This window comes from Leeuwenhoekiella aestuarii, from assembly GCF_004104055.1.
In the GTDB taxonomy this organism is placed as follows: Bacteria; Bacteroidota; Bacteroidia; order Flavobacteriales; family Flavobacteriaceae; genus Leeuwenhoekiella; species Leeuwenhoekiella aestuarii.
On the sequence record NZ_QOVJ01000001.1, the window covers coordinates 346,029 to 461,371 of the forward strand.

At 37.9% G+C, this 115,343-nt stretch carries 123 protein-coding genes and 1 tRNA gene (1 of these 124 only partly in view); 54 read left to right on the forward strand and 70 right to left on the reverse strand.

What is annotated here, in order from left to right; genetic code table 11:
* The first annotated feature begins 242 nt into the window (after positions 1 to 242).
* Entirely contained in the window at positions 243 to 1,406 is a 1,164-nt protein-coding gene (locus DSM03_RS01500) for a serine hydrolase domain-containing protein (RefSeq protein WP_128761606.1), read from the forward strand.
* Between the two features lie 128 nt (positions 1,407 to 1,534).
* Here DSM03_RS01500 and DSM03_RS01505 read toward each other — a convergent pair whose 3' ends face one another.
* The 15 genes from DSM03_RS01505 to DSM03_RS01575 all read right to left on the reverse strand — a co-directional run bounded on the left by DSM03_RS01505 (position 1,535) and on the right by DSM03_RS01575 (position 11,807).
* Positions 1,535 to 1,936: a Dabb family protein gene (locus tag DSM03_RS01505; RefSeq protein WP_128761607.1), complete on the reverse strand. Its 402-nt coding sequence runs from the start codon at positions 1,934 to 1,936 to the stop codon at positions 1,535 to 1,537.
* A gap of 20 nt (positions 1,937 to 1,956) precedes the next feature.
* Positions 1,957 to 2,184, reverse strand: coding sequence for a putative signal transducing protein (locus DSM03_RS01510; RefSeq protein ID WP_128761608.1), 228 nt, complete (start codon positions 2,182 to 2,184; stop codon positions 1,957 to 1,959).
* 153 nt (positions 2,185 to 2,337) lie between these two features.
* Positions 2,338 to 2,841 carry a MepB family protein gene (locus tag DSM03_RS01515; protein WP_128761609.1) on the reverse strand — a complete coding sequence of 168 codons (504 nt, stop codon included), beginning with the start codon at positions 2,839 to 2,841 and terminating at the stop codon, positions 2,338 to 2,340.
* Positions 2,842 to 4,346: 1,505 nt separating this feature from the next.
* Positions 4,347 to 4,763 (reverse strand): hypothetical protein, encoded by a 417-nt coding sequence (locus DSM03_RS01520; protein ID WP_128761610.1) that lies wholly within the window; start codon positions 4,761 to 4,763, stop codon positions 4,347 to 4,349.
* Positions 4,764 to 4,823: 60 nt separating this feature from the next.
* Entirely contained in the window at positions 4,824 to 5,111 is a 288-nt protein-coding gene (locus DSM03_RS01525; protein ID WP_128761611.1) for a hypothetical protein, read from the reverse strand.
* Between the two features lie 129 nt (positions 5,112 to 5,240).
* A complete protein-coding gene (locus DSM03_RS01530; protein ID WP_128761612.1) occupies positions 5,241 to 5,723 on the reverse strand; it encodes an energy transducer TonB in 483 nt (160 codons plus the stop codon).
* Positions 5,724 to 5,857: 134 nt separating this feature from the next.
* Entirely contained in the window at positions 5,858 to 6,472 is a 615-nt protein-coding gene (locus DSM03_RS01535) for a tetratricopeptide repeat protein (RefSeq protein ID WP_236638853.1), read from the reverse strand.
* A gap of 39 nt (positions 6,473 to 6,511) precedes the next feature.
* A complete protein-coding gene (locus DSM03_RS01540) occupies positions 6,512 to 7,033 on the reverse strand; it encodes a hypothetical protein (RefSeq protein ID WP_128761613.1) in 522 nt (173 codons plus the stop codon).
* Between the two features lie 105 nt (positions 7,034 to 7,138).
* Entirely contained in the window at positions 7,139 to 7,318 is a 180-nt protein-coding gene (locus DSM03_RS01545) for a hypothetical protein (RefSeq protein ID WP_128761614.1), read from the reverse strand.
* A complete protein-coding gene (locus DSM03_RS19080; RefSeq protein ID WP_236638854.1) occupies positions 7,296 to 7,508 on the reverse strand; it encodes a hypothetical protein in 213 nt (70 codons plus the stop codon). Before DSM03_RS19080 ends, DSM03_RS01545 begins: the two co-directional genes overlap by 23 nt.
* A gap of 357 nt (positions 7,509 to 7,865) precedes the next feature.
* Positions 7,866 to 8,501 carry a hypothetical protein gene (locus tag DSM03_RS01555; RefSeq protein WP_128761615.1) on the reverse strand — a complete coding sequence of 212 codons (636 nt, stop codon included), beginning with the start codon at positions 8,499 to 8,501 and terminating at the stop codon, positions 7,866 to 7,868.
* Positions 8,498 to 9,127 (reverse strand): 7-cyano-7-deazaguanine synthase, encoded by a 630-nt coding sequence (locus DSM03_RS01560; protein WP_128761616.1) that lies wholly within the window; start codon positions 9,125 to 9,127, stop codon positions 8,498 to 8,500. The genes DSM03_RS01555 and DSM03_RS01560 overlap by 4 nt, the downstream gene beginning before the upstream one ends.
* Complete coding sequence (locus tag DSM03_RS01565; RefSeq protein WP_161567085.1) at positions 9,103 to 10,422, reverse strand: nucleoside 2-deoxyribosyltransferase; 1,320 nt, start codon at positions 10,420 to 10,422, stop codon at positions 9,103 to 9,105. The genes DSM03_RS01560 and DSM03_RS01565 overlap by 25 nt, the downstream gene beginning before the upstream one ends.
* Complete coding sequence (locus DSM03_RS01570) at positions 10,415 to 10,831, reverse strand: hypothetical protein (protein WP_128761618.1); 417 nt, start codon at positions 10,829 to 10,831, stop codon at positions 10,415 to 10,417. The genes DSM03_RS01565 and DSM03_RS01570 overlap by 8 nt, the downstream gene beginning before the upstream one ends.
* A gap of 40 nt (positions 10,832 to 10,871) precedes the next feature.
* Positions 10,872 to 11,807 (reverse strand): 5'-nucleotidase, encoded by a 936-nt coding sequence (locus tag DSM03_RS01575; RefSeq protein ID WP_128761619.1) that lies wholly within the window; start codon positions 11,805 to 11,807, stop codon positions 10,872 to 10,874.
* Between the two features lie 412 nt (positions 11,808 to 12,219).
* Here DSM03_RS01575 and DSM03_RS01580 point away from each other — a divergent pair, with 412 nt between their 5' ends.
* A complete protein-coding gene (locus tag DSM03_RS01580; protein WP_128761620.1) occupies positions 12,220 to 12,729 on the forward strand; it encodes a DUF1440 domain-containing protein in 510 nt (169 codons plus the stop codon).
* Positions 12,730 to 12,919: 190 nt separating this feature from the next.
* Complete coding sequence (locus DSM03_RS01585; protein ID WP_128761621.1) at positions 12,920 to 15,091, forward strand: FUSC family protein; 2,172 nt, start codon at positions 12,920 to 12,922, stop codon at positions 15,089 to 15,091.
* 3 nt (positions 15,092 to 15,094) lie between these two features.
* Here the strand turns inward: DSM03_RS01585 and DSM03_RS01590 are convergent, their stop codons facing one another.
* Together DSM03_RS01590 and DSM03_RS01595 are read right to left on the reverse strand one after the other, a co-directional pair.
* The gene (locus tag DSM03_RS01590; RefSeq protein ID WP_128761622.1) at positions 15,095 to 16,231 is read right to left on the reverse strand and encodes a methionine aminotransferase; all 1,137 of its coding nucleotides are present in this window, start codon (positions 16,229 to 16,231) and stop codon (positions 15,095 to 15,097) included.
* Complete coding sequence (locus tag DSM03_RS01595) at positions 16,231 to 16,803, reverse strand: DUF3109 family protein (RefSeq protein WP_128761623.1); 573 nt, start codon at positions 16,801 to 16,803, stop codon at positions 16,231 to 16,233. Before DSM03_RS01595 ends, DSM03_RS01590 begins: the two co-directional genes overlap by 1 nt.
* Before the next feature lie 206 nt (positions 16,804 to 17,009).
* Between DSM03_RS01595 and DSM03_RS01600 the strand changes: the two genes are divergently transcribed.
* On the forward strand, positions 17,010 to 17,582 hold the full coding sequence (locus DSM03_RS01600; RefSeq protein WP_128761624.1) for a MarC family protein: 573 nt from the start codon (positions 17,010 to 17,012) through the stop codon (positions 17,580 to 17,582).
* Positions 17,583 to 17,591: 9 nt separating this feature from the next.
* Positions 17,592 to 17,813 carry a hypothetical protein gene (locus DSM03_RS01605; protein ID WP_128761625.1) on the forward strand — a complete coding sequence of 74 codons (222 nt, stop codon included), beginning with the start codon at positions 17,592 to 17,594 and terminating at the stop codon, positions 17,811 to 17,813.
* 17 nt (positions 17,814 to 17,830) lie between these two features.
* Here DSM03_RS01605 and DSM03_RS01610 read toward each other — a convergent pair whose 3' ends face one another.
* From DSM03_RS01610 to DSM03_RS01625, 4 genes are all read right to left on the reverse strand, one after another.
* Positions 17,831 to 18,124: a hypothetical protein gene (locus tag DSM03_RS01610; protein WP_128761626.1), complete on the reverse strand. Its 294-nt coding sequence runs from the start codon at positions 18,122 to 18,124 to the stop codon at positions 17,831 to 17,833.
* Entirely contained in the window at positions 18,124 to 19,713 is a 1,590-nt protein-coding gene (locus DSM03_RS01615; protein ID WP_128761627.1) for a S41 family peptidase, read from the reverse strand. Before DSM03_RS01615 ends, DSM03_RS01610 begins: the two co-directional genes overlap by 1 nt.
* Positions 19,713 to 20,153, reverse strand: coding sequence for a deoxycytidylate deaminase (locus tag DSM03_RS01620; protein WP_128761628.1), 441 nt, complete (start codon positions 20,151 to 20,153; stop codon positions 19,713 to 19,715). The genes DSM03_RS01615 and DSM03_RS01620 overlap by 1 nt, the downstream gene beginning before the upstream one ends.
* Before the next feature lie 87 nt (positions 20,154 to 20,240).
* On the reverse strand, positions 20,241 to 20,825 hold the full coding sequence (locus DSM03_RS01625; RefSeq protein ID WP_128761629.1) for a HupE/UreJ family protein: 585 nt from the start codon (positions 20,823 to 20,825) through the stop codon (positions 20,241 to 20,243).
* A 129-nt stretch (positions 20,826 to 20,954) separates the two neighbouring features.
* On the opposite strand from DSM03_RS01625, the gene DSM03_RS01630 reads away from it, so the two are divergent.
* Positions 20,955 to 21,404, forward strand: coding sequence for a hypothetical protein (locus tag DSM03_RS01630; RefSeq protein ID WP_128761630.1), 450 nt, complete (start codon positions 20,955 to 20,957; stop codon positions 21,402 to 21,404).
* Entirely contained in the window at positions 21,397 to 22,407 is a 1,011-nt protein-coding gene (locus tag DSM03_RS01635; protein ID WP_128761631.1) for a YihY/virulence factor BrkB family protein, read from the forward strand. Before DSM03_RS01630 ends, DSM03_RS01635 begins: the two co-directional genes overlap by 8 nt.
* Here the strand turns inward: DSM03_RS01635 and DSM03_RS01640 are convergent.
* Entirely contained in the window at positions 22,397 to 23,458 is a 1,062-nt protein-coding gene (locus DSM03_RS01640; RefSeq protein WP_201740393.1) for an endonuclease/exonuclease/phosphatase family protein, read from the reverse strand. The two genes, DSM03_RS01635 and DSM03_RS01640, sit on opposite strands and share 11 nt — an antisense overlap.
* A 90-nt stretch (positions 23,459 to 23,548) precedes the next feature.
* Here DSM03_RS01640 and DSM03_RS01645 point away from each other — a divergent pair, with 90 nt between their 5' ends.
* The 8 genes from DSM03_RS01645 to DSM03_RS01680 all read left to right on the forward strand — a co-directional run bounded on the left by DSM03_RS01645 (position 23,549) and on the right by DSM03_RS01680 (position 33,484).
* Positions 23,549 to 26,389 carry a carboxypeptidase-like regulatory domain-containing protein gene (locus DSM03_RS01645; protein WP_128761632.1) on the forward strand — a complete coding sequence of 947 codons (2,841 nt, stop codon included), beginning with the start codon at positions 23,549 to 23,551 and terminating at the stop codon, positions 26,387 to 26,389.
* Positions 26,390 to 26,424: 35 nt separating this feature from the next.
* Complete coding sequence (locus tag DSM03_RS01650; RefSeq protein ID WP_128761633.1) at positions 26,425 to 27,831, forward strand: DUF5689 domain-containing protein; 1,407 nt, start codon at positions 26,425 to 26,427, stop codon at positions 27,829 to 27,831.
* A gap of 42 nt (positions 27,832 to 27,873) precedes the next feature.
* Positions 27,874 to 28,533 carry a peptide deformylase gene (locus DSM03_RS01655; RefSeq protein WP_128761634.1) on the forward strand — a complete coding sequence of 220 codons (660 nt, stop codon included), beginning with the start codon at positions 27,874 to 27,876 and terminating at the stop codon, positions 28,531 to 28,533.
* An 82-nt stretch (positions 28,534 to 28,615) separates the two neighbouring features.
* Entirely contained in the window at positions 28,616 to 29,137 is a 522-nt protein-coding gene (locus DSM03_RS01660; RefSeq protein WP_128761635.1) for a hypothetical protein, read from the forward strand.
* Positions 29,137 to 30,999 carry a sensor histidine kinase gene (locus DSM03_RS01665; RefSeq protein ID WP_128761636.1) on the forward strand — a complete coding sequence of 621 codons (1,863 nt, stop codon included), beginning with the start codon at positions 29,137 to 29,139 and terminating at the stop codon, positions 30,997 to 30,999. Before DSM03_RS01660 ends, DSM03_RS01665 begins: the two co-directional genes overlap by 1 nt.
* Positions 30,996 to 31,622, forward strand: coding sequence for a response regulator (locus tag DSM03_RS01670; protein ID WP_128761637.1), 627 nt, complete (start codon positions 30,996 to 30,998; stop codon positions 31,620 to 31,622). The genes DSM03_RS01665 and DSM03_RS01670 overlap by 4 nt, the downstream gene beginning before the upstream one ends.
* A 129-nt stretch (positions 31,623 to 31,751) precedes the next feature.
* Positions 31,752 to 33,074 carry a DUF5723 family protein gene (locus tag DSM03_RS01675; RefSeq protein ID WP_236638857.1) on the forward strand — a complete coding sequence of 441 codons (1,323 nt, stop codon included), beginning with the start codon at positions 31,752 to 31,754 and terminating at the stop codon, positions 33,072 to 33,074.
* Positions 33,075 to 33,169: 95 nt separating this feature from the next.
* Complete coding sequence (locus DSM03_RS01680; protein ID WP_128761638.1) at positions 33,170 to 33,484, forward strand: DUF1456 family protein; 315 nt, start codon at positions 33,170 to 33,172, stop codon at positions 33,482 to 33,484.
* On the opposite strand, the gene DSM03_RS01685 is transcribed toward DSM03_RS01680, so the two are convergent.
* The 13 genes from DSM03_RS01685 to DSM03_RS01735 form a co-directional block, all read right to left on the reverse strand.
* Positions 33,481 to 34,428 carry an endonuclease/exonuclease/phosphatase family protein gene (locus tag DSM03_RS01685; RefSeq protein WP_128761639.1) on the reverse strand — a complete coding sequence of 316 codons (948 nt, stop codon included), beginning with the start codon at positions 34,426 to 34,428 and terminating at the stop codon, positions 33,481 to 33,483. The genes DSM03_RS01680 and DSM03_RS01685 overlap by 4 nt on opposite strands.
* Positions 34,429 to 34,451: 23 nt before the next feature.
* The gene (locus DSM03_RS01690) at positions 34,452 to 37,151 is read right to left on the reverse strand and encodes a TonB-dependent receptor (RefSeq protein WP_236638858.1); all 2,700 of its coding nucleotides are present in this window, start codon (positions 37,149 to 37,151) and stop codon (positions 34,452 to 34,454) included.
* Positions 37,152 to 37,189: 38 nt separating this feature from the next.
* Positions 37,190 to 37,918 (reverse strand): GLPGLI family protein, encoded by a 729-nt coding sequence (locus DSM03_RS01695; RefSeq protein WP_128761640.1) that lies wholly within the window; start codon positions 37,916 to 37,918, stop codon positions 37,190 to 37,192.
* A gap of 77 nt (positions 37,919 to 37,995) precedes the next feature.
* On the reverse strand, positions 37,996 to 38,157 hold the full coding sequence (locus DSM03_RS18935; protein WP_161567086.1) for a hypothetical protein: 162 nt from the start codon (positions 38,155 to 38,157) through the stop codon (positions 37,996 to 37,998).
* 281 nt (positions 38,158 to 38,438) lie between these two features.
* Positions 38,439 to 39,188: a GLPGLI family protein gene (locus tag DSM03_RS01700; RefSeq protein ID WP_128761641.1), complete on the reverse strand. Its 750-nt coding sequence runs from the start codon at positions 39,186 to 39,188 to the stop codon at positions 38,439 to 38,441.
* Between the two features lie 19 nt (positions 39,189 to 39,207).
* Positions 39,208 to 39,924 carry a GLPGLI family protein gene (locus DSM03_RS01705; protein ID WP_128761642.1) on the reverse strand — a complete coding sequence of 239 codons (717 nt, stop codon included), beginning with the start codon at positions 39,922 to 39,924 and terminating at the stop codon, positions 39,208 to 39,210.
* A gap of 77 nt (positions 39,925 to 40,001) precedes the next feature.
* Positions 40,002 to 40,721, reverse strand: a complete 720-nt coding sequence (locus DSM03_RS01710) for a GLPGLI family protein (protein WP_128761643.1) — start codon at positions 40,719 to 40,721, stop codon at positions 40,002 to 40,004.
* A gap of 450 nt (positions 40,722 to 41,171) precedes the next feature.
* The gene (locus tag DSM03_RS01715) at positions 41,172 to 41,888 is read right to left on the reverse strand and encodes a GLPGLI family protein (RefSeq protein ID WP_128761644.1); all 717 of its coding nucleotides are present in this window, start codon (positions 41,886 to 41,888) and stop codon (positions 41,172 to 41,174) included.
* Between the two features lie 5 nt (positions 41,889 to 41,893).
* A complete protein-coding gene (locus DSM03_RS01720; RefSeq protein ID WP_128761645.1) occupies positions 41,894 to 42,136 on the reverse strand; it encodes a hypothetical protein in 243 nt (80 codons plus the stop codon).
* A 112-nt stretch (positions 42,137 to 42,248) separates the two neighbouring features.
* Complete coding sequence (locus tag DSM03_RS01725; protein ID WP_128761646.1) at positions 42,249 to 42,920, reverse strand: response regulator; 672 nt, start codon at positions 42,918 to 42,920, stop codon at positions 42,249 to 42,251.
* Positions 42,917 to 44,878: a tetratricopeptide repeat-containing sensor histidine kinase gene (locus DSM03_RS01730; protein WP_128761647.1), complete on the reverse strand. Its 1,962-nt coding sequence runs from the start codon at positions 44,876 to 44,878 to the stop codon at positions 42,917 to 42,919. Before DSM03_RS01730 ends, DSM03_RS01725 begins: the two co-directional genes overlap by 4 nt.
* A 123-nt stretch (positions 44,879 to 45,001) precedes the next feature.
* Entirely contained in the window at positions 45,002 to 45,157 is a 156-nt protein-coding gene (locus DSM03_RS18940; protein WP_161567088.1) for a hypothetical protein, read from the reverse strand.
* 178 nt (positions 45,158 to 45,335) lie between these two features.
* Positions 45,336 to 46,037: a LytR/AlgR family response regulator transcription factor gene (locus DSM03_RS01735; protein WP_161567089.1), complete on the reverse strand. Its 702-nt coding sequence runs from the start codon at positions 46,035 to 46,037 to the stop codon at positions 45,336 to 45,338.
* A 246-nt stretch (positions 46,038 to 46,283) separates the two neighbouring features.
* On the opposite strand from DSM03_RS01735, the gene hflX reads away from it, so the two are divergent.
* Positions 46,284 to 47,507, forward strand: a complete 1,224-nt coding sequence (hflX, locus tag DSM03_RS01740; protein ID WP_128761649.1) for a GTPase HflX — start codon at positions 46,284 to 46,286, stop codon at positions 47,505 to 47,507.
* Between the two features lie 77 nt (positions 47,508 to 47,584).
* Here hflX and DSM03_RS01745 read toward each other — a convergent pair whose 3' ends face one another.
* The 11 genes from DSM03_RS01745 to DSM03_RS01795 all read right to left on the reverse strand — a co-directional run bounded on the left by DSM03_RS01745 (position 47,585) and on the right by DSM03_RS01795 (position 56,421).
* The gene (locus tag DSM03_RS01745) at positions 47,585 to 48,532 is read right to left on the reverse strand and encodes a DUF3078 domain-containing protein (protein ID WP_128761650.1); all 948 of its coding nucleotides are present in this window, start codon (positions 48,530 to 48,532) and stop codon (positions 47,585 to 47,587) included.
* A gap of 88 nt (positions 48,533 to 48,620) precedes the next feature.
* Positions 48,621 to 49,124: a DUF2480 family protein gene (locus DSM03_RS01750; RefSeq protein ID WP_128761651.1), complete on the reverse strand. Its 504-nt coding sequence runs from the start codon at positions 49,122 to 49,124 to the stop codon at positions 48,621 to 48,623.
* Between the two features lie 17 nt (positions 49,125 to 49,141).
* Positions 49,142 to 49,471 (reverse strand): DUF59 domain-containing protein, encoded by a 330-nt coding sequence (locus DSM03_RS01755; RefSeq protein ID WP_073099325.1) that lies wholly within the window; start codon positions 49,469 to 49,471, stop codon positions 49,142 to 49,144.
* Between the two features lie 364 nt (positions 49,472 to 49,835).
* Complete coding sequence (locus tag DSM03_RS01760) at positions 49,836 to 50,264, reverse strand: SufE family protein (RefSeq protein ID WP_128761652.1); 429 nt, start codon at positions 50,262 to 50,264, stop codon at positions 49,836 to 49,838.
* 5 nt (positions 50,265 to 50,269) lie between these two features.
* Positions 50,270 to 50,671, reverse strand: coding sequence for an META domain-containing protein (locus tag DSM03_RS01765; RefSeq protein WP_128761653.1), 402 nt, complete (start codon positions 50,669 to 50,671; stop codon positions 50,270 to 50,272).
* A 67-nt stretch (positions 50,672 to 50,738) separates the two neighbouring features.
* The gene (locus DSM03_RS01770) at positions 50,739 to 51,977 is read right to left on the reverse strand and encodes an aminotransferase class V-fold PLP-dependent enzyme (RefSeq protein ID WP_128761654.1); all 1,239 of its coding nucleotides are present in this window, start codon (positions 51,975 to 51,977) and stop codon (positions 50,739 to 50,741) included.
* 40 nt (positions 51,978 to 52,017) lie between these two features.
* Positions 52,018 to 53,331 carry a Fe-S cluster assembly protein SufD gene (sufD, locus tag DSM03_RS01775; protein ID WP_128761655.1) on the reverse strand — a complete coding sequence of 438 codons (1,314 nt, stop codon included), beginning with the start codon at positions 53,329 to 53,331 and terminating at the stop codon, positions 52,018 to 52,020.
* Between the two features lie 30 nt (positions 53,332 to 53,361).
* Positions 53,362 to 53,760 (reverse strand): four helix bundle protein, encoded by a 399-nt coding sequence (locus tag DSM03_RS01780; RefSeq protein WP_128761656.1) that lies wholly within the window; start codon positions 53,758 to 53,760, stop codon positions 53,362 to 53,364.
* Positions 53,761 to 53,795: 35 nt separating this feature from the next.
* Positions 53,796 to 54,548: a Fe-S cluster assembly ATPase SufC gene (sufC, locus tag DSM03_RS01785; RefSeq protein WP_128761657.1), complete on the reverse strand. Its 753-nt coding sequence runs from the start codon at positions 54,546 to 54,548 to the stop codon at positions 53,796 to 53,798.
* A gap of 54 nt (positions 54,549 to 54,602) precedes the next feature.
* Positions 54,603 to 56,048, reverse strand: a complete 1,446-nt coding sequence (gene sufB / locus DSM03_RS01790; protein ID WP_128761658.1) for a Fe-S cluster assembly protein SufB — start codon at positions 56,046 to 56,048, stop codon at positions 54,603 to 54,605.
* A gap of 43 nt (positions 56,049 to 56,091) precedes the next feature.
* Positions 56,092 to 56,421 carry a HesB/IscA family protein gene (locus tag DSM03_RS01795; protein ID WP_128761811.1) on the reverse strand — a complete coding sequence of 110 codons (330 nt, stop codon included), beginning with the start codon at positions 56,419 to 56,421 and terminating at the stop codon, positions 56,092 to 56,094.
* A gap of 266 nt (positions 56,422 to 56,687) precedes the next feature.
* Here DSM03_RS01795 and thiL point away from each other — a divergent pair, with 266 nt between their 5' ends.
* On the forward strand, positions 56,688 to 57,740 hold the full coding sequence (gene thiL / locus DSM03_RS01800; RefSeq protein ID WP_128761659.1) for a thiamine-phosphate kinase: 1,053 nt from the start codon (positions 56,688 to 56,690) through the stop codon (positions 57,738 to 57,740).
* A gap of 9 nt (positions 57,741 to 57,749) precedes the next feature.
* Here thiL and DSM03_RS01805 read toward each other — a convergent pair whose 3' ends face one another.
* Together DSM03_RS01805 and DSM03_RS01810 are read right to left on the reverse strand one after the other, a co-directional pair.
* Positions 57,750 to 57,995: a DUF1660 family phage protein gene (locus tag DSM03_RS01805; RefSeq protein WP_128761660.1), complete on the reverse strand. Its 246-nt coding sequence runs from the start codon at positions 57,993 to 57,995 to the stop codon at positions 57,750 to 57,752.
* Between the two features lie 209 nt (positions 57,996 to 58,204).
* Entirely contained in the window at positions 58,205 to 58,972 is a 768-nt protein-coding gene (locus DSM03_RS01810) for an alpha/beta fold hydrolase (RefSeq protein ID WP_128761661.1), read from the reverse strand.
* A gap of 36 nt (positions 58,973 to 59,008) precedes the next feature.
* On the opposite strand from DSM03_RS01810, the gene brnQ reads away from it, so the two are divergent.
* Genes brnQ through DSM03_RS01820 form a run of 3 tightly spaced genes read left to right on the forward strand, consistent with a single transcriptional unit; the run spans position 59,009 to position 61,100 of the window.
* Positions 59,009 to 60,301 (forward strand): branched-chain amino acid transport system II carrier protein, encoded by a 1,293-nt coding sequence (gene brnQ, locus DSM03_RS01815; RefSeq protein WP_128761662.1) that lies wholly within the window; start codon positions 59,009 to 59,011, stop codon positions 60,299 to 60,301.
* Positions 60,301 to 60,453 carry a hypothetical protein gene (locus tag DSM03_RS19020; protein ID WP_201740394.1) on the forward strand — a complete coding sequence of 51 codons (153 nt, stop codon included), beginning with the start codon at positions 60,301 to 60,303 and terminating at the stop codon, positions 60,451 to 60,453. Before brnQ ends, DSM03_RS19020 begins: the two co-directional genes overlap by 1 nt.
* Before the next feature lie 38 nt (positions 60,454 to 60,491).
* Positions 60,492 to 61,100 (forward strand): DUF2652 domain-containing protein, encoded by a 609-nt coding sequence (locus tag DSM03_RS01820; protein WP_128761663.1) that lies wholly within the window; start codon positions 60,492 to 60,494, stop codon positions 61,098 to 61,100.
* Here the strand turns inward: DSM03_RS01820 and DSM03_RS01825 are convergent.
* Positions 61,093 to 61,593: a GreA/GreB family elongation factor gene (locus DSM03_RS01825; protein WP_128761664.1), complete on the reverse strand. Its 501-nt coding sequence runs from the start codon at positions 61,591 to 61,593 to the stop codon at positions 61,093 to 61,095. The genes DSM03_RS01820 and DSM03_RS01825 overlap by 8 nt on opposite strands.
* A gap of 249 nt (positions 61,594 to 61,842) precedes the next feature.
* Between DSM03_RS01825 and DSM03_RS01830 the strand changes: the two genes are divergently transcribed.
* The 8 genes from DSM03_RS01830 (at position 61,843) to DSM03_RS01865 (ending at position 67,967) form a co-directional block, all read left to right on the forward strand.
* A complete protein-coding gene (locus DSM03_RS01830) occupies positions 61,843 to 62,208 on the forward strand; it encodes a hypothetical protein (protein ID WP_128761665.1) in 366 nt (121 codons plus the stop codon).
* A 37-nt stretch (positions 62,209 to 62,245) separates the two neighbouring features.
* The gene (locus tag DSM03_RS01835) at positions 62,246 to 62,680 is read left to right on the forward strand and encodes a hypothetical protein (RefSeq protein ID WP_128761666.1); all 435 of its coding nucleotides are present in this window, start codon (positions 62,246 to 62,248) and stop codon (positions 62,678 to 62,680) included.
* 9 nt (positions 62,681 to 62,689) lie between these two features.
* Positions 62,690 to 63,064, forward strand: coding sequence for a hypothetical protein (locus DSM03_RS01840; RefSeq protein ID WP_128761667.1), 375 nt, complete (start codon positions 62,690 to 62,692; stop codon positions 63,062 to 63,064).
* Positions 63,065 to 63,188: 124 nt separating this feature from the next.
* On the forward strand, positions 63,189 to 63,995 hold the full coding sequence (locus tag DSM03_RS01845; protein ID WP_128761668.1) for an MbnP family protein: 807 nt from the start codon (positions 63,189 to 63,191) through the stop codon (positions 63,993 to 63,995).
* 48 nt (positions 63,996 to 64,043) lie between these two features.
* Positions 64,044 to 65,099, forward strand: a complete 1,056-nt coding sequence (locus DSM03_RS01850) for a cytochrome-c peroxidase (RefSeq protein WP_128761669.1) — start codon at positions 64,044 to 64,046, stop codon at positions 65,097 to 65,099.
* A gap of 18 nt (positions 65,100 to 65,117) precedes the next feature.
* Entirely contained in the window at positions 65,118 to 65,921 is an 804-nt protein-coding gene (locus tag DSM03_RS01855) for an MbnP family protein (protein ID WP_128761670.1), read from the forward strand.
* Positions 65,908 to 66,939, forward strand: a complete 1,032-nt coding sequence (locus DSM03_RS01860) for a cytochrome-c peroxidase (RefSeq protein WP_128761671.1) — start codon at positions 65,908 to 65,910, stop codon at positions 66,937 to 66,939. Before DSM03_RS01855 ends, DSM03_RS01860 begins: the two co-directional genes overlap by 14 nt.
* Before the next feature lie 35 nt (positions 66,940 to 66,974).
* On the forward strand, positions 66,975 to 67,967 hold the full coding sequence (locus DSM03_RS01865; protein ID WP_128761672.1) for a transporter family protein: 993 nt from the start codon (positions 66,975 to 66,977) through the stop codon (positions 67,965 to 67,967).
* 47 nt (positions 67,968 to 68,014) lie between these two features.
* On the opposite strand, the gene DSM03_RS01870 is transcribed toward DSM03_RS01865, so the two are convergent.
* The 11 genes from DSM03_RS01870 to DSM03_RS01920 form a co-directional block, all read right to left on the reverse strand.
* Positions 68,015 to 68,620 carry an HPP family protein gene (locus DSM03_RS01870; protein ID WP_128761673.1) on the reverse strand — a complete coding sequence of 202 codons (606 nt, stop codon included), beginning with the start codon at positions 68,618 to 68,620 and terminating at the stop codon, positions 68,015 to 68,017.
* Between the two features lie 60 nt (positions 68,621 to 68,680).
* Positions 68,681 to 69,058, reverse strand: a complete 378-nt coding sequence (locus tag DSM03_RS01875) for a hypothetical protein (RefSeq protein ID WP_128761674.1) — start codon at positions 69,056 to 69,058, stop codon at positions 68,681 to 68,683.
* A gap of 331 nt (positions 69,059 to 69,389) precedes the next feature.
* Entirely contained in the window at positions 69,390 to 69,752 is a 363-nt protein-coding gene (locus tag DSM03_RS01880; protein WP_128761675.1) for a hypothetical protein, read from the reverse strand.
* 457 nt (positions 69,753 to 70,209) lie between these two features.
* Positions 70,210 to 70,590, reverse strand: a complete 381-nt coding sequence (locus tag DSM03_RS01885; protein ID WP_073099345.1) for a hypothetical protein — start codon at positions 70,588 to 70,590, stop codon at positions 70,210 to 70,212.
* Positions 70,591 to 70,639: 49 nt separating this feature from the next.
* Complete coding sequence (locus tag DSM03_RS01890) at positions 70,640 to 71,020, reverse strand: hypothetical protein (RefSeq protein WP_128761676.1); 381 nt, start codon at positions 71,018 to 71,020, stop codon at positions 70,640 to 70,642.
* A gap of 74 nt (positions 71,021 to 71,094) precedes the next feature.
* Complete coding sequence (locus DSM03_RS01895; protein ID WP_128761677.1) at positions 71,095 to 71,508, reverse strand: GreA/GreB family elongation factor; 414 nt, start codon at positions 71,506 to 71,508, stop codon at positions 71,095 to 71,097.
* Positions 71,509 to 71,522: 14 nt separating this feature from the next.
* The gene (locus tag DSM03_RS01900; RefSeq protein WP_128761678.1) at positions 71,523 to 72,830 is read right to left on the reverse strand and encodes a Glu/Leu/Phe/Val family dehydrogenase; all 1,308 of its coding nucleotides are present in this window, start codon (positions 72,828 to 72,830) and stop codon (positions 71,523 to 71,525) included.
* Between the two features lie 457 nt (positions 72,831 to 73,287).
* Positions 73,288 to 74,616 (reverse strand): sigma-54-dependent transcriptional regulator, encoded by a 1,329-nt coding sequence (locus DSM03_RS01905; RefSeq protein ID WP_128761679.1) that lies wholly within the window; start codon positions 74,614 to 74,616, stop codon positions 73,288 to 73,290.
* A 6-nt stretch (positions 74,617 to 74,622) separates the two neighbouring features.
* Complete coding sequence (locus DSM03_RS01910; protein ID WP_128761680.1) at positions 74,623 to 75,699, reverse strand: sensor histidine kinase; 1,077 nt, start codon at positions 75,697 to 75,699, stop codon at positions 74,623 to 74,625.
* A gap of 29 nt (positions 75,700 to 75,728) precedes the next feature.
* Positions 75,729 to 77,033 carry a Na+/H+ antiporter NhaA gene (nhaA, locus tag DSM03_RS01915; RefSeq protein ID WP_128761681.1) on the reverse strand — a complete coding sequence of 435 codons (1,305 nt, stop codon included), beginning with the start codon at positions 77,031 to 77,033 and terminating at the stop codon, positions 75,729 to 75,731.
* A 68-nt stretch (positions 77,034 to 77,101) separates the two neighbouring features.
* Entirely contained in the window at positions 77,102 to 77,713 is a 612-nt protein-coding gene (locus tag DSM03_RS01920; protein ID WP_128761682.1) for an MCP four helix bundle domain-containing protein, read from the reverse strand.
* A 397-nt stretch (positions 77,714 to 78,110) separates the two neighbouring features.
* Here DSM03_RS01920 and DSM03_RS01925 point away from each other — a divergent pair, with 397 nt between their 5' ends.
* From DSM03_RS01925 to DSM03_RS01965, 9 genes are all read left to right on the forward strand, one after another.
* Positions 78,111 to 79,175 (forward strand): site-specific integrase, encoded by a 1,065-nt coding sequence (locus DSM03_RS01925; protein WP_128761683.1) that lies wholly within the window; start codon positions 78,111 to 78,113, stop codon positions 79,173 to 79,175.
* 726 nt (positions 79,176 to 79,901) lie between these two features.
* On the forward strand, positions 79,902 to 82,406 hold the full coding sequence (nirB, locus tag DSM03_RS01930) for a nitrite reductase large subunit NirB (protein ID WP_128761684.1): 2,505 nt from the start codon (positions 79,902 to 79,904) through the stop codon (positions 82,404 to 82,406).
* Positions 82,407 to 82,464: 58 nt separating this feature from the next.
* The gene (nirD, locus tag DSM03_RS01935; RefSeq protein ID WP_128761685.1) at positions 82,465 to 82,842 is read left to right on the forward strand and encodes a nitrite reductase small subunit NirD; all 378 of its coding nucleotides are present in this window, start codon (positions 82,465 to 82,467) and stop codon (positions 82,840 to 82,842) included.
* Between the two features lie 70 nt (positions 82,843 to 82,912).
* A complete protein-coding gene (locus tag DSM03_RS01940) occupies positions 82,913 to 83,488 on the forward strand; it encodes a DUF4202 domain-containing protein (protein ID WP_128761686.1) in 576 nt (191 codons plus the stop codon).
* Positions 83,489 to 83,495: 7 nt separating this feature from the next.
* On the forward strand, positions 83,496 to 85,298 hold the full coding sequence (locus tag DSM03_RS01945) for a sensor histidine kinase (RefSeq protein WP_128761687.1): 1,803 nt from the start codon (positions 83,496 to 83,498) through the stop codon (positions 85,296 to 85,298).
* 19 nt (positions 85,299 to 85,317) lie between these two features.
* Positions 85,318 to 85,989, forward strand: a complete 672-nt coding sequence (locus tag DSM03_RS01950) for a response regulator transcription factor (protein ID WP_128761688.1) — start codon at positions 85,318 to 85,320, stop codon at positions 85,987 to 85,989.
* Between the two features lie 134 nt (positions 85,990 to 86,123).
* Positions 86,124 to 87,551 (forward strand): MFS transporter, encoded by a 1,428-nt coding sequence (locus tag DSM03_RS01955; RefSeq protein WP_128761689.1) that lies wholly within the window; start codon positions 86,124 to 86,126, stop codon positions 87,549 to 87,551.
* A gap of 124 nt (positions 87,552 to 87,675) precedes the next feature.
* Positions 87,676 to 91,197, forward strand: a complete 3,522-nt coding sequence (locus DSM03_RS01960) for a nitrate reductase (protein ID WP_128761690.1) — start codon at positions 87,676 to 87,678, stop codon at positions 91,195 to 91,197.
* A complete protein-coding gene (locus DSM03_RS01965; protein WP_128761691.1) occupies positions 91,194 to 92,630 on the forward strand; it encodes a rubredoxin in 1,437 nt (478 codons plus the stop codon). Before DSM03_RS01960 ends, DSM03_RS01965 begins: the two co-directional genes overlap by 4 nt.
* Here the strand turns inward: DSM03_RS01965 and cobA are convergent.
* Complete coding sequence (gene cobA / locus DSM03_RS01970; protein WP_128761692.1) at positions 92,627 to 93,427, reverse strand: uroporphyrinogen-III C-methyltransferase; 801 nt, start codon at positions 93,425 to 93,427, stop codon at positions 92,627 to 92,629. The genes DSM03_RS01965 and cobA overlap by 4 nt on opposite strands.
* Before the next feature lie 189 nt (positions 93,428 to 93,616).
* Here cobA and DSM03_RS01975 point away from each other — a divergent pair, with 189 nt between their 5' ends.
* Positions 93,617 to 94,894, forward strand: coding sequence for an alginate export family protein (locus DSM03_RS01975; RefSeq protein WP_128761693.1), 1,278 nt, complete (start codon positions 93,617 to 93,619; stop codon positions 94,892 to 94,894).
* Positions 94,895 to 95,037: 143 nt separating this feature from the next.
* Here DSM03_RS01975 and DSM03_RS01980 read toward each other — a convergent pair whose 3' ends face one another.
* The 8 genes from DSM03_RS01980 to DSM03_RS02015 form a co-directional block, all read right to left on the reverse strand.
* Complete coding sequence (locus DSM03_RS01980) at positions 95,038 to 95,352, reverse strand: DUF6730 family protein (protein ID WP_128761694.1); 315 nt, start codon at positions 95,350 to 95,352, stop codon at positions 95,038 to 95,040.
* Complete coding sequence (locus DSM03_RS01985; RefSeq protein WP_128761695.1) at positions 95,349 to 96,176, reverse strand: relaxase/mobilization nuclease domain-containing protein; 828 nt, start codon at positions 96,174 to 96,176, stop codon at positions 95,349 to 95,351. Before DSM03_RS01985 ends, DSM03_RS01980 begins: the two co-directional genes overlap by 4 nt.
* On the reverse strand, positions 96,173 to 96,469 hold the full coding sequence (gene mbpA, locus DSM03_RS01990; protein WP_128761696.1) for a mobilization protein MbpA: 297 nt from the start codon (positions 96,467 to 96,469) through the stop codon (positions 96,173 to 96,175). Before mbpA ends, DSM03_RS01985 begins: the two co-directional genes overlap by 4 nt.
* Before the next feature lie 88 nt (positions 96,470 to 96,557).
* A complete protein-coding gene (locus tag DSM03_RS01995; RefSeq protein ID WP_128761697.1) occupies positions 96,558 to 97,412 on the reverse strand; it encodes a toprim domain-containing protein in 855 nt (284 codons plus the stop codon).
* 241 nt (positions 97,413 to 97,653) lie between these two features.
* Entirely contained in the window at positions 97,654 to 98,832 is a 1,179-nt protein-coding gene (locus DSM03_RS02000) for a virulence-associated E family protein (protein ID WP_128761698.1), read from the reverse strand.
* 18 nt (positions 98,833 to 98,850) lie between these two features.
* Positions 98,851 to 99,141 carry a helix-turn-helix domain-containing protein gene (locus DSM03_RS02005; RefSeq protein WP_128761699.1) on the reverse strand — a complete coding sequence of 97 codons (291 nt, stop codon included), beginning with the start codon at positions 99,139 to 99,141 and terminating at the stop codon, positions 98,851 to 98,853.
* Between the two features lie 119 nt (positions 99,142 to 99,260).
* Entirely contained in the window at positions 99,261 to 99,743 is a 483-nt protein-coding gene (locus tag DSM03_RS02010) for a hypothetical protein (protein ID WP_128761700.1), read from the reverse strand.
* A gap of 400 nt (positions 99,744 to 100,143) precedes the next feature.
* Positions 100,144 to 100,223, reverse strand: a tRNA-Leu gene (locus DSM03_RS02015).
* A 134-nt stretch (positions 100,224 to 100,357) separates the two neighbouring features.
* Here DSM03_RS02015 and DSM03_RS02020 point away from each other — a divergent pair.
* The 16 genes from DSM03_RS02020 (at position 100,358) to DSM03_RS02095 (ending at position 114,791) form a co-directional block, all read left to right on the forward strand.
* On the forward strand, positions 100,358 to 101,299 hold the full coding sequence (locus DSM03_RS02020) for a ribose-phosphate pyrophosphokinase (protein WP_128761701.1): 942 nt from the start codon (positions 100,358 to 100,360) through the stop codon (positions 101,297 to 101,299).
* 26 nt (positions 101,300 to 101,325) lie between these two features.
* On the forward strand, positions 101,326 to 101,955 hold the full coding sequence (locus DSM03_RS02025) for a 50S ribosomal protein L25/general stress protein Ctc (RefSeq protein WP_128761702.1): 630 nt from the start codon (positions 101,326 to 101,328) through the stop codon (positions 101,953 to 101,955).
* Between the two features lie 205 nt (positions 101,956 to 102,160).
* A complete protein-coding gene (gene pth / locus DSM03_RS02030; protein ID WP_128761703.1) occupies positions 102,161 to 102,781 on the forward strand; it encodes an aminoacyl-tRNA hydrolase in 621 nt (206 codons plus the stop codon).
* Position 102,782: 1 nt separating this feature from the next.
* The gene (locus DSM03_RS02035; RefSeq protein ID WP_128761704.1) at positions 102,783 to 103,718 is read left to right on the forward strand and encodes a bifunctional riboflavin kinase/FAD synthetase; all 936 of its coding nucleotides are present in this window, start codon (positions 102,783 to 102,785) and stop codon (positions 103,716 to 103,718) included.
* Positions 103,711 to 105,069 carry an HTTM domain-containing protein gene (locus tag DSM03_RS02040; RefSeq protein ID WP_128761705.1) on the forward strand — a complete coding sequence of 453 codons (1,359 nt, stop codon included), beginning with the start codon at positions 103,711 to 103,713 and terminating at the stop codon, positions 105,067 to 105,069. The genes DSM03_RS02035 and DSM03_RS02040 overlap by 8 nt, the downstream gene beginning before the upstream one ends.
* Before the next feature lie 92 nt (positions 105,070 to 105,161).
* Positions 105,162 to 106,430 carry a serine--tRNA ligase gene (gene serS / locus DSM03_RS02045; RefSeq protein ID WP_128761706.1) on the forward strand — a complete coding sequence of 423 codons (1,269 nt, stop codon included), beginning with the start codon at positions 105,162 to 105,164 and terminating at the stop codon, positions 106,428 to 106,430.
* A 121-nt stretch (positions 106,431 to 106,551) separates the two neighbouring features.
* Complete coding sequence (locus DSM03_RS02050; RefSeq protein ID WP_236638860.1) at positions 106,552 to 108,336, forward strand: tetratricopeptide repeat protein; 1,785 nt, start codon at positions 106,552 to 106,554, stop codon at positions 108,334 to 108,336.
* A 134-nt stretch (positions 108,337 to 108,470) separates the two neighbouring features.
* A complete protein-coding gene (locus DSM03_RS02055) occupies positions 108,471 to 108,797 on the forward strand; it encodes a DUF4286 family protein (RefSeq protein ID WP_128761707.1) in 327 nt (108 codons plus the stop codon).
* A gap of 35 nt (positions 108,798 to 108,832) precedes the next feature.
* Positions 108,833 to 109,690 carry a 16S rRNA (adenine(1518)-N(6)/adenine(1519)-N(6))-dimethyltransferase RsmA gene (gene rsmA, locus DSM03_RS02060; RefSeq protein WP_128761708.1) on the forward strand — a complete coding sequence of 286 codons (858 nt, stop codon included), beginning with the start codon at positions 108,833 to 108,835 and terminating at the stop codon, positions 109,688 to 109,690.
* 186 nt (positions 109,691 to 109,876) lie between these two features.
* Complete coding sequence (mgtE, locus tag DSM03_RS02065) at positions 109,877 to 111,229, forward strand: magnesium transporter (protein WP_128761709.1); 1,353 nt, start codon at positions 109,877 to 109,879, stop codon at positions 111,227 to 111,229.
* A gap of 170 nt (positions 111,230 to 111,399) precedes the next feature.
* Positions 111,400 to 111,807, forward strand: coding sequence for an acyl-CoA thioesterase (locus tag DSM03_RS02070; RefSeq protein WP_128761710.1), 408 nt, complete (start codon positions 111,400 to 111,402; stop codon positions 111,805 to 111,807).
* A 21-nt stretch (positions 111,808 to 111,828) separates the two neighbouring features.
* Positions 111,829 to 112,764 (forward strand): 2-hydroxyacid dehydrogenase, encoded by a 936-nt coding sequence (locus DSM03_RS02075; protein ID WP_128761711.1) that lies wholly within the window; start codon positions 111,829 to 111,831, stop codon positions 112,762 to 112,764.
* Positions 112,765 to 112,850: 86 nt separating this feature from the next.
* Entirely contained in the window at positions 112,851 to 113,453 is a 603-nt protein-coding gene (locus DSM03_RS02080; protein ID WP_128761712.1) for a MarR family winged helix-turn-helix transcriptional regulator, read from the forward strand.
* Between the two features lie 6 nt (positions 113,454 to 113,459).
* The gene (locus DSM03_RS02085; protein ID WP_128761713.1) at positions 113,460 to 113,861 is read left to right on the forward strand and encodes a VOC family protein; all 402 of its coding nucleotides are present in this window, start codon (positions 113,460 to 113,462) and stop codon (positions 113,859 to 113,861) included.
* 1 nt (position 113,862) lies between these two features.
* Positions 113,863 to 114,354: a GNAT family N-acetyltransferase gene (locus DSM03_RS02090; protein WP_128761714.1), complete on the forward strand. Its 492-nt coding sequence runs from the start codon at positions 113,863 to 113,865 to the stop codon at positions 114,352 to 114,354.
* Between the two features lie 155 nt (positions 114,355 to 114,509).
* Positions 114,510 to 114,791: a TM2 domain-containing protein gene (locus DSM03_RS02095; protein ID WP_128761715.1), complete on the forward strand. Its 282-nt coding sequence runs from the start codon at positions 114,510 to 114,512 to the stop codon at positions 114,789 to 114,791.
* 23 nt (positions 114,792 to 114,814) lie between these two features.
* On the opposite strand, the gene DSM03_RS02100 is transcribed toward DSM03_RS02095, so the two are convergent.
* Positions 114,815 to 115,343, reverse strand: partial view of a GNAT family N-acyltransferase gene (locus DSM03_RS02100; RefSeq protein WP_128761716.1) — the end only. Its footprint extends 1,298 nt past the window's final position; only the last 529 of its 1,827 coding nucleotides appear in the window; the start codon falls outside the window, past its right edge; its stop codon occupies positions 114,815 to 114,817.

The following is a 115,343-nucleotide window of genomic DNA, read 5'->3' on the forward strand; positions in this document are numbered from 1 at the left end:
ACTTTTTCTTCCGGAAGCTTATCCGATTATTTTACCTAAATACTAATAGTTCAACGAGTTCTTTAAGCTCTTTGAGAAAATCACCAACTGCTAATTTAGTATCGATTACTAGGATGATTGCTTCACTAAATATCAAAGTTAGCTATAGATTCTTCTGATTTTGTTAGAGAATGATTAAAAGATTAGATTTATACATCAACAGAAACTATTTAGCTTTTTATTTTTACTACTAATCCTATACTATGAAGTATTTCCGGTTACTGCTTCTTTCTGCTATTTCTTGTTGCAACTGTCTTTCTTTTGAAGTTGCTGCTCAGGAAGTTTATTTTCCTTCCTTTGGAGCCCGGTGGGAAACTTATACGAACACTGACAAGGTTTTTTCTGAAGAATCTTTGCAGGAAGCTGTTGCTTTTGCATTAGCACATGAATATTCAGGATCCCGTGATTTGAGACAGGCTATTCTAAAAGGCTTTGAACGCGAACCTTATCACGAAATTCTGGGACCTACAAAAAAGCGCGGTGGTCCCGCAGGAATGATTCTTAAAAACGGCTATCTCGTAACCAGCTGGGGAGATACCCAACGGGTAGATATGACCTTTAGCGTTACCAAAAGCTTCCTTTCTACAACTGCCGGACTTGCAATAGATGCCGGTATCATCGCTGATGTGAAGGATCCTGTTAGTCATACGATCTGGGACGGGACTTTTGAAGGGGACCACAACAGCAAAATAACCTGGAAACACTTACTGGAACAGAATTCTGACTGGAGTGGTCAACTCTGGGGCGGTAAGGACTGGGCAGATCGCCCGCCACGAGAAGGTAATATTGATGCCTGGAAAAACCGCGAACTGCAAGAGCCTGGCACTTTCTTTGAATACAACGATGTGCGGGTCAACGTTCTTGCCTATGCTCTTACACAAACCTGGCGCAAACCGCTTCCTCAGGTTTTAAAAGAACAGATTATGGATCCCATAGGCGCTTCTACCACATGGCGTTGGTTTGGCTATGACCAAGCATGGACGACCATAGACGGTCTACACATGCAGTCCGTAACAGGTGGTGGTCACTCCGGTGGTGGAATGTTTATCAGTGCAGAAGACATGGCGCGTTTTGGATTGCTGTTTCTCAATAACGGTATTTGGAACGGCAAACGCTTGCTATCCGAAAATTGGGTCAACGCGGTGCAACAACCGTCTGCACCAAATCCCAATTACGGATATATGTGGTGGCTGAATCAACCCGGACCCCGACATTGGAAGAACCTACCGGAGCACTTGTATTATGCTGCAGGTTTTGGCGGTAATTTTATTGTTATTGATCAAGAGAACGACTTAGTGATTGTTTTACGCTGGTTAGAGCCTGGTCAAATTGAGGCGTTTTTAGAGTTGGTTTATGGGGTGAAGTGATCTAAAGACTTGAGATTTTAGAATTAAGACAAAAGATAATAGAAGAAAGAGAAAGTACCTCATCCCACAAGACTAAATCTGGAATTGAAGACCAGCTTTAGAAAATTTAATCTCGATTATCGAATAAATTATTCCTTCCAATAATCCACGACCAGAACATCTTCTAAAACCGGACCTAACATCGCACCAAATTCTTGATGCTTGGGATGCACTAAATAACTATCCCGATCTTGCTCACTCGTAAAGGTAACAAAAAAGCAATGCGTAAAGCCTTTATTTAAATTTTCCGGACTGTTGTTGAGACCCCACTCGAAAGCTTTGATTTCATCGATTTCAACAGCCAGATTGGCAAAGGCGGCTTCTACTTTTTCAACTTCAGCGGGTTTCGCGGTTTCTTTAAAACTGAATAAAACAACATGGCGCAACTGCTCTTCGGTTTGCTTTGTAACTGCTTCTTTAGCTTCTGAATTCATGTCTTTACAGCTGGTAAAAATGAGTAAACCTATTAAAAGGTAACATGTGTTTTTCATGATTTAACTTTAATTCTTTCTTACTGGTCTACGGCTATATCCGTTTTATCAATGATCTCCTGAGCTCTTTCAAAGTCAGCTTTATAAACATATAACTCTATATCATTCTGCGGAATTCCAAAACCTCCCAATCTAGCTGATTCAACGTGATCCTTTATACGTGTTGAAATGTTTTCTTGATCCAATAGGAACGCAATTCGATTAATTATAATCGAAGTATTGGTCATTATTTTTAAGTAATCTTCCATATTCTAAAGCTTAAATTTTAAAAAACCTATGCGGGTCTCCCCCTATTCTGAATATAGAAATTTAGGACTTTCTACGCGTATAATTCAGCTTAACGATTAATTTAATCGTACTAAACACTATGTTTTAACTCCTCAACACTACCCATATATGCTTTAAGACAAGGGGCACCCGTTGTACAAGGCTACCACTTTTTTGAAATCGATCGAAGTGTTCAGTTCGTAGAAATACTTCAACTGCCATTTTTGAGTGCGTACCGCTTGTTTACTTTGCGCGGTGTCCCAGCTGGGGTATACTCTAAATGCGCGTTTACCTGCTTGCGTTGCTGATGAGATGATCCCTTTTTCAAGCAGTACTTCTTTTGGAAATACAAATTGACCCCAAGCCTCTGCTGTGTTTACATTGACCACATACAAATCAACAGGATCCTTTGCATCAAACGGCTCAATGGGTCCGTTACCAGTACGTTTCCAGAACGTCACAAATTGGCCAACTTTCTTAGGCGTAACTTTTGAGCTTCTGCTTACGATCCGTGTTCCGTTCAATTTATAACGGCACGCATCATATTCCTTACTTTCAGGCTCCATAAAAAATTCTGAAATCTCCAGCGAACATTTATCATAAACTTCCGTTTTTAGGGTATTCAGATTGTTATCCATGCAATTATGATTCCTTTTTATAAAGCGCTTTTCAGTGACCTAAACTTCTTTTTCTAGTAAACCCTTTAGAGTGCTAATCTATACGTTAATAAATAACAATCTATCGCATTCTTAGGTTTAAAGATAGCCTTTGCTACCCTATTTTTTAAGAATATCAACAACTCAAACTCGTGCTTTTTTTTATAACTATCCTGTCAAATCTGATTTCTCTGTGGGTGCGCGATTCCAATCGCGTATTCTTAGAAGAGTTTTTAATACCCAAAGGTTCTACGAAATCAAAACACCCTCGGTTATAGGAATAGCTGCAGGAAGTTCCGAAGGACAGGAGCGATAGCAACGTTGAACTGAAAAGATCATAATTAATAAGCTTTCTTTTTTGCATCGCCCAAAAAAGAAACCGACTTTAGGAGGTTCACGAACACCATAACCAACTAAGCGAGTGAGCTAAACAAAAAAGTCTAGGCTTATTTTTAGATCCTTGAAAACTACGCAAACGCCTTTGCCTGCGGATAGCAAACCGCTGCGCTAAGCTATCCTCCGCTGCCCACCGCTGCGGCGCCCGCTTGTTTTACTACAGATCTAAAAAGTAGGCCGCTGTACTATGTTATTAAAAATTACCCATACCCGAAGGGTTACAAGAATCTAATCTTCCCTCGGTTCAGAATAGCTGCGAGGGCAGAGCGTTAAAAAAAGGTCTCGTAGACCTTTTTAGCGAATGAGCCAGGTGGCGCGTGGGCTTTGGAAGGGAATACTTTACTTTAATTAAAATTCACTCTTAGAAAAATTGGAGTAAAGACGCGGAGCTGACAAAGCGGTTTTTGCCTGATAAGGCAAAAAATTCCTAAGCGAGGGGGTCTTTTCTTTTGTTACTTTTCTTTGGACAAGCAAAGAAAAGTAAGAAACACGAATTGAAAATATAAACTTTTATTCAAACTCCTGTTCATTTTTTCCATCGATGAAAAAACGAACCAAAAAAATCTAGGCTTATTTTTAGATCCTTGAAAACTACGCAAACCCCTTTGCCTGCGGATAGCAAACCGCTGCGCTAAGCTATCCTCCGCTGCCCACCGCTGCGGTGCCCGCTTGTTTTACTACAAATCTAAAAAGTAGGCCGTTACTGGCAATCGATTAAACATTAGATTTTAGAAGTGAAATAAGAGATAATAGAAGAAAGAGAAATCACCCATACCCTAAGGGGGTTAAAGAAATCACAATTCCCTCGGTTCAGAATAGCTGTAGGAAGTTCCAAAGGACAGGAGCGGTAGCGACGCGGAACTGACAAAGCAGTTTTCGCGGTAGCGAAAAATTCCTAAGCGAGAGGCTCTTTTCTTTTGTTGAGCCTGCCCTGAGCGATAGCCGAAGGGTTTCTTTGGAGAAGCAAAGAAAATGAACAAACATGAATAGAAGTTAGAATTACTCAATTCAACATTAGAAAATTAACGCAAACCCTTAATCTAAACGCTCTACGCGATTGATGATAATGGCACTGCTAGAGAGTAAGTTTTTTATATGTTACTCAAATAACTTTTAGCATCTCGCAAATTAAGTTCAGTCTCATCTGCTGCGCGACTCCTTCGTGTTTTAGGAAATACCGGTTCATCCAATTGGTCAAGAGCTACCAAAAGTTGAAAAAGTGTAGTTTCATTATTATTCGCTGCTACTTCGATACCTAACCAATCTCTAAAAAGCGGAAGGAGCGCTCTATTATTACTTTTTGATAATGCCCAATACACCCCAACACGTTCCTCATCATTTCTATACAAGCCAGAATCTACGCCCTTGATCATTAGTTGTTCCAATTCGGCAGGCTGGTAGTGCTTTAGTTCAGATGCTGCAATGGTATCGTTCTCAAAATCACCATGCACAACACCATTAACCCTTTCAAAGATAAAGGCAGCTTCTAAAACTTGATCCCTGTTCAAATATATGTCCTATCTTCTTATAGCTATGGTTGATATCTTGTGTTGTACATACACTTAAATTTACAATATCCCAATATTAATCAAGCCTCCCAGGAGAATTAAACAAAGCATAAGTGCATAACTTCTCGCTACAGCCAGATTTCCCCTTAATACTCGAAATCCCAAAAACCCATTAAGCAGGCTGAGTAATACATTTACAAAAATGACCCAGTCGGGATACCTAAAAGCAAAAAGGACATCGGTATAGTGATACCTGTAATACAGCCTGCTCATTTCAAAAATCCAATACATTGAAATCAGCATTTGAATCAAACCCAAAACTATGGGAACGTTCTTTTTGAGCAACATAGGGTACTATAGGTTTTAATTTTTTATTTAATCTAACCCGTATCTTTTAAAAGCGCCTCCGTGCGATTGATGATAAGGATACTGCTGGTGAGTATTTTTTATAGTTGCTCATTTGATTGTATTTTCCTTTTACAAGCTAATAACTCCGTTTTCTATAGTGAAGCGATACAGAACCGAAGAATCTACCGGAGTACCTTTGTAAGTCCCGGGTTTCCAGTCTTTCATTTTAGAAAATACCGCTACAATTTGCTGATCGAGTTCAGGGCTTTGGGTTTTGTTATCGATCTGGCAACGCACCATCGTTCCCTCACAGTTTACGATTAGATTCACCATACCGGTATCGCTATAGTTGGGCTTATCTTTTATAAAGGTTACTTCAGCATTTAGCGCTTCCGAGAGTTGCTTTTTGGTTAGTGGCGGTTGCGCTTTAACCTGTCCGTTACCTTCAAAAGGCAGCAACGCCAGTATTTTGGAGTTGTCACACACCCCGGGTATGGGTTCGTCTACCTGCATCGTTGCCATAAAATTGCCCAGACCAGAAGTACGTGGCTTTGAGGATGCGCATGCTAGTAGCAACGGTAATACAAGTGCCGAAATAAACATTTTTTTCATAGGCTATCGCGTTTTGAGTGTGGGATAATTTTAAACATCGGTTCAATCAACACAGTGTTAATGCTAGGCTCCCGTTATACAACGGGACAAGCTGTACCGGCCGCAGGAACGCTAGTTATTGGCAGTAGTATTTTTTATTCCGTTGTCCATTTATCTCTTCTTTTCTCTTGGTCATTTTGTGAGAGATAATGAATAGCAATCAACAACTGAATATTGGGATTGTTCAAATCAAAGTCGTTTGGGTTTTTGTAAATCCGTTGTTGAAGTAAACCCATTGATTCAAAATCGCCCGCAGCAATAAGACTTTCAGCGTATTCTTTTATTTCCGCATTATCTTTTCCGAGTTCAGTCAAATATTTTTGATATTTTCCATTGTATTTTAAACCTATACTTTTTAATTCTAATCCAGTTTTTGGGTAAGTCGCTTTTCCAAATTCCCATATTTCATTAAATGTAGATTTGGAAATCGAATTATAAAGTTTCTTTTGTTTTTCAAAATCTATTTTTTTTGAAATCGGTTGCCAACCATATTCTAATAATTCAGGTAATATTTTAGAAAAGCAACTTTTAAAGTCTGAGTTTTTATTATCACAGATTTGATTTTTAAAAAAGTTAGTTATTTCATTTAGGTCATAGATTTGTTCGGTAGAAAAATTGTCTTTTAATTCAGTCGCAGCATATTGAGCTTTACAAGAAAAACTCATTTGTAAAATTGTACATCCAATTATCAATATTATCGCTTTTTTCATATTATGCACAACGTGTTTGCTATGGTTTCGTTTTTTTATTTATCGTAATCCTTTTGTTTTTAAATCAGCATAAACTTCTTGAGTTCCATGAATTTCTTTTCCGAACATAATGTTTATATCGTATTCAATTCTGTATTCGTTCAACACTTGGTCAATTCTATCTTTTTTGTATTTTGCAGCTCCAATATCCTGTCGGTGTTTGTTTAAAGTTCCAAAAGCCATTCCAAGTGGTGCAAGGCCAACTCCCATAACTATTATAGGTACTGTTGAAATAACTCCGCTATCCAAAGCATATTTGCCTAACAAATATCCGCCCATAATTACTGCAATTCCAATTATAAGGAAAACAGCAAAATATATGTAAGTCAAAGTTTTTTTTCGTTTAAAGTTTTCGTATTCAATGTTTACTGATTTGAGTTTGTTTTCAAACTTGTCAGTCAGTTTAATTGTTGCACAAGTTTTATTAAATTGAGGCTTCCGGTCAGTTAATCCACAAGTTGTGCCTATTTTCAAATCAGTTTTCTGATTATCGCACAATTCACAATGCCTGGTTAAATCCATCTAATTTTAAGGTCAGTTTAGTTCGATTTTCAATTTAATGTGTTTCGGTCAAAATGCACCACAACTCGTTTTATCCACATTAAATATAGCCATATCCCTCAAAATTTACGAGATAGCATCACTTTTTGACGGTGCTATCCGTTGAGATCTGATAAGATTTTGTAAGATACGGTACACTAAAAACTGACTCATCTCGCTGAGTACTGGTCCCCAGGCTGCCGCCAGTCTGTGGCGGGTGGTTAGCAATACGCGTATTGATCTATTAACCCATAAATCCCATGGCATCTGTTTTGATAACCGTAGGATCATCCTGAAAATTTCTGGCACTGGAGTACTTCCAAGCTATAGGATTGGTAACAAAACCAGATTTCACCAGATTGTTATGAATATATTCCAGTTTTTGTTTGATGACTTTACTCCTCCAAAGTTCAATGCGTTTATTGTGATGCTGCCAAAATGGATGTTTGAGTAACATTACCTTTATTTCCGGCAGCCCTTTCAAACATCCAAAGAAGCCATTCTTTGCTACGTTCCTGTGACTTTTCTAAAATAGCCTCAATCACTGCTTTTGATGTAAATTTTTTAAAATCTCTTATCAAACCTGAAGGATCATCATGTGCAGACAGAAGTTAACTACCTCAGGGCAAGCCTGTCTGTCCGACTAAGGCATCAATCCAATGGACGGTAGCCAAGGAAACGCAATAGGGCGCTGTAGGGTTGTGAACTTTATAAGTGCTACGCATCCTATTAAGATCAGGTTTTAGTGGCTCTGTTAACGCGCTTTATAAGCGCCACCAGTCACAGACTGGCGGTAGCGGGGGTCTACTTAATTTTAAAATTCCAATACATTTTGAAATGAGTTACCTGACATATAGTTCCAGATACTATAATCTATATCTCTTCTAGAAACATTTAGCATATCCGCTGTAAATTCTACTATTCGTTTAGCGCTTTGGTAACTATTGTAATCAATTTCAGCTTTATTCAAAAAATTAATGATATGTCTATCAACCGCAATTGTTTCAACATGCATAAGCTTAAAGAAGTAATCAATTGTTTTGTCACCAATTCCCGGTATAGATTTAAAATATTTTAAATTTGAACTATCATTTAAATAATCTAGTAATTCACTGGTAGTTTGTATAGAGCTTTCATCTAGAAAATTAATGACTGATTGAAATCTTTTTAATTTTATATGATTCTTCCAATTCAAAAAACTTTCTAAACCAACACTATTGATTGTAAAAATTAAATTTTCAAGGTTATCAGCTTCTTCAAAATTGTTGTACACTCTTAAAACTCTGGGCAAAACCACTGTTTTATAATTCAAACCGGCTTGTAAAATAATATCCGTCAAGACAGCTCCTAGATGGTTATTATAGAAACAAATATTGCTTCTAATTAAACTAAAGTCATGTTTACCCTCTATAAATTGAATTAATTTATTTATTTCAATATTTTGACTCATTCACTTAGTCTTTTCAAAGCTTCTAATCTATCAACGCAATTTGGACAAGCACCACAAGGTACATCCGGAGATGCCTGACAAGAAAAGGTTTTGCCTATTGGGGCTCCTAATTCAATTCCTAATTTCGCGACTTCAAATTTAGAATAATCTCTGAAGGGCATCTCGATTTTAACAGAGCCATAGTCTTTAAGAAGACTTTCCAAATTATTAAAAAAATCGTTTGAACAATCAATTTCTTTTGCGTGATTGCTGTTGATAAATGCAGAATATACGTTGTTCAAGCCTAATGTTCTAGCAAATGAGGCTGCAACGGTCAATATTAAAACATTCCGATATGGTATATATAAATCATCAGCAGTTATACTTTCTTCCCAAAGATTAGAAGCCTTTATGAATTTAGAATTTGAATATTTATAAATATCTGAAATATCTAATATTTCAATTTTACTTACGTATTGCTCAGGAAGTACTTTATTCAACCGATCTAATTCAGTCTTAAAACAATGCTGACCATAATTAATTATCAATGGAACAAATTCAACACATTTTTTCATAAATAAGTAACATAGAGTAGTCGAGTCTAAACCTCCAGAAACTAAAATCACTCCCTTTTTAAAGTCTTGCATATTTTAGAACTTTTAATAAATGTTTCACAAATTATTTCATCCATATTGTTTGTTACGAGGCTGCAAGAGTGTGTTAACATACAATTTTGAGCTAAGTTAAATGGATCGTAGAGCAAAACTGGTATTTGTTTTTCAGATGCAATTCCAATTTCAACTAGGGTTCCAGGGTCATTATATAACAATACACAAATGACAATTTTACATTTATTCAAAAGTCTAATATCTTCGTTGTAATACTGTTGCTTCTGTTGTGAAGAATCACTTTCTTTCATTTGACCATTTACTTTTATTGGTCTTATTGGTGAAAAATTATGATATAGTAAACTTTTTTCTAAGGTATCGATCAAACTAGTATCAACAAAGTCAAAATCAGGAGCCGCAATATAAATATTAATATCTTTTCTATTTTCCCAATTCAATATAGTGCCTTGTAGACCTACTAAATCATTAGTAGGTATTTTTAAAATTTTTTCAACTGAATTTTTAAAATTCATTGGGAATGTTGTGCTTGCATATTCCGCAGCAACAAAAGAAGCTAAGGCTAGATTCTCATCAACCTTACTATAAATAGCAGATTCAAAAATTGCATTAAAAACATCACCTACTCCTACCGAATGTTGAATGGGCATGGTTTGAGAAGAAACTTGATGGACTTTATCTTCAATAAAATCATAAAGCCTTGTTCCGCCTCTATTTTCTTTTAAAACTAGTTTTTCGCATAGTCTTTCAAATAGTGAAGCAAAAGTTTTAAAATCAAAATTATTGGTCTCTATATATTTTAAAAAAATCTTACTTGATGTTGATATAAATATATTTTTGAATTTAAAATTGAGAGCACATAAATCTTCTAGACTTAAATTTGCTACTTCAAGACTAATTGGATATACTCCCAGTTTTCCTAGAATTCTTGAAATATCATATTCCCCTGAAGTAATTAGAAAACTGTCGCATTTTGGCGACTCGAAATCCAAGTAATTATATCTGTTATTTTCTCTTAAGATTAAATCATATCCTTGATCACCAATTTCTCGAGCTTCCTCAATTAAAATTAAATTAGGAGCATTTAATGTGTCTGCAACTTTAAATAGTTTTGGGCTATCGTAATGATCAAAATAATTATGTATACGTTCATCAAGATATTTGGGAGAAATATATCCAAGACTGTAATTTGCCGAGATTGCCCATAGACCTCTTGCAGAATGTGATACTCCTCCGAGTCTCATCTTCAAATTTTCGTCTTTATTTTTTAGAGTCACATCAACTAAAATATCTCCTATTAGGCAAATATTATGCATTTGGCGAAACATTTATGATAATTGAATTAATTGGTGTTGTTGATGTGTTTGAGACTAATCCAGAATAGGTATTTTCTGTCAAACATTGACGTAAATAATTATACTTGGTTGGTAGATTTCCAATTTCCTCATTATCTATTAAGGCAACTATTCTGTGCCCATTGAACTCTATAATTGCTTCCGTATTAACGTTAGGTAGATGCTGTTTTGAACTAAAATATTGAGATGAATCAACATCTTCTAACTCCGTCCTAAATGCTCTATTGCATTTGTTTTCTAACGATTCTCCACCTTGCTTAGAATCACCCCCTGAAAATCCCTGATAATCAGTAAAATTACCTGACCCTGTACTGCCCATTGATTTAGTTTTTAAATTATTAATTATTTTTTGGTTAGATGTTTGTGACATTTATTTGAGAAAAGAAAATCCTTTCTACAGTAGAGTTTTATTAATTATCCCTTTGGTCGTAAATTTTTAGTGGTGAATCTGTCTTATAAAGTACTTTACCAGAAGGAACTACTTTACTAGAACCATTTAAATGCGTTTCTTGGTCATCAAAAAATATATGAGCCCCAAAAGCTTCCAATACTTTATCTTTTGATAACCCTCCCATAAAATATGCTTCATCTACATATACGCCCCAATGTCTTAAAGTTTTTACTACTCTCATATGACTTGGAGCATTTCTCGCAGTTACAATAGCTATTCTGAGAGGGGTAAGCTCTATTGTTGTCGGTAAAAATTCTTGAATTTTTGACAATTTTCTCAATAACTCTGCAAAAGGGCCATCATTTAAGGGAACGTCCTCATTTTTTGATTCATGCTCATGAAATGCATCAATACCTTTCTCTTTATAAATTTGCTCTGATTCTTCTGAAAAAACGACTGCATCTGCATCAAAAGCAAATTTAACTCTATCAACCTCTGGCATATAGTTTTTAGGAGGATCATAAATTAAAGCCGTAGCGCAATTAGATGTATCGCTCAATTTCTGAACATCCTTCTCATCTTTTGAAAGAAATAAATCAACATCAAATGCATCTATAAAAGGAGATAGAGGTTCACCTCCTGAAAATGCACATCTAGTAATTGAAAGATTAAAATGTTTAATTGACTTTAAAACTCTCACCCCCGTTTCAGGACTATTTCTTGACATCACTACCACCTCTACAATTTGCTTAGATGCAATATCATTTAACTTAAGTAGACTTTTAATCAATGGAAATGCCGTGCCCTCACTAAGTAATTCATCCTCATGCTCAAGCTGATATTTTCTAAAGGCAGCTATATTTTCATTTTTAAATATTTCATTTTCCTTTTCCAAATTAAATAAAGCTCTTGATGATACACCAACCACTAGTATTTGAGAAAAATCTAAAGGCATATAATTAAATTTTATTGTTAAATAGAGAGCGAATTCTAAATAATCACACGAATAATATTCGTTATAAAAATTTAAATCAAATACTCCCCCTAAATCTACCCCAAAATCCCCAAACCCCTTTACACAATTCTGTAATTAGCAATCCATAAGCCGCTAAACCCTACAATTTGGGGGTATTTCCCCTCGGGTTTGCTTCGCCCTTTATCCATTGATCACCCATAGTTTCTCCATTGTTTTACCATTAAAGCCCAGTGTTTATGGGTTATTAATGGAGGATCAATGGACAATCTATGCGTAAACCCCTAACAATACCCCTAAAAAAGCCGCAGCGGTGCAGGTGTCAAAAACGTGTTAAACCCCAACGGCTTGTTGCGCAACCTTCATAACTTTATACTTTAATACACTAAGATTTATGAGCAACGCACTGGAAGCCTGGTTAGAAAAAGATACGTTTACTTCTAATGTAAGCCGCGGGTTGATTTCCGGGGTTTTGGGAGGTATTGCCGGAACCGTGGTAAAATCTGCTATTGAAAAAGTACTGCCGGTACGCAAACCCAATACGCGTTCTGCTCAGGTTAAAATGGTAGATGATCTCTCGATGCAATTAACGGGAGAACGCATCAGCGAAAGCAATCACGAACTCGCAGAGCAATTGGTGAATATTCCGTTTGGGGCCAGTCTGGGTGCTACTTATGGTTATGCGAAACGCGATAAGCTCGATACCAATATTCTAGACGGTTTGGCCTATGGCGCAACCACCTGGGTAGGTACGCACGAGACTTCGTTACCCCTATTGGGTCTTAAAGACAATCCTACGGAAATTCCGGTAAGAATACAGATCAACGAGTTGATCGCCCATGCAGCCTTTGGGATCACGACCGAAATCGTACGGGGTATTATTGCAAAAAAACTCAGGGAGTAGCATAATGTCCTAACTTGCATACCTAAAGAACCGCCTCAAAATAAGGCTGTAAAGCGTATATAAAACTACCAAACAGAGTTTGCTGAAGCTTTAGGCTTCTACCCGCTTTGACGGATCAGGAAGTTGAATACCGCTTAAAACAGGTTTACCCGATCATCGGGAAGGCGTACACTCCAGAAGCACGGGACTAGTGAATTTAAAAGAGTATAGCGCAAAGATTCTCCGTTTTATCAACAGCACCGATTTCACTAAAGCGCTGTTGATAACCGCTGGTTTAGTGATTCCTATTTTAACGGGCTATCTTTTAGACGCACTCAGCGTGGGACTCGCCATAGGTACCGGGGTCATGTTTAGTTCGCCAAGTACCGTAACCGGAAGTCTGAAAAACAAACGCATCGGTATTGTAATTTCGGCTGTGCTGGGCGCACTCATCAGCCTTATAGGCAGTTATATTCCTCAAGTATACTGGGTACAATTACCCTATCTGGGGATCAGTATGTTTGCCCTTTCGCTGCTTTCGGTTTACGGGTTTCGAGCATCGCTCATCGGTTTTGCCGGACTCTTTGCTGTGGTCTTGAGCTTTGCGAATTTATCAGCCTCCGGTTTAAGTCCGGTAGAACGTTCTGTGTTCATTTTAATAGGGGGAATCTGGTATTTGATACTCACCCTTATCCATGACTTCATCGCCCCTAAAAAACAAATAGAAGAGCTTTTAGAAACAGCAGTAGCCTTGTGCGCCGGTTATATTGAAGCACGCGGCGAATTCTTAAAGCAAGCTACCGATCGGGACACCGGACTCAATCGCTTATTTACCATTCAAAGCGAGTTTAATGAGCATCTGGAAAAATTAAGGGAGATCTTACTCATCAACCGACATGCTTCCGGAACCTCCAGCTATTACCGAAAGCGCTTTCTCATCTTAGGCGAACTCGTAGATCTATCGGAGCTCTCGCTTACCAGTCCCATTCCGCCGCGCAAAATGCATGACGTTTTAAAAAATTATCCCGAACAACTGGAAGCCTTTATTCAGCTGAATAAAGCGCAAAGCGAAAGTTTAAAACGCATCGCCCATACCAATCTTAAAAAACACGATGTTAATTTAAGTCCGCTGGACACTGCCTTAAAAAACACGGCGCAAGCTCTGGAGCGCTACCTGGAAAACAACGCGTGGGACAGCAACTACCTGGTGATTAAGAACCTGTATGAATTACAGGAAAAACAAGCACAGCGCATTCTGAGCATTGCAGACCTTCTGGACCGCAACAAGAGCGTCAAAAGCATCAATTCTGATGCTTCTAAAGAGGCTGAACATTATATAACCAGGCAAGATTACAGCTTTCAATTGATCCTGCAGAACCTCAACCGGGACTCCCCCATCTTCCGGCACGCCTTGCGCATAGCCGTCACTGCAATACTGGGTTTTGGGTTAGGCAGCTTTTTTGACGTTCAAAACCCGTATTGGATTTTACTCACCATTGTGGTGATTATGCGCCCCGGTTATGGCCTCACCAAACAACGTTCTAAACACCGTATCATCGGCACGCTCCTTGGCGCCGCGGTAGCTACGGGGATTGTTTATGTTTTTCAGGATGATAAAATGCTCTTTAGAATTCTGGCTATTTTAAGCTTTATTTTGGCTCAGGCCTCTTTGCAAAAAAACTACCGTACGGCTGCACTTTTTATCACCTTGAGTATCATTTTTGCTTATGCCCTTTTAAAGCCCGATGTGCTTTTGGTAATTCAATACCGAGTGATCGACACCGCTCTGGGCGTAGTTCTTGCTGCACTGGCCAATGCTTTTTTATGGCCAACGAAAGAAGCCAAAACCCTTAAACAAAACCTTGCAGAAAGCCTGACAGCCAATCGCGATTACTTAAAAGCGATAGAAGTGCATTACGAGACTAAAGAAGCGATTGCGCTACACTATAAAATGGCTCGTAAAAAAGCATTTTTAGCAACTGCTGCTTTAAATGCGGGCGTACAACGCTTATTACAAGAGCCTAAAAGAACAGAAAAACTCACCGGGCAACTTTATGAACTGGCCGTACTCAATCACGCTTTTATAGGTGGATTAGCCTCGATAGGTACCTATCTTCGGGGGCACAATGTAACCCGTATGGATGATGCTTTTCACAACTATACCGCACCTATTTATCAGAATATGGATACGGCCATACACCTGCTGGAGCACAATACCAGCAATGCTGAAATGGTCACCGATACCGAAGCGTATTTTGGAAACTTATCATTTAAAGAAAAGAACGAGCAACTTTTTGAAACCCATATTCTCAGCGAACAATTAGAATCGCTTAAAAAACTGAGCGAGCAGTTTAACAAACACTTGAAAAATTTAAAAGGCTAGTTTTTAGATCGAATTGAGAATCGCAGCGGCTTTAAGCAGGGTTTTTTCTTCCTTAGCAAAGCAAAAACGCAGCAATTGATCGTCTTTCCCATCCACGTTAAATACTGAAACCGGAATACTTGCGAGTCCGTTTTCTTTAGTCAGGCGTTCTGCAAATTCGGGTGCAGGTTCTTCTGTAATTGCACTGTAATCCAACACTTGAAAATAAGTTCCCGCTGAAGGGGTAAATTGAAATCGCGAGTCTGCAATCGCCTCGATAAATACATCCCGCTTTCGTTGGTAAAACGCGGCCAGATCCAAATAATGCCGGGATTCTTCTAAATAGGTTGCCAAAGCGACCTGCGTAGGATGATGCACACAAAACACGGTGTTCTGATGTACGTTCCTGAATTCGTGCATCAATGCTTTAGGTGCCAGGCAATAACCGATTTTCCAACCGGTGGTGTGAAAGGTTTTGCCAAAGGAAGCGGTGATCAGGGAACGCTCTGCCAATCCCGGAACGCTTACGACGCTTTGATGCTGCTGGTTATCAAAAACAATATGTTCGTACACCTCATCACTCAAGATCAGGATATCTGTACCCCGCACTAATGCTTCCAGACGTTCTAAGTCGGCTTTCTGAAAGATCATCCCACTGGGATTGTGCGGATTGTTGATGATCAACATTCGGGTTTTTGGGGTAATAGCCGCTGCTACCGCATCCCAATTGATCGTAGTATACGGCGCTTCTAACTGCACCGGAACCGGAACACCCCCCTGTACTAAAATCGTAGGTTCGTACGTATCATAAGCCGGTTTCAATACAATTACCTCATCATCACGATGCACAAATGCGGTAATAGCCACATACAAGGCTTCAGAAGCACCCACGGTCAGGGTGATTTCAGATTCCGGATCGTAATACTTACCCCTTAGTTCCTGAACCAATGCTGCAATCTTTTCGCGTAGGCGTAAATTACCCGCTAACGGGGCATACTGATTGTGACCCGCTTGCATCGCTTCGGTTACCAGTTGGATCAAAGCCGGATCGGTATCAAAATCAGGAAATCCCTGAGAGAGGTTGAGCGCACCGTACTCGGCTGCCAGTTTACTCATCACTGCAAAGATAGAAAGCTTGCTATCGGGTAGTTTACTACGCATTAGTCTTTTCTAAAGTGGTCTGCTACCGCTTCCAACTCTTCATACCATTGCTCACCAAATTTACGGATCAATGCATCTTTAGTAAACTTATAAACCGGTACTTGCAGTTCTTTACCCAGGCTGCAGGCATCATCACAAATAGGCCATTTGTGGTAATTTACTGCCGTAAACTTTGAATACTCCTGCAAACGCACAGGATACAAATGACACGAAATAGGCTTTCTAAAGTCAACTTCACCGGCATTAAACGCATCTTCAATACCGCAAGATGCAACCCCTTCCTTGGTAAAGGTTACGTATGCACACTCAGCCCCGTTAACTAAAGGAGTTTCCAACTCCTCTAAATCGGTTTCAATATGCGTGCCTTGTGCCTCGATAGCCGCAATGCCTTCTTCCCGTAAAAAGGGTTTGACTTTAGGATAAATAGCTTTAAGAATAGCTACTTCGTTAGGTTCTAAAGGAGCCCCCGCCTCACCGGCAACACAACACTCCCCTTTACACGCGGAAAGATTACACACAAAATCCTTTTGAATGACCTCTTCTGAAACTATGGTTTGATCTATTTGAAACATAGCGCAAAGATACATTTTCTACAGAAGTGCGTCTGCGCATGAGCGCTTAAGATACTGCCCGATTTTAAATCATATAACAATCGCATTTTAAGGGGGTTTTAAGCGAAAAACCTTCAGGTTATCTCTATGTTAAATCTAGCCGTTAAACTTATTATATATCAAATAAATAGATGTAATTTTGCGCCCTCTTTAAAAAAAGGAACGATATGGCATTTGATATTAAAGAAATCGTAACGGCAACGATGATCTTGTTTGCAATTATTGATATCATCGGTAGCATCCCCATCATCATTGGTTTACGTGAAAAAGTAGGACACATTCAGAGTGAGAAGGCTTCTATTGTAGCTGCCGTTCTTATGGTATTGTTTTTATTTGTGGGTAAAGAGATCCTTACTTTAATAGGTATTGACGTAAACTCGTTTGCAGTAGCAGGTTCGTTTATTATTTTCTTCATTGCTTTAGAGATGATCTTGGGTATTTCACTTTATAAAGACGATGCTCCGGAGACTGCCAGTGTGGTCCCCCTTGCCTTCCCACTCGTAGCCGGTGCCGGCACCATGACCTCCTTACTTTCGATGCGTGCAGAGTATGCCGTAGAAAACATCATTGTGGCGATCATCATCAACATTCTTTTTGTGTATGCCGTCTTGAAAGCATCGGGAAGAATCGGAAAAATCCTAGGAAAACAGGGAATTAATATCATACGCAAAATCTTTGGTGTAATTTTGCTGGCGATGGCTGTAAAGCTGTTTACAACAAATATTCAAGGACTTTTTTAAATACACCCCATGAAAATCGCACTTTATATCATACTTGGCCTGGCAAGCGCATTGCTTATTTTTAATCTTACTAAAATTGATTATAGTGCTCCGTTTGAAGGAAATAGTATGGTAGGCGTTATTTCAGTTATCGCGTGTCTGTGTGCTATTTTGCTGGTTGTAATCCTGATGATCTCCAGAAAGATTGCTGTTAAAAACAAAGAATTAAAAAGAAAGCCCAAGAACCAATAAACGCAGGGTTGTTCTCTTTAAAGTAGCGTGACCAAAGTAGGATTTATAAACTCATATACGATACCGGCTAAAAAAGTAAATATCGCCAATACCAAAAAGATCTTGTGTAGTTTTTGAAAAACCAAAGTCCGCTTGAGCTTTTTGCGCATCTTCCGGTTTTCTATCTTAAGCATCTGCTCTTTGATCTCTTCTTCGGAAAGATAAAATGGACTCACAGAAATACCACTGGAAATCAATATGTTTGCACTGTTATCTAGCAATCTAAAAATCGCTGCAATGCAAAAGACAAATATGGAAGCTATGATAACCATTACTCGTTTCTACTTAAGGCTATTATTTTCTGAATAGCTGCATCTTCTTCATTAATAAGTTTTTCAAAAACCGTATTACCAAAAAGTTGCTGCGCCATTACGGCCTTAAGATACCGCTTTAAATCATTTTTGTAATCTTTTACCCGAATTTTAAGATTTCTACGGTTCATATACGTTACAAAATCCTGAATACTGGCATCAGATATAGTAACCTCCTCATTAAAAGCCTCTAACGACAGACTGTTGTAATACGGGCGGCGCTTTTCAATCAATTCAAAAATAAAGCGCGACATATATCCCGCGCGCAACGCATAGGTAATCGCTTCTTTCTCATAATTAGTATCCTTCGGGATAAACACATCCGGGATGATACCGCCACCTCCGTAAACCACTTTTCCTCCCGGAGTTACATACCGCAGACTGTCTGCTACGGTGATGCTGTCTACACTTTGCATCTCCCCGTTTTTATAGCGCGATAAGTAATCTTCATAGTAGGCTTTATTACCATCTGCATACGGGCGTTGAATGCTTCTGCCTGTAGGGGTATAGTACCGTGCAATAGTCAGGCGCACAGCACTACCATCACCCAACTCCATCTCGCGTTGCACCAGTCCTTTACCAAACGAGCGTCTTCCTACAATGACACCCCTGTCGTTATCTTGCAAGGCACCTGCAACAATCTCACTGGCCGAAGCAGAGTTCTCATTGATCAGGACATATACCTTACCTTGCTCAAACTCCCCTGCATCAGTAGCATACGCATTTTCTATTTTTCCCGTTTTGTTTTTAGTAAACAGAATGAGTTTATCTTCCTTTAAAAACTGATCGGCTATTTGTTCTGCCGCCGAAATATACCCTCCCGGATTACCGCGCAAATCTAAGATCAACTCTTTAGCTCCTTTCCGCTTCAGCGAAAGAATGGCTTTTTCAAACTCCTGAGGTGTACTTTCGGCAAATCGATTGATTTTGATATAGCCCAGCGTGTCGGTTGCCATATACGAAGCATCAACGCTTTTTAAAGGCACAACGGCACGGGTCACCGTAAAATCTAATAAACCCTTAACTCCGGGGCGCTTTACTTTAAGAGCCACCTTAGTGTTCGCCTTGCCTTTTAACTGGTTGGTAATCGAATCATCAGCAACAATAGCACCCGTTAAGGGTTGTCCATCTGCCGCTACAATACGATCGCCACCTCGAATACCTACTTTTTCACTAGGCCCGCCGGGAATGGCTTGTATGACAGCTATACTGTCTTTAAAATTGTAAAAGCTGATCCCGATGCCTACGAAGTCTCCTTTCATACTCTCGTTCACCTGCTGCAATTCGCTCGGGGGAATATACACGGAATGCGGATCGAGATTCTCCAGAATTCCATTTACAGTAACTTCAACAATAGAATCGGTATTTATAGGATCTACATACTCATAGTCGATGTAATCAATGAGCCGGTTGAGTTTTTCTTTCTTGGAGTTCCCCCCTAGAATGTTGGTGGGATTGTTGCTGTAATTAAACTGACTGCCAATGTAGATGCCCAAAGCGACAGCGACGCAGAAGAATATGGGTAGGTATTTTTTTTGGTAACCTGCCATTATTCGTCAATATTTTCAATACAAGCTACCTGTACTCCCGCGCGTTTTAAGAAATCAATTCCGCTGGGATCTTTATAGGCTTTATTAAAAACCACCCGTTTGATACCCGCCTGGTGCACCAGTTTACTGCATTCGGTGCAAGGAGACAAGGTAATGTAAAGGGTAGCCCCCACACAAGCCTGTGTAGAAGAAGCTACTTTGAGTATTGCATTGGCTTCCGCATGAAGCACATACCACTTGGTATAGCCCTCTTCATCTTCACATACATTTTCAAAACCCGTAGGGGTACCGTTATAGCCGTCAGAGATGATCATCTTATCCTTAACGATAAGCGCGCCCACTTGTTTTCTTTTACAGTAAGAAAGTTTTGCCCATTCGCGTGCCATACGTAAATAAGCGATATCGTACGTGCGTTGTTTATCTGAAGTAATTAAAGACATATATTTATAAAACCGTACTTGAAGTACAAGCTGTTAAGCTTGCGAAGATAAAAAACTTAAGGTGCATAACATCCTCTAAAAAATGCTTTACCACGGATAATTAGCCATTAACATTGGGATTACCATACCGATGACCACTGCCGAAATAAACAAACACCAGTCTCTCCTTGAAAATCTAAAGATCGTCTGACAGATAAAACCTAAGATCAAAACAACCAATACAATGATGATCTGAGCAGCTTCGATACCCAATCCGAATTCTAACAGCGGTAAGATTTTACTTGATAAATGCGCGGTCAACGATTTAAAAAAGGACGAGAAGCCTAACCCATGTATGAGCCCAAAGAAAAGTGCTGTAATAAACAATACGCCCAGTTTATCTTTATGAGCTCCTCTGCCGGCGGTAAATACATTGTATAACGCCGAGACAAAAATGGTAACCGGGATCAAAAACTCTATAATCCCCCGATCTACACTAACAACGCCATAAACAGCCAGAATCATTGCGGTCATATGACCTACTGTAAACAACGTAACCATTAAGAGCACACGCCTCCAATCTTTAAAGACATAAGGCACCGTCAATACAATTAGAAATAAAACATGGTCGTACGCCTTGTAGTCTAAAACATGCTCTAGACCTATTTTAAAATAAAACCAAAAATCTGACATAAATAAAACTTGCAATTTCACCAAAACTACAATTATTTCCCAAAGTTGCTGTGTTAAACGTTAAACTATGTCTAAACAGAAATCTAAAAAATTAAGGCTTTCGTAATTTCATTTTTTAAAACCAAACCTATGCATCGCTTCTCCAAACTTATAGCGCCCGTATTTCTCACACTCCTACTCGTAAGTTGCGGTGCAACACCCGGGTTTACCTCCAGTCAGGATACCACATTACCCAATGCACCAGACTATACGTATATAGATACGAAAGGCAATGTGTATTCCATCAGTACCAAAAAGCTCATTTACGATCCGGTTTCTGAAGACAATACGATAGACGGTTTGGATGATGAAGGCAGGCATCTGGAGTTGAATATAGCGCTTAATGATTATGCAAAAATGGCTGCCGCTTGTGAACAACAGTTAACCACTCCTCAGAAAGAACTTCCTGCGAATTATACCGGTTATGTGATTCCCACATTAACCCGAAAAACCGCTGAAGAAACGGAGCAAATCGACCTCAGCATCAAAGCGGTAGACGAACTGGATTATATCATAAAACCCTTTTTAAAAGATGAATAAACCCAAAAACCCCATACTCAAAAAAGGGTTTGAGTTTTTCATCTTTATGAAAAATACCTATCTGGCCTGGGATCGTAACGATCCCTTTGCCAAGAGTGCCATCATTGCCTATTACACCTTGTTCTCGCTACCTTCACTCCTCATGATTGTCACCTCAATCGCAAGCGCGTTTGTAGGTACAAAAGCGGTACAGGGGCGTATTCACGATGAAATCGCCCGTTTTATCAGTCCGCAAGTAGCCGTTTCTATTGAAGAAATGATAGGCAATGTCACCTTACAAGATGATAACTGGATCACGCTGATCATCAGTATAGCTGCATTGATTTATGGTGCAACCGGAGTCTTTTTTCAGATGAAGAAGACGATGAATACCATCTGGAATGTCACTGAAAAAAACCAAAATTTCAAACGCATGCTCATCAACCGGGCTATTGCTTTTGGGATGGTTTTGGTTTTAGGTTTTATGCTTTTGGTAGCCTTTGTAGTAACCATATTACTCAACTTACTCACCGATTATCTGGCGCAGTTCGCCCCCGTAATTACAGTCATTTTTGCCGATGCACTACGCTTTTTGATTTCGTTTATATTCATCGCATCACTTTTTGCAGCAATCTTTAAGATTTTGCCTGATGTCAAAATGGGTTACAAGACCACCGTTTTAGGAGCAAGTATTACGGCGATTCTTTTTCTAATAGGAGAAAGCCTGTTGGGCTATTATTTTTCCAGTAGTAATCCTGCTTCGGTATATGGTGGCGCGGCGTCTATTGTACTTATGCTGCTCTGGGTAAACTACACCTGCCTGATCTTGTTTTTTGGGGCTGAAATCACCGTACAATATGCATTGGTTAAAAAGCATAAGATCGTACCGAGTAAGCACGCAGAATTTGCGCATACTGAAGAAACCAAAGCCCTGCGCGAGAAACAAAAACAGCTTGATGCCGATAAAAAAAAAGCGATCGAATTAGCAACCAATCCTGAAGAACCTAAGGATCCTAATTCTTAACCTTGCGAATCAAACACACATAAACCGGAAAGTGGTCGCTGTAGCCACCAGTGTACATTCCGTTTGCAAAACTTCTAAACGGATAATCTTTATAGGCGCCACCTGGGGTCTGTAAAAACTGCTTGTTAAAAATACCCGCTTTATAATATTGAAAGCTGTCGTAGTCTTTTTTCAGCCAGGCCGAAGACAGTAAGATCTGATCAAAAAGATTCCAGCTGTCCCGATACGCAAGCGTGCCCAAACCCTGCTTTGCTAAAGCTTCCATCGGATTATAAACATCTTTAAGTCCCACGTGTTTCCGCTTTGCTTTTGCTTTTAAACCCTTCTTTACACTTTTATCTTTAGGATCATCATTAAGATCCCCCATGGTTATGATTTTAGCATAGGGTTCCTGACTCAAGATCGAATCAATGATCTTTCGGTTTAAAACAGCCGCTGCAACACGTCTGGCCTGGGTACGGGCTTCTCCTCCGCTTCGGGAAGGCCAGTGATTTACAATAATATGTACCCGCTCTCCGACGAGATTACCACTCACCAGTAATTGATCTCGGGTATAAATGCGTTTGTTTTCTCGTTCTGGATCCACGAGTTTTAGCTCATAAGCTTTACTGATAATAGGCTGAAAAACAGTTTTATCATACAAGAAACCCACATCTATACCCCGTCGATCGGGAGAATCGTAGTGTACGATTCCGTAGTCTGTTTTTTGCAATACCGGTTGACTGACCAGATCTTCAAGAACCTTACGGTTTTCAATCTCTGCAACCCCCAGAACCGCTGGTCCGTTTTCAGCTTCGGGAGGTCCTATTTGTGCAATCACCTCAGCCATTTTTGAAAGTTTATCTTCATAAATAGCTTCCGTCCACCGGTCTTTGCCTTCGGGAGTACGATCGTCATCAAAGGTTATGGGATCATTTTCGGCATCAAAAAGGTTTTCCAAATTGTAAAATCCCACCGTAACCAGCTGATAATCTTCAGGCTCCTGACTAAAAACCCACAGATTTGGGTTAAGAATGAACACAATAAGAACACTTAATCGATTTTTTAACATAACACACCTAAAATCAAACTGTTAAGTTAAACTAATTTTTAATTTAGATGTGTACGCCCCCGCTGAAAAACTGATTAATTCTTTTTCATTGTGTACAAAATACTATTTTTTATAACGCTAGTACTCAGCATAAAAACGGGTCTATCGCAAGAGATTCGCATCAGCGGAAACCTTAAAGACGCGACAACTGCTGCAGCTATTCCAGACGTCGTGGTCCGTATTCTAAAAACGGACATACAAACGTTAACCACCCCAGACGGAAGCTTTGAATTGAAAGGCAAACTCCCCGATGGAAATCAAACCTTGGTGTTTTCAAAGCAAGGCTATCTCGGGCTTCGGTTACCCGTAAGCCTTCATGAAAATCAGAAGTTGTATTTAGAGTATATCCCTTTAGAGGTAGATCTTGCTGAGGCGAATCAAAGCCTAACCTTAATCAGTCTTTCTGATATGCAGCTCAACGAAGATGAAGCTGCGCGTGATAATGTGGTTTCCGGACTTTTAGGTGCTACGAATGACGTATTTAGCAATGCGGCAGCTTTTGACTTTAGCGCTACCTTTTTTCGGCCCCGTGGTTTAGACAGCAAGTACAGCAGGGTGCTCATCAATGGTGTTGAACTCAACAAATTCAATACCGGGAGACCGCAATGGAGCAATTGGGGTGGACTCAATGATGTCATGCGCAATCGGGAGTTCAGTCCGGGAATTACTGCTAACGATTATACGTTTGGCGCAGCGGCAGGAACACTTCATTTTAATATGCAAGCTTCATCCTATCGCCGTGGCGGGCGAATCTCCTATGCTTATGCCAATCGTACCTATACCGGCAGAGCGATGGCGAGTTATACTAGTGGAGTTACTCAATCAAATTGGGCCTATTCCGTTTTGGCATCCAGTAGATTTGGGAAACAAGGTTATGTTGATGGGACGCTTTACGACGCCAACGCTTTGTTTATAGGGATCGAAAAAATACTTACTGAGCAACACAGCATCAACCTGTCCTTGTTGTATACACCCAATCGTCGCGGAAGAAGTACTGCATTAACTCAGGAAGTAATTGATCTGAAAGGAAATAAATACAACCCCAACTGGGGTTTTCAAAAGGGTGCACTGCGCAATGCCAGACTCAGAGAGATTCAAGAACCTCTTGCTATTTTGACGCACAACTGGAAGCTTCATACGAAAAACACCTTAACAACCAGTGTGGCGTATCAATGGGGGAAAACCAAAAACTCACGCATCGATTACACCGGAAGCACGCTTGTGATCAATACGAATGGTCAGGAAAGCTTTTTAGGAGGTGCTCGCAATCCCGCACCCAATTACTATCAAAATTTACCCAGTTATTTTCTCCGGTTTGATAATCCTACAGCCGCACAATACCAACAAGCGTATTTAGCTCAGGAAGAATTTACTACAGATGGCCAGTTGGATTGGGAAGCTTTATATAAAGCCAATCAAACTGCAGCAACAACCGGACTCAACACCATTTACGCCCTACAAAACGATGTAAATAGTGATCACTTAATTCAAGCCTCAAGTATATTAAACAGTAGGTTTTCTGAACATCTTGATCTGGATGCCCGCCTTTCAATTGCTCAGTTGAATAGTGCGAATTATGCAGAAATCGATGATCTTTTAGGGGGAAGTGTCTGGCTTGATATAGACAGTTTTGCCGAGGATGATAATACTACCGGTGGAGATCTTGCTCAAAGCGACCTCCAGCATCGCAACAGACTGGTTACCGAAGGAGATCGCTACAAATACAATTATTCGATTCTTGCTTTTAAAGCTTCAGCATTTACACAACTTCAAGGTAGTTACAACCACTTTGACTTTTATACGGGTTTGCAACTTACACAAACCAACTATCAGCGAGAAGGTTTGTATGAAAACGGATATTATCCCGGCACACAATCTTTAGGCAAAAGTGAAGCAGTCCATTTTACGACTCTCGATGCCAAAGGTGGGTTTACGTATAAATTCAACGGGAAACATTTTGCACAATTCAATGCCGGGGTGCTGGCTCAACCCCCTACTACAAACACCGTATTTACCAATGCCCGGCAAAACAACGCTGTTATCGAAAACCCTTTAGCAGAAAACATTTTGAATATGGATGCCAGTTACATCTATCGAAGTGCATTGTTTAAAGCACGATTAACAGGCTACTATCTCGATTTTACGAATGGAAGCGAAGTCTCGTATTTCTACACGCAGTCTTTGCAAAACCCCGTGATTGAAAACGGCAATGCCCTGGTACAAGAAATCACGACCGATATCTCTCGTCAAAACCTAGGGATAGAATTGGGTGCCGAATTCAAAGTATTGCCCACCCTTTCATTTAAAGTCGCAGCTGCCCTAAGTCAACATACGTACACGGGTAATCCCAAGGTTTATTACACCACTACTTTAGTTAATGACCCCCTTGTTTTTGGAGACGGCCGGGTAAAGCTTAAAAATTACCACGTTTCCGGGGGACCCGAGCAAGCACTGCAGCTAGGTTTTGATTATCGGGACCCGGATTTCTGGTGGTTGGGTGGCAGTTTAAACCGGTTTGCGAATGCGTATGTAGACGTGAGTTATTTGCGCCGGTCTGCTGCATTTAGCTCAGACTATGACGGACTCCCTGTTAACGACTACAATCCTGAAATTGCTGCAGGATTCCTGCAGCAAGAACAACTCGACTCGTATTATTTGATCAATCTCGTGGGAGGAAAATCATGGCGCATCAAAGACTATACCCTTGGCTTTTTTGCTTTGGTCAATAATCTGTTGAATACCCGATATAAAACCGGTGGTTTTGAAGATTCTCGCATTGGTGATTATCGAAGTCTTCAGGAAGAACAAAACAGGCAAACACCCTTGTTTGGCAACCGCTACTTTTTAGGCTATGGAACAACCGTATACGCCAATTTTTACATTCGGTTTTAATGATCGCTTTCGCGGAAGCATAAAATAACAGTATTATGAAAGCTCTTACTTATTTAAATATTCTACTCGTTTTAAGCACACTAAGCTGCGTCACCAATGAATTTGAAGTTCCAGATACTTCACTACCAGAGGTGGTACCGGAAGGTACCGAGGTACCTATTACTTCTGTAATTAACAATCTTACCCAAAGCACAGAACCCATTATCGAATATGAAGACTCAGACACCTACCTTACCGGTTATGTAATCAGCAGTGATGTGGCGGGTAATTTTTATCACGAACTGGTCATACAAGATGCTCCTGAGAATCCACAGGGGGGAATCACCATTCAGCTGAATCAAAACGCCATCTATACCCTTTTTGAACCCGGTCGTAAAGTCTATGTTTATCTTGACGGACTCGCAGTCACAACTGAAAATGGCATTGTACAGCTGGGCATACGAGACGGTAATGGGATCACTGATATTCCGAATTCCTTAATCGCTAAACATATTTTAAGAACCACCGAGGTTGCAACGCTAGTACCACTACCCCTTTCCATCGCCGACTTTTCTGAAGGCTATGAGAATTTATTCATCAGTCTTGAACATGCCCAATTTAATCGGGATGAAGTCTTGAGGGAGTCTATAAAAACCTTCGCCGGGGAGGTGACCGATGAATTTGATGGTATTAGGCTTTTAGAGACCTGCGATGCACGAGGCAGAACCCTGGTTAGCACCAGTACGTTTGCCAAGTTTAAATCTGTTGCACTCCCCACAGGAAGCGGAACCATTCAAGGAGTATTGAGTCGGGATTTTTACGATGACTTTTACATCATTCGCATCAACACCACAGCAGCTATTGATTTTACCAATGCTGAGCGGTGTGATCCTGTCGAACTCAAATGTGGTCTTGCAGAAGTTTTAGGAACAGCACTTCTTTTTGAAGATGACTTTAGCGAACAAACCCGTAATAATCCCATAGAAGGCAACGGCTGGACCAATTTTATAGAGTATGGGATTCAAGCCTGGGAAGCGTATACCGCAACCGGTAATAATGCTTCACAGGGAGTTTCTGCACGTATTGATTCGTATCAATCTGGTGATGCTCTGAGTGTTTGTTGGTTGGTCACACCGGCAATTGATTTAGCTTCTAACACCCATGTGAGAATCAGGTTTGAAACCAGTAGTAGTTTTGCAGACGGTAGTGATCTTGAAGTGTTGTTCAGTTCAGATTGGGATGGCGATGCAGCAACAATCACTCAGGCCAACTGGTCTATTCTGGGTGACGCATTTGTAATTCGTGATCAGGATTTCTTTGGAGATTGGTACAGTTCTGGCATCGTGAATTTATCTTGTGCTACCGGTGAAACCGGTTATGTAGCTTTTAAATATACCGGCAGTACACATGATGACTTTGATGGAACCTATCAGCTTGATAACATAAGTATTACGGCAGACTAAGCAATAAAAATGCTATTTTTAGAAAACTAAAACCTGCATATTTTGATTAAAACTACCCTACTCAGTTTACTTCTTAGTTGTTGTATTGCCTGTAATTCTAAACAAGATACAACTCAAAAAACTCCTCGGTTTACAGCAGAACAAGCGCAGCTCATTATGGCTGCAGACTCGGTCACTCCCATGCGTGTCTTTAAAATCACTAAAAAAAGTGATTCGCTGTTGCTGCGTACTCCCAGCGAAAAAGTGATCGTAGATCCTAACGACACCATTCTTAAAACCCTCATTGCACGAATGTATGCTACAGTACGCGACAGCCTTTCTTTGGGTGCGGGCATTGCTGCTCCACAAGTAGGGGTCTTAAAAAACATCGCCTGGGTACAGCGTTTTGACAAAGAAGGTTTTCCTTTTGAAGTCATCATCAATCCTGTGATCAAGCAGTATTCTAAAAAGAAACAAGACTGCCCGGAGGGCTGCCTGTCTATTCCCGGGAGGCGAGATACCTTATCCTCAAGAGCTTATGCCATTATGGTAGCATATGACAAGCCCGATGCTACTCATGAAATCGAAATGGTTGAAGATTTTACAGCTGTGGTGTTTCAGCATGAAATCGATCATTTAAACGGTATTCTATACCTCGACCATTTAAAACAGGAGGTTAAACACGCAGAAGGCTTGATGACTTTAGACAGTCTTTCGAATTAAAAATACCGGTTAACGGGTATTTTAAGGTGATAAATAAAACCTTAATATCACTAGCAACTAATCCAAAAGAAAATAACTAATTATGGAGAACAAAAACTTTACAATTACACCAACAGGTTTACTTTACATTGGTGAAGATTCTGCAAATTTTAATCAGTTAATATATGCTTCTCAATTGTATGGGACCTTTTTTGCTGTATATGCTAAAATTTCTAGCTCTAGAACAGAAAGCGATAAAACTGGTCGGCAGATTGATGAGATTACATTTAGAGTCGTAAACTATAAAGGTATTATTGATATAGGTCTTGAAAAAGCCGAGTATAATATTTCTACAAAAGAAATTGATCTATTTGTAAAAGCTTTAGGTAATACTTCTAAAGAAATAAAATGTAAGAATCTTAATAAACTTAGAAAAGAAAAAGAGGATATATTAGTATTTAGAAGACAGATAGAATACCTCCCTAATAGAAACAACAGTGGCGTTTTTGAGATTGAAAAATATTATCGCGATGGGACATTTACTCAAGAACGCCCTGATTATGAAAGCCATCCTATTGCTCCCGGCGCACGCTGTATGCTCTCAGAACTTAAAGTTTTGATTTAATGATTCGTTTGCTGTCTAAACTTTTTTTCTTTTTAGTTTTCAGTCTATCTTTTGGGCAGCAAACAGACTTTTCAAAATTTGACACCTATTTTCAGTTTTTAAAAGAACTCGAAAATCAGCAAGCAGTTGAGCAATTACAAACCATTGAAGACACTACTTATGCCATACCGCTTAAGACTTTTGCAAACCTTACCTACCAAGGTTTTATAGGTAAGGCGTCAACCTATACAGCTCTTTGTCAAGAGCGTGAAAGCAAAAATGCTTTTTTAAATACCGTATACCTGCTCAATACGGGCTATTATGCATTTTACTTTTCGCAAGACCGCACAGCAGCCTACCCCTATTTTTATGCTGCTTTAAAAAGTGCGAATCGCACCAAATATAAACCGCTTCAAAGGCGTTCACTGCGTGCTATTTTACAGTATTTTCATCATGAAATTGCCAGAAATAACAACAATTTTCAGGTTTTTTTAGATCACTATAAAAGTCTTATTAGTGATATTCACGATCAGGTTTACGTTCAGGTTTATGAAGTTATTTTTGATTCTTCTGTTTTGCACGTGCAATCGGCCTATCACAAAAAAGCTGCGCAACTAGAACTTTTAATTCCGCAACTAAAGCCTAATTGTAAGCTCTTGCCTAAGCTTTACTTAGAAATTGCGTTGTTTTATGAATTAACCGAAAACCTCAACAAATCTGCAGTTTATTACCAAAAGGTTTTTGATGAGGGAAAAGACATTCCGTATTACAACGACAACCGGTTTTCAGCAATAACAAAACTGGCGTATCTGGAGCATTTACAAGGAAGGTCTGAATCTGCACTAGAAAAACTAAAAGAAGTCTCATGTTGCTACAACCCGCAAGATTCCTTAAAAAATACCTTTTTTGTAGAATATTATCTCTCCAAATTTCACGAGGGTTTGAGCAATGATTCTTTAGCATTAGCGCATTATAAGTCGCACGTTGAAGCAGGTCACCAAATCAACTTTAGAGACAATTCTTTAGAAATATCAAGACTTCAGGTTGAATTAGAAACCGAAAAAAAAGCCAACGATTTATTGCTTGAAAGACAAGCCAAAAAGCGCTTTCTCCTAATTACTTTAGGGCTTTTGGCGCTGCTTGTTATCTTAATTCTTATTGGCTATCTCGTATTAACAAATAGCAAAAAACGTCGCAAACTGGCAGAGCAACAAAATGAATTGGAGAAAGAACGCGTAAAGAATCTTTTAAAAGAACAAGAGCTTACGAGTATTGATGCGATGATTGCCGGCCAGGAAAAAGAGCGCACCCGTATTGCCGGCGAATTACACGATGACCTTGGGGCTTTAATGACCAATTTGCGTTTGCATTTTGAATCCTTAAAGTCTTCGAGAGCTCCGCAGCTTTTTGACAAGACCGATGAACTCCTGAACGAAGCCTACCAAAAAGTACGAAGCATTGCTCACGCTAAAAATTCTGGGGTTATCGCCAATCAAGGTTTACTTAGAGCTGTAAAAGAACTGGCTCAAAAAGTCTCCCAACTAAACGGTCTGGAGATCGAAGTGGTACACCATGAGATGACCAACAGATTGGAGAACAGCCTCGAACTTAGCATTTTTAGAATCATACAAGAATTGATTACAAATATCATCAAGCACGCTCAGGCGACCAGCGCAACAATTCATCTTATCAATCACGGTGATAGCTTAAATATAATGATTGAAGATAATGGTGTTGGCTTTGAAACCCGGCACGTGCTTACACGCTCTTCGGGTATGGGAATAAGCAATATAGACCGCCGCGTAGAGCATTTAAATGGAAGCTTAACCCTAGAATCTGAACCCGGAAAAGGAACCACAGTTATAATAGATATACCGTTATGATACGATTAGGAATAGGTGAAGATCATCAGTCATTAATAGATGGTATTCAATTACTCATACAGGAAGAATCGCATATAGAATTGGTTTGCACGGCTATTGATGGTGAAGAACTGGTTGAAACCGTACGCAAAAAACAGCCCGATGTGATCATCACAGACATACGCATGCCTAAAATGGATGGCATACAGGCAACGAAAATTATCAAAAGTGAATTTCCTGATATAGCGGTTATAGCCTTTACCATGTTTGACCAGAATGACGCTGTGCAACAAATGCTTGATGCCGGTGCATCTGGATATATTTTGAAGAATTCAAGTTTACAAACGCTTAAAAAAGCGATAGAAACAGTTGCTGCAGGAGAACGCTTTTTTGATTCGCAGATAGATCTCAATTTTATGAATACAGCCAACAGCAGCACTTCAAAAAGTGGTTTACTTACTAAACGTCAACTCGAGATCTTGAATCTGATTGCTCAGGGCAAAACCTCTCGGGAAATCGCAGACGCTCTTTTTATAGGGGTTCATACGGTAGATACACATCGCAAAAACATGATGCGAATTCTAGAATTAAAAGGGAAAGGAGAATTGCTAAGGTATGCACTCGATAAAAAATATGATTTTTAAAAATCCAGATTCTTCGTATTAATAACAGTATAATAATCCTTTGAATTTCAATAAATACCAGATATCAGGTATTTTTAATAGACCTCTATTCAACTAGTTTTGAATGCGTTAAACATTAAAACTAGTCTCTTGAAAAACAAACTACGCTTTACATTAGGTATTATCAGTCTCACTCTGGCAACAGTACAAGGTCAGAATTATATAGGGCACCGCATTGATAACTACTCGGGAATTCACGGTGTTATGTACAACCCAGCTTCAGTATTTGACTCGAGAATGCGAACAGATGTCAACCTCATTTCGTTTGGGATTTCGGCGGGAAACGATTATGCCGGTCTCAATCTTACCGAACTAGGTTCTGGCGAAGAAGGTTTTGACTTTGAAAGTCAGGCTGAGCAAAGCCCCTCAGAAGCTAATAACTTTTATATCAATACAGATGTGATGGGACCTTCGTTTATGTTCAATTTAAATGCTAAAAGCAGCATCGGTTTAATCACCCGTGTACGAGGTCTTTTTAACATCAATAACATTAATGGTGAGTTGTATCAGAATATTACTAATGACTTTGATACCGATGAAAATTTTGATTTCAATATTGAAAACCTAAGTGGGACCGCACATGTTTTCGCAGAAATAGGAGTCGCTTACGGAAGACAACTCCTCTATAAAGATCAGCATTTTTTAAAAGCCGGGGTTACGCTAAAATACCTCAATGGAGCTGGTAGCCTTTTTGTACACAGCCCCAATCTTAACGGAAGCTACAATGCGACTCAGGAAACTCTTACCGCTACAGGAACTTTTAATTATGGAACAACAGTAGATTTTGATAATGAAGCTATCAGTTTTGAGAGCATGGCCTCTGGTTTTGGGGCCGACCTGGGTTTTATCTATGAATTTAGACCAGACACTACAGGAATAGCTTTACGGAGCAAAAACAAGTACAAACTTAAGCTGGGTGCTTCTCTCACAGATCTAGGGTCTTTAAGTTATGACAACAGCACAATTAACACATATAATGTAACCGGCACAGTAGATGCTCAAGACTTTGAAGATGAAGATGTAGAAACGGTATTAGACGAAAATTACCCAAGCGTTGAGACCTTAGAAACTGTAAAACTCAACCTTCCTACTGCTTTACATCTAATGGCAGATTATCATTTAAAAAACAAATTTTATATCAATTTACAGAGTTCGCTATCTCTGGTTTCAAAAGATAAAGAACGTGCAAACCGCATCACAAATACGCTTACACTAGCTCCACGATTAGAAACCAAGTGGTTTAGTGTCTATAGTCCCATAAGTGTACAACAATATGATGGTTTTGCCTGGGGTTTTGGTCTTAGAGCAGGCCCGCTGACTGTAGGTTCAGCTTCAGCAATTACCAATTTGATATCCTCAAACTCTAAAGCTGCAGACGTCTATTTTGGCTTAAAAATCCCTATTTATCAATAAGATCCTATTTATTTGAATTAGCCATTCATTTAGAAAACGCTTCAGATATACTGGAGCGTTTTTTATTTCTACCTTTACCGTCTAATCTTTTGTATATGGCTTTATCTAACAACGACATCTTTAAAAAATTGCGTGTAGCACTTAAACTGCGGGATGACGATATCGTAAAAATTTGTGCTTTAGTAGATTTTGCAGTGACTAAAAGTGAACTGGGTGCCATATTCAGAAAAGAAGACCACCCAAAATATGTAGAATGCGGCGATCAATTTCTTCGGAATTTTCTTAACGGACTCGTCATTCATATGCGCGGTCCTATGCCTGAAAAAAAAGCCGGTAAACCGGCCCTTAAAAAAGACGGGGATAAAAAGAAAAATAGTAAGAAGAAAGACTCTTCTAATAAAGCAGATTAATCCTCCACTTTAAAAATCGTATATACCGGAAAGTGATCACTCAAACCGCCCAGATACTTATCTCCGGCGTATGTACGTAGCGGATTTCCTCGATATCTACCTTCCTGCTCCTTTAAATAATCCGGATTGTAAATCGCTGATTTCTCATATTCAATGGGATTGTCATAAGCCTTCATCCAGTTGGGCGAAAGAATGATCTGATCAAACAAATACCAATCACCTCGATGGATTAACGACCCTGCATAACGCGTTAATAAAAATACCATAGGATTGTAAAAATCAATAGAAACCAAATGATCCCGCACGGAAATACTCTGCGGATCATCATTAAAATCACCCATAATGATGATTTTAGCTTCCGGCTCTTTAGCCTGAATTTCTGTAATAATTTCCCGGTTGCGTTTTGCTGCGGTAATTCGCTTAGGCTCTGAAATGGCAACTCCTTCTCCACGAGAGGGCCAGTGATTTACTAAAACATAAATCTGCTCCCCTTTAAGCAATCCGGATACATACAAAATATCTCGGGTATAATCGCGCACGCCCTGAGCCGTATTGATGTGTAACGAGTAGCTTCGGGTTTCTAAAACTTCAAAAAGCTGCGTGTCATAGAGCAAAGCAGTATCTATACCGCGTTCATCAGGAGAATTGTGGTGCACAAAATCATAATTTAAATCTTGTAAAGCTTCGGTTTGTAGCAGCTCATTAAGTACTTTTTTGTTCTCTACTTCAGCAACCCCTACAAGTACGGGACATTTACCCGTCTCGTCTTTTCCAATTTCAGCAATAACGCCTCCAAGCCCTTTTAATTTTTCCGCGTAGCGTAAAGCATCCCAGTTAAGAGCTCCTTGTGGTGTAAAATCGTGATCCAGAATATTAGGATCATTAATGGTATCAAAGAGATTTTCGAGATTGTAAAAGGCGATGCTGAGTTTGTTTTGAGGCATTATTCAGGTTTAAAAACTCAATTCTAGAGCTTGTAAGAAACCTTAAAAATAAGGGTTCTGGGCTGAATAAACGTACGCTGATCTGTAATTAGAAACTGACTGAAGGAATTGCTCGCACGAAAATGAATGTCAAAAATATTCTGTGCCTCGATCTCAAAGCCCCAGGCGCTTCCCTCCTTTTGGTAAAACAAACTCGCTCCCGCTTCCTGAAAGCGATTGATCTGACTTTGAGTTTGATTCTCGTAATATGTAAACTCATAACTCGCTTTTAAAATAAAGTCTTCCAGAAAGTCATAATCGAGGTAGGCAAAAGGTGTTATCCGCTGAAAATTGCTATCAAAAGTATCTGAACTGAAATCACTAAAACTATGTCGCAATCCGGCTTCTAAGTTAGGCCACTTATCAAAAGAAGTTTCAGTTTTAAAATTGTAACTATAATTCAACGAATTATAAGCAAGTGTCTCATTATTCACGATTCTTGAGTAATCTGAAAGGTTTAAGTTTCCGCCTATTGTAAACCGGTAGTCACTAATTTTTTTTGAAAATGTAGCATTGGCACTGTAGCTATTTTCAGGTAGCTCCGTATAGATCAAGGTGCTGATCTGGTCTATTCCTTCAATTTGGGTGGTGTTGCGTATCGCGTTTTCTGTATGCCGATAACTCAATCCTGCATTCATAAAAATTCCGCGATAGAGACTGAACTTCGAGTAAAATAAAGATGCACTATGAGACAGTTGATTTTCGAGGTTTTCATTACCACTAAACAAACCATTGAAACTGCTCAAACGCAAGCGATTTGCCAATTGCGAAGCATTACCAAACTGGGAAAGTCTGTTGTATTTCAATCTTAATTTCTCTCCGCTATTCATTTCCCACTCTACCAGTAATTCTGGTAGTAAAACTGCTTTGCCTTCTCCTATTTGACGATTCTCAAATTGGTCTACCGACCACGAATAATAATGATAAAATAAGCCCGGTTTGAAGATAACATCTTCCGCTTTGGCCTTATACTGAAACCCAAAATAGCTATCGCTCAGTTTAAAAGACAAATCATTATTAAAGCCGCTACTCGTAAAATCTACACGACTCCCGTCATTCAGTTGTTGGGTGTCTAATGTAGTATATTTTTGATGCGTCACATTGATCCCGACTTCGGGATAAATATGATGAAAGCGGTGCAGAACCCAGTAATGCTTAGCATTGATATTAAAGTCATAATTTCTGGAACGGGTGGTCTGCACCAAATTAAAGGTGTCATCTTCCCCATTAAAGGGGATGACTCCTGAAAACACAGGACGGTTAAAAAGCCAGTCACGATCATTATTATTTTGACTATACTGCACTGCTGCTTCAACCGTACTGGTGTGTTTGTACGAGAATTGGCGATTAAAACTCAACTCTGTTTTAAAGTCTAAAGACTGTGGCCGCGTCTGGGTATCTACAAAAGTATTTTGATCGGGCGTTTGAGACAGCACGCGGTTCAGTCCGTCGCCTTTACTAGTTTTCAAGTAGCTTGCTGCATAAAGATCGGTACCACTATCTGGGATATAGCGCAAACGCAGCTTATTAAGCGTAAACAACAGGTTGTTATTGGTTGTAGTCGTTCGATTTTCTTCCTGAAGATCTCCGGTTAAGTAGGTGAAATCACTCTCGTTCTGGGCTTCTAGTTTTCCGTTAGAGACAATAGAATAGGCGTCAATGTCTGTAGCCTTACTGAGTTCTTGCGAAATGCTAAAAGCTCCAAATTCATTTTTATTGTAGACAAAATCATCGTTGTTTAGAAACTGTGCAAAATCATCATTGCGCAAGTTGAAATAAGCAGAAGGATCTTTACTTAACAAACTAAAACCGCCTTCAAAATTGATGTAATCACTCAAGGTAAATGACTTTTGGCCAATGTTGTTAAAATCACCAATAGCATTTACCGCCGTTTTTGCAGAATAATAAAACAGGTTGGGGTGTATCAAATACCGATCTTCAAGTCCGCCACCAACTTCAATATCTCCAAAAGCAAACTTCTTCTTACCTTCTTTGAGTTTGATGTTTAAGACCATCTTATCGCTATCGCTTAAGCCTTTTAAAAAGGCAACTTCGTTATAATTATCTATAGCCTCGACCTCATCAACCGCATCTGCCGGAATATTATTAACGCCCAATTTCTCGTCGCCGGTAAAAAAGTCTTTCCCCTCAACCATCAACTTGGTCACTTCTTTACCATTTACGGTGGCATTCCCATCCCGGTCAATCTCAACCCCTGGTAATTTTTTAAGGATATCCCGCAGTTTACGCTCTTCTCCTGTCACAAAATTATCGGTACGGTAGGTGATGGTATCTTCACGTACTTTTACCGCCAAACGTTGCTTGATGACGATTTCACCCAACTGATCGCTGAGGGGTCTCATGATAAAGTCGCGCTCCGCATCCTGTGTTAGACTAAGGGTATCAGTGATTTTTGTAAAACCCATATAACTCACTTCTACCCGATAGGGAATCCCTTTTTCTAAACGCATTTTATAAAGCCCTTGCGGACTCGAAATCGCAAAACTGGTTTGCGCTCCATCTGTCTGTGGAAACGCTAAAATATTGGCGTTAGGCAGCGGCTGATCTAGAGTGTCCTTTACACTCCCAGACAGCTGTGTGTTTTGGGCTTGACAAAAGGACAAACCTATTATAAATAGTGTTAAAACGGTAAACTTCAAATCATTCAACCGAATAAATGTCAAAAAATATAAAAATTTTAATTTTAATTAAAAAGAGTCACTTATTTATCAGGAATCAATTTGTTTGCATAAGCATTTAGTTCACTAAACTTTATCTTCTTTCCTGTTTTTGGCCTTTGAATTTGTATTAGTTCTACTGGATTATATTCAATTTTAATTGCAAAATAATGTTCATTTCTCAATTTCAAATCTAAAATTATACCAGGCAAATTACCATACCCTAAAGGCCCTGAGCTTATAGGTAGTTCTGGGGTAAACCAGGCCTCTACCAAAAAATCACCAAAATCATCTTCTGCTAAATTTGATTGGTTGGAATAAGCCTTATAACAAGTATATCCCATAATTTCTTTGTGCTCATCAGTTATTGTCCATTCGACAGGACTCAAGGCAATCAAAAACTCTTCATTAAAGGCTGACATTTGCCATAATCCCTTTTTCTCTATATGATCCTTGTAATATTTACCAGTATATGGGCCTAAAGCTAGTTCCAAATAATTATCACCATCCTTTTTCATAAAATCGTCATTTGAAAACAAAGATTTCTCCTTACTAAATAATAATGTATAACGAAGCTGTGCCATCGACAGATCTTTTTGTTTTTCAATCTTTTCAAATCTAGCATAAGCATCAGGATTTTTAGACTTTAGACTCATTCCCTTTTTTGTCAAATAGAAAGGTGTATCGATTTCTTTCTGATAATTTACCGATCCTGACTGAGCTAGTACTTTTGCAGATAAGATTAGTACTAGTATAAAAACTATATATTTCATTATATCAATTAATTATTAAGAGAAAGCCTAATGAAAACTTTTCATTAGGCTTATTGTAACTTTAAAAGTAAACAGACTTATTCGCAATTTGTTCTATAATACCAGTCCATGTAATACCAACGACCATAATCAGTTGTACCGTGAGTATCACCGTACTCCCAAGCATCGTCAAAACAACTACCTTCTTCTGCATCTACAAATTCTATTTCCTGTGCGCTTGCATTAAAAACAAAAAACATAAGTAGAGCTAGTGTTGAAATAATTTTTTTCATAATAATAAGTTTTTCAATAAATAATTAAACAATAAGTTTGTCTCGAAACATTATAAAAGTAACTATCAAAACTTTTTTAAAAGAATTAAAGTCCTTACTTGTAGTATGGCTTTTGTTTTTATAAAAAACCAAGATTATAAGCTCACGATCAAATTGATCTTCAACTGCTAATAGCGCTTTAAGATTACGCTTTCTTTTCTCTACCCCGGCTTTATATAAAAGTAGAATAGCTGGTAGCTCTACCCTTTTTAGTTCCAACCTCTGCGAAACAATGCATTCCACTTAGATAACGAGATTAACTCTTCGTCAGTATCAATAAAATTTATTTCCCGCTCCTCATCAAATAAACGTATCTCTGAAACCTTAAAAATAAATAGTGGAGTTTTTAGCTCTAAGATTAATCCTCCTGCCCCGGAATAATTCGTCGGGCCGTAATTAAAAGGAAGAGATGTTGCTACCCAAGCTTCAACAGGAATTGATTTTCCATTTCCCAATTTCTTTATTGCTACGGCTTTATAACAAGTATATTGCCCTATTTGCTTTGTTTTGTCAAGAATTTTCCATTCAAAAGCTGGATATTCTTCTTTGACAAGATATTCTGTATTTTCAAAGTGAACCTGTCGTATTACACTTTTTGATGGTGCATCTGTATAAAATATTCCATTCGCATCAGCTGACATAGCCACATCATTAGAGGTATTTTGACCGTCAATTGACATAGTCTGTAAAACCTTAAACATAGAATTACTATGATTAAACTTTAACCTAAATTGTGTAGACGAATAGGCCTGTTTCAACTTCATCAATTCATTTTTCATATAATCTCGCATAGAAATATTGACTGACTTCAATTCAAAGGCACTTTCCGGCATTAGTATTTTATAATCTATCCTGCCACTTTTGACCTGCGCGAGACATCCATAGGAAACCACAAAAATTAGTAATAAAAAAATCTCTCCATATTTTAAATAATAAAATGAGTAAAAATCCTTGCTTATATTAGGCTATTTGCTCCATCTAATTATTCAAGTAGCTTTTATACTTCGCGTTAGCCTCTTCCCGTGTAATTATTTTATATTTAGGAAGGTTGATCTCAACTGGCTCGTCCCCATTTATTGTAATAGCTGTAGCCTTAAAAACCAAATCCTCTCCTACTTGAACTTCTAGAATAAGTCCGGGAAGACCGCTGTATAAATACGGGCCGTATTGCACAGGGATCTCTGGGGTGTACCAAGCGATAAAATCCCGCTTTACAATTCCCTTACTACCTTCAACCATTTTGTAACCTTGAGCTTGATACGCAGTGTAGATGCCTATATTTTTGGTTTCATCAAGCAAAGTCCATTGCGGTAATGTTTCTTCAACAAGTACATTTCCTAAACTACCACCACTTTTTAAAATCTGATGAGGGCTTTGTGAAGTATAAACTTCATATTTAACACCCGAAACGATTTCTAATATTTTAACTCCTTCATCAGGTTTATCTAAATCTAGTACGGCTCGTGAAAGTGAATACTTTTTATCAAAATATAGAATAAGTTCAACTGGTTTAGTGTTTTTATATGTATCTCGCATCATCATCTTAACCATTGGACTAACTTCCTTTTTATCAATTTCCTTAATATTCTTTTCAATATCAATAGAAACTTGATAATGAATTTCGCCAGTATTGATTTGAGCAACACTCAAAAGCGGAAGCATAAGTATAAAGTAAATGGAAAACTTATTTTTCATAAAAACACCTTATAAAACTAAACATTTAGTTCAATTTAGTCAATAATATTTATATCTAATCATTACAACTTCAAAATTTAGCCTCTCGACTTTATAAGCTTAAGCATATCAATTGTGACCTGATCATATTCTTCTTTAGTGAGCGTTTTTCCCTTTTCAGGGACTTCTATTTCTTTACAGTTATCTTCTAATACAATCTCTTTAGCATAAAAAGTATACAAATCATTCACAGAGCCTTCTAAAACCAGTCCAGGAAGTTCATCTAATCCCTGTGGTCCGGCATGAAAATTGAGTTCAGGAGTAAACCAGGCAACTATGCGTTGTTGTTTTGTACTTAAATTATTTACAATTTTACTTTGATATGCTATTGCTTTAAAACACGTATAACCTAAAATAATTTTCTGCTCATCAGTTATCTTCCACTCACTAAACCTATTTTTCTCTAATGTTATATTTAAACATTCTCCGTAGGAACAATTTTGCCTGAAATGGATGGTATCTCTTCTATAAAAAACATCTGTACCACCTGCCAGTGATGCTGCACTTCTGGATTCTCCATTTAGATCTAAGCCTTCAACATATTTAAAAAAATAGGTGTCTTTACAAGCGGTAAGTTTAAAATCAAGATCATTTAAAATAGCCTCTTTACCCTGTAAAACAGTACGGATTTGTGAATTTGTTATCTTTTTATAATCGATAGGCACAAGACGCTTTGCTCTATATGTTACTTTAACATATGGCTTGGTTTGAGCAATTACAGAACTCGAAATAAAAAGAATTAATATAAATAGTCTCATAGATTAAATTTAACAGATCCTGATTAGCAGGATCTGTTTTTATTAATTACTCCATTTTAGAAAATAACTTTAATTATTGAGGTGGCTCCCAGTCAGTGTTCTCACAATCGTGATATGCCTCAGCATATTCTCTCGTATACTCATCGCCAGTTAGACCACTGTCCCTCGCAATGCCTTCTGCCAATGCATGACAAAATCTTGACGCAACATCTTCTTCATTTCATTTGGAAGAAATTAAAATAAATTATTAAACTGATTTTGTGTTAGCGATTCATCAAAAACAAGAACTTGAATACTGTGTTGATGAGCATGGCTAATTTTTAATATCGTAGCTTAGCGATAGATGTGTCTTAAATTCACATTCTCCAAGAGTGACTATACCTAGTAATATATTCCAACTTTCAGTATTACTGCTCTTCTTTTTATCAATAAGGTATGAAGTGCTTTAATTTAATTCCTTCCCCACCCAAAGGTTGCTGTTGCAAGTGAATCTACATACGTGCTAAAACCTTCTTTTGTTTTAACTATTCCCTTTCTATCAAATTCAATAGCATCAATGGCTTCAAATTGTATCTCGGTCATTTCATAAACAACGAGATCATCTTCCAGACAGAGAATCATTCCCGGTAATCCGCAATACCCTTTTGGACCGTAATTGAAAGGAATTTGTGGACAGAAGTAAGCCACGACTTCAATAGTCTCTTCATTGTGGCCTTCTATTTCACTGGTTGCTCTAAGACACGTGTAACCCTGAATAATTTTGGTTTCCTCCTGAATCTCCCAATTATAGTCTGAGCATTTATGTGCAATGAGATAATCATCACCCATAAATTCTATTTTATTGAAAGTTTCTCCAGAAGGTTGAAGGGTGTAGAATGGAGTATTCCTGGCTAATTTGGCTGCATTTTGAACTGCAGGATTTCGTTCGTTCGCCAACTGTTCTTCAATATTATAGTAGGCAATTTCAGAGTTAAAATACAAGTTGTATTGTAATTGATCCAAGTGATTGACAGCATCTTTTATTTCAGCATAAATTCTATTTTTTTTAGATAATCCCTTGACGATTTTAGAGCTAGGCTTCACTTCATAAACAACAATGCCAGAGTTGATACTCTGGGCAAAGCTGCTAATTGTACAAATTAAAAGTATTAAACAAAGCTTCCTCATAGGAATTAATCCAATATCACAGGTGTCAACTCCTCATTTTCCCAATCTAAACAATCCTGATAATAATCGTTAGACATTCTGTAAGCATCAGCCTGGCTGTAATATTGGCTATATGATTCATAGAGTTCAGCGGCAGTTTCTTCGCAATGCTCTTCTCTAAAAAGATCTTCATCATTATTAAAAGAGATGAAACTTGAAAAAGTAATAAATACACTTCCTAATAATAAAATTGAATACGCTTTTTTCATAATTAATAATAATTAAATTAAACAGTAAATTTTGTTTCGAAACATTATAAAAGTAACTATCAAAATATGTTTAAGATGTTTAAAATCCTTACTTATAGTATGGACTTTGTTTTTACAAAAAACCACGATTCTTAGCATTCAAAATGAGCTCACGATCAGATTGATCTTCAACTGCTAATAGCGCTTTAAGATTACGCTTTCTTTTCTCTACCCCGGCTTTAGATAAAAGTAGAATAGCTGGCAGCTCTACCATTTTAGTTCCTATTGAAAGTTCATATAATAGTTTTCGATCTATTTCATCTATGTCTACATCTTTAGATATCTCCTTTCTCAATAAATTTAAAACGGTTGAAGTATAATATGGGGGGCTTGTAATAATTGATTGTATCGCGCTTATTAATTCTTCTGGTGTTAGATCATTTTTTATAAGTACCGCCTCAGGATCAATATTCTTAATTAAAGTCCTCAAACGGTAATTATCATTTAAGGATGTAATTATACCTATTTTAATTAAAGGATATTTCTTTCTTATAAGAAGTCCTAAATCTTCACCAGACAATATCTTTTGGTTTAAGCCTATTGGCAACTGTATATCTAGAAAAATTAAACCACACGTATTCATATAAGAATAGTCATCTAGGACAGCTATTGCATCATCAAGATTATGAGCGATTTCTATATTAAAAATTATTGATTGCTTCTTAGAAATAATTTCAAATCCCTGCTTATAAGACTCTACAATCAGAGGGTGATCTTCAACAATTAATACATTGACGGAAGTCATATCGGTATCGTATATGTTATTTTGGTTCCAGATTCATCAGATTCAATATACATACTACCCTTAAAATTATTTATTCGAAATTGTAAATTCTTGAGTCCAATTCCTTGCTTTGGAGTTTTAGCATTAAAACCAATACCATCATCTTCTACTATTAGTTTTAAACATTGTAGCTCTTTAGTGAACTTTATAAAGCAAGAAGAAGCAAGAGAATGTTTACGCACGTTTTGTAATGATTCTTGTAAAATATAATAGATAGAAATTTTTATACTGCTTTCTAAATTGTTAAACTTAACTTCTTTCGAAATTTCTAAATCAAAATTTATATCTGAATGGTCATTAAAATCTTGAATCAACTTTTTGATCAACTTTTCAATTCCATCATTAGAATCAAAATTTGTTGATATAAGATTGTGACTTAAATTTCGTATATCTTTTTCAATTGCCTGCAGTTCTTCAACATGGTTTTTAGCATTACTATTTGAGTCCTGCCTTATTAAAAAACCCAAAGCCATACGAGTACCAAAGAGACGACTTAATATCCCATCATGTAAATCTCTTGAAATTCGTTGACGTTCTTTTATCTCAGCAAGTTCAACCTTCTTTTGCTGATCTAGAAGTAAGTTAAGCACCTCTTCATTAGAATCTTTGAGCTTATTTTGCATTTGAGCTTCTTTTAGCTTTATTCGTTGTCGTTGAAAAAAGAAGATTACACTTACCAATGCTAGCATTGTAATGGAAGCAATTGTTAACCAAATATTACGTTCACTTAAATTTTTATTTTCTTGAATATAAGTATCTGTTTCATACCTAATCCGTGCAAACTTGCTTCTAATCTTTCGCTCATCGCGAATTAGCTTATCGTTTAATGTAATGTATCTGTCTAGATAATCTAAATTTTTGGTAATCTTTTGAAGTTTTAACAAGGCTTCTAATTCATATTTTGAATTCTTTTCAACTTCAGCCAATGACAATGCTGATTTTAAGTTTAATTGTGCGTTTGTTGAATCTCCCTCAAACAAATAATACTCTGCGAGCCTAATTTTATTTGCCATAATACCAGCCTTATGATCTATACTGTCCCGTATTCTAAGAGCCTCAAGAGAGTATTGTAAAAAGTCTTTAGTATTGCCTTGCTTAAATTGAGCGTAAGAAAAATTATCTAAAAGCATAGCATAAAGGCGAATATCACTATTCTTAAGGTCTTCTATTTTTAAGGCTTTTACAATATATTCTAATGCCTTAGCGTAAAATCCGTTTTCTATATAAACAACGGCTATATTATTCAAACTAGTTACTATTAAAGACTGATCACCAATTTGTGTAGCTATATCAATCGCTTTTTTATGATTAACTATAGCAGAATTAAAATCATCAAGACCATTATAAATTATGGCAAGGTTATTATACACAGCATATACATCTTCTTTTTTAGAATCTGGCAAAAGTTTAAGAGCTCTAAAAGACGAATTCTCACTCCCAACATAATCTCTGGCTCTCTCTTGAGAAATAGCCATATTGAGCATCATTTTTCCTGAATGATACGTATCATCAATAGAAATAAAATTTTGATAAGCCTTATAGTATGATGCATAAGCACTATCTAAATAAGCATTTTTACTATAAAAATATGCCAGATCCCAATATGCATTTGCCTTTATCTTTTTGGTGTTCAATTGGCTTGAAAGTGCAATGGTCTTACGATTTGTATGCCTAAAAAGAGTTGAATCTGAATACAGGAACTTGAGGGAAAGTTTCGATAAAATAGAAAGTCTTAAACTATCATTAGCTATATTTTTATCAAGATGCTCAACCTCTTCAATACTTTCTTTAAAAGAATCTAGATAATCGTTTTCTGTTGCAAAATTAGTATCAGCGTGTTTAGAACAACCTAGAAAACACAATACGACGTAAAAAAATGCAAGCTTCCCCAGATTACGAGAAGAGAATATATTTATCATAGAAAATACTCGATTGAATATAAGGCTGTAGAGAACTTAAATTTTAAAAAGCACCTTTTAAAGTAATATATAAATAAAAACCCTGAAATGGAATTTCAGGGTTAAAATTATGGGAGATTAAAATCAATCTTCAGGTTCTCTCGGTTTCTCTTCATTTTTTTCATTTCCTGAATCACTCACAACATTGATATCATTCAGCATTTTGTCTGGCTCACAACTTATATTTACTACGATTGTAGCTAATAAAAAAAATAAAAGGGGTAAATTTCTTAATTTCATAATTGAAGTTTTTAAATAATAATCTGAAACTTCAATTGGATCCAATCTCCCGGTTATCGGGGCTTCATTGTTGTTAACTCTGTAATATTACTTGAATTTTATAGAGTGTTCTAATCATAACGAAATTAGATTGTACCTCTCATTTAATGGGTGGTAAGATACCTAGTTTTAAGGGTAACTAACTAGATAAAGAGATATCACTTTTACCTAAGATATCTTTTAAATTATCTACATTTTTTTTATAAGTTCTTGAAAAGGGTACTGAGAATGAATTCACACCATCCTCAAAAAATAATAAGGCTTTATTATAGTTAATACGACGTACAGCAGTTGCATTAATAATATAACTGTTATGAATTCGAAAAAAACATTTTGGTAATTTCCTTTCAAAATACCCCAAAGACTTAAACGCAGTTACCTCCTTTTCTTTTTTAAGAAAAATATCGGTTGTATTATTATCTGCCTTAAGAAATAATATCTCATCAACCTTTAAAAAACGATAATCTGAATAAGATTTTAAACAAATCATCTCACAATCTTTTCTTTCTAGTTGTATTTTATTTTGAAACTTCAATAAACTTTTTCGAATTTCCAGTTCTTTTAGAGGTGTAATCAGGTAGTCATTGAATCCTGCTTTTAATGCTTCATAAGCGTAACTCTTGGTAGAGGAGATTCCTATTAAAATTGGAAAGTGTGATAGGTAAGAAATAATTTCTTCAAATGGTTTTAACCCGGATTTTTTTAACACAGGATGATCAAAATCTACTATAAGGATTGATGGGGGATATTGAATAATGTTATTATAGGCTGAATCAAGGTCAAAAGGATAAAAATTAAAAACACAATTGGAATTATCAAATGATTGAAAAAATCTAATCATTTCCAAGTTTTTTGAGATCACAGAACATTTCAACTTCATACTTCATCAAGCTATCAGCTCTTTTAGATTAAACATGTATTAGCAACTATATTCTCAAGGTATTAAATCACTCATCTTTTACAGAATCAAACAGCTTACTTTTAGTAAGGTGCTTCCCTTAAATAAGAATTACTAACTCGATAAACCCCACTTCTTTTAAGAAACCCTTAGCTTCTAAATCCTTATCTTTGCAGCTTACTTTTATTTATGATTGAAGAGAATAAAATAGAATATGAAAAAACCGTATTAATCGGTTTGATTACGCAGTTTCAGGACGAAGAAAAAGCTACAGAATATCTGGATGAACTGGAGTTTCTGGCCTATACCGCAGGAGGTGAAGTTTTGAAACGCTACACTCAAAAAATGGATACGCCTAACCCGAAAACTTTTATAGGTACCGGGAAGATGGAGGAGGTACGCGCTTATGTTGACCAATACGAGGTAGGTACTGCTATTTTTGATGATGAATTGAGCCCGGCACAACAAAAAAACATTGAAAAAATACTGAAATGTAAGGTTATAGACCGTACCAACTTGATCCTTGATATCTTTGCGCAACGTGCACAGACCAGTTATGCACGTACGCAAGTAGAACTGGCGCAGTATGAATATTTATTGCCCAGACTTGCCGGTATGTGGACACACTTAGAGCGGCAACGTGGGGGGATCGGAATGCGTGGACCTGGTGAAACAGAGATCGAGACCGATAGACGTATTGTACGCGACCGCATAACCTTACTTAAAAAGAAACTTGAGAAAATAGATAAGCAACAGGCTGTACAACGCGGAAATCGTGGAGCATTAGTGCGTGTTGCACTTGTAGGGTATACCAATGTGGGCAAATCTACCTTGATGAATACCATAAGTAAAAGTGAAGTTTTTGCCGAAAACAAACTCTTCGCAACTCTGGATACTACAGTTAGAAAAGTGGTTATACGTAATCTCCCTTTTCTTTTAAGTGATACAGTAGGATTTATTAGAAAATTGCCTACACAGCTGGTAGAATCGTTTAAAAGTACTTTAGACGAGGTACGCGAGGCCGATCTACTTTTGCATGTGGTAGATATTTCGCATCCACAGTTTGAAGACCATATTGCTTCTGTAAACCAGATTATGGATGAAATAGGAGGTTCTGACAAGCCGATGCTGATGGTATTCAATAAAATTGATGCCTATACCCATAAAACCATTGATGATGATGATTTAGTAACCGAACGTACTGAAGAGCATTTTACTCTCGAAGAATGGGAGCGCACATGGATGTCTCGTATGGATGGTGATGCAATCTTTATTTCGGCATTAAACAAAGACAATATGGAAGCTTTCCGCAAAAAGGTTTATGAACGTGTGCGTGAGATTCACATTACCCGTTTCCCGTATAACAACTTTTTATATCCGGAATATGACTTGTATACCGGTGAGGAAGAATAACAAAACTTACTCCATAAAAAAAGTCCGATACTGTACAGTATCGGACTTTTTTATGATTGCAATTGGAAATCTCTTAATTAGAATGAATACGTCAATCCTAATAAATAATACGATTGTAATTGGCTGTCTAGATTATCAAAGTTAGGTTCTGTACCCACGCTACCGTTATCTACAAACTCAGCTAATTGGAAATCCAGATTTTCTTGCTTGTTTCCTCTTAAACCAAACTCAAAACCAACCCCAATATTATTGAAGAGTTTATAGTTGAATGAATTGATCCAGGTAAAGTTTGAGTAGTCACTACTCTTATAACTTTGGAAAGCTGAGAGGTTAGATTTAAAAGCTATTTTACCGATCTGACGGGTATAATCTGCAACGATCTTAGCACCTAAAGAAGATTCAAAAACTGAATCTTCGCTGCTAAAAACAAAGTTATAGTTTAAAGGGTGCACCACAACCGTAAGGTTATTTACAGGAGTCCACGTCATACCCACACCCACATCAAGATATCCCGGATCATTAAAGTTATCAAGAATCGTAGTACGGTATTCACCTAAGGTAGAAACGGCAAGCTTTTCAGATAACTTGTAACCGTATAAAGAGGTTATATTAAAAACATCTGTCGCGTTGCGGAAACTGTCGTCGTCTGTAGGATCGTCACGATCGTCAAACTTAACCCAACCCAGATTCAGATTTAATGCATTTCTCCAGAAATAGTTGTCTGCTTTCTTATTTGCGAATGCATTTACAGTGGCTCCAACTGTTGCAGAAGAAACATTAGGATTCCCTTGAGAATACCAGCTATTGAACCAGCTAAAGTTTGCGCCTACGGTACCAAAAGCACCAAATTTCCAACCTGGAAGATTATCTATTTGAGATTGTAATGATTTTACTTCTTTTTGAAGTTTTGAGATTTCGGCTTTTTTAGGAGCCATCTCTTCTTTTAATTCTTCTTCAGTTTTATCTTGAGCATATACAGAAGTTAGTGTGCATGCCATCAAGAAAATAAATAATATTTTTTTCATAGTTCTGTTCGTTGGTTTTCGGCAAAGATAATTAACCGTTATTTTTTAAACAGGCATAAACACTAAGAAAAATATGATTTATAAATTATTAGTTCGCTTTAAAAAGCGGAACAGAAGAACAAGCCTCTCCAAACATCAGGCTTTTTACTACGGGTTGTAATTTTTGAGTCAATAAAATATAGGCGTTTTGAGGTACTGGTTTATTAGAACAACCTTTAACAATCACATACTCATTTACATAACCTGACACCTCCAATTGTTGAATAACTTCAGTATATAAAACAGTCTCTAAATCAGTGAGTGAACCTACAATTATTTTTTTTGCAACAGATTGTAAATAAGTAGTTACAAGCATATAAGCCCAGGCAGGCACAATAGCATCTGTGCTGCATTGAAGCGCAACATAAGAATCCTCATAAACAGACCAGTCAAAGTTTTTTAAGCTTTCGCGAAAGTCTTTTTCACGCAAAATAAAACCTTCGGCGAGCCATTGAGCAATATCTATAGTCTCTCTCTTTCCGGCAGGATATAAATCCTCAAGATTAAAAGTTTTAAGCTTACTGTTTGCTACTCTGTTTATGATTTCTTCCATAAAAATAGATTAAAGGTTTAAAGCAGACCTAATTCTAATTTTGCTTCTTCACTCATAAGATCCTGCGTCCAGGGCGGATCAAAAGTAATCTCAACTTCACAGTCTTTTACCATATCTATGGTCTTAACCTTCTCCTCTACTTCTACAGGCAGCGTTTCTGCTACCGGGCAATTAGGAGTGGTAAGTGTCATTAAGATTTTAGTCTCATAATCTTCATTTACAAAAACATCATAAATAAGCCCAAGCTCATATATGTCTACCGGAATTTCCGGATCGTAAATGGTTTTTAGTACGCGAACTACTTTTTCGCCTAACTCTTGTGTATCTATCTCTTTTGTATCGCTCATCGTTCTAATCTTTAGTGTTTTTGTCGCTTGCTCGCTGTGTCCTTACAAACATATATATAATTCCGCCTGCCATGATCATAAAGCTTAAGAATATAAGACTTCTTGACTCATCACCTTTTGAAATTACGAATGCTGAAATAGCCGTCAGAATTGTAAAAACAGCACCAACTTCTATCATGCGTAAGGAAGAATATTTTTGGGCAAAGTCTCAAGTTATCTTGATTTTTCATAGACTTTGCTGTACGGTAACCATAAAGATGGTTGATCCTTTTTGGAGGAAACTTATACATGAAAGCTGCAACAATTAGAAATACAACACCACTTAACCCTATTGTTAAAGTGAAGCTATTTTCTAAATTCATCATTAGTTTCCGGCTTTAGCCTGATAGGCTATTGCATATAATTTAATCTGTTTAATCATACTCACCAAACCATTTGCCCGGGTTGGCGAAAGATGTTCTTTAAGACCTATTTCGTCTATAAAAGAAGTATCTGCATCCAGAATTTCCTGAGGCGGTTGCCCAGAAAAAGAACGTATTAAAATTGCAATGATCCCCTTAGTAATAATCGCATCACTGTCTGCAGTGAACTCGATTTTATCGTCTTTAAGGTCAGCATGAACCCACACCTTGCTTTGACAGCCTTTAATGATGTACTCGTCTGTCTTATACTTCTCATCAATAAGAGGCAACGATTTACCTAACTCAATCATGTATTCATAACGCTGCATCCAGTCGTCAAACATCTCAAACTCTTCAACTATCTCCTGTTGTATTTCTTGAATACTACTCATAATCATTAATCGTCTTTAGCTGTCAAAATCAGCTTATTTTCGGCATTATAAAGACTCAGTTTTCCTTTTTTAATTGAAAAGGTATTAGCCTTCAACAGTGCTTGAAAAAAATTATATTCTAAAGATGTTCCTTCAGGACACATCATTTTTGTTGAGATCGCAGGCGAAAATTTAATGCTTTCCCCACTAACTACATACGTAGAACTGTAGCTATTACAAACCCCTCTACCGTTGATTTGACCGGTATCTTCATTAAAAATAATGGTCATCTCTTTATCTGCGATAGAATCTGTTTTTACAGATTGTACAATGTATTTACCCTTGGGCCCTTGCATCTTTTTGTTAGTTGATTTACACGAACTAAAACCTACTAAACCGAATATAACCAGTGCTATTACTATTCTCATATCGCTATTATTTTGAATATGAAATTACTAGTATTCCTTGAAATACCTGCAAATCGAAAGGTTAAAATTAACTCAACATATTTTTAGCTCGCTCAACACCAGCTACTAATACATCAATCTCTTCTTTAGTATTGTAAAACGCAAACGAAGCACGCACTGTACCGGGAATCTTATAAAAATCCATAATAGGTTGTGCGCAATGGTGACCGGTACGAACGGCAACACCCAGCTTATCGAGGATCGTACCTATATCGTACGGATGAATTCCTTCTATATTAAATGAAATTACAGCTGTTTTTTCTTTAGACTCCCCGTAAATTCTAAGTCCGTCTATTGCTTTTAATTTCTCTGTAGCGTATTCTAAAAGTTCATGCTCATATGCCGCAATGTTTTCAAAGCCTATCGCATTCATATAATCTAGAGCAGCGCCAAAAGCAATACCGCCACAAATATTTGGGGTACCTGCTTCAAATTTATGCGGCAAGCCTGCGTAGGTTGTTTTTTCAAAAGTGACCTGATCGATCATCTCACCCCCACCTTGATACGGAGGCAATTGCTCCAGCCATTTCTCTTTTCCATACAGCATTCCTACTCCGGTAGGACCACACATTTTATGAGCAGAAACCACATAAAAATCAACATCAAGAGCCTGAACGTCTGCATTGATATGCGGAGCAGCTTGAGCACCATCTACTAAAACCGCACCACCCACTGCATGTGTTTTTTCAATAATAAATTCAATGGGATTTACAGTTCCTAGCGCATTACTCACGTGATTTACAAAAACTAATTTTGTTTTATCTGAAAGCAATTGTTCAAAAGCATCCATATCAAGTGTCCCGTTATCTGTCATCGGGATAACCTTAAGCACTGCACCGGTCTTTTCACAAAGCATTTGCCAAGGCACAATATTAGAATGATGCTCTAATGCTGAAACAACAACCTCATCTCCTTCCTTTAAAATTTCGGCGTAGCCCGAAGCGACAATATTAATCCCGTGCGTTGTACCTGAGGTAAAAAGGGTTTGATAGGCATTAGGGATATTGAAATGCTTTTGCAATTTAATACGAGCCTGCTCGTAAGCATCTGTAGCTTCTTGAGAAAGTGCGTGAACACCACGGTGAATATTTGCATTATAGTTAGAATAATACTCTACAATAACATCTATTACCTGTTGTGGCGTTTGCGAAGTCGCAGCATTGTCAAAGTACACCAAGGGTTTCTCATTGACCTTTCGGTTTAGAATAGGGAAATCCTTCCTTATACTCTTGACATCAAAGGTTAAAGGTGTGCTGACGCTAGCCATAAGTGAATTTTAGAAAATTTATAGAATAAGAAAACGTATGCTATAGGTCAAAACCAATATTAACGCCCAACTTATCTGCAATAAGATTAGTAATACGTGCTTTTAGCTGTGGAATTTTTACACTCTCCAGAACGTTATTAGCAAACGCATACATCAATAAAGCTCGACCTTCTTTAATACCTATACCACGAGATCGCATATAAAACAAAGCATCTTCATCAAGCTGACCAATAGTACAACCGTGAGAACAACGCACATCATCAGCAAAGATCTCTAATTGAGGTTTTGAATTGATAGAGGCTTTATCACTGATCAGGATATTGTTGTTAGATTGATACGCATTGATCTTTTGTGCAATCGCATCTACCACAACTTTACCATTGAAAACACCGGTAGATTTATCATCAAAAATACCTTTATAATCCTGATGACTCTCGCAGTTAGGCTGCTTGTGATGAACCAAGGTATTGTGATCTACGTGCTGCTTGTCTTCGATGATAGTAACACCTTTTAAAATAGAGTTGTTATGTTCCCCATTCTGATAGAAGTTAAGATTGTTACGCGTTAATTTTCCTCCAAAAGAAAAAGTATGCACCGAAACTTCACTAGATTCTTGCTGATCTATATGGGTGTTATCTATTAAAGAAGCATTTTCTTTATCGTTCTGAATTTTATAGTAATCAACTCTTGCGTGTTTTCCCGCATAGATCTCTGTAACCGAATTTGTAAACACTGCATTAGAGTTGAGGCTCTGATGACGCTCAATAACCTGTACTTCTGCATTTTCTTCAGCAACGATCAAGTTACGCGGTTGAAGCATTAAATTAGCTTCATTACCAGTAGAAAAATGAACAATCTGAATAGGTTTATTTACCGCTCTGCTTTTAGGAACATAGATGTATGCACCTTCTTTTGCAAAAGCAGTATTTAAAGCTGTAAGACTTTCTTTTTTAGCAATTTTATTGAAATACACATCAATTACCTGCTTGAACTTTGGCTTAGTAAGTGCCGAACTCAATAAACAAACATCTACACCATCGTGTGTCGTTTCAGAAAGATACGAACTGTAAACCCCGTCTATAAACACAATTTTATAGGTGTCTATATCATTTAAGAAATATTTCTTAACGTCTTTAAATTCAATAGCATCATCTGCATGAGAAACCAAACTGTAATCTGGTTTTGTCAAGCTGTTTAAAGAAGTGTATTTCCAGTTCTCATCCTTTCGGGTAGGAAAACCGTGTTCTTCAAATATTTTAATAGCTTCATCTTTGATATCGTGAATACTATTATCAAGATCTGTGTTCTCCTGAAAAGTCAGGTATGATGATAATAATTTATCTTTTAAACTCATAGTTAAATTCAATATTCAAAGTTTAAGAATTCAAGATTTACCTTGAAACTTACTTCCTTTGAGTTCTGTTTTGTTCAAATAGTTTATAAAACCAGCTATTTGTTTACTTAATTGCTCACATTTCAATGTGAGATCATCTAACAGGTTCTGCTCGATATAACCCCAATCATAAACTCTGTATAATTGCGATCTCGTTTCTCCTGCAGATCCTTTTGCAATTGATAAAAATTGCCGAAACTCTAAATTACCATTACGTTCAAAATCTTCAGCAATATTATCTATAATGCTTCCGGCCGAACTAGTAATTTGAGCTCTTAATTTGAAATTATTTTTGAGTTCTTTACTCTTAACAATTCTAATTATATCCTGCTCCAAAATCCTTGCATCAAGCCAAATTTGTAAATCTTCAAATCGCTTTATAGATGCCATAATCTTGAATTTTGAAGTTTCAAACTTGAATAAGCTTACGCTGTTAATTCAGCTTTTACCCAGTCGTAACCTTTTTCTTCTAGCTCAAGTGCTAATTCTTTACCTCCAGATTTTACTATTTTACCGTCTACAAGAACGTGTACAAAATCTGGAACAATATATTCTAGCAAGCGCTGGTAGTGTGTAATAACGATAACCGCATTGTCTTTACTGCGCAATTTGTTCACCCCATTAGAGACGATACGCAAAGCATCAATATCTAAACCGGAATCAGTCTCATCAAGTATTGCAAGCTTAGGCTCTAACATCGCCATTTGAAAAATCTCATTACGTTTTTTCTCACCACCTGAAAACCCTTCATTCAAGGAACGAGATAAGAATTTACGATCGATTTCTAAAAGCTCAGATTTCTCACGAATCATCTTCAGCATATCACTAGCAGGCATATCTTCTAAACCTTTAGCCTTACGCGTCTCATTGATCGCAGTTTTGATGAAATTAGTCACCGAAACTCCAGGAATCTCAACAGGATATTGAAACGAAAGAAAAACACCTTTGTGCGCACGCTCTTCAGCGTCTAATTCTAAAATAGATTCGTTCTCAAACAAGATGTCCCCCCCAGTCACTTCATACTCTTCTTTTCCCGCAACAACAGAAGATAACGTACTTTTACCAGAACCGTTAGGCCCCATAATAGCGTGAACTTCTCCTGCGTTTACTTTAAGATCAATCCCTTTTAAGATGTCTTTGTCTTCTATACCTGCATTCAGATTTTTTATCTCTAACATATTCTAAATTCTTTAGGCTGATTTATAATGCCTTTTTCTGATATTCTTAATTAATTATCCTACTGAACCTTCTAATGAAATTTCTAATAATTTCTGAGCTTCAACAGCAAACTCCATCGGTAGTTTGTTTAGCACTTCTTTACTAAAACCATTCACAATCAATGCGATTGCTTTTTCAGTATCTATACCACGCTGGTTACAATAGAAGATTTGATCTTCACCAATCTTACTCGTAGTAGCCTCGTGTTCTACCCGTGCTGTTTTGTTTTTAGCTTCGATATATGGAAAAGTATGCGCTCCACATTTATTACCCATTAATAACGAGTCACACTGTGAAAAATTCCGTGCGTTTTCAGCTCTGCTGTTTATCTGCACCAGACCACGGTAGCTGTTTTGAGATTGACCTGCAGAGATCCCTTTAGAGATAATCGTACTCTTAGTGTTCTTACCTATATGAATCATCTTTGTACCCGTATCTGCCTGCTGAAAGTTGTTAGTAACAGCAATCGAGTAAAATTCACCGATTGAGTTATCACCTTTCAATATACAACTAGGATATTTCCAAGTTACAGCACTACCGGTTTCAACTTGTGTCCAGGAGATTTTTGCGTTTTTCTCGCACAATCCGCGTTTAGTCACAAAGTTGTATACCCCTCCTTTACCTTGATCATTACCAGGATACCAGTTCTGTACTGTTGAATATTTAATCTCTGCATCATCTAAAGCAATCAACTCAACAACTGCTGCATGTAACTGATTTTCATCACGTGAAGGAGCTGTACACCCCTCTAAATAACTCACGTAACTACCTGCATCAGCAACTACAAGAGTTCTTTCAAACTGACCGGTACCGGCCTGATTGATTCTAAAATAAGTAGAAAGCTCCATCGGGCAGCGTACGCCTTTAGGAATGTAACAGAAAGAACCATCGCTAAAAACTGCACTATTCAAGGCAGCATAAAAGTTATCTTTCTGAGGAACCACCGAACCAATATATTTTTTTACCAGTTCAGGATGTTCTTTTATCGCTTCAGAAATAGAACAAAAAATGATTCCTTTTTCAGCAAGTGTCTTCTTAAAAGTGGTTGTTACCGAAACAGAATCCATAACCACATCAACCGCAACACCTGCAAGCTTTTTTTGCTCATCAAGAGAAATACCCAAACGTTTGAATGTGTCTAATAATTCAGGATCTACTTCATCAAGACTATCGTATTTAGGTTTCTTTGAAGGAGCAGAATAATACGAAATATTCTGAAAGTCTGGTTTTGCATAATGCACATTAGCCCACTCTGGTTCTTCCATCGTTTGCCAATGTCTGAACGCTTCAATACGCCAGTCGGTCATCCATTCCGGTTCTCCTTTCTTTAAAGATATTGCTCGCACAACATCTTCGTTCAACCCATTAGGAAACGTTTCAGATTCAATATCTGTGTAGAATCCGTATTTATATTCTTTGGTCGCTAACTCTTTTTCTAAATCGTCTTCTGTATACGCCATATACTTTATCTAAGCTGTTTGTTACAAACAGTAATTATCATTATTATAGTGAAAAACTTTCTCCACAACCGCAGGTGCGTTGTGCATTGGGGTTGTTAAAGACAAAACCTTTACCATTTAACCCCCCACTGTATTCTAGAACAGTGCCTATCAGATAGAGAAAACTACGCTTATCAACAATCAGTTTGATATCATTATCTTCAAACAATTTATCTTCTTCCTGAAGACTTTTATCAAACTTTAGCTCATAAGACAAACCACTGCAACCGCCACTCTTTACTCCCACTCTAACGTAGTCTACGGCAGCATCATAACCCTCCTCGCTCATCAGGCCGGCTATTTTCTTTTTTGCGTCTTCGCTTACTTTAATCATATCACTTCTTAATTGGTGCAAATATACCATTTAAGTAGGGTTTTACCATACAACCTTACATTAAACTATCTTATAAAATAATAAAGGAATTATATCATAAACTCTATTTACTATTTCTTTTAACTATAATTGTTTCAGTCGAGAATTCAAAGTTCAGGCGACTGCTGATACGAGCTCTGTTTTACAAAGATTTTTGTTTTAAAAACAGTCTTGAATATCGGGTTTCGTTTATTCCATTTAACTTTGCAGCCAAAAGCAAGGCTATTATGTTTGACAATAAAGATCAATCCCGAACTTCATTAAGCGACTTGGGTGAATTTGGACTTATAAATCATCTGACTCAGAATTTTACCATACGCCAAAACAGTACCGTAAAAGGTATTGGCGACGACGCTGCAATTGTAAACACCGAAGGTAAACAACTGGTAGTTACAACAGATCTCTTAGTTGAAGGTGTACATTTTGACCTCAGCTTTATGCCTTTAAAACATCTGGGGTACAAAGCGGTAATGGTAAATCTTTCTGATGTGTATGCGATGAATGCTGAAGCAACACAAATTACCGTTTCTATTGCTGTCTCTAACCGCTTCCCTCTTGAAGCGCTTGAGGAGTTATATGCAGGGATTGAATTGGCTTGCTCTATCTATAATGTTGACTTAATAGGTGGCGATACCACTTCAAGCACAAAAGGTTTATTAATTAGCGTTACTGCTTTAGGCACTGCAGAGCCGGAAGCTCTTGTAAAACGTGATGGCGCAAAAGATGGAGATCTTCTGGTAGTATCTGGAGACCTTGGTGCATCTTATATGGGACTTCAAGTCTTAGAACGTGAGAAACAAGTTTACAAAGTAAATCCCAATGCGCAGCCGGACTTAGAGCCATATTCTTATATCATAGAACGTCAACTAAAGCCTGAAGCCCGAAAAGACATTGTAGAATTGCTTAAAAAGATGGAGGTCAAACCTACTTCAATGATTGACATCAGCGATGGTTTATCATCAGAAATCATACACCTTTGCAAAAGCTCTAAAACAGGGGTTCGTTTATATGAAGATAAAATTCCATTAGATCCCCAACTTATAAATGTCTGTGAGGAATTTGAAATTGATAGCACAACAGTCGCTTTGAGTGGCGGTGAAGATTATGAATTATTATTCACAATCAATCAGGATGATTATGAGAAAGTAAAAGGAAATCCACATTTGACTGTGATTGGTCATATCACACCAGAAAGTGATGGCATGAATTTGATTACAAGAGCAAATACCTCGATACCTATTGTAGCCAGAGGATGGAATGCTTTACAAGATGAGGAATAAAAAAGATAATTAAGCCGATTGACGTCTAGTATTCTTAAAAATATAGAATTTCTCCATCACTTCATTGATACGTCTCAATTTTGGAGTTAAGGTTTCTAGTTCACCATAGTCGTTTTCTGTAAACTGCTTTTTGCAATGTGAACATTCGTATTCTTTTTTATTTGTCTGATAAGAACGTAGAACAGTGTATTTGTGTCCAAATAATTTGCAGTGTAATCTTTTAAAAGGGTTTCTCGTTTGGGCTTCGATACTCATGGGGTAGGGCATTTTATGAAGTTAGCATCCCAAATTTAACAAAACAAAACGTTAAAAAGACATTTTTAAACGTTTAAATACCTGCGCGAACCCAAAATCACACATGTTTTCAATTTAGGTTGTATATATTGAGAATCTTTCAGGTATAAAAGCTTATAATCAGAAATTTACAATCAATACAGCATTAGTTCTACTTTATTAGTTCTACTTTAAAAATTCAACAAAAAAGCTGAAACAGCGTCAAAATTCTCGATGTTAAGCATGTGTCCACCAGATAAAACGTTTATTTCGACATCAGAACGATCAAATTTTTCCAGCATTTGTTCAGCAGATATCAAAGTATCCTGAGCTCCTAAAAGCATCCACTTTTTAAAGCGGGCTTGTTTCCAAAGCAAGGTATTATCTGAGCGTAAAGCCATTCCGTTTTGACAAGCTACATATCCTGCTAGAGGAGTTTTCAACGCCTCTTTTTTAGTGTACGAAATTTCCTCTTTCAATTTTCCTCTCAACTCCTCTGAAAAAAGATTTGCCACAGACATAGAGATCATCGCCTTATAATTCTTTTGAGCAACAGCTATTCCGTGTTGTCTCAATTCCTTGCGAGCTTCAGTATCAGCTTCGGGAGTAGAATTTAAAAGGCATATACCCGCTGTTTTCTCAGGAAACAAAGCTGCATATGCAAGTGCTACGTAGCCCCCCATAGAATGTCCTACAAATTTCACTTGATTTACACCAAGATCATCAAAGAGTTGATTAAGCGACACAGCCATCTTGCTCATTGTGTTATCACCGGGTAAGACATTGCTATTACCGTGACCTGGGAGATCAACAAGTATAATGTGATTTTTAATTGACAATTTTTCAACAAACGGCAACCACATTTTACGATTCTCTAAAAATCCATGCAGGAGACAAAGGGCATCTCCACTCCCAAATTCCTCATAAAATAGACTGCTTTGCACTTTAGTTGGCTTCATTTTATTTTATCTTTCGGGTGGAAAGTTACATCGTGTATGGGGTTTAAAAAAGAAACACTAATTACTGGTTTCGCTATATTTTCACTTTTTTTTGGAGCAGGTAATTTAATCCTGCCTCCATTACTGGGCTACAATTCTGGTGATCAGTGGTCTTTGGTCGCATTAGGTTTTGTTATTTCCGCAGTATTTATTCCAATTTTAGGAATTTTTGCCCACGCACGTTTACAGGGCACGATGCTAGACTTCGCATCTAAAGTGCATCCTAAATTCAGCCTTGTATTTTGCATATTGATCTATCTGGTCGCTATAACATTACCGGGGCCTCGTACCGCATCATTAACTTATGAGATGGCACTTCAACCATATTTTACGTTAAGCTCCCTTACATTGAGCTCAATTTATTTTGGTCTGGTTTTATTATTTACACTCAACCGCTCAAAAATCTTAGATCTCCTAGGCAAATATTTGACTCCGCTTTTACTCATTATTCTTATAACTATAATTGGTATTGCTTGTTTTGCTGAATTACCACAGGCTACTACCAGTTCGATAACAAATCCGATAAGGTCTGGAATCTTAGAAGGCTATCAAACTTTTGATGCGATAGGCGCAATAGTCATAGGCGCTGTAATCGTTATTTCCCTGAAAATCAGTAATAAAGAAGATTTTAATACCAAAAAAAAAATTTTAAAACGAGCTGCTATTTTAGCAGGAATGGGTCTATTTAGCATTTACACAGGCCTTATTTATATAGGTTCCTTGTACCGAAATAGCATAGAAAATCCATCTCGCACTGACCTGCTTTCTTTTTTAAGCTATGAGACTTTGGGAAGTGGCGGCCGCTTAATTTTGGCTTTTTTAGTAAGTATCGCCTGCTTTACTACGGCGGTAGGAATCGTTACCGGAACAGCAGATTTTGTAAAGGGTCTTTTTAAAAATTCTCAAAAAGCTTATGTCATTACGGTTATTTTAGGCTGTTTAATTGGTGTTGTAATAGGGCAAACCGGTGTCGCTTATATTATAGAGATCGCAGTGCCGGCACTAAATTTCATCTATCCATTAGTTATTGTTTTAATAGTGCTGAATGCCTTACCAGAAAAATATACTTCCCAAAAGATATTTAGAATCGTTGTCTTAATTACTATAATTTTTAGCATTCCAGATTTTTTAAAAAGCCTGAATATTTTGAGTCTTGAAAACACAAAACAACTGATCCCTCTGGCAGAATATGGCATCACCTGGTTTGTTCCCACAATTCTTTCTTATGGTATTGCGCGTATAGTTGAGCATTTTACAAGTAAAGCACAACCATTAAATCCAGAAGACTAATGGCAAAAAAAGGAACTCCAAAAAACGGAAAAAATAAGGCAAAGCACACCAAGCTTCTCAAGCAAAAAAAAGAAAAATTACGTAAAGAAAAAGAAGCAAGAGTTGCAAAACTCAAAGCGATTATCAATGCGTCTAAATCTGATAAAGAGTAAGCAAAAGCTTATTCTTGATAACGTACTCAAAATTCATCATGAAAGCAACACCAACTTTAATTTGTATTCCAGACATTAGTGGGTTTACTCAATTTATGCGCGAAGCAAACTTTGAATTGACTTCTCAGGTCATTCCTGCTTTATTAAATGAAATAATTTATGCCAACACCCTAGACCTTAAAGTCTCAGAAATAGAAGGTGATGCTGTTTTATTTTTTAGAAAAGGAGAATTGCCTGATCTCGCTTCACTTATAGAGCAATGCAAAATATTTTATACAGATTTTTACAAACGTATTTTAAAACTGCACAAAAAACATCAATCTGAAGAAGACGCTATTACAATACCAGAAATTTTAGGCCTTAAGATCATTTTGCATTATGGTGAAGAGATCGCAATGGTACCCATAGGCAATCGAATCAAACTCATGGGTGAAGATGTTATAACTGCACACCGGCTTTTAAAAAATAACATTAAAATCGATGAGTATATTCTAATCTCAGAACAACTCTTTGAGCATTTTCCTGAAGAGGCGTTCAAAAAATATTGCGACTGGGCGCCATTAGAGAAACAGTCTATAGAAGTTGAACATCTGGGAACACTTAATTATCGCTATATTGATTTAAATCCGTTAAAAAATATCAAGTAGTATATTCTACAGAATGAATTTTTAGATGTTTTAAATTTTCACCAAGATTTATTTCTGCAGTTTCTCCCGTTTCTTTTCCCATTAAGACTTTAGCTATGGGAGCTGTAAATGCAATTTTTTGCTTTTTGACATCTGCTTCATCCACTCCCACAATGGTTATCTTTTTAAGATTAGGATCTCCATCAATAGTATAAGTAACCTTTGCGCCAAAACGCACTTCTTCGGCATGCACGTTACTTAAAATACGCGCAGAATTTATTCGATCTACTAAAAGATTTAATCTCCCATTTAAAACGGCTAATGTTCTTCTGTGTTCCCGCTCATCAGGTTCATCAAGACTAGCAATCCTCTGCTCTAAACTTTCCTTTTCAGCTTTAAGCTCTTTAAATCCATCAGGGGTAACATAATTTACCACTCCTGCAGGCAATGCAGCACGTGGGGGTATGATAGGTGTTTCTTCCTGATCATCTTCTTTTACAAATCCTCTACTCATAGCTTGTTATATAGAAAAATAATGTAATGCATTACTTCTAAGAAGTCCCTAAAAAATATTTAAATTATTTAAAAGACCCTTATCAAAATAGAATAAGGTATTGTTTTCAAACAAACCTTAAATTTTAACTAAGAAATTTTAAACAGAACCCTATTTTTGCGGCGTAAATTATCTAGTGATAAATCAACAGGATAATAGTTCAAAACAAGTTTAAATTTCGGTGTTAAACCCGAAGCATTTAATTCTCCAGTGAAAAACCTAGTAATCATTTTTGCATTTCTTATGGTCCTGCGCCCTGCATTTCCATTTTTAGAATATGCTTTTGATTACGAATACATAAGTACTGTTCTTTGTGAAAACAAAGATGTCCCTAAGCTCAATTGCAATGGGAAATGTTACCTTATGAAAGCTCTTGCTGAAGCTTCAGAAAAAGAGTCTACTCAAAAAAAGAAAAGCAACACAGCAAACGTAGAGCTCCTTCCTTTTATACTTACTACAAGTGATTTTACGGTTCCTGTAAAATTTGTAGAAACTACATTTGTTCCGTTCTCATTTGCTTCAAAATTCATAAACAGAGAAACCTCACAAAGCCTCTTACGTCCACCCATCGCTTAGTTTAGACATATCTTTTTATAAACTAAACTTTTAAGCAATGAACATTTTTAAAAAATGTCTCGTGGTGTTTGCATGTATCACACTATCCGCAAGTATGATTTCTTGCGATGACAATGCAGAACTACGTGACCAATACAACTCTTTATTTACTGAAGTAATAGCTATTCACGATGAGCTTATGCCAGAAATGGGAAAACTCACCGAACTACAGGAACAACTTCAAGCCCAAGATTCGATAACTTCTGCTCAGCAAGAGGCCTTAGATAAGCTTAAGGAATCAGATAACAGAATGATGTCATGGATGCACGATTTTACAGACACCTATGTAAAAGACCGCACGCCGGTTGCTAAAATGACTGCTGCAGAACTTCAGGAAAACATTAAAGGTTTAAAAACCGAACTTGAAGAAGTTAAAGAACTGCGCGATTTTACAAATGAAAGCATAGCATCAGCTCAAAAAAACCTTAAATAAATCAATCTGTTGAAGTTTTTCTGGCCTCTTTTTGCTGCCTTTATCTTGCTGCAGCCTGCTTTACCCATACTCAACTATGTATTCAATTACGATTACATAGTAGACGAGTTGTGCGTAAACCGGGACCGCCCAGAGCTTAATTGCAAGGGTCGCTGCTATCTTATGCAGGCACTTGCCGATGAAGCTTCAAAGAAAAAAGATGCCCAGGAGCGGGGAGCAAAAAACAATCTTCAGCTAACAATTACCTACTTTTTAGAGTATACTACTGCCTGGGATTTTAAATTTCTAAAACCCAGACCCAAAAATAAAGTAGAAGACCGCTACAATCGTACGGTGACTTCAGGTCATACGAATCAGATCTTAAGACCGCCCATTTTCAGCTAATTATACAGAAAAGCCACAGCATTTGATTTTCAAAATTGAATGTCAAAAACCGCTGTGCAAATAGTTCAGGCAAACGCCTGACACATCCCGTATGGGAAAAAATTAAATTCTAATAATTACTGAAATGACAACATTAAAAAGATTTCAATATTTGATTTTAGCCGCCGGGCTAACGCTTACTTCGTGTTCATCAGACGATGATGCTACTCAAAACCTAACAGGAGATAACAACCTTAGGATAGAATTTGACAACAGTGTAAATGGTGATGATTTACTTTTAGATAGTTCAACCTACACAAACAGCAATAGCGAGGTACTCACCATAAACCGATTCAATTATATTGTGAGCAATTTTGTTTTAATCGATACTGAAGGAAACGAGTTTACTTATCCTAAAGACGACAGTTACTTTATTATTAGTGAAGAAGCAGATTTAAGCGAAGTAACGTTAACTAATATTCCTGCCGGAGATTATGTTGCGGTACGTTTTGGTTTAGGTGTTGATCAAGAAAAATACCTGCAAGGTGCAGAAGGTCAGGGAGATTTACTTCAGTTGGCTGAAGAAACAGACATGATGTGGTCTTGGCTTGCCGGCTATAAATTTTTAAACTTTGAAGGCTCCTTTACGTCTCCTACAGTATCAGAAGCAACAGACTTTAAAATACACATGGGAAGCCATGGCAGTAGTTTAGACAACTACAAAGAGTTTACTTTAGAATTGCCTACCAATGCTTTAGTAAGTTCAAACTTGAGCCCTATCGTACACCTAGCAGTTGATGCCAATCAAATACTTGACGGTAACACTAAAATTTTACTGTCTGAGAAAGCAGTTGTGATGGTTGATGAAGTTAAAAGCCCGCAAATTGCCACCAATGCTGCAGCTATGTTTCGTGTAGATCACGTGCACAATGGTGAGAATATTGAGCATTAATTAATACTAAGCTGCAGCATTATAAATGCTGCAGCTAACTTTTTACATATGAAATACAGTATTAAAATTGCTTTAAGCATAGTAGTGCTCAATATGATTTTTGCGTGTAGCAAAAGTGACGACACAGATTACTTTGCTTTAGACGAAAACCTAGAGGTTATTATACCGGCTAATTTTCCGGAGATGCAATACGATATCAGTAGAAATCCACCTACAAAAAACGGATTTGAACTGGGCAAAAAACTGTTTTACGATGGTAAATTATCATCCAACGGATTTATTTCTTGTGGCTTTTGTCACGAACAACGCTTTGCCTTTACGCATCATGGACATCAATTTAGCCACGGTATTGACGACTTAGAAGGAATCCGAAATGCTCCGGCTGTTCAAAACATGGCTTTTCAAAGTCAATTCTCTTGGGATGGCGGCACCTCTCATCTTGATTTATTTCCCATTATCCCTATTACTAATGAGGTTGAAATGGGAGAAACCATAAGTAATGTGCTCAAGAAACTACAAGCAGATAGCGAATATCAGCGGTTGTTTGCTTCGGCTTTTGAAGACGGTTCGGTTAATAACGAAAACTTCTTTAAAGCACTTTCTCAATTCATGGTCATGATGATCTCGTCTAACTCTAAATACGATAAATATGTACGTAATGAGCCTGGCGGTGAATTTTCAGAACTAGAAGAAGAAGGACTGCGTGTTTTTGAAGCCAAGTGTGCTTCTTGTCACAAAACCGATTTATTCACAGATAGTGCTTTTAGAAATAACGGCCTCCCTCCCTATCCCGGAATTAACGATCTGGGCCGGGCAGAAGTTAGCGGCAGCACCGCAGACAACTATAAGTTTAAAGTACCCAGTTTGCGCAATGTCACTGTCACAGCCCCTTATATGCATGACGGGCGTTTTGGAAGCTTGGCCTCTGTACTCAATTTTTACAATTCTGGGGTGCAAGATTCTGAAACCTTAGATCCCATATTAAAACAAAATGGCAGATTAGGAATAGCACTCAGTACTAAGGAGCAAGAAGCCCTGATCGCCTTTTTACAAACCCTTACAGATTCTGAATTCCTCAACGATGAGCGTTTTGCAGAATACTAATTAAAAAATATCAAAACAATGAAAATAAATTATATATCAATTTTAGTCCTTTTAATAATCTCTTTATCTTCTTGTAGTAGTGATGACGATGCTATCTCAACAGATCTAACAGCAGCAAGCCCGGGAGAATTGGCAATCACTTTTGACAATCAAGTGGGCGATACAGATTTTGTATTGAATCAGGAGTTCACTATAAATAGTCAAACTGTAACTCTTAATCAATTGAGATACTGGGTTAGCAATGTATCACTAATTAATGATCAAGGTGAAGTTATAGTTATTGATGATTCATACTTTCTGATTGAAGAAACAGATGCTATTAGTATTCAAGATGGAGCTTATGAATATCCTGCAACAAAACGGGAGACTATTACATTAAGTGGTGTTCCTGCAGGAAATTATACCGGAATTTCATACGCAATAGGTATTGATTCAAAATACAATGACAATCTAAGTCTGCAAGCTGGAGAGTTATCGCAACTCAATGGAATGACAAACATCTCCTGGATGTGGCACACGAGTTATATTTTTACTGCAATCAAAGGTAAAATCGTTAACAGCGAAAGTGTCTTAAAGCTAGAAACTGGTTTAAACGACAGCTATCGCGAACTAACCCTTAATTTTGACCAAGCATTAGTTGTAAACGCATCTGACACTAGCGACCTGCTAATAAAAGCAGATATAACAGGTATGCTACAAGGTGTAGACTTTACAGAAACACCGGTAATAGGAGCTTCTACTCCAGAGGCTATGAATTTGATGGCAGATAATTTTCAAAATGCAACGTTCTCATTAGAGAAAGCAACTGATGAAAATTTATAGACTTTCTTTTTTGATTCTGGCCGCTTTAAGCTTAGGATGTTCTAAAGATGACGCAGAATATATAGAAAACCCGCAATTTGATTTGCGGGTTCCTGCTAATTTTTCTGAGCCTCCAGAGTTTCCAGATAATCCTTTAACAACAGCTGGTGTAGCACTGGGCGAAAAATTATTTTTTGACTCAAAATTGTCAGGAGATAATAACATCTCTTGTGCGACTTGTCATAAACCTGAACTCGCATTTTCAGAAGGTTCTGCCTTAAGTACTAAAGGCATCTCTGGCAAACCACTGTTGAGGCATGTACCTACTCTAATAAATTTAGCCTGGTCTCAAAATGGTTTTTTCTGGGATGGTGGCTCCAAGAATTTAGAATCCCAAGCATTTGCGCCTCTGGCTCATGAAGATGAAATGTTTCAGGATTTACAAGAATTAGAAGAAGAACTTAAAGCTGAACTTGAATATATAGAGCTTTTTGAGAATGCTTTCAATAGTGAAATAAAGATAAATCTAGTTATGAAAGCTTTAGCTCAATATCAAAGAAGTCTGATTTTCGCTGACAGTAAATACGATAAATACATAAGAAATGAAAATGACGTTGAGCTGAATCAACAAGAACTTAGAGGTTACTCTGTGTACCTTGATAACTGCGCGCAATGCCATCAATCTGATCTTTTTACAGATGATAATTATCACAACAACGGTTTAGATGCTACCTTTTTAAATTTCTCTAACGATGAGATGTTTTTAGGTAGATATCGAGTCACTAGAAATCCTGATGATATAGGCAAATATAAAACTCCAACATTACGCAATGTAGCTATCACAGCCCCATATATGCATGATGGGCGTTTTAACAGCTTAAAGGAAGTGCTTGATTTTTATAATTCGGGCGTACAGGAATCTGAAACTTTAGATCCTCTATTAATTCAAAACAATAAAATAGGCATTGAGCTTAATGCAGATGATCAAGAAGCTCTTCTTGCCTTCTTAAACACATTAACAGATTCTAAATACCTCTAGAACGGTATTTTTGAAAACACCTAAATTGAATAACAATGACACAAATACGCTATACAAGCTTATGTATTATTTTGATTAGTTTTTTCACAGCAACAGCAAAAAATTACAGCAGTCAATCTTTACATAAGGAGATCAATCCTTTTTATAAATATAATTATGAAGACTGTGATTTTTGCGGCTGCGGAAGCACTGGTGGTGGTATGGGTTATGGTACGGTAGGCAACGAGAATTTCGTAGGCCTGCGTTACATTTACCAGCATTATCAATCCAGAGACGGAATTTTTAATAATTCACCCTGGGTAGAAGAGAATTTCAACACCTTACAGATTTGGGGTAAAATACCAGTTACCGAAAAACTGAGTTTAACGGCTATCGCTCCGTATCATTTTCATAACCGAAATTTTATTGACGGAAGTTCTCAAAACATCAATGGGCTTGGCGACATCAGTATTCTTGCTTTTTACACGCTGATCACTCCGGTTCCTGATGGTTTGTATGAAAATCAAATAACAAAATACAAACACAGTCTTGAAATAGGTGGTGGAGTAAAATTACCCACCGGTGAGTACAAGCGTTCTAATAATGAAGGCAGTGTTAACCCAAGTTTTCAAGTGGGCACAGGAAGTTTTGACTATATTGTAGCTGCTAATTATTCAGTAGGGTATGAAAACTGGGGCTTGGGCTTGATGACCAATTATACCTTTAAGACCGAAAACAAAAAAGACTATCATTTTGGCGATCAATTCACTTATGGAATCAATCTTTCTAAAGTGTACAATACACTTAAAATAAACAAGATCATTCCGTTTGTAGGTTTGGCAGGTGAGGTATACTCAGAAAATGAAAACTATGGTTTACCTGTTGCAGACACAGAGGGCAACGTACTTTTTGGACGCTTAGGCGCTGAATTTTCTCTAAAAAAACTAAGTGCTGGTGTAAATTTAATGCTTCCGGTAAGTCAAGATTTAAATGATGGTAAAGTAGAAGCTAAATACCGCTTAGGACTTCATTTTAATTACGTTTTATAATCTAACTAGTAGTGTTTGGAAACGTATTGTAGAATCGTTTCCGAACACTAACTATTAAAATCTTCTATCTTTTTCTTAGCAAAGGAGTAAGAAAAACGCCTTTTTGAATGAGCGGGATACTTTCTGTGCTTAGTAAGATTATTGAAAACCAGAGCTGTTACAAAAAGAATTAAGGTTCCTGATAATACCGGAGATAGCACATAGCCATACCCTAACTCACTAATTTTTGTATTTCCTATAATAGCAATTAATGCTGTAGCACCACCGGGTGGATGTAATGTTTTTGTAAACTGCATAGCGATTATAGAAGTGGCCACAGCCAAAGGCGCTGTAATCCAAATGACATCTGGCATAAACCTACCTATCGTAACACCAATAGCAGCTGATATAAGATGCCCGCCTATTAAATTTCTAGGTTGAGCCATAGGACTGTTTATTGCTCCGTAAATCAAAACACTAGAAGCACCAAAAGAACCGATTAAGAAAATATTTTCTAGTTCTGTTAAAAACTGAGACTGCACCCAAGCAATGAGTCCTATCCCTATAAATGCACCTACAAATGACCAGAAATACTCTTTATAGTCAACAAAAGTTTCTTTGTAAATAATGTATTTAGAGATCCTATAAGTCCTCCTTACATTCCTTTTGCGCATTGGCTATAAACTTTTTTTATAATTGTGTCAATGAATTTAAAACCTAAAGCATAAAACTATCTATAAAGGTATCTTGTTGCTCAACGGATTTGATGTACAAATCAAAATATTTTCCATCTTTAAAAATAATGTATAGTATTTCCTGCTGCACATTCCAAAATTGAAGTTCCCAGAGCTGTCACTACAGAAGTTTTTTTTTGATTTATCAGAACTCTTTGAATTTAAAATCAAAGTTATGTACTGCTTTTTTGAATCTAAAACCAGCAATATATTACTATAAAGTCGTACCACATCGTTTGGAATATACTGGGCATCCCAAATTCTGGAACTATGCAGTTTAGCATCTAATACGCTTAAAGCATATCCATAAAAATCCTGAATAAGATGATGTGAAAAATTCATTAACTTTTTAAGATGCACATATTCTTTTTTCTCCAAAACAACTACTTAGGGGCAAGCCTCGAAGCATTTAAATCTCGATTATCGCGTAAAAAATGATTGTATTTCATAGCTGCAATAAAAAAGCCCGTACCCGATTGTGTGATCCCTACTTCACGTGAATCGGGGTTGGGACTTTGAATACGTTTAATTTAAAAAATACCAGAGAACACGCACTTGCTCAATTTGAATGCTGCTCAAATTAATTTGTATTAAATAACCTTAGGATAAAACCACAAAGCTTTCTAATCTTTATTATCGAGCAAGCGCGCACTAACTAACAGAAACTTTTCTCTGGATTGTTTTAGTTTTTGGCTAATTAACTAAACACTTATTCTAATACGATTTCTCCTGCATCAAGAGCTTTCTTAAGATCCACGCGTACTGTTTCAACTGTGTTAAAAAATTTCTTTCCATCCTTTAATTTCACGTCGACCTGAGCTACACAACCATTTTCTTCGGTTACTTCTGTAACTTCTATCTCTTTGTTGATGAGTGATCTGTAATTAGCTATTCCGCCACGCTTAATGATAAAATTGCTCTTCGGAAAATTGATATGTTCAAATGAACTTGTAGATGGTGAAGCAATTTTTAAAACATCTCCAGCTTTAAGTTTTGGAGTTGTACACGTATCTTGGGCATGAATAGATAATGTTCCTAATGCCATTGCGGCTACAAATAATATAGTCTTCATAAGATTGATATTTAGGTTATTAAAATAATTCTACTACCTATTAAGCAAGACATATGCCAGTAGATCAAAACTAAATATTCAAAATTTTAAAACACTGAAAACTAGTATTTTAGTTTGAATTCAAACTGTTTAAATAAAATTGTGTTGGGTATAGAATGCCCGGGTTGGATACAAACTACCCGCCTATACGGGTTTTGCTTAGAATACCACAAGCAAATGAAGCCATTTTCAATACAAACAAGTCTTTTAATTAAAAAAAAGCTCACAAACAGTTAAATACATAAGGTGAAGCGTAGTCTTTTAGAAAAAAAACAGGATTAACTTATTAATCAAAAAAAACAAGCCAAATAAGACCATAAATAAAAGAATCATTTGCACGTAAAATTTAAGTTGGTTTCGTTTCATTTCATTTTAATTAGACCAAATGAGTATTTCGATAATGTACACGTACTTGAGTTTATCTACGTTCTAGCAAAGAAAGTTTCTTATAGACCGTACTTTGCAACGCTCTAAACGCTTTCAAATGTTGAGTAAAAAGACTTCGATGAAGGTCATGTTCACGATTCCATTTCAGATTATAAGTTTCATGTCCATATTCTTTTTCTTTTAACAACCGTTGTTCTTGTCGAAAAATCGATGCCATAAACAACGTGTTTTTTCTCCGGAAGGCTAAGAGATTATAGTTTATGTCTATATTCTTTAAAAGTTGCTTTTCAATAACTGCTAATTGATTTATCTCGGTAGTCAAGTTTTCTAAATGCGTCATCCACAGGTTCAACTCTTCAATATCCTTGTTGAAGAGTTGAATTGTAAAAAAATAATCTTGTGTAGTGCTCATTGCTAAAATTCATCCATTTACTTCAAACTCTTTCTAGAGTTGACTTAAGTTATATAGCCTCTATACTGTTTAAGAGCTTACATTTTAACTTAGAACACTGTTCTATATGATAATTAAACAAGACTCTAAGTTGCTCATGCTGATGCTGATAATAGTACTCACAATCCATATCTTCGCATTCTCTAATTTCAGTAATCTGATTTAAATACTTACCAAGCAAATCAAGCAGTACGCTTGTTTCAGCCTTTTTATCGGTCAATTTGTGGATCAAAATTTCTGATTTAAAAGATTTTCTTTCTCCTAACCAAACAAAACTTTCTAACTCATTAGCGGTTAATTTTAGAAGAGTCATCCAGGTTTGAAGTTCTACGTAATTATTTTTTTGATAAAGGTCTACTTCATTGTCGTGTGCATAAATTTTTGTATCCATTATATAAAAGCTTATCAATTAAAATTCGTTTTGAGTAGCACTGCCTAAGTCCAATAAAGGCTCATTATTTTGAATTACAGGATATTACCATCAATCGAAACCTGCTGCTGAAAAACCCCTTTGATCAAAAGTGATTTAGACCCATTAGGAAAATCCCATATTACCTCATCACCTGTTGAGTAACCAATCAATGCAGCTCCCATAGGAGCCATCACCGAAATTCTTTTTTCAGCCAAATTGCTTTTTGCCGGGGATACGACGTAGAAATCCTGTTCCCAATCTTCCCATGCAACAATAACTTTACTGTTAAACCGAACCACATCTTCAGGTACTTCGGGATCATCACAAATTATCGCAGCCTGTAATTCTGCATTTAGATTATTAATTGATTTACGTACCAAGGGATCGTCTAAATGATACGAAACATTCATAATACGTTTCAAAAGCACATATTCTTTCTTTTCTAAAATCAAGCTTCCATATTTCATAATTTCTAATTTGTTTATGGGAAAATCCCGCGTTGTACATAGGCTTTCTCAATGCGTTCGATAGCCAAAATATAGGCTGAAGTTCTCATGTCTATCCCCCGCTCTTCTGCTGTCCTACTTACATTTTGAAAACTTGTACGTAACTTATTTTCTAATTTTGCTATAACTTCATCAAGTTTCCATAGCTCTCCATTTCTATTTTGCAACCATTCAAAATAACTGGTAATAACCCCACCGCTATTGCATAATATATCGGGTATGATGGTGACTCCTTTATCCAGAAGAATACGCTCTCCTGCTGCATTTATTGGTCCGTTTGCTCCTTCTGCGATCAGGCTCGCTTTAATACGTTCTGCATTATCTTCTGTTATCTGATTACCCAAAGCAGCGGGTATAAGGATATCACAGTCTATGCTGAAAAAATCATCTTTATTTATTTCTAGGGTATTCGGAAAATTTTTAATACCTCTTCCGCTGGTATTCGCATAGTTAAAAAGTGCTTCTACACCAATGCCTTCTTCTGAATATATACTTGCAAAAGCATCTTGAACCCCAACCAGTACGGCTCCATCTTTTTCCATAAAATATGCGGCCCAGTTACCTACATTACCAAATCCTTGTACGCTATATTTCTTTGCTTTAAGCGAAATATTATTCGCATCTGCCCATAACTTAATACAGAGATAAACACCATACCCTGTAGCCCTGTCGCGGCCTTCTAAACCCCCAGAACCCACAGGCTTTCCCGTTACAACATGCTGGTAAGTTGAACGTTCAGACGGGCTCTTCGTAGACATGTAGGTATCTGCAATCCAAGCCATAGTCTGGGCATTTGTATTTACATCTGGTGCCGGTATGTCGTGTTCAGGACCTATATTATCACCTAACGCATAAGTGAATCTTCGCGTAATACGCTCTAATTCTGATTGAGAGTACAGTTTGGGATTTATCTGAATCCCACCTTTTGCACCTCCATAGGGCAAGCCTGCTAAAGAGGTTTTCCAAGTCATCCACATCGCTAATGCTTTTGCTGCATCAACATCTACAGTATCGTGATAGCGCAATCCCCCTTTGTAAGGACCAAGTGCATTATTATGCTGAACTCGATAACCCTTAAAAATCGCCACTTCTCCAGAATCGAGCTTTACCGGGAAATGAATGATGATCTCATTTGTCGTGACACTAAGTATTCTACGTATATTCGGATTTAAATCTATTTGATCTGCTGCATTATTAAATTGCCCAAGCACATTTTCTACCATTCCAGTAGCCTGTGTTTTAGCTCTGGTTTTTTGAAGTTTTTCTTTTTCTAGCGTTATCATAATTTTTAAAATGATGTAATTTCAATTAAGGTTTAGGGTTTTGTGAAAGTTTAGGTGATGATTTTCTGTTTGAGGAAAATCATACTCGCTACAAGACCACACCTGATCTTTATACGCGGTCAACACACAAGTTTTTAAATGAATACAGCTGAGGCAAATTGAAAATGAATTCGTTTTCATAGTATATAATTTTCACCCGAAAATTGAGATTAAAATACTTCGAGTAGGTTTACACAACCATTAAAACAAGAGCCTTGCCAAACCATCTAAACCCATAAGCATTTAACCTATAAAAGACTAATTACTAGAATAGTATGCTTGTTTCCTCAAAAAAATAATAATAAACCTGTAAACCTTATTTACCCGACTGGATAATTAGCACCCGTAATTAACACAAAGAGCCCCGACCTTATATTAAGACCGAAGCTCTTATAGATTTAGAATAAAAAGACTCGTGCTAATCCTTCAACTTTTCCCGCAAAGTTTTACGGGTAATTTTAAGTATTTCGGCCGCTTTGGTTTTATTATTCCCGGTTGTTCTAAGGACCTTTTGAATGTACTTTTTTTCCATTTCACCCAATGTTAGTAATGCTTCATCAGGAAAATCTAACTTGTATTTAAGGTGTTCGGGCAAATGATCTATAGTGATGTGGGTATCACACAAAATCACGGCCCGCTGTATAACATTTTCAAGTTCCCGAATATTTCCAGGCCATTGATAGCGCTTTAAAACTTCTAACACGTCCGGATCTATTTTAACGAAACGGTCTTTGTATTCTATACCATATTTGAAAAGAAACTTATCAACGAGTAAGGAAATATCGGACACCCTTTTACGCAATGGTGCTACTGCTATCTCAACGACACTGAGCCTGTAATACAAATCTTCCCTAAAGCTTTGGCTTTTAATCATTTCAAGCAAATCACTATTCGTTGCAGCGATAACTCTGACGTCTATCTTCTCAGCATTTTGAGACCCGACACGCATGACTTCCTTTTCTTGTAAAACCCGGAGCAATCGGGCTTGCACTGCAAGGGAGGCATTGCCAATTTCATCTAAAAAAATAGTACCTCCTTGCGCAGCCAAAAAGGCTCCTTTTCTATTGGTATCTGCACCTGTAAAAGCGCCTTTGGTATAGCCAAAAAGTTCGGCTTCCAGTAAATTTTCAGGAATACCCCCACAGTTTACTGCTATAAATGGAGCTGTAGCAAACTTACCGGAGTAGTGAATAGCACGGGCTACGAGTTCTTTACCTGTTCCACTTTCACCCGTTATAAAAATAGTTGCTTTATTATTTTTTACGCGTTCAATAATTTGAATGACATCATTTATCTTTTCAGAAGAACCTATGATTTCTTCATGCGTATTTTTTGCCCCTGTAGCGGTAGAAGATTTTTGAGAACCACTATCTGAAGTTTTAGGAATTGTACGCGCAATAGCCGCTTTCAATTCATCTTTTGTAAAAGGTTTCGTGAGGTATTCTAGCACCCCAGATTTCATCACCGTTAGTGAATCCTGTACAGAAGGATATCCCGTAACTACTAGCTTAGGTAGATTGGGATAGTGCTCTGATACAAATTTTAAGAGCTCAAAACCATCTATCTGCGGCATTTTAAGATCTGTAATCATAAGATCTATATGACTATCCCGTAAAATATGCACCGCCTCTTTTACAGAGACCGCACGATAGGTATGATAGCTCCAAGAATGTAAATGCCGCTGTAAAAGCTCTAAAATGTGCAAATCATCATCTACAATAAGTATATTCTCTTTTCGTAATCTCATGCTTTCCTATTTAGGTAAACGAACACTAAATATAGCGCCTTTATCGGTATTGTTTTGAGCTACAATACTGCCCTTATGACTAGCCACAATACCGTGCACTACACTAAGTCCTAATCCTGAACCTTCGCCTGTAGGTTTTGTGGTAAAAAAGGGCTGAAAAACTTTTTCTAAAGCCTCTTCACTAAGTCCTGGACCTTCATCAAGTATTTTCAGAATAATGTGCTCCGTGTCTTGAAAGGCCTCGATAGTTACAACACCATTTTTAGGAGAAAAATAAATAGCGTTGATTATAAGGTTAAAGATAATTTGAGTAATCTGTACAGTATCTGCCTGAATGACAAGCGCTTCTTCTTCAATCTTCACCTGATAGCTTACCTGTTCTTTTCTAAACGTCGCTTCTAATAAATCGAGTGAATCATAAATATGCGGAACGATATTGATATGTTTTTTTTCTTTTGGCATCGCACATGCAAAAAACATCAGCTTCTTTACTACTTCTCTTGAAAAAATCGTGTTCTTAATTATCTTATCAAGATCTGAAGCAGCTGTTTTATCAGATGCCATACTCTCTTTAAGTAATTCTGCAAATCCTAGGATATTTGCTAATGGAGTATTAAGCTCATGAGCTATTCCGGCTGTTAATTCTCCCAGTATCGAAAGTCTGTCTGCGTGCTCCATTTGTCTTTTTAGTAGACTTTCATTTTTTTTAATAGCAACACGTTCTAGGAAATCTCCTATTTTAAGTGCTATATTATCAATTAATTGCTGCTCTTCTCTTAAAAAAGACATCTCCTCCTTTTTGAGAGAAACCACTATAGCCCCTTCTTCTTTATTGAATAAATATATTGGAGATGAAATGCTCGCTTTGTTATCAGAAAATCCAGTCTTAACCTGGGTTTTACCTTTCCTTATTAATATTCCTGTATATTCTGGAAATTGAAATGCTTTTTTTAAACTAAAAGCAATAGCCTGAAATGTTTCTTCCTGATATTCAGGATCAGCATTCACCAAAATCGAAGAAACCTCATAAAGACAGGTCAACTCTTTAATACGCTCTTTTAAAGCCTCTTCAGTATCATTCATATTTTATACTATTAATTCAAAGTGTAAGCTTAACCAGCACTATTGGGTTTAATTCTTAAAATAAGATACCCTATAATTGCAGCTATTACTGAACCTATGAGTATTCCCATCTTTGCTGATAAATTGTAGAGGGGATCACTTTCAAAAGCTAAATTAGAAACAAAAATAGCCATCGTAAAGCCTATTCCGGCAAGAAATGATGTTCCTATAATATGCCGTAGCGTAATATCTTTAGGTATATTGATAAGTTTAATCTTTTTAACAAAAAGAATTATAGCTGTTATTCCTATACTTTTTCCTAACACCAACCCTAAAATTATATTTATAACCAGTTGTGTATCTAATGCTACTTCACTGGTAAGGTTTACACCTGCATTAGCCAGTGCAAATATAGGAATGATTAAATAAGCAACCCAGCCATGCAAACTGTGCTCCATATGTTGTAAGGGGGATTGATAACGACTTGTCCAATCTTGAAGATCATCAATTTCCTGTATTTGTTCTTTACTTAAAATAGGTTTTTTAGAGATTGCTGACATTTTAATAGTTGAAGTGATTGCGACTAAATTCTCTATGAATTCAGGCGTATTGATTTTTTGCCTTATAGGAACCGAAAATGCCAGTAGAACTCCTGCAAGTGTAGGATGAATGCCTGATTTGAGGAATAAAATCCAAATCACCAATCCAAAGCTTATAAGTATAAATTTTGAATAGTACTGTTTATAAGACAATATATAGATGAAGACCAAAAGAATCAGTGCGATTATTAGCATTGTCAAATTAACCGTTCCACTATAAAAAAAGGCAATCACCACTACGGCTCCTAAATCGTCTACGATAGCAAAGGCCGTTAAAAAAATTTTGAGACTTAAGGGTACTTTTTTACCTAATACATTTAGAATAGCTAAAGAAAAGGCAATGTCTGTAGCCATAGGTATACCCCAACCTTTCAGGGTTTCAGGGTTTTGATTTAAAATCAAAAAAAATGCAACCGGTACAACCATACCACCCAATGCTCCAAAAAGCGGAAAGGCCATTTTTTTTAAAGAATTTAATTCACCTATACTAACTTCACGTTTTATTTCTAAGCCTATCAAAAAAAAGAAAATGGTCATAAACCCATCATTAACCCAGAGAATTAAGGGTTTGTACAATTCAAAGCCTTCCGTTTTAAAACCTATTTTATAATTCCATAAATCAGAATAACTATCTCCTAACGAAGAGTTAGCCCATAACAAAGCTAGGAGTGTTGCTAACAGCAGGAGTATTCCGCCGAAGCCTTCAATTTTTACAAATTTTTGGAAAAGAGTTTTGCTGAATAGGTTTTTATCCATAGTTGAGAATAGAGATTATGATGTTAGATTTACAGGCAGTAGATAGTTGTTGAGCTCTAGTATTACTATTAAGAGCTCTTTTTTACTCTATAGAAAAGAGTAATTTGGATCACGATCCCAATAACGATAAGAAAACCAATTTCTAAGGTTGAAATAAGTTTACTCGTATTCAAAGATTTTTGAGCACTATGCATGAGATTTTTACTTTCGTGAACCTGTATTTTTGACAAAGCAACTAGAGCATCTTGCATCGTATCAAGACCATTCAAATTTTCCGTCTTTAAACGTTCAAAATTTCCGGATTGTTGAACTATTTGAGATTCTAGTACTTGTATTTTTTCAAATCCCTCTTGCAGGACTGTCAATTGGTTTGACTCCTTCTCGGTTAATTTTGTATTCTGGAAATCAGAAAGAAGTTTTGCTATCTCTTCATTATTCTCAAGCAACTTTTTAGAAATAGCACTGTCTTTTAAAGCCAGCCTTTTTGCAGCTAACATCTTAGAGATAGAAAAGATATAATCCTGTACCAAAACCCGGTCTTCAAATACTTCATTTACCGATTTCTGAGCGGTTTCAAAATGATGTTGATCAATTCTATTGGTTGCCAGAACCAATAAAAACACCACCGAAAGTGCTAATATCTTGTTGATGCGTTTTGATAAAGGTAAGTTTGAAATCATAGTAATTTGCTTTATAACAGGTTTTATTACTAAAAGCAAAATACTCACCACAAATCAAACGTCAAAAAATAACCATCTGAATATCAATATATTGAACCTAAATAACTCTAAATAAGACATTTCCCATCGGGTAATATGGAATCAAATTGGGTATTTATTACCCACTACAACATCCATTGAATCACTGAATTATAAATAAAAAAGGGTTTAAGCTTTCGCTTAAACCCTTTTGGTACCCCGGGCGGGTCAAATTGACTTGTATCAAATAGCTACAAACACCCTTAAAATATATGATTATCAGAATATTACATAAAGTTAATTTTCTAATTCTTGCAAATATTTTCCTTCGTATTACTTAAATTCGTTACTGATTTGTTACCCATTTGAGAATAGGATTATGAGTGTGAAAATAAGAAGCAAAAAGCTAAGTAAAGGAATAGAATCTCTATATCTAGATATCTACAATTCAGGCGTACGACATTACGAATTTCTTAATATTAAAATTACTCCTAAAGATAAAAATAAGCAAGAGAAGAGATTAATTGCGGAAAACATTAGAGCAACACGAGAACTTGAGCTTATCAGCAAAGGAACATCTTATATACCCAGACACTTAAAAGATATTAATTTTTTCCTTTTTGCAGAAAACTACATAAATAATTACAGATGTAAAGATGTTCGCATGATAGAACACTCCATCGCAAAGTTCAAAAAATGTATAGATAATGAAAAGCTTAAAATTTCAGATATTACAACAAGCTTAATGCTTAAGTATAAAGACTATCTTGTCTATGATGCCGGACTTACTGGTGAAACACCTCATAACTACTTCACCAGATTCAAGAAAATTTTAAAGTCCGCAAAAGTCGAAGGGTATTTCGACAAACTTCCCACTGAAGATATTATATTCTCAAAACCTCACCGAAATGACACAGTTAAAAAAGAAGTTTTAACTGCTGAAGAAATAGCAGTTCTTGCCGATACCTTCTGTGGAAATGATGGTGTTAAAAGAGCTTTTTTATTTTCATGTTACACGTCGTTAGGCTTAGCAGAAATCATCGATCTAAAATGGGCTAATATCCAAAATGGACGGTTAAGAACGATTAGAAAGAAAACAGGTGAAGAAATAAATAATCGCCTTACCCCCACCGCACTTTCTTTTTTGGGAGAACGTGGTTCAAGAAATAGTTACATTTTTAATCTTCGAAATATAAGTCAAACCTCCGTGAATAAAGATATTCGATACTGGGTTCAAAGAGCAAAAATCGATAAGCATATAACTTTTTATTGTGGTCGTCATACATTCGCTTGTTTGCTCTTGATGGCTGGCGCCAATCTTAAGACTGTAGCTGATGCAATGGGTCACACTTCTACTAAAAGCACGCTTAAGTATTTAAATTACGTTCAGAAATTACAAGATGATGCGATTGATCGATTGCCTGAAATCAAATATCTAAATTAAGTTTATAAGTTTCTGCTCAACTGTATTGTTCAGCTTCCACTTTAAATAAAATTTAAAAGTCTTCTGCTAAGATTTATAGAGGCCAGACCGCTATTTTTCCACAAGACATCAGTGAGACCAAACCTCAAATAAATACCACCCGAAATATTGTTGATGCATTTTGGATTGCGCTGCCATCGCAACATTTGGAACCACACTTATAAAAGGCGATACCAAAGTCGTCTGGCAGTTTACAAAATGATTTGTGCTTACCACAACACTCACCTACGGTATACACAATAATTAATAAACCCTGGTTAGATCTAAATAATGATAATTCTTTTTCATAAAGGCATACTTCTACCGTATTTTTATGTGCTGGTTTTATTCATCACCGCTACGGCTTAAGTAAAGTATCTCGGATCATTCAATAGCTGGTTTTACAGCCGCCAATCGTGTTGACTCAAAGAAATATGTTAGACGTAATTGCCGGAGCTTCCATAGGCCTAGGCAGTAATTTGCTTTTTACTACCGAGTATTAGCAAAACATATGGAACTCAATCACATTAATGCTAACGTGATCATATGATTGGCTTTACATATAATTTTAACCTTTGATAAACTCGCAGAACATATTAAAAGCTCAAACGTTATAGGTTAAAAATAAGCATCGCTAAAATATTTACGAACAATTACGTATTATAAATTAAGTATTGTTACTTATATTTGGTTATAAATACGTAGATCATGAAAAAAGTAATTGTAGTTGGCAACGGTATGGTAGGTTATAAATTTTGCGAAAAATTAGCCGCACACGCCGATTTTGAAGGTTTTGAGGTTATCGTTTTTGGGGAAGAACCCAGACCTGCCTACGACCGGGTGCACCTTAGCGAGTATTTTGCAGACAAATCTGCCGAAGAATTACTTCTAGCGCCTGCCAACTGGTATACAGATCATCAAATAGAACTACGTACCTCAGAACTGGTTACACAAATTGATCTGGAAGATAAAAAAATTACCACGCATAAAGATACCGTATTTGAATACGATTATCTCATTTTAGCTACGGGCTCTGCTCCTTTTGTACCTCCCATTAAGGGCTCAGAAAAAGCAGGTGTTTTTGTATACCGCACTATAGAAGATCTGGATGCAATGAAAAGCTATGCTGCTAAGCTCAAAGCAAAAGGCAAAAAAAGTGCAGCGGTTTTAGGTGGCGGTCTTTTAGGTCTTGAAGCTGCCAATGCCGCTAAAGAACTGGGTATGGATGCGCACGTAGTAGAATTTGCACAACGCTTAATGCCAAGACAACTTGATCAGGGAGCCAGCGATATGCTGCAATCCAAAATTGAAGAGCTTGGTATTGGAATCCACCTCAGTAAAGCTACTGAGGAAATAATGGGAGATGGCGCTATCGAACGTATGGATTTTGCAGATGACACCCATCTCGATGCAGACATGCTCATTATTTCTGCAGGAATACGCCCGCGTGATGAATTGGCTCGTGCCAGCGGACTCCAGGTAGGTGCACGTGGCGGAATTTATGTAAACGAAAAAATGCAGACTTCAGATTCCAGCGTTTATGCTATTGGGGAAGTTGCTTTATACAATGAGGGCATTTACGGTCTGGTCGCACCGGGTTATGAAATGGCAGATGTTGCCGTAGAACAAATTACCGGGGGCGAGAAAGCTATGGCGGCTTCCATAGATATGTCGACGCAATTAAAACTTATAGGCACCGAAGTGGCAAGCTTTGGTGATCCTTTTGTTGAAAATCACGATGTGGTTGCAATCACTTACGAAAACAAACAACGCGGAATTTACAAACGCATCAATGTTGCCAAAGATGGCTCACGCTTGTTTGGCGGTATTTTGGTAGGTGATTCTTCAGATTACAACACCCTCTTTCAGATTTACTATAACGCAATGAAACTGCCTGAAAACCCGGAGGATCTTATTTTAGGTTCGCGCGGTGGCGAAAGCATTCTGGGTAGCGTGCTGGATCTTCCTGATACGGCTCAGATTTGCTCCTGCGAAAGTGTTTCCAAGGGTGAAATATGCGAAGCCATTCAAGACGGTACTGCGGCTAATTTGAAAGATATCGTAAAATGTACCAAAGCAACAACCGGCTGCGGTGGATGCAAACCTATGGTGGTTGATCTGGTCAATGAAACTTTAAAATCACTTGGAAAGGAAGTAAAAGATACGATTTGCGAACATTTTGAATACAGCCGTCAGGAACTTTACGATCTGGTCAAGGTAAAACAGATTACAACTTTTGAAGAAGCACTTGCCCGTCTGGGTAAAGGCTGCGGCTGCGAGGTTTGTAAACCCGTAATGGCTTCCATTTTCTCGAGTATCTATATGGAAACCGCAAATAAGCAACCGGTTATACAGGATTCTAACGACCGGTTTTTGGCCAACATTCAGCGTAACGGGACCTATTCGGTAGTACCCAGAGTTGCCGGTGGTGAGATTTCACCCCAAAAACTGATTGTTCTTGGCGAGGTTGCCAAAAAGTACGACCTGTATACAAAAATTACCGGAGGTCAGCGCATCGATTTATTTGGCGCACAATTGCACGAGCTTCCGCTTATCTGGAAAGAACTCATAGATGCCGGGTTTGAGAGTGGTCACGCCTATGGCAAATCATTGCGTACTGTTAAAAGTTGCGTAGGTTCTACCTGGTGCCGCTATGGGATGCACGAATCTGTAACATTTGCTATTGAGATCGAAAACAGGTATCGCGGTCTGCGCTCACCACATAAATTAAAAGGTGGTGTTTCAGGCTGTATACGCGAGTGTGCAGAAGCGCGGGGTAAAGATTTTGGCTTAATTGCTGTAGATGGCGGGTGGAATCTTTATGTGTGCGGTAATGGTGGTGCAACTCCCAAACATGCTATTTTACTGGCAGAACAATTAGACGACGAGACTTGCGTAAAATACTTAGATCGGTTTCTGATGTTCTACATACGTACTGCTGCACCACTAATGCGCACCGCACCATGGTTAGACAAATTAGAAGGTGGTATTGAATACCTGAAAAAAGTGGTTGTTGAAGACAGCCTTGGCATCGCCGAAGAACTGGAACTTGAGATGCAGGGTCTGGTTAATAAATACGAATGCGAGTGGAAACAGGCTATTGAAGATCCGGAAATGATGGGTCGCTTCAAGCATTTTGTCAATTCTGATGAAACCGATGAGACTATCGAGTTTGTATCCTTAAGGGATCAAAAAATGCCAAAACCCTGGTAAACAGATCAGTTTTTAAAAAATCAAATCAAAAACAAACGCACACCTTTAAATAAGCCTGATGGAAGAATTACTCAATCACTATAAAACCGTAACCCCAGAAAACACAACAAACTGGGTAAAAGTAGGCACTACGCAGGATTTTCCTGAAAATGGCGGAGCCTGTATCAAGCACAACAATAGGCAAATTGCAGTCTATAATTTTACCCTAACATCAAGCTGGTATGCCTGTCAAAATTTATGTCCGCATAAGCTGGAAATGGTACTGTCCCGTGGAATGATAGGAGATTCTCAAGGTATTCCTAAAGTAGCTTGCCCCTTACACAAGAAGACCTTTTCTCTGCAAGACGGCAGCAACCTAAATGGGGAAGATTATAAAATCGCAGTTTATCCCGTAAAAATTGAAGATAATATGGTGTATATTGGTTTTTCAGATTAAGTAAATTACTTAAAGCTTTGAGGGAAACCCTGAAGCTTTAAATCTTGACTACTGAGAAAACAAACCAATTATGCCAGTACAGGAAGCACTAGAAGCAATCGACAGCCACAACGCAAAAGATCCTAATTTTGAAACGATAGATGGCCAACAAATACCTAAAGAGTTGTTGTACTCTCAGCGTATGACGGCACAACTTTTAAGCTTTGAGCCAGATGCCAGTGAAGCATTGCAAATTGCCGCCCGCGCACAACACATCTGCAGGTGGAAGAGTCCCAGAGATGCCTATCCACAGGATCGCGTAGGATATCTGAGATGGCGTGAAGATTTAAAAAAAATGCACGCCAAACTTACCGGAAGAATTTTAGAGGAGCTAGGCTACTCAAAAGAATTTACTGACCGCGTTAAATTTTTAATTTTAAAAAAACACATTAAAAAAGATTATGAATCGCAGACCTTAGAAGACGTGATTTGTTTGGTTTTTTTAGAACACTATTTTGAAGATTTCGCCGCACGTCATCAAGATGATAAGGTTATTGATATTGTACAAAAAACCTGGATTAAAATGTCTCCAAAAGGTCATCGCGCAGCCTTAAATCTTCCGCTTAGCGATAGATCAAAAGATCTTGTTGGGAAAGCTTTAGTTTAAAAATTTTATGCCGGGAATTGATCAAAAAACGTTTAAAAAATTAAGGCGTTTGTATATAATCGCTTTAAGTCTGATCGCACTCTCTGTAATTGTGAGCCAGATGCTGGTGCGTAAATTTCTGGACTCTCAGGCTACAGATTCTACGGTGGTGAATATTGCCGGGCGCCAGCGTATGCTAAGTCAAAAATTGACCAAAGAAGCCTTTCAACTTTCACAAGCAAAACAGCCTGAAATTATACAGCCGTTACAATCAGGGCTGCGTACAACTCGTGAGTTATGGCATTCTAGTCATCTCGCCCTGCAAAGCGGAAGCGATTCCCTAAATATTCCAAACGCCAATTCAGAACAGGTGAAAGCCCTCTTTAAAAGGCTAAACCCCATTTTTGATTCCATCTATAACGCTTCAGCGGTTGTTATCAATACCACTAAAGCTAAAGATTCAATTTCCCAAACCTCATTTGAGAATGCGATGCAAACGATTCAGACTCATGAAGGTTCGTTCTTAAACCTGATGGATGAAATTGTAAATCAATACAATCAGGAAGCCGAGGCAAAAATAGAACGCCTGAGATCTTTTGAACTTTTACTCGTTTTCATCACGCTATTTTTACTCTTTCTCGAGTTTATATTCATTTTTTGGCCAACAGCAAAAGCTGTTAAAAAAGTGATGGCAGACCTCATCATTACGGAGCAGAAATCAAAGAAAATGGCAATTAATGCTGATGAGTTGTCCCAAAGCAAAGAAAAATTGCTGTGGGAGTCAAACGCAATCAATCAGGCGATGGATAAGGCTTTACTTTTTGTACGGCTCGACCAAACCGGGAGTTTGCTGCACGCCGGCGAAAAATTTAAAAATTTATTCAATCAAAGTTTTATAAGCGGAAATACAAAACTGAGTGAAGTCCTATCAACAAATGCTGTTGAACAACAATTTATAGATCAAATCTTGCAGGAATATCGTAAAACCGGATGGCAGGGAGAAATCAAGGCAACTACTCCCAAAGGCAGAAACCTCTGGCTTGAGATGTCTTTGTTACCCTTTAAACGAGGCGATGAACAAACCGAACTGCTTATTATTTTTCTTGATATAACCAAGCGTAAGGAAGCGCACGATGAAATTGAACGGCTTAATAAAGCGAATTTTGAAGAGCGCATCAGCCATCAGAAGATGGTTTCCCGCCAGATTATAGAAAATCAGGAGCAGGAACAAAATCGCATTGCTCAGGATTTACACGACGGGATAGGCCAGATGCTTACCGGACTCAAATTTAATCTTGAAAGTATTGATTTAGATGATCTGGAAAAGTCAAAAAAAAAAATTGACAATTTAAAAAGTCTCTCACTTGATATTATTAAAGGCATACGTACTGCGACTTTCAACCTTACCCCTCCAGAACTTACAGACCACGGTCTGGTGCCAGCACTCGCTAAACTGGCTAAAGAACTGAGTAATCTTACCGGTAGTGCCATACAACTGCTTAATAAAACAGACTTTAACTCCAGACTAGACATTTTAGTTGAGATTAATGCCTATCGCATAACCCAGGAAGCCATTAATAATGCCATAAAATATGCGCAATCAAGCTATATCGTTATTAGCGTAGCGCACAGTAAAGATGTGCTGAGTATTAGTATAGACGACGACGGTAAAGGCTTTTCTATTGAAGAATTACAGGCAGAGCGCCGCGGAGATGGCGGGATGGGGATGACCTTTATGCGGGAACGCACCCACTATATTAATGGTAGACTTTTTGTAAATTCGGAACTGGGAAAAGGTACTCGCATTACGCTCAATATTCCCATCAATTAATCTCTAGTTAAAACACATTATGGCGGCAGAAACACTTGAAGTTATACTAGCTGACGATCACGTACTTGTAAGAGACGGTATCAAAGCTTTACTCGAAGATGAGCAGGATATTGTGGTTCTCGATGAGGCTTCAAATGGTAAAGAAGCGCTTCAGGTTATCGCAAAACATCAGCCTGATGTTCTGGTTGTTGACATACGCATGCCAGAAATGAGCGGCATTGAAGTGGTTCGCAAATTAAAAGCAACCTATCCCAGAGTCAAAACTCTTGTACTTTCTATGCACGACAGTGAAGAGTATGTGATTCAATCTATTCAGGCAGGTGCAGACGGCTACTTACTAAAAGGGTCAAGTAAAGAAGAGTTTTTAAAAGCACTACATACTATCGCCGCGGGCGAAAAATACTTTGCAGGAGAACTGTCTTCAATCATCATTAATAACTTTGTAACGGGAAAAAGACCGGTACAGGCAGAAGAATCTAAGGAATCAATAGCGGAAGATTACAGTCTTACTAAACGAGAACGTCAAATTTTAGGTCTGGTTTTACAGGGGCTTAGCAATAAAGAAATAGGTGACCAGCTCAATATAAGTAAACGTACTGCAGAAGTACATCGCTTTAATCTTATGAAAAAACTGGATGTAAAAAATCTTATGGAGCTCGCAAATAAAGCTACTAAGTATGGTCTTATCTAAAAATCACTGATAAGCAAGCTTTAAAATTAAATATCCATAATATTTTAAGACCAAATTTTAATTTTGGCAATTTTTACAACTACGTATTAAAATTAAGTACTTATACTTATATTTGTAAGTATAAACACTTAATTATGAAAACAACACTTTCCGCAAAGGCCACGCGCCTTAATTTAAAAGACTTTAGCAGCGTTCCTATGCGAACGTTTTGGATCACTTCGGTTGCATTTTTTTTATGCTTCTTTGCCTGGTTTGGTATTGTACCGTTTATGCCTGACGTTGTTCGGGATTTAGGCCTTACTCCAACTCAAAAATGGAATTCGGTAATTCTTGCAGTTTCCGGTACCGTTTTCGCCAGATTAATTATTGGTAAGCTTTGTGATAAATACGGTCCCAGGCTTTGCTACACCTGGCTTTTATTGCTGGGTTCTATACCGGTAATTCTGTGCGGGCTCGTTCAAACTCCATTGCAATTTCTCATCTGCAGACTGTTTATTGGTTTTATCGGCGCTAGTTTTGTAATCACGCAGGTACACACTTCTCTGATGTTTGCTTCTAATATTGTGGGTACTGCAAACGCAACCTCGGCGGGATGGGGAAATCTGGGCGGTGGTGCAAATCGTCTGGGTATGCCGTTGATTGCTGCAGCTGTGGTAAGTTTTGGCGTATCAGAATTGGACGCATGGCGCTATTCTTTAATAATTGCCGGCATTGTCTGTTTCTTAATGGGCATTGTATACTTCTATTTTACAAAAGATACGCCAGAAGGCAACTTTAGTGAACTTAAAGCACAGGGTAAAGAAATAAAAGGAAAAAAGAAAGATGAAGTAGGGTTTCTGGAAGCGCTTAAAGATTACCGCGTATGGATACTTTTTGTAGTCTATGCAGCCTGTTTTGGTATAGAATTGACGGTTTACGGTACAATGGATGATTATTTACAGAATACATTCAGTCTTAGCCGTATTACAGCAGGTAACATTGTACTCTCATTTGCTTTGATGAATCTTTTTGCCCGTACACTGGGCGGTTATTTTGGTGATAAATTTGGTAAACTTAAAGGACTCCGCGGCCGGGTGCTATTTTTGGTAGCTATCCTTTTAGTAGAAGGTGTAATGCTTATGACCTTCTCAACGATTACTAGTCTCGTATTGGGTATTGCTTTTCTTATTGCGTTCAGTCTTTCGGTACAAATGGCAGAAGGCGCAACCTTTTCTGTAGTTCCGTTTATAAATAAAAAGGCCATAGGTTCCATTTCAGGTATTGTAGGTGCCGGGGGTAACGTGGGTGCTTTTCTTGCAGCAATGTTGCTTAAGTCAAAATCTGCTGTTGCAGAACAGGCTGCGCTAGCCGCAAACTCTGGTGCCGGAGAAGAAGTCGCAAAACTGGCTCAATCTGAAGCTGCTGCGGCAGCCGTCTCTAGTGGCTATTTTATAATTGGTATTCTCGTTTTTGTAGCGGGTATTACCGCCTTGGCCATACGCTTCTCTACGGCAGATGAAAAAGACGCAGCAGCGGACTATACGCTCACAGACACTAATAATCTGAATCCTGCAAATGCTTAATAAAAGGGCATTTAAAAATACATTTCACAGATTACAATAGGGTTTTTTGAGGGATTCTCAAATCGGATTGATCTGCTTTGATTGTACTCAAAAAACCTTAACCTTAGTAGAAAATCTTACTATTATGACTCAGAATTCCCAGAAATCAACGTGTTCGTATTGTGGAGTTGGCTGCGGGATTCTTGTAAAAAAGGATGCCAATGATAAGGTGATGGTTGAGGGTGATCCCGATCACCCGGTTAATCGGGGAATGCTGTGCTCAAAAGGCCGCAACCTGCATTATGTGGTCAACGATACTTCAGACCGGCTTTTGCATCCACAAATGCGCTGGAGCAGATCACACCCGCTTGAACAAGTAAGCTGGGATACTGCATTAGACCGTGCAGCACAGGTTTTTAAGAGTGTTATAAAGCAGCACGGGCCTGATAGTGTGGGTTTTTATGTTTCCGGGCAATGCCTTACAGAAGAGTATTACATCGCAAATAAATTGGTAAAGGGGTTTTTGGGTACCAATAATATTGATACCAACTCGCGCCTGTGTATGAGCAGCGCAGTAGTGGGCTATAAAAAAACCTTTGGAGAAGACTCTGTCCCGATCGCTTATGCAGATATTGAACTGGCAGATTGTTTTTTAATTACCGGAGCAAACCCTGCCTGGTGCCATCCTATTTTATTCAGAAGGATTGAGCAACACAAAGAAAAAAAGCCGGATGTCAAAATTATTGTCATCGATCCCCGCCGTACCGACTCGGCTATGTATGCCGATTTGCATTTGCAGCTTATACCGGGAACTGATATTATTTTATATAATGCAATTGGCCGAAGACTGCTCGAACGCGGCCTTATTGACAAGGAGTTTATAAACAATCACACCGAAGGTTTTGCTTCTTATAAAGAGCAGGTTACTAAAACCTCGCTTAAAGAAGCTGCCCGTCTATGCGGGGTCCCGCTTAACGACATTAAAAAAGCAGCAGATTTAATAGGTCTTTCTAAAGCTTTTATAAGTATGTGGGCAATGGGCCTTAACCAAAGCGTGGTAGGTACCAATAAAAACTTTGCCCTGCTCAACCTTTCCTTAATTACGGGACAGGTAGGTAAACCGGGCAGTGGCCCCTTCTCCCTTACCGGGCAGCCCAATGCTATGGGCGGTCGTGAGGTAGGCGGAATGGCAAATTTACTGGCAGTACATAAAGATCTAATGAACCCCGAACACCGCCGGGAAGTTGCCCAGTTCTGGGGAGTTGATGAAATTTCGCCAAAACCAGGATATACGGCTACAGAAATGTTCGAGGCTCTTGAAACCGGCAAGTTAAAAGCGATCTGGATTATTTGTACAAATCCTGCGGTAAGTCTGCCAGACCTGTTGCGCGTGGAAAAAGCACTAAAAAACGCACGCTTTGTTGTGGTTCAGGACATTTCAAATAAAGCTGATACCCTGGAGTATGCAGACCTTGTGCTTCCGGCAGCAGGATGGCTTGAAAAGGAAGGTACTATGACTAATTCTGAGCGCCGCATCTCCTATTTACCCAAACTGGTAGAAGCTCCCGGAGAAGCACGCCCCGATGTAGAAATTCTCTGTGATTTCGCAAAGCGGATGGGTTTCAAAGCTTTTAATTATTACAATACCGAAGAAATTTATCAGGAATACTGCGCGATGACTAAAGGGACGCATATTGATATTTCGTTTCTCAATTATGATCGCCTCAAAACGGAAGGCACCTTTCAATGGCCGGTTAATGAATACCGGCATCCCGGCACTGCACGATTGTTTGAAGATAAAAAGTTTTATACGCCATCTCAAAAAGCGATTTTCAATATACCTTATACGATTACCAACCGCTCTATTATGCCTTCAGAGTCATTTCCGCTTATTTTAACTACCGGAAGGGTGCGCGATCAATGGCACACGATGACCAAAACCGGTAAGGTATCCCGCCTAAAAACGCACTATCCTAAACCGGTACTTGAGATCAATCCCAGTGATGCTTTTGTATTAAATATACGGGAAGGTTATATCGTTGAAGTAAGCAGTGAAAACGGAAGCGTGCGCGTTAAGGCAACGCTCACCGACAATGTGCGCAAAGGGGTTGTTTTTTTACCAATGCACTGGGGTAAAAAATTGGGGCAAAACCTCAACCGGGCCAATAATCTTACACAGAACATGGTGGATCCTCAGAGTAAGGAACCCGATTTCAAATTCACCGCAGTGCGTGTTGAAAACTATAAAAAGAAAAAAGAAAAAATTGCCGTAATCGGATCGGGAGCAGCGGCTTTCCGGTTTGTAGAAAATTACCGCGAACTCAACAAAACCGATACAATAACTGTTTTTTCTAAAGAAGAACATCCATTTTACAATCGGGTATTACTACCAGAATACATAACCGAAGAACTTACCTGGGAACAGCTTCTTAAAATGAAAGGATCGCGTCTCAAAACGCTGAATATAAAATTACACGCATCAAATCCTATTGTCGAAATAGAGCGTAAATCCCAGACCTTAAAAGATAGCAAAGGTATTTTTCACGCATATGATAAGCTAATAATCGCCACGGGAAGCCGCGCTTTTGTTCCTCCAGATGCACATCTAGATCTTAAAGGTAGATTCACGATGCGTGATAAAGAAGATGCAGACCGGTTTAAAGCGTATTTAGATAAAACAAAAATTCCGGTATCTGAAAGACGTGTGATTATTGTGGGTGGCGGACTTTTAGGTTTGGAACTCGCTGCTGCGCTACGCCATACAGGGGTCAAGATCACCATCATTCAACGTTCTTCGTATTTGATGGAGCGTCAACTGGATAGGATCTCAAGCCGAATGCTTGCTAAAGATGTACAGGAGCGCGGTATACAGGTGTATTTTGACAATGAGGTGAGTACGGTTTTTGACACTGACGAAGCCGGCGTGCTTGAAGTCACCCTAAAAAGTGGTAAGGTGCTTGAAGCCAACGCTATTGTTTATGCGATAGGAACACGCCCCAATATCGAGCTTGCACGAGCTACAGGTTTAAGTATGGGACGTGCCGTTAAGGTAGATGAGTTTTTACAAACTTCAGACCCGCGTATTTTTGCTTTGGGCGAAATCGCAGAATTCAGAAATCAAACCTACGGTATTACCGCAGCTGCAGAAGAGCAAGCAACAATTTTAGCTAACTATTTAGCGGGTGACATCAGCACCTCCTACGAGGGTTCGGTATTGATGAATATTCTAAAGTTTGACGACCTTGATTTGTGTAGTATAGGAACCATCCAGGTGCCGCATAACGATACATCCTACGAAGAGGTCATCTTTATGGATATCACAAAACGGTATTATAAAAAGTGCATCATCAAAGATGATCTCTTGATTGGAGCTGTGCTCTTAGGCGATAAACAAGAATTTGCAGAATTTAAGAATCTCATCGAAAGCAAAATTGAACTCGCCGAAAAAAGAGATTTGCTACTACGAGGGGCTTCAAAACAGGCACCCATAAATGGAAAGCTAATATGCTCCTGCAGTCAGGTGGGCGCAGGGAATATTGAAGAGGCGATTGCCGGGGGCTGTACCGATTTCACAAACCTTTGTAACCAAACCGGAGCCGGTCTGGGTTGCGGAAGCTGTAAAACCGAAGTACGAGACTTACTACTTCAAACTCAAGAAGCCGTATGAACGATCAATTATCAAGAGTAATCGTAAAAGGTGGCGTATTGTCTCCCGGGGAGTTGAAAACCATTCTTGAGGCTGCTGAAGGTTTTGGTCTTAAAACCGTTGCTTTCGGCTCCCGACAGGATATTCTTTTTGAGGGCGAAATACCGGAGGAAGAACTGGAATCTCAAAAATTTAAAACAGTTACTTCTGCGATGAATAGGGTAGAAAATATTGTATCATCTTATGTATCAAGCGATTTATTCCCAAATACACCCTGGCTAACTGCAGACCGCTATTTGTATATTTTGGAGCAGTTTGAAAATACGCCGCGTTTAAAAATAAATATAGTAGACCCGCGCCAGCGTCTTGTGCCTCTTTTTACCGCACACCTAAATTTTATCGCTTCAGAGTTTGACGACTACTGGTATCTCTACCTACGCCTTCCGCATTGGGAAAGTATGCAGGAATACCCGGTACTTATTTACAGTTGGGATCTCGCAAGAGTAGCTCAGGTTATAGAAAACCTTTTGCAGGAAGAGCCCGAAACGGTGAGCATGGTTTTTGATCTGGTTATTGATGCGGTTGACTTAAACAGCCGTACGGTTGATAAGCCCTTACAAGTAGACTTTAGACCCTTCCCATATTACGAGGGGATGAACCGCATGGCTGGCGACCGATACTGGTTGGGATTGTATTGGCGTAATAACAAATATGACATCAGGTTCTTAAAAGAATTGTGCGATCTGTGTGCCGATTCAAAAATTGGAAAAATATCGCTTACTCCATTCAAATCGTTTATTGTAAAAGGAATTCCTGCGGAAGCAAAACTGAAATGGGAAAAATTTCTGGGTATGAGTGGGATTAATGTGCGGCACAGTATGCTTGAATTAAACTGGCATGTACCGGTAGCAAACACAAACGCACTAAAACTTAAAAATTATCTGGTAGATGCATTCAACGCCAGCGATATAAGCACGTATGGGCTAACATTTGGTATAACTGATTTTACCAGACGCGTGGCATACTTTACCTCAATTGTCATTGAGCGTAATGCAACGGCGTCTCTTGAAGGCATAAATATCCCGCCTACTTTTAATATTGTTTACGCCCGGGATTTTGATCCTAATACCCGGGATTATATAGTGTATGCGTTAGATATAGATCGGGTAAAGTTACCAGAACTGTTAATGGAACTCAGCAGAATGTATTTTGAAAATCTCGGAATACTTAAAAATCCCGTAACAGCAGAAAAACCAGAGGTTGCTACCACAAAAATTACGGTGCATCAATGCAGCCTGTGTCAGACTATTTACGACTCAAATTATGGGGATGCTACTCAGGGTATCGCACCAGGAACTTTATTTACAGACCTTCCAGAAGACTATAGCTGTTCGCTATGCGAAGGAAATAAAGAAAATTACACAGCGGTTAGCCACTATAAAGCAGTTACCTAAGCTACATTTGGTTTTAAACTTATTGAATCACGCGCTGATTGTACTTGAGAAGAAGCAATTATTTTTTGCATGTTTTCGCGATGGTTCACTACGGCTCCCAAAACAATAATCGCCGGATTACCCAGATTTTTTTCAGCATATACCTTCTCGATGGTATTAACGGTGCCTATCCCAATCTTTTCGTCTGTACGCGTACCGTTTTGAATGATGGCAACGGGGAGTTCGCCTTTATGCTGAGCCTTAAAAACGTTTATAATTTCAGTAAGTTTTGCGGTTCCCATAAGAATGACGACCGTTGCATTACTCGTTGCTGCCAGCTGAACATCTTCAGAAAGGCGGTGCTCTTTTGTGGTACCGGTAATTACCCAAAAACTTTCAGAAACCCCGCGTAAGGTAAGTGGTATACTTTGAAGCGCCGGGACTGCCATACCTGAAGAAATACCGGGTACCAGTTCTGTTGTGATTCCGTTTTGTGCGGCAAACACTAATTCTTCAGCTCCCCTCCCAAATATAAAAGGATCTCCACCTTTTAGTCGTACCACAGTGCCTCTTGCGTGTGCACGATCTACAATAAGATCATTAATTTGATCCTGATGATAGGCATAACAACCTTTACGCTTTCCAACAAAAATCAATTCGGCATCGGGATGGGCATAGTCCAGCAGCGCTGTATTGACCAGTGCATCATAAAGAACCACATCGGCATTCTTAAGATATTTTACCGCTTTGAGTGTTATAAGATCTGGGTCGCCGGGACCTGCACCTATCAAAATCAGTCTGGGAGTAAGAGTCTGCATAGCATTTGTATTTAATGACCTGATAAAAATAATGATTTCTACGTATTACTACGTTAAATTACGTATTTTTTCTGTTTATTTTCTACAATCTCATAAAAATCGTTCTTAATCTAGATAATAATTAAGTATTTATACTTATTATTTTATTTTCTGAATATATTTGTCTCACAAACAGAAATTATCAGAATTATGAAAAAATTATGCCTTGCAGGTTTGAGTCTCCTTTTTTTTAGCAGCGTTTTTGCTCAAGAGTTTACTGCAGATGTAGATTTAAGACAGCGTTTTGAATACCGTCACGGTTACAACACGCTTTTTCCCAACAATACAGACGCTGCAGCTTTTGTGCGTCAACGCGCCCGGCTAAATTTTGGTTATAAAGCCGAAAAATTAAATGTCTTTATTGCGCTTCAGGATGTAAGTACCTGGGGTGATACCCGCCAGATTTTCCCTTCAGACGGGAATGATTCGTTTATGTTGTTTCAGGCCTGGGCAGAACTTTCTCTGGGTGAAAATTGGTCTACAAAATTAGGAAGACAGGTAATTGCTTATGATGATCAGCGCATTTTTGGCGGACTCGATTGGGCAATGCAAGGCCGTTTTCACGATGCTGCGTTATTGAAGTATAAAAAAGATAAAATTCAGTTAGATCTTGGTTTTGCCTTTAGTCAGCAGGGTGAGTCCAATTTTGGTACTCTTTATCAGGTTCCCGGTTTTTTTACCTATAAGACGATGCAATATGCCTACTTTAAAAAATCCTGGGAGTCTTCTTCCTTAAGTGTACTTGCTTTAAATACCGGCTTTCAACGCTTTGAAGACGCTCCTGTAAACACGATAGCAGATGGCGTTTACTATACGCAAACATTGGGTTCTTATTTTACGTTTCCGGCGGGTCCTGTAAATTTTAGTGGGAGTGCCTATTATCAATTTGGTGATGCCTATCCTGTAGACCAGAGTCTAAGTGCCTATCAGGTTGCTTTAGAAGCGACGTATAAGCCCGGAACAACGCTTTATGGGATAGGTGCCGAATTGCTGAGCGGTTCTGATCAGGGTAGTACAGATCGCAAGTCATTTTTTCCGCTTTACGGCACTAACCATAAATTTAATGGATTAATGGATTATTTCTACGTGGGTAATCACGCCAATAATGTAGGGCTCAACGATGTATACGCTAAAGCTGTTTTCAAAACAGGTGAAAAGTCTTCCCTGCTGGCTGCAGCCCATTATTTTGCGGCCAATGGCAATCTTGTTGATAATGCCGAGTCGTATTTGGGTACCGAAATTGATTTGGTGTACACTCAACCACTTGTAAAAAACGTAAAACTGCAATTGGGATACTCCCATATGTTTGCTTCAGAAAGTATGAGTCTTATCAAAGGAGGAACTGCTTCAGACAATACTAACAACTGGGGCTGGGCAATGCTGGTTATTAATCCCAATCTATTTAAAAACAGTTTTAAAGAGCTCTGAATATGAATTCCTTCTTGAAATTATATCAATTCAGAAAATTTATTTATTATATTTTTAGACCACTTCCCCATTATTTTTTCTTTCGAAAAGGCCTTCACAGAAGACAGGTTTTTTTGAAAGAAAAAATTATTCCTGTTTTTTAATCAGCGCAGCAAAAGAAAAACAACAGCAGATGCTTGTGAAAGAAAAAGAAGTAGAACTAGTGCAATAAGCCAATTGGGAATCGTCCGGGAATGCTTAATCATTCTCAATATTTCTTCTCGGTTTCTTTGTTGAGCAGTTTGATTAACTTCCAGTTTTCTAAGATGCTCCTCAATCAACTTTTCTATCTGGGTGCTATCTGCTTTTATAGACGTATCCTTTATGCATTTTTCAATCTTTTCTAGACGGTTGACTTCTTCCTTAAAGCTGTGTAATTCTTCAACGAGCAATTCTGATAGGATTTCTAATTTTGTCATATTCCAATTCCTTTATTGATTACTAGTTTCAGTGCTTTTTTAGCAATTGCTTTAACCAGACTTGGTGCTATAGGAATAGTTCTTCCACCAATTGCAACACTCTTCTGACGGGATATTGATTTCAATAAGTTACTGGCTGACATTGATCGGTGTACTTCGCTTCCTTTCAAACTTTGCCCCTTATATTCAAAACGGAATCCCTGAAGTTCTTTTGATTTGTTAATGACCGGGATTACTGTAATCTGCTTTTCCTGCATTCGGTTGATGTAGGTTTGTAATTCTTTAGCTCGTTCTTGGCCAATAGTTTGTTTGTGTGCCTTCTGTAGTTCACTTCGGATACTACTTAGTTCTAGATGCCTTTGATATTGCACATCCTTTATCGTTTGAATTCCCATTTCCTTTGCGGTATGCTCTGCTGCCAACTGACTTTGTTTGCCTATAAAACTATCCTTGTACGCTTTTCCATTTAGATCAATGCGATTTATATAGAGATGTATATGGGTATGCTCTTTATCCCGATGTACATACGCTACTGCCTGCCGCTCTTGTAATTTCATATGTTGAATAAAAGCTTTAGTGAGTTTCCCTAAATCCTCTGTGTTCATTTGAGCTCCATCGGTTACCGTTGGACTTAGAACAAAACTTAAAGTATTGCGCTCACAGTTTTGATTGAGCGTTTGAACCGCTCTAAATTCCTCGGTGATTTCTTCTGCAGTATTTCCAACAATTAGGTAACTGTATACCTGCTCAGCTTCTTTCTCCGGATTATTACCGTATCTCAAAGCTGCGAGTGTACTTGATATGGAACTTCCTTTTCCAATCATGGGATGATGCTTTTAAGGTGTTTCTTGATTTCTTCAGCCACTAAAATCACTTCTTCACTGAGCTTTGGATTTCCTTTTTTATACATATTTCCAATGCGTTTAAAGTTGTTGTGGTACTTGACCAACATTTTATAGGTATTGATATGCTCTTCATTCATCCGCTCTATGATCTGTTGTTCCAGTAGGCTATTTCGGCAAAAAGCACTCAGGCTTGAGCCTGCAGCTTTTGCTTTTACCTGCAGCAGTTTTTTCTCATATACGCTGCATCTGAATTTGATAAGTGCTCGTTTCATCGTCTATAGTTTTTTCTTTGCAACCATCGGGAGCAAAGCAAGATTGTGGCCACAGCCACACATCTTGCCCTGCTCTCCAGAAATCATTTTAAATCTTTTTCATCAGCCAGACATTCAGGTCTTTTTCAGCAGAATAGAACTCAGATTTATCAATGCATTTTGAAGTTGAATTCAAGAAGAAAGCTGTGGTTTTTCTTCCGGCCTCATCCCGATCCAAATAGAGCTCTATCGTTTTATAATTATCTAAAATGGGAAGTGCTTTATCTGCAAAAACAATGGAGTTTAAAATCAAAAAGTCAGCTTCTCGTTTTAAATTTGGATAGATTGTTATCAGTGATAATAGATCAAACATTCCTTCCAGAACCATCAAATTCTGGGATTCATTTTTGATCCAAGTCAGATCTTTTGGTGAGCTTGAACATTTGAAATATTTGTTTCTAAGTTCCCATCCTTCAGAATTTTTTTTGAGTCCAATGGAAAAACAATATTTATTACCAATAGTATAGTGAACCTCCCTGCAAAAGGTATTAGCTATAGTAAGGCTGATTTTTCGTTTAGTCAAATACTGTAATAAAGCTGAATGTTGAATGAACTTTACATCTTTGATTTCAATTCCAGATTCCTTTAAATTAGAACGTTGCGGTTTTGGAAGATCGTAATTCACTGTTTTAAGTTGAGCTAAAATCTCTAGAGATTTACTCACCGATACTTTTGAAAGCTCACAAATGAGATCTATGATGTTCCCGCCAATCCCCAATCCGTGATCGTACCAGCAGTTTAATTTTTTAGAAACTTTAAAGGATGCTTGGGTTTCTGACCGCAGGGGACTTAGAAACCAAGCTTCCTTTTCCGAATTGCGAGTGGGAAGGTGTCCTAAAAATTCCAGCGCCTTTTCGATGGGAATTTTTCGGGCATTTTCACACGATAGTTTTTCTTTTTTCATCTGTAAATAGTTTAAAAATCCCAAAACATCCTACCATCTTACCCATCCCAGTAAACACGGGGCTTAATGACCTGGGTAAGTCCTTTTTTCATCCTACCCATCCTACCACACATTTGGGGTAAGATGGGTAGGATTGTGGTAAGATGACTTCTTAAGATCCTACCACAAATGAACCTAATGTTTATAGGGTCTTAGAAGATTTGTGGTAGAATGGTAAGAGGATTTATTCTTTTTTCTTTCATCAGCCTAGTTCGTAAGGAGATTCTATAAACTTCCTCTTTGCTAAGTACCCGTATATCCTGCGTTTCGGGTGTTTGATCTTCTGAAAACCAAAGCCTGAAAGGGCACGCCCCAGATTGATCTGACTAATTCGTATGTTCAGACAATTTAGGCTAACCATAATGTCTGTGGCAGTTACAAAATCTTTTTCGTGGGTAGACTTTTCATAGTACTTGGCTATGAGTTCCTGCTCGGTGGTCATTTTGGTATACCGCTGGTTGCGTTCCTCATTTTCATTAACATCCTTAACTGTAAGTTCCGGATTGAAATCAGGATCTTTATAAGCCAAATGATAAGCCTGGCTCCAGAGGTCTCGAATAGCTACTTCTTTCTTATAATTAAAATCGATTGGTCCCATCAGTTCAAAACATAACCAACGCACCGAACCTGTTTCATCATTTAAAAAGGAAGACATATTGGTCGACCCCATAAACGAACAAATTCTGGGTAGTATGGTATTTTTACGATCATAGGGCAAACGCTCGTTGATAAAGGTCTTCGAGAAAAAAGCTTTAAGCGCATTCACATCATTCTTTGAAAGTACAGCCAGCTCATCGAGATTATAGAGAAAGTTTCGGCACAATTGAATACGGGCATCTTTATCGCTATTGATGTCTTCGGCCATATATTCGGCTAATTCCGGTGGGCAGAGATATCGGCACCAGGTTGATTTACCTGAGCTTTGACCGCTATGACTGATAATTAGAGCCTGCTTGTTGAAATACGCAGGCTCCAGAGCGCATTTGATAGCTCTTACCAGCCATTTTTTGAAATGATATACAAATACTTCGTGTTCATAAAGCGGCACATAAGAGGCGAGCTTCTCGATATGATCGTTACCATCCCAAGCCCCCAGAGATTCAAAATATTCTCTGATTGGATTATAGGAATCAATCAGTTCCGATTTGATCAGAATCTCCAATTTAGAAGTACTGATATCTATCCCGGCTTTGGTTAGTTCAATGATTAGTGAATTTAGATTTAGATAGCTCCATTGCTTTTTCTGTTTCAGAGAGATTTGAAAATCGTGCGAGATTTCATTGTAAAGGATGTCGTACTTCTCAAACAGGTACTCAATGGTGTAATCGTAAACCGTCTTTTTCTTAGGATCTGCTACTTGATAAAGCTTTGAATTTTTCATAGCTATAGTTTTATAGGTCTATAAAAATCTTCGCTTTCTAAAAGAAAGCTTTAATGCCTCTTCTTCCAATTCTGCATTAGATTGCTTGTAGTTTTGTAGCAACCACTTCTCCAATTTTTCTCTTTCAAAATAGATAAGTTTTCCATTGGGCTTACAATGCGGAATTTGTCTTGAAGAGGTAAGTTTATACATAAAGCTTTTAGATATGCCTGTGAAGTCACAGGCTTCATCAAAATTTAATACGCGCTTGTCTGCAATTAATAATTGCTCTATACGGTCTAATTTTTCTAAAATTCTTAATAAGTCCATCTTTTTAGATTTTTAAGTTAATGATGGAAAATTGGCCAACTGTCAATGATTTGAATTCAAAACAAATGACAAGAGAATCGTTTAAACTTCCAATACGTAATGGGTAACGATAGGTATTATTACCTATTAATGGTCTGACTTAGTAGAACAGAAATACGCTGAAGATAAGGAGAACGGTTATTGCGCCAATCAGACACATTCTTTGTGGAAATTCTTAGCAATTTACCCTTATGGTCTTTTATTATAAAGTAGTAATTGGTAAACTCAACTATTTTAAGATTAGTCAAGTTTTCAAAACCAAAAAATACTTGACTTAAAAATTCTAAAAGCGTTTGTCTATTTATTTTAGTCGGATTGTTTGGGTTCTGGTCAATCCAGACAATAGGAGGTTTCTCTTTTAAATATTTTAAAAGCAATAGAGACTCAAAACTTTTATAATCTCCTTCAAAATAAGACTCTGAAAAAAGCACAAACACCCTCTGTATCTGATCGACCCCCACCACAATACTATTTAGTTCCTTATAAAGCTTCAGATCAAAAGAGGCCTCTTCTTTATTCTTTTCAATTGATTCATTCTTTTGAGATATAGAAAAATAGATCACAGTTATGCAAAAGAGAAAAACAAGCAAATAAATAAATGCAAATAGAAAACGAACCCAAATTGATGCATTTTGCCAAGAAAAGAGAAACAGAATTATAAGGCAGACTAAGATTATGGTTACGAATAGTTGAGCCTGCTGTAATCTTATACCTTGAATGATAAATTTTGAACATTTCTTAAGAAGCTGTTCAAGTCTTAAAAAGGAGTTAGCTATGAGTTTAAAAAGAGATTCCATACACTCAAATGCAGATTAACACGCTTTAAAGGTACTTATTTTGAGTTTTGTAAAGAAGAAGAAATAATAAGCAAGAAATCTATAAAAACGCTTTATAATTGTTACTATTCTGTTACTCTTATAATCGTAAAAGCCTGATAGTTAAATAACTACCAGGCTTTTGATGTACCCCGGGCGGGAATCGAACCCGCACTCGTAAGAACTGGGTTTTGAATCCAGCGCGTCTACCAATTCCGCCACCGAGGCATTAATGGAGGGCAAAATTAATAAAATTTCTCATTATTTAATCAAAATTCTGCTGAAATAAAGTCCGTCAAGCCAATTTAATTTATACTTTTGCACCCTCTTATAAATTTAGCGAATCTAAACATAAGATAACCATGTCATTATCAGCCCCTGATGCAAAAATTTTCCCGTGCACACAAAGCCGGGATTTAGCCGAAAAAATAGCGAAAGCTTACGGGCAACCGCTGGGCAAGATAATCACGTCTACCTATAGCGATGGCGAATTTCAGCCTTCTTTTGAAGAGTCTATACGAGGATCGCGGGTTTTTATCATTGGCTCAACAATGCCAAGCAGTGAAAACCTAATGGAAATGTTATTAATGCTTGATGCTGCAAAACGTGCTTCTGCGCGTCATATCACTGCTGTTTTACCTTATTTTGGGTGGGCACGTCAGGATCGTAAAGACAAGCCACGAGTACCTATTGCAGCGAAACTAGTCGCTAATTTATTAGAAACTGCCGGAGCAACCCGTATTATAACGATGGACTTGCATGCAGATCAGATTCAGGGATTCTTTGAGCGCCCGGTTGATCATCTTTTTGCTTCAACTGTATTTTTGCCTTATTTAGAGTCACTTAATCTGCCTAATATGACAATCGCCTCTCCAGATATGGGAGGTTCCAAAAGAGCTTATGCCTATTCTAAAGCTTTAGATTGTGATGTGGTAATCTGTTACAAACAGCGTGAAAAAGCTAACGTTATCAGTCATATGGAGTTGATAGGTGATGTAAAAGGCCGCAACGTTATTCTGGCAGATGATATGGTGGATACCGCAGGAACATTAACTAAAGCTGCAGACCTTATGATGGAACGCGGTGCACTAAGTGTTAGAGCGATTTGTACGCATGCACTTTTAAGTGGCAACGCTTATGAGCGCCTTCAAAACAGTAAGCTTGAAGAACTTATTGTAACAGATAGTATTCCGCCAAAACAACAAAGCGATAAAGTACGCATATTGAGTTGTGCAGATTTATTTGCCGATGTAATGCACCGCGTGCACAGCAACACGTCTATTGCATCAAAATTTTTAATGTAATTTATTAATACTTAATATATAATTAAATGAAGTCAATCACGATCACAGGATCTAAAAGAGAAAGCGTGGGCAAAAAGGCAACTCAAGCCCTACGTAATGCTGGAGAGGTTCCTTGCGTACTATACGGAGGGGATGAGCCAGTACACTTTAACGCACCAGAAATTGCGTTTAAAGATTTGGTTTACACTCCAGATGCGCATACCGCGACTTTGGAACTTGACGGAAACACCTATATGGCTATCCTTCAAGACATCCAATTTCACCCGGTAACAGATCGCATACTTCACGTGGATTTCTATCAAATCTTTGAAGGTAAAGAAGTTACTATGACCATCCCTGTTCACTTTGAAGGTAACTCTAGAGGTGTACGTAATGGTGGTGTTTTACGTAAAACATACCGTACACTACGTGTTAAGGCATTGCCTAAAAACCTTCCTGATTATGTTGTTGCAGACATCACTAAACTTAAAATTGGTGATAAATTGTACATCACAGATGTAGAACAAGGAGAATGGAAGTTCCTTCACCCAGACAACACTGTTGTTTGTCAAGTTAGAACTTCTCGTAACGTCGTTGAAGATATTGATGACGAAGATGAAGAAGGAGAAACTGAAGGTACAGAAGCTACTGAACAAGCTGCTGACGCTGCAGAATAAATTGGGAAACCAATTCAATCATAAAACACCCGCATTAGCGGGTGTTTTTTTATACCCAAATCTCAAAACACCTAATTTTGAGATAAGCTTAACCCTTATATTCAAGCAAAACGCAACAAAATCTTAAATTTGCCCTTCAATCACTTTAAAAAGTGTTTTAGTTTTAAAAAGCAACCAAAAACCTCATTCATTCAACAGCATAAATATGGCAGGTTTTTTCAGCAAACTTTTTAAAGCATCAAATGAACGTGAAGATCCCATGAAAAAATACCTTATTGTAGGCCTGGGAAACATTGGCCCCAAATATCACAATACCCGTCACAACATAGGTTTTAAAATAGTCGACGCTTACGCGGAAGAACAAGCTGTATCCTGGTCTACTGAAAAACTAGGAGATGTTGCTTACACTAAAGTACGTGGCAGAACAGTAGTACTGCTCAAGCCCAATACGTACATGAATTTGAGTGGGAAAGCGGTAAAGTACTGGATGCAAAAAGAAAAAATAAGTATTGAAAACATTCTGATCATCACAGATGATCTCAATCTCGATTTTGGCACCATACGTGTAAAAACCAAAGGAAGCGACGGCGGCCACAACGGACTCAAAGACATTCAGAATCAATTGATGACCAGCAGCTACCCGCGTTTTAGATTTGGTATTGGCGACCGTTTTAGCAAAGGCAAGCAAATAGATTATGTGCTGGGTGAATGGGACAAAAATGAAGATCTTGATATGCCAGAAAGAATAGATATCTCGTGCAAGGTAATCGAAAGTTTTATAGCTTCGGGAGTATCTAATACCATGAACGCTTACAACGGCAAATAAATTGAAACAACACACTTCAGCAGAAAAATTTGACGGGCAAAAAGGCACTGTGGTTACCATTGGCACCTTTGACGGTGTGCATCTGGGTCACCGCAAAATCATTAACCGTCTGCTAGATAGCGCTCAGAGTAACGATTTAGAATCTGTAGTACTTACCTTTTTCCCACATCCGCGTATGGTACTTCAGAAGGATACAGGCATCAAGCTAATCAATTCTATTAAAGAACGTGTTGCCTTATTAGAAGCTTGTGATCTAGATCATTTAGTGATTCACCCGTTTACGCAAGAGTTTTCAAGACTTACCGCAGAAGAGTTTGTAAAAGATATTTTAGTAGATCAGCTAAAAGCCCGTAAAGTCATAATTGGCTACGACCATCGTTTTGGTCGCAATCGCAATGCGAATATTGAAGACCTGAAAGCCTTTGGCGAACGTTATAATTTTGAGGTAGAAGAGATCTCAAAACAAGATGTAGATGATGTGGCTGTTAGCTCTACCAAAGTAAGAAAAGCACTTAATGAAGGGAATCTGGATCTGGCGAATGAATATCTTGGATACTCTTTTATGCTCAACGGAATAGTTTCCAAAGGAAAAGGACTGGGACGAAAATTCAATTACCCTACCGCTAATTTAAAAATTGAAGAGCCCTACAAGCTTATTCCGGCAAAAGGCGTTTATGTTGTGCAATCTAATCTTGCCGGAAAAACCGTCTACGGAATGATGAGCATAGGTACAAATCCAACCGTTGGCGGCAATGCGCTTACCATTGAAACTTTCTTTTTTGATTTTGATCAGGATTTATATGACCAGCATTTACAAATTGAGTTACTCACCCGAATACGCGATGAGAAAAAATTCAATTCTGTAGATGAACTTATTGCAGCCATGCAGGCTGATGAACAATTTTCTAAAGCATTCATTCAAAAACTAGATGCTTAATAAATGGCTTTTTAAACAGGTAGACAACAGTGCTCTCATCGTATTTAGAGTACTGTTTGGTTTTTTAATAACCGTAGAAGCCTGGGGAGCTATCGCTACAGGGTGGGTCAAGGAAACCCTGCTTGAGGGTGATTTTACTTTTAATTTTATAGGCTTAGATTTTTTACAACCACTTCCCGGGGATGGCATGTATTATTATTATGCTATAATGGGTTTATTTGGTGTCTTTGTGATGCTCGGGCTTAAATATCGATTTAGTGTTTTAGCCTATGCCGTGATGTGGTCAGCGGTTTATTTGATGCAAAAATCTTCATACAACAACCACTATTATCTCTTGATGCTTTTATTAGGCATTATGGCATGTTTACCAGCACACCGCTATCTTTCTTTAGATGTAAAATACAATCCTAAGCTCAAAAAACTGAGTATGCCACGCTGGGTATATGTAATCATTATTGCTCAACTATGGATTGTTTACACCTACGCTTCCATAGCAAAATTATACCCAGACTGGCTAGACGCAAGTATGGCCGGTGAACTTATGGAAGCTCGCAAAAACTACTGGCTGGTGGGTGATTTTCTTCAGCAAAAATGGGTACACTGGTGTATCGCTTATTTTGGGATTCTGTTTGACGGACTCATCATTCCGGCTTTACTATATAAACCTACCCGGAAAATGGCCTTTATAATTTCGATCTTTTTCCACCTGTTCAATTCGTTCATTTTTCATATTGGCATATTCCCGTATATGTCATTAGCGTTCACACTATTCTTTTTTCCGCCAGAAACCATACAGCGTATTTTTCTACAAGGGAAAAGATTATATACAAAAAATGAAATCATCAGACCTAAGCACTACAAACCCGCTCTTGTATGCTTTATAATATATTTCTTAATTCAAATTGGGCTCCCTTTAAGACATTGGGTCATACAAGATGACGTGCTCTGGACGGAAGAAGGACATCGTCTCAGTTGGCGCATGATGCTGCGATCAAAAGGCGGAAGAATCAGTTTTAAAGTTGTTGATAAAGCAACAGGTTTAGAATTACCATTTAATTATCGTAAAATGCTCTCTCGCAAGCAACAACGCGCTATAGGTGCTAAACCAGATGTGATCTGGCAATTTTGTCAACGTGTGAAGAATGATTTTGCTAAAAAAGGCAAGGATGTTGCTATCTATGTAGATTGTAAAATACGTATCAACGGGGGTGACCTGAACACCTTAATAGATCCTAAAGTTGATATGACAACTGCAAAATGGGATTACTTCTGGCACAACGAGTGGCTCCTGCCCTCCCCTTTAGATAAAGAAATTAAAAAACCGCCCTATTCACGGGTTTCTTTTGAATAAACAATACGTATTTCTCGCCGAATAAATCAGCAGAACTTACCTGTTAATTTTAAAAGGCATTTACGTACTTTTGCCGTCTAAAATCTAAGCCAATGCTACACGTTACAGACATTCGTGACCATAAAGAAGAATACATAAAAGCGCTTACCAAGCGTAATTTTGATGCCTCTGAAGTATTTGAAAACGTTCTTTCGCTAGACGAAAAACGCCGTAGCACGCAAGCTTCTTTAGATAATACTCTAGCCGAGAGCAACAAGCTTTCAAAAGAGATTGGGATGCTTTATAAAAATGGAGAAACTCAAAAAGCCAACATTTTAAAAGAGCGTACCGGTAAATTAAAAGAAGAATCTAAGAATTTACAGGAAGTACTTACAACTACCGTTGAAGAGCTGGAGCAGTTGCTGTACACCATACCAAATATTCCGCAAGACACTGTTCCTGCCGGAAAAAGTGAAGATGATAACGAGGAGGTTTTCCGTAAAGGAGCTATTCCTGTTTTAGCAGCAGGCAGTTTACCGCATTGGGAACTGGCTAAGAAATACGACATCATAGATTTTGAGCTGGGCAACAAGATTACCGGTGCCGGTTTCCCGGTTTATAAAGGGAAAGGTTCTCGCTTGCAACGCGCGCTCATCAACTACTTTTTAGATAAAAATACTGCAGCGGGTTATACTGAATATCAGGTTCCGCATTTAGTGAATGAAGCTTCTGGTTTTGGCACCGGGCAGCTTCCTGATAAAGAAGGTCAAATGTACCACGTAGGTGTAGATGACTTGTATTTAATTCCAACTGCAGAAGTGCCGGTAACAAATATGTTTCGCGACAGCCTTTTAGATGAAAAAGACTTGCCTATAACATGCACAGGTTATACGCCGTGTTTTAGACGCGAGGCCGGTTCTTACGGTGCTCACGTACGCGGACTAAATAGATTGCATCAGTTTGATAAGGTAGAGATTGTTCGTCTTGAAAAAGCAGAAGACAGCGACGCCGCTCTTGACGGAATGGTTGAGCACGTAAAAACAATTCTTGACGAGTTGAAACTTCCGTATAGAATATTGAGACTTTGCGGAGGAGATCTAGGTTTCACCTCTACGCTAACTTATGATTTTGAAGTCTTTTCTACAGCCCAGGATCGCTGGTTAGAAATAAGTAGTGTTTCTAATTTCAAGACTTTTCAGGCCAATCGCCTAAAACTGCGTTACAAAGATAAAGACGGGAACAAACAACTAACACACACACTTAACGGAAGTGCCCTTGCATTACCGCGTGTTTTAGCAGGTATTTTAGAGAATTATCAAACCGAAGATGGTATCAATATCCCAGAAGTTTTGGTGCCTTATTGCGGTTTTGACAAAATTTAAAAAACCCATACACGTTTATAGAATTCATTGCGTTTCATACATAGTATAAAACAGATCTAATTGAAGCACTTACGTAAGTAAAGTGCTTCAACTTTAGTATCTTTAACTAAAATCATACCCTGTGTTACGCGCGCTAATTTTAGGTCTTTTTTGCTTTATAAATCTTGCAGCACAAGCTCAGGAAGAAATACTTGCACGCAATTATATGGAGCAAGGCGCTTATCAAAAAGCTGCCATGATTTATGAGGATTTGGTTGAAAAAAATCCGGCGAATACCAATATGATATCGAGTCTCGTTGAAGCCTATCAACAGCTTGAAGCGTATGATAAAGCCGAAACCGCCCTTCTAAAATCACTTCAGACATCTAATAACTTGATTCACCTAGAAGTAGATTTGGGTTACAATTACCAGTTACAAGGCAATACTGAAGCAGCAACCTTACATTACAATAAAGCCCTTAAAGCCGTTGCTCAGGAAGCTCGTTTTGCGTATTTGGTAGGGCGTACCTTTCAAAAATACAGCCTGCTAGATGAAGCGGCACTAGCTTATAATACGGCTGCTGAAGCAGACCCAAGATATAATTTTGATCCGCAACTGGCGCTCATTTATGGCGAACAAGGCGATATTGAAAAGATGCTGAATACCTATATTAACCTCATTGAACGCAATGAGAAATATCAAAGCATCGCCCAGCGCTATTTTAATGAGTTTATAACTGAAGATCCAGAGAACGAGGCCAACAAGATCTTTAGAAAGCTGTTACTCACGCGTATGCAAGAAGAACCCAACCTCCTTTACAACAGATTGTTAAGTTGGTTATTTATTCAACAAAAAGAATACAACAAAGCTTTTTTACAGGAAAAAGCAATCGCAAAACGTAGTAATAATGATCTTAACGGAATTATCGTGCTTGCCGAAGTAGCCGAAAACAATAACGAGTTTGAGCTTGCTACTTCGATGTACGAGTATTTAATCAACCAGACTTCTTCTGCAGATCTCAATTTATTTGCCAATCAGAAATTATTAGAACTACGTATTCAAAATGCTTCAGCAGATCAATTAAAATCTATTAAAACTGAATTTCAAAAGCTGATTCAAACTTATGGACAAACGCCTGAAACCTTAGCCTTACAAACAGCTTACGCGCACTTTTTAGCGTTTAAAATGAATGAGAAAAAAGAAGCTTCAGACTTTCTGGAAAAAGCCTTAAAATTAAAAATCAACCGCTTTCAAGAAGCCAGAATCAAAATGGAACTTGCTGATATTTTAGTACTTGAAGAACGCTTTAACGCGGCCTTGATCTACTATTCTCAAATTCAGAAAAACTTAAAAGACAATATTCTGGCACAAGAAGCGCGTTTTAAAGTAGCTAAAACCAGTTATTATAAAGGTGATTTTGAGTGGGCAAAAACTCAATTGAAAGTTCTAAAATCTTCTGCAGAGCAACTCATAGCAAATGATGCACAAGATCTATACCTGCTCATTACAGATAATACGGTTCACGATTCGACTCAGACAGCCTTACAAGAATATGCCCGTGCAGATCTGTTGCTTTTTCAGAATAAAGATCAAGAAGCACTTGCTATTTATACAGATATTTTGCAAAAACACGAGGGCAAAGCAATAGAAGATGAAGCTTTATTGGCTCAGGCTATTTTATATGAAAAAGCTAAGAATTTTGAAGCTGCCGCAGCCAATTACCTCAAAATTATAGAAGTACACGGCGAAGATATTCTCGCCGATGATGCCCATTACAGACTGGGTAATTTATATGCAGAAGAACTGCAACAACCCGAAAAAGCAAAAGAACAGTTTGAAGAAATCATCTTCAAATTTGCAGATAGTATCTTTTATGTGGATGCCCAGCAAAAATACCGGAAATTAAGAGGTGACGCGATTAACTAACGTATCTTTGCCGACCAAAAAAAAGTAAATTACCTCTGGGCCTATACTCGAGGAAATTATAAAAAAATTAGTTTAAAATAAGAGGTGAACCTCGGGGGTATTATACCCTCTGGCGGTGCCATTAAAATTGCCTTATGATAATATACAATGTTACTGTTAATGTAGACGATAGTGTACATGCAGATTGGCTGTACTGGATTCGTAATGAGCACATCCCAGATATGCTTGCGACCGGTAAATTTGTAAAAGCCCTGATGACTAAAGTTTTAGTAGAAGAAGAGATGGGCGGTCAAAGCTATTCTATTCAATATACCGCAAAAAGTAAAGATTCTTTGGAGCGCTATAAGAAAGAAGATGCCCCTCGCTTACGAGAAGAGGCGGGTCGTTTTGGTGATAAAATTCTTTCGTTTAGAACAGAATTAGAGATCATAACAGAGCAAACTGAGTTTAAGCCGCAATAATCTTTCTACACCCTTCGGAATTCTAAAAGATCCAGATGAAAAAAAAGTTTACCCGTACGCATAAAAAAGCCGCTTCAGATGATCCTGTAAAGGCAAAAAAGCATTTGGGTCAACATTTTCTAAAGGATGAAAGCATCGCAAAAAAAATTGCTGATACCCTTACTTATGAAGGATATTCTGAAGTTTTAGAAATAGGCCCCGGCACCGGTGTACTTACTAAATACTTATTACACAAAGACAGTAATGTTACGGCGATGGATCTTGATAGCGAGTCTATTGTATACCTCAACCACAGCTTTCCGTTAGATTATGCAGAACAGATGAAAGGTTGTAGCCTGAGTGTGCTTGAAGCAGATTTTCTAAAGTTTGATCTAAGCACGCTTTATGGTGAAAAGCCATTTGCAATCACAGGTAACTTCCCGTATAACATATCAACACAAATCGTCTTTAAAATGCTCGAGTGGCGTGATCAAGTGCCTGAGTTTAGTGGTATGTTTCAAAAAGAAGTTGCCCAGCGTATTTGCGAAAAGGAAGGTAGCAAAGCCTACGGAATTCTTTCGGTATTAGCGCAGGCTTTTTACAATGCCGAATATTTATTTACCGTTCCGCCAACGGTTTTTAATCCGCCACCTAAAGTAGATAGTGGGGTTTTGAAATTGACCAGAAAATCCAATTATAAAGACCTCGCCTGTGAGCCAGACCAACTTTATAAAGTTGTTAAAATGGCGTTTCAGCAGCGTCGTAAAACACTGAGAAATAGCCTTAAACAATTAGATCTGAGTGATTCATTCCGCGAAAGTGAAATCTTCAACATGCGACCAGAACAGTTGAGTGTAGCAACTTTTATAAAGCTTACACAAGACATTGCAAATGATCTGAACAACAAGGGTTAACTACAATTCTTAATCACTTTTGATTTAAATACATTAAAACTAGAGCCATTCAACTTCAGCTTTAATAGAAGTGAATTTTAATCTCAATTATCGAGTTAATCTGTCTTAAAGGCGCTTTACGCTCTGTTGAGTTTCTTTATATTTGCCTGACTTAAAAAAATATGAACCCTCGATAAAGTAGCGACTATGGCTTTTGAACTTACCGAAGACCTTATAGAGCAGATTGAAAACTTTATCGAAGTTGGGGATAACGCTTCGATTCTTGAGCTCCTAGACGAAGTACACCACGCCGATATCGCAGAGATCCTGGATGAGATCACTACAGAAGAAGCTACCTATCTTGTAAAACTTCTGGATAGTGAGACCACTTCTGAAGCTTTAATGGAACTGGACGAGGATTACCGGGAAGAAATTCTTGATAACCTCTCTCCTCAGGAAATTGCAGACGAGCTTAATGAGCTGGACACTGATGATGCAGTAGACTTTTTATCTGAACTTGACGAAGACATACAACGCCAGGTAATAGATGCTATTGACGATGCGCAGCATGCTCAGGACATCATTGAGATGTTGCGTTACGATGAGGATTCTGCCGGTGGTCTTATGGCAAAAGAATTGGTACGCGTTCGCGAAACCTGGACGGTTGCCGGCTGCGTGCGTAAAATGCGGGCGCAGGCACAAAATGTGACTCGGGTACATTCGGTTTATGTGGTTGATAAAAACGATCATTTAATAGGCAGATTATCACTAAAAGATCTGCTTACTGCGGATGCAAAATCAAAAATTTCAGACATTTATATCCCAAATGTTGATTCGGTCAATGTGCATGATACTGCAGAAGATGTAGCCCGAATTATGCAAAAGTATGACCTGGAGGCCGTACCAGTTGTAAACGACTCAGGTGTACTTTTAGGTCGGGTTACCGTTGATGATATTCTTGATTTTATACGAGACGAGGCAGATGAAGATTACCGAATGGCAGCAGGTATCTCACAAGTAGTAGAAGCAGATGATAGTCTGCTTAAACTTACCCGTGCACGTTTGCCTTGGTTGATGATTGGTATGTTTGGCGGCCTGAGTGCAGCGAGTATCATCACCGGTTTCAACAGTATATTTGAAACCTTCCCTAAGCTCTTAGTTTTTGTTCCCTTGATTCAGGCAACTGCCGGAAATGTAGGTGTGCAATCTAGCGCGATCGTAGTACAAGGTCTTGCCAATGATTCCCTAAAAGGAAATATCGTAAGCAGACTTTTAAAAGAATGTGCTCTGGCTCTTATAAACGGTGTTTCGATCGCTACCGTGGTTTTAATTATCAGTCATTTCTTTTTTGGCACCACCTATTTAGAATCTATAAGTATTGGGATAGCTATTATTGCTGTTATCATTCTCGCAGCCTTAATCGGCACATTTATTCCTATTATTCTTGACAAAAAAGGCATTGATCCTGCTGTTGCAACCGGACCGTTTATTACAACAAGCAATGATGTTTTTGGAATCCTCACCTATTTCTTAATCGCCAAGCTGATTCTGGGCTTTTAAGCATTGTTAAGTAAATTGCCTCAGGCATACCCAAAGGGCGCATTCGTTAGAAGCAATTTTTTAATTTTTTGAAGCAAATCTGGGGACATTAAACCCTTTTGGCGGTACCAGTAAATCTCAAAACAAACTTAGACATATATAAGCTGCGTTAAGTTTAGTATTTTTGAAGGATGAATGCGAAAACTTTCAAACTAGAATTTACTGTTCCTCCTGAGGCAATTGATGGCTTGGGTCACGTAAATAATGTGGTTTATGTTCAGTGGGTTCAGGATGTCGCCGAAGCTCATTGGCAGCATAACTCTACCGAAGAAATGCTTGAGAAATATGCTTGGGTAGCTTTAGAAAACCATATGAAATATTTTGCTCCTGCTTTTGAAGGAGAGAAGATCGTTGCAGAAACCTGGGTTCAAAAATTTGAGGGAGTACGATCTATAAGAGAAGTTCAAATCTACAGAGTTTCAGATGGTAAAAAGCTCGCCAGCTCCGTAACAAATTGGTGTCTTCTGGATATGCGAACCCGAAAACCATTACGCATTCCTAAAAATTTTTCGTCATATTACGAAGAAGTCAATAACTAATCTCCACCCATTTTTTAGCCCATGAAAATTCTACATATAGACAACAACCACGATCTAATGATTGAGCAATTAAAAGCAGCCGGTCATACCAATCACGAAGATTACACTTCTTCTAAAGAGGAGATCGAAGCTAAAATTGATCAATATGAAGGGGTTGTTATCAGAAGTAGGTTTAAAATTGATAAACAATTTCTGGATGCTGCAACTAATCTCAAATTCATCGCTCGCGTAGGCGCAGGTCTCGAAAGTATTGATATCCCATATGCAGAATCTAAAGGGGTTGCTCTTATCGCTGCTCCTGAAGGCAATCGCAATGCGGTAGGGGAACATTCCTTAGGCATGTTACTCATGCTTTTTAATAAACTGAAACTGGCTGATGCCGAAGTACGTTCCGGTCAATGGAATCGTGAGAAAAACCGTGGATTAGAACTCGAAGGAAAAACAGTTGGACTCATCGGTTATGGAAACATGGGGAATGCTTTTTCTAAAAAATTAAAGGGTTTTGACTGTGAGGTAATTTGTTATGACCTGAAGCCCAATTTAGGCAACGAAAACGCCAGACAGGTCTCTCTTAAAGAATTGCAGGAACAAGCAGATGTATTGAGTTTGCACACTCCCTGGACACCGCTTACCGATAAAATGGTAAATACTGATTTTATTGATGAATTTAAGAAGCCGTTCTGGCTTATAAATACGGCTCGGGGTAAAAGTGTAGTTACTGCAGACCTTGTTGAAGCATTAAAAGCCGGGAAAATTTTAGGTGCTGGTCTGGATGTTCTGGAATATGAAAAACTTTCTTTTGAAAACCTGTTCACAGCAAAAGAAGAAATGCCAAAACCATTGCAATACCTCATCACCGCAGACAATGTTGTGCTTACTCCACACATCGCCGGGTGGACGGTTGAAAGTAAAATCAAACTCGCGCAAACCATTGTAGATAAGATATTGCAACTATAATATTCTATTCAGGATTCCTTACTACCGGATTAAACGTTTTGATTTTCAGGGTTTTTTAGTAATTTAGAAATGAAAACCTCATTTCTATGCAACACCTTTACAATCCCAATTATCAAAATCAAGATCTAGCTGTACGTTCTGCTGCGGCATTAGACAAAATTTCAGATACCCTGAAAGCCCTGCTTTGGACCGGGCAAAAAGAAAGTGGTTTCTCCCCGCTTCAGCTTAAGCTTTTGCTGTTTATTGCCTATCACGAGTCAAAATACAACACAGTCAGTCAGCTCGTTGAAGAATTTCAAGTCACAAAAGCAACAATAAGTGACTGCATCAAAGCCTTAGAAAAACAAAAACTACTGACCAAGGTTTTGAATCACCGGGACAACCGTAGATTCCATATTGAATTGACTGAAAAAGGCACTCAGACCGTTTCAGAAATCAAGCCTTTTGCCAATCCCTTAATTCAAGTACTTCAATCTGAAAAAAGTGAAGATTTAGAAAAATTATACAGTAGTATGTTTTCCATACTATCTAAAATGAACAAAAGCAAACAGCTGAATCTTAAACGATCTTGTAGCGATTGTAATGCCTATCGCTCAGATGGGATCAACCATGCGTTTTGCATGCAGTTACGCATTCAATTGCGTGATAAAGATCGCAGAATAGACTGCCCAAAGTATCAATCTAATTAATATATTATGAAAAATAGAGTCACCGGTTTAGGTGGATTTTTCTTCAAGACTAGAAATCCCGATCAAATCAAAGAATGGTATAAAAACCACTTAGGTATTCCTACAGATCAATACGGTTGGACATTTTGGTGGAAAGATGAAAATGGCAATAAATGTTCTACACAATGGAGTCCGTTTAAAGAAGATACTACTTATTTTTCGCCTAGCGAAAAACAGTTTATGATGAACTTTAGAGTGGAAAACCTGAAAGAGCTTTTGAAGGTATTAAAGGAGGAAGGTGTTACAATAATAGGTGAGATAGAAGAATATGATTATGGTAAATTTGGTTGGATTCTGGATCCGGAAGGCAATAAAATAGAATTATGGGAGCCTGTAGGTTCCGTGTTTTTAGAAGATAAAGATTTATAGAATGTTATTAAGCATTCGTGATTTTCAAGAAGCAGACTATCCTGAGGTTTCCAAAATATATAAGGATGGTATAGACACCGGCATCGCTACATTTGAAACTGAAGTCCCAGACTTTAAAAACTGGAATCTCAGGTTTTACCAATCGTGCAGATTAGTGGCAATTTTAGATAGTGAAGTTGTAGGTTGGGCAGCTCTCAGTCTGGTTTCAAAAAGAAACGTTTATAGCGGGGTTGCCGAAGTAACCATTTATGTATCACAAAAGCATCAAGGACAAAAAATAGGATCTCTACTCATGAAAAAGCTTATAGCAAAAAGTGAGGAAGAAGGTTTCTGGACCCTAACTGCTCATATTTTTCCGCAAAATAAGAGCAGTATTCATTTACATCTAAAATATGATTTTAAGGTTTTAGGTGTTCACGAGAAAATTGCTAAAAGAGATAACAAATGGGAAGACAACATACTTCTGGAACGCCGCAGTACTAAGATTTTTTAGCTTTTTATTCTTTGTCTTTTGTCAACTATGCTGGACATCAATTTAATAGATAAATTTCAGAGGATGATCAGTATTATTTCATCAAAAAAACAAATTGAATCGAGATTATCCTTTCTACTAAATTGTTTTAGTTTTGTTCCAAATAACAAATTTAAATGGAAGAAAACAAAAATTTTAGTGCAGAAAATCAAAACACAATCCATCCAAAAAACAACTTAAAAGTTACTTGTGGTGTCCTTGGTATCTTATTGGGTTATCTGGGTATTCACAAATTTGTATTGGGATATACCAAAGAAGGGATTATACAGTTAGTCGCTTTCTTTTTAACCTGCGGAATATCAGGTATAATTGGTTTTATTGAAGGTATCATTTACCTTACTAAATCTGATGAGGAATTCTATCGCACATACCAACAAGAAAAAAGACCTTGGTTTTAAGAAATAGCAAAAAGAGCAATTGGTTAATCTAATTGCTCTTCATCTTTTCTAGACTGCTCCAGCCTTTGCTCAAGCTCTGCTTGAAATTCTTCCATAACCGGCTTTACCGTACTTTCTGGCAAATCTTCTATTCTAATGTACATCAAGCCGTCAATCGCGTCATTAAATAACGGATCTACATTAAAAGCAACCACTTTTGCATTCTGCTTGATGTATTTTTTAATCAAAACGGGTAACCGCAAGTTTCCGGTTTCCATCTCTTCGATGATGCGATCAAATTTATTCAGGTCTGCTTCAGTCTCATCAAAAACAAACTCTTTGTCAGCATCTTTCAGCTTTACTTTAAATTCTTTTTTCGGTCTGATGTATTGCGCCACATAAGGATCGTAGTAATGCGAGCGCATAAACTCAATCATCAGCGACTTGGAGAAGTTAGAGAATTGGTTACTAATACTCACTCCACCTATTAAATACTTATGCTCCGGGAAGCGCAAGGTGGTGTGTACAATACCGCGCCATAATAAAAATAACGGCATCGGTTTTTGCTGATAT

Bases quoted from the DNA above. Each gene is read 5' to 3' on its own strand.
- DSM03_RS01500 (WP_128761606.1), top strand. From the start codon at position 243: ATGAAGTATTTCCGGTTACTGCTTCTTTCTGCTATTTCTTGTTGCAAC.
- DSM03_RS01505 (WP_128761607.1), bottom strand. From the start codon at position 1,936: ATGAAAAACACATGTTACCTTTTAATAGGTTTACTCATTTTTACCAGC.
- DSM03_RS01510 (WP_128761608.1), bottom strand. From the start codon at position 2,184: ATGGAAGATTACTTAAAAATAATGACCAATACTTCGATTATAATTAAT.
- DSM03_RS01515 (WP_128761609.1), bottom strand. From the start codon at position 2,841: ATGGATAACAATCTGAATACCCTAAAAACGGAAGTTTATGATAAATGT.
- DSM03_RS01525 (WP_128761611.1), bottom strand. From the start codon at position 5,111: ATGTTGCTCAAAAAGAACGTTCCCATAGTTTTGGGTTTGATTCAAATG.
- DSM03_RS01530 (WP_128761612.1), bottom strand. From the start codon at position 5,723: ATGAAAAAAATGTTTATTTCGGCACTTGTATTACCGTTGCTACTAGCA.
- DSM03_RS01535 (WP_236638853.1), bottom strand. From the start codon at position 6,472: ATGAAAAAAGCGATAATATTGATAATTGGATGTACAATTTTACAAATG.
- DSM03_RS01540 (WP_128761613.1), bottom strand. From the start codon at position 7,033: ATGGATTTAACCAGGCATTGTGAATTGTGCGATAATCAGAAAACTGAT.
- DSM03_RS01545 (WP_128761614.1), bottom strand. From the start codon at position 7,318: ATGCCATGGGATTTATGGGTTAATAGATCAATACGCGTATTGCTAACC.
- DSM03_RS19080 (WP_236638854.1), bottom strand. From the start codon at position 7,508: ATGTTACTCAAACATCCATTTTGGCAGCATCACAATAAACGCATTGAA.
- DSM03_RS01555 (WP_128761615.1), bottom strand. From the start codon at position 8,501: ATGAGTCAAAATATTGAAATAAATAAATTAATTCAATTTATAGAGGGT.
- DSM03_RS01560 (WP_128761616.1), bottom strand. From the start codon at position 9,127: ATGCAAGACTTTAAAAAGGGAGTGATTTTAGTTTCTGGAGGTTTAGAC.
- DSM03_RS01565 (WP_161567085.1), bottom strand. From the start codon at position 10,422: ATGCATAATATTTGCCTAATAGGAGATATTTTAGTTGATGTGACTCTA.
- DSM03_RS01570 (WP_128761618.1), bottom strand. From the start codon at position 10,831: ATGTCACAAACATCTAACCAAAAAATAATTAATAATTTAAAAACTAAA.
- DSM03_RS01575 (WP_128761619.1), bottom strand. From the start codon at position 11,807: ATGCCTTTAGATTTTTCTCAAATACTAGTGGTTGGTGTATCATCAAGA.
- DSM03_RS01580 (WP_128761620.1), top strand. From the start codon at position 12,220: ATGAGCAACGCACTGGAAGCCTGGTTAGAAAAAGATACGTTTACTTCT.
- DSM03_RS01590 (WP_128761622.1), bottom strand. From the start codon at position 16,231: ATGCGTAGTAAACTACCCGATAGCAAGCTTTCTATCTTTGCAGTGATG.
- DSM03_RS01595 (WP_128761623.1), bottom strand. From the start codon at position 16,803: ATGTTTCAAATAGATCAAACCATAGTTTCAGAAGAGGTCATTCAAAAG.
- DSM03_RS01600 (WP_128761624.1), top strand. From the start codon at position 17,010: ATGGCATTTGATATTAAAGAAATCGTAACGGCAACGATGATCTTGTTT.
- DSM03_RS01605 (WP_128761625.1), top strand. From the start codon at position 17,592: ATGAAAATCGCACTTTATATCATACTTGGCCTGGCAAGCGCATTGCTT.
- DSM03_RS01610 (WP_128761626.1), bottom strand. From the start codon at position 18,124: ATGGTTATCATAGCTTCCATATTTGTCTTTTGCATTGCAGCGATTTTT.
- DSM03_RS01615 (WP_128761627.1), bottom strand. From the start codon at position 19,713: ATGGCAGGTTACCAAAAAAAATACCTACCCATATTCTTCTGCGTCGCT.
- DSM03_RS01620 (WP_128761628.1), bottom strand. From the start codon at position 20,153: ATGTCTTTAATTACTTCAGATAAACAACGCACGTACGATATCGCTTAT.
- DSM03_RS01625 (WP_128761629.1), bottom strand. From the start codon at position 20,825: ATGTCAGATTTTTGGTTTTATTTTAAAATAGGTCTAGAGCATGTTTTA.
- DSM03_RS01630 (WP_128761630.1), top strand. From the start codon at position 20,955: ATGCATCGCTTCTCCAAACTTATAGCGCCCGTATTTCTCACACTCCTA.
- DSM03_RS01635 (WP_128761631.1), top strand. From the start codon at position 21,397: ATGAATAAACCCAAAAACCCCATACTCAAAAAAGGGTTTGAGTTTTTC.
- DSM03_RS01640 (WP_201740393.1), bottom strand. From the start codon at position 23,458: ATGTTAAAAAATCGATTAAGTGTTCTTATTGTGTTCATTCTTAACCCA.
- DSM03_RS01650 (WP_128761633.1), top strand. From the start codon at position 26,425: ATGAAAGCTCTTACTTATTTAAATATTCTACTCGTTTTAAGCACACTA.
- DSM03_RS01660 (WP_128761635.1), top strand. From the start codon at position 28,616: ATGGAGAACAAAAACTTTACAATTACACCAACAGGTTTACTTTACATT.
- DSM03_RS01665 (WP_128761636.1), top strand. From the start codon at position 29,137: ATGATTCGTTTGCTGTCTAAACTTTTTTTCTTTTTAGTTTTCAGTCTA.
- DSM03_RS01670 (WP_128761637.1), top strand. From the start codon at position 30,996: ATGATACGATTAGGAATAGGTGAAGATCATCAGTCATTAATAGATGGT.
- DSM03_RS01680 (WP_128761638.1), top strand. From the start codon at position 33,170: ATGGCTTTATCTAACAACGACATCTTTAAAAAATTGCGTGTAGCACTT.
- DSM03_RS01685 (WP_128761639.1), bottom strand. From the start codon at position 34,428: ATGCCTCAAAACAAACTCAGCATCGCCTTTTACAATCTCGAAAATCTC.
- DSM03_RS01695 (WP_128761640.1), bottom strand. From the start codon at position 37,918: ATGAAATATATAGTTTTTATACTAGTACTAATCTTATCTGCAAAAGTA.
- DSM03_RS18935 (WP_161567086.1), bottom strand. From the start codon at position 38,157: ATGTTTTTTGTTTTTAATGCAAGCGCACAGGAAATAGAATTTGTAGAT.
- DSM03_RS01705 (WP_128761642.1), bottom strand. From the start codon at position 39,924: ATGAAAAATAAGTTTTCCATTTACTTTATACTTATGCTTCCGCTTTTG.
- DSM03_RS01710 (WP_128761643.1), bottom strand. From the start codon at position 40,721: ATGAGACTATTTATATTAATTCTTTTTATTTCGAGTTCTGTAATTGCT.
- DSM03_RS01715 (WP_128761644.1), bottom strand. From the start codon at position 41,888: ATGAGGAAGCTTTGTTTAATACTTTTAATTTGTACAATTAGCAGCTTT.
- DSM03_RS01720 (WP_128761645.1), bottom strand. From the start codon at position 42,136: ATGAAAAAAGCGTATTCAATTTTATTATTAGGAAGTGTATTTATTACT.
- DSM03_RS01725 (WP_128761646.1), bottom strand. From the start codon at position 42,920: ATGACTTCCGTCAATGTATTAATTGTTGAAGATCACCCTCTGATTGTA.
- DSM03_RS01730 (WP_128761647.1), bottom strand. From the start codon at position 44,878: ATGATAAATATATTCTCTTCTCGTAATCTGGGGAAGCTTGCATTTTTT.
- DSM03_RS18940 (WP_161567088.1), bottom strand. From the start codon at position 45,157: ATGAAATTAAGAAATTTACCCCTTTTATTTTTTTTATTAGCTACAATC.
- DSM03_RS01735 (WP_161567089.1), bottom strand. From the start codon at position 46,037: ATGATTAGATTTTTTCAATCATTTGATAATTCCAATTGTGTTTTTAAT.
- hflX (WP_128761649.1), top strand. From the start codon at position 46,284: ATGATTGAAGAGAATAAAATAGAATATGAAAAAACCGTATTAATCGGT.
- DSM03_RS01745 (WP_128761650.1), bottom strand. From the start codon at position 48,532: ATGAAAAAAATATTATTTATTTTCTTGATGGCATGCACACTAACTTCT.
- DSM03_RS01750 (WP_128761651.1), bottom strand. From the start codon at position 49,124: ATGGAAGAAATCATAAACAGAGTAGCAAACAGTAAGCTTAAAACTTTT.
- DSM03_RS01755 (WP_073099325.1), bottom strand. From the start codon at position 49,471: ATGAGCGATACAAAAGAGATAGATACACAAGAGTTAGGCGAAAAAGTA.
- DSM03_RS01760 (WP_128761652.1), bottom strand. From the start codon at position 50,264: ATGAGTAGTATTCAAGAAATACAACAGGAGATAGTTGAAGAGTTTGAG.
- DSM03_RS01765 (WP_128761653.1), bottom strand. From the start codon at position 50,671: ATGAGAATAGTAATAGCACTGGTTATATTCGGTTTAGTAGGTTTTAGT.
- DSM03_RS01770 (WP_128761654.1), bottom strand. From the start codon at position 51,977: ATGGCTAGCGTCAGCACACCTTTAACCTTTGATGTCAAGAGTATAAGG.
- sufD (WP_128761655.1), bottom strand. From the start codon at position 53,331: ATGAGTTTAAAAGATAAATTATTATCATCATACCTGACTTTTCAGGAG.
- DSM03_RS01780 (WP_128761656.1), bottom strand. From the start codon at position 53,760: ATGGCATCTATAAAGCGATTTGAAGATTTACAAATTTGGCTTGATGCA.
- sufC (WP_128761657.1), bottom strand. From the start codon at position 54,548: ATGTTAGAGATAAAAAATCTGAATGCAGGTATAGAAGACAAAGACATC.
- sufB (WP_128761658.1), bottom strand. From the start codon at position 56,048: ATGGCGTATACAGAAGACGATTTAGAAAAAGAGTTAGCGACCAAAGAA.
- DSM03_RS01795 (WP_128761811.1), bottom strand. From the start codon at position 56,421: ATGATTAAAGTAAGCGAAGACGCAAAAAAGAAAATAGCCGGCCTGATG.
- thiL (WP_128761659.1), top strand. From the start codon at position 56,688: ATGTTTGACAATAAAGATCAATCCCGAACTTCATTAAGCGACTTGGGT.
- DSM03_RS01805 (WP_128761660.1), bottom strand. From the start codon at position 57,995: ATGAGTATCGAAGCCCAAACGAGAAACCCTTTTAAAAGATTACACTGC.
- DSM03_RS01810 (WP_128761661.1), bottom strand. From the start codon at position 58,972: ATGAAGCCAACTAAAGTGCAAAGCAGTCTATTTTATGAGGAATTTGGG.
- brnQ (WP_128761662.1), top strand. From the start codon at position 59,009: ATGGGGTTTAAAAAAGAAACACTAATTACTGGTTTCGCTATATTTTCA.
- DSM03_RS19020 (WP_201740394.1), top strand. From the start codon at position 60,301: ATGGCAAAAAAAGGAACTCCAAAAAACGGAAAAAATAAGGCAAAGCAC.
- DSM03_RS01820 (WP_128761663.1), top strand. From the start codon at position 60,492: ATGAAAGCAACACCAACTTTAATTTGTATTCCAGACATTAGTGGGTTT.
- DSM03_RS01825 (WP_128761664.1), bottom strand. From the start codon at position 61,593: ATGAGTAGAGGATTTGTAAAAGAAGATGATCAGGAAGAAACACCTATC.
- DSM03_RS01835 (WP_128761666.1), top strand. From the start codon at position 62,246: ATGAACATTTTTAAAAAATGTCTCGTGGTGTTTGCATGTATCACACTA.
- DSM03_RS01845 (WP_128761668.1), top strand. From the start codon at position 63,189: ATGACAACATTAAAAAGATTTCAATATTTGATTTTAGCCGCCGGGCTA.
- DSM03_RS01850 (WP_128761669.1), top strand. From the start codon at position 64,044: ATGAAATACAGTATTAAAATTGCTTTAAGCATAGTAGTGCTCAATATG.
- DSM03_RS01855 (WP_128761670.1), top strand. From the start codon at position 65,118: ATGAAAATAAATTATATATCAATTTTAGTCCTTTTAATAATCTCTTTA.
- DSM03_RS01860 (WP_128761671.1), top strand. From the start codon at position 65,908: ATGAAAATTTATAGACTTTCTTTTTTGATTCTGGCCGCTTTAAGCTTA.
- DSM03_RS01865 (WP_128761672.1), top strand. From the start codon at position 66,975: ATGACACAAATACGCTATACAAGCTTATGTATTATTTTGATTAGTTTT.
- DSM03_RS01870 (WP_128761673.1), bottom strand. From the start codon at position 68,620: ATGCGCAAAAGGAATGTAAGGAGGACTTATAGGATCTCTAAATACATT.
- DSM03_RS01880 (WP_128761675.1), bottom strand. From the start codon at position 69,752: ATGAAGACTATATTATTTGTAGCCGCAATGGCATTAGGAACATTATCT.
- DSM03_RS01885 (WP_073099345.1), bottom strand. From the start codon at position 70,590: ATGAGCACTACACAAGATTATTTTTTTACAATTCAACTCTTCAACAAG.
- DSM03_RS01890 (WP_128761676.1), bottom strand. From the start codon at position 71,020: ATGGATACAAAAATTTATGCACACGACAATGAAGTAGACCTTTATCAA.
- DSM03_RS01895 (WP_128761677.1), bottom strand. From the start codon at position 71,508: ATGAAATATGGAAGCTTGATTTTAGAAAAGAAAGAATATGTGCTTTTG.
- DSM03_RS01900 (WP_128761678.1), bottom strand. From the start codon at position 72,830: ATGATAACGCTAGAAAAAGAAAAACTTCAAAAAACCAGAGCTAAAACA.
- DSM03_RS01905 (WP_128761679.1), bottom strand. From the start codon at position 74,616: ATGAGATTACGAAAAGAGAATATACTTATTGTAGATGATGATTTGCAC.
- DSM03_RS01910 (WP_128761680.1), bottom strand. From the start codon at position 75,699: ATGAATGATACTGAAGAGGCTTTAAAAGAGCGTATTAAAGAGTTGACC.
- nhaA (WP_128761681.1), bottom strand. From the start codon at position 77,033: ATGGATAAAAACCTATTCAGCAAAACTCTTTTCCAAAAATTTGTAAAA.
- DSM03_RS01920 (WP_128761682.1), bottom strand. From the start codon at position 77,713: ATGATTTCAAACTTACCTTTATCAAAACGCATCAACAAGATATTAGCA.
- DSM03_RS01925 (WP_128761683.1), top strand. From the start codon at position 78,111: ATGAGTGTGAAAATAAGAAGCAAAAAGCTAAGTAAAGGAATAGAATCT.
- nirB (WP_128761684.1), top strand. From the start codon at position 79,902: ATGAAAAAAGTAATTGTAGTTGGCAACGGTATGGTAGGTTATAAATTT.
- nirD (WP_128761685.1), top strand. From the start codon at position 82,465: ATGGAAGAATTACTCAATCACTATAAAACCGTAACCCCAGAAAACACA.
- DSM03_RS01940 (WP_128761686.1), top strand. From the start codon at position 82,913: ATGCCAGTACAGGAAGCACTAGAAGCAATCGACAGCCACAACGCAAAA.
- DSM03_RS01945 (WP_128761687.1), top strand. From the start codon at position 83,496: ATGCCGGGAATTGATCAAAAAACGTTTAAAAAATTAAGGCGTTTGTAT.
- DSM03_RS01950 (WP_128761688.1), top strand. From the start codon at position 85,318: ATGGCGGCAGAAACACTTGAAGTTATACTAGCTGACGATCACGTACTT.
- DSM03_RS01955 (WP_128761689.1), top strand. From the start codon at position 86,124: ATGAAAACAACACTTTCCGCAAAGGCCACGCGCCTTAATTTAAAAGAC.
- DSM03_RS01960 (WP_128761690.1), top strand. From the start codon at position 87,676: ATGACTCAGAATTCCCAGAAATCAACGTGTTCGTATTGTGGAGTTGGC.
- DSM03_RS01965 (WP_128761691.1), top strand. From the start codon at position 91,194: ATGAACGATCAATTATCAAGAGTAATCGTAAAAGGTGGCGTATTGTCT.
- cobA (WP_128761692.1), bottom strand. From the start codon at position 93,427: ATGCAGACTCTTACTCCCAGACTGATTTTGATAGGTGCAGGTCCCGGC.
- DSM03_RS01975 (WP_128761693.1), top strand. From the start codon at position 93,617: ATGAAAAAATTATGCCTTGCAGGTTTGAGTCTCCTTTTTTTTAGCAGC.
- DSM03_RS01980 (WP_128761694.1), bottom strand. From the start codon at position 95,352: ATGACAAAATTAGAAATCCTATCAGAATTGCTCGTTGAAGAATTACAC.
- DSM03_RS01985 (WP_128761695.1), bottom strand. From the start codon at position 96,176: ATGATTGGAAAAGGAAGTTCCATATCAAGTACACTCGCAGCTTTGAGA.
- mbpA (WP_128761696.1), bottom strand. From the start codon at position 96,469: ATGAAACGAGCACTTATCAAATTCAGATGCAGCGTATATGAGAAAAAA.
- DSM03_RS01995 (WP_128761697.1), bottom strand. From the start codon at position 97,412: ATGAAAAAAGAAAAACTATCGTGTGAAAATGCCCGAAAAATTCCCATC.
- DSM03_RS02000 (WP_128761698.1), bottom strand. From the start codon at position 98,832: ATGAAAAATTCAAAGCTTTATCAAGTAGCAGATCCTAAGAAAAAGACG.
- DSM03_RS02005 (WP_128761699.1), bottom strand. From the start codon at position 99,141: ATGGACTTATTAAGAATTTTAGAAAAATTAGACCGTATAGAGCAATTA.
- DSM03_RS02020 (WP_128761701.1), top strand. From the start codon at position 100,358: ATGTCATTATCAGCCCCTGATGCAAAAATTTTCCCGTGCACACAAAGC.
- DSM03_RS02025 (WP_128761702.1), top strand. From the start codon at position 101,326: ATGAAGTCAATCACGATCACAGGATCTAAAAGAGAAAGCGTGGGCAAA.
- pth (WP_128761703.1), top strand. From the start codon at position 102,161: ATGGCAGGTTTTTTCAGCAAACTTTTTAAAGCATCAAATGAACGTGAA.
- DSM03_RS02040 (WP_128761705.1), top strand. From the start codon at position 103,711: ATGCTTAATAAATGGCTTTTTAAACAGGTAGACAACAGTGCTCTCATC.
- serS (WP_128761706.1), top strand. From the start codon at position 105,162: ATGCTACACGTTACAGACATTCGTGACCATAAAGAAGAATACATAAAA.
- DSM03_RS02055 (WP_128761707.1), top strand. From the start codon at position 108,471: ATGATAATATACAATGTTACTGTTAATGTAGACGATAGTGTACATGCA.
- rsmA (WP_128761708.1), top strand. From the start codon at position 108,833: ATGAAAAAAAAGTTTACCCGTACGCATAAAAAAGCCGCTTCAGATGAT.
- mgtE (WP_128761709.1), top strand. From the start codon at position 109,877: ATGGCTTTTGAACTTACCGAAGACCTTATAGAGCAGATTGAAAACTTT.
- DSM03_RS02070 (WP_128761710.1), top strand. From the start codon at position 111,400: ATGAATGCGAAAACTTTCAAACTAGAATTTACTGTTCCTCCTGAGGCA.
- DSM03_RS02075 (WP_128761711.1), top strand. From the start codon at position 111,829: ATGAAAATTCTACATATAGACAACAACCACGATCTAATGATTGAGCAA.
- DSM03_RS02080 (WP_128761712.1), top strand. From the start codon at position 112,851: ATGCAACACCTTTACAATCCCAATTATCAAAATCAAGATCTAGCTGTA.
- DSM03_RS02085 (WP_128761713.1), top strand. From the start codon at position 113,460: ATGAAAAATAGAGTCACCGGTTTAGGTGGATTTTTCTTCAAGACTAGA.
- DSM03_RS02090 (WP_128761714.1), top strand. From the start codon at position 113,863: ATGTTATTAAGCATTCGTGATTTTCAAGAAGCAGACTATCCTGAGGTT.
- DSM03_RS02095 (WP_128761715.1), top strand. From the start codon at position 114,510: ATGGAAGAAAACAAAAATTTTAGTGCAGAAAATCAAAACACAATCCAT.